This is a genomic window from Mesorhizobium qingshengii, from assembly GCF_027563465.1.
GTDB classification, from domain to species: domain Bacteria; phylum Pseudomonadota; class Alphaproteobacteria; order Rhizobiales; family Rhizobiaceae; genus Mesorhizobium; species Mesorhizobium qingshengii_A.
Genome location: NZ_JAPFQA010000010.1, coordinates 1 through 108,858, shown reverse-complemented (window position 1 = coordinate 108,858; position 108,858 = coordinate 1). Strand labels below are relative to the sequence as shown.

114 protein-coding genes and 2 pseudogenes (1 of these 116 only partly in view) are annotated in these 108,858 nt (G+C 64.5%); 63 read left to right on the top strand and 53 right to left on the bottom strand.

The window, feature by feature from the left end:
- Nucleotides 1-174, bottom strand: the beginning of a protein-coding gene (locus tag OOJ09_RS21195) for a response regulator (RefSeq protein ID WP_269907064.1). It extends 195 nt beyond the left edge of the window; 174 of the gene's 369 nt are visible here — the first part of the coding sequence; the start codon lies at nt 172-174; its stop codon lies beyond the left edge, outside the window.
- A 16-nt stretch (nt 175-190) separates the two neighbouring features.
- On the bottom strand, nt 191-2,455 hold the full coding sequence (locus tag OOJ09_RS21190; RefSeq protein ID WP_269907063.1) for a PAS domain S-box protein: 2,265 nt from the start codon (nt 2,453-2,455) through the stop codon (nt 191-193).
- A gap of 378 nt (nt 2,456-2,833) precedes the next feature.
- On the opposite strand from OOJ09_RS21190, the gene OOJ09_RS21185 reads away from it, so the two are divergent.
- Nucleotides 2,834-2,977 carry a hypothetical protein gene (locus OOJ09_RS21185; protein WP_269907062.1) on the top strand — a complete coding sequence of 48 codons (144 nt, stop codon included), beginning with the start codon at nt 2,834-2,836 and terminating at the stop codon, nt 2,975-2,977.
- Between the two features lie 34 nt (nt 2,978-3,011).
- Here the strand turns inward: OOJ09_RS21185 and OOJ09_RS21180 are convergent, their stop codons facing one another.
- From OOJ09_RS21180 to OOJ09_RS21170, 3 genes are all read right to left on the bottom strand, one after another.
- A complete protein-coding gene (locus OOJ09_RS21180; RefSeq protein ID WP_420107531.1) occupies nt 3,012-5,222 on the bottom strand; it encodes a cation:proton antiporter in 2,211 nt (736 codons plus the stop codon).
- Between the two features lie 203 nt (nt 5,223-5,425).
- The gene (locus tag OOJ09_RS21175) at nt 5,426-6,118 is read right to left on the bottom strand and encodes a DUF2270 domain-containing protein (RefSeq protein ID WP_269907060.1); all 693 of its coding nucleotides are present in this window, start codon (nt 6,116-6,118) and stop codon (nt 5,426-5,428) included.
- Nucleotides 6,119-6,189: 71 nt separating this feature from the next.
- Complete coding sequence (locus tag OOJ09_RS21170; RefSeq protein ID WP_269907059.1) at nt 6,190-7,407, bottom strand: MFS transporter; 1,218 nt, start codon at nt 7,405-7,407, stop codon at nt 6,190-6,192.
- A gap of 98 nt (nt 7,408-7,505) precedes the next feature.
- On the opposite strand from OOJ09_RS21170, the gene OOJ09_RS21165 reads away from it, so the two are divergent.
- Both OOJ09_RS21165 and OOJ09_RS21160 read left to right on the top strand, forming a co-directional pair.
- Nucleotides 7,506-8,414, top strand: coding sequence for a LysR family transcriptional regulator (locus tag OOJ09_RS21165; RefSeq protein ID WP_269907058.1), 909 nt, complete (start codon nt 7,506-7,508; stop codon nt 8,412-8,414).
- Nucleotides 8,415-8,565: 151 nt separating this feature from the next.
- Nucleotides 8,566-9,294 carry a gamma-glutamylcyclotransferase gene (locus tag OOJ09_RS21160; protein WP_269907057.1) on the top strand — a complete coding sequence of 243 codons (729 nt, stop codon included), beginning with the start codon at nt 8,566-8,568 and terminating at the stop codon, nt 9,292-9,294.
- 4 nt (nt 9,295-9,298) lie between these two features.
- Here the strand turns inward: OOJ09_RS21160 and OOJ09_RS21155 are convergent, their stop codons facing one another.
- The 5 genes from OOJ09_RS21155 to OOJ09_RS21135 all read right to left on the bottom strand — a co-directional run bounded on the left by OOJ09_RS21155 (nt 9,299) and on the right by OOJ09_RS21135 (nt 15,676).
- Nucleotides 9,299-11,278: a glycoside hydrolase family 127 protein gene (locus OOJ09_RS21155; RefSeq protein WP_269907056.1), complete on the bottom strand. Its 1,980-nt coding sequence runs from the start codon at nt 11,276-11,278 to the stop codon at nt 9,299-9,301.
- Nucleotides 11,279-11,300: 22 nt separating this feature from the next.
- Nucleotides 11,301-12,158, bottom strand: coding sequence for a carbohydrate ABC transporter permease (locus tag OOJ09_RS21150; RefSeq protein WP_269907055.1), 858 nt, complete (start codon nt 12,156-12,158; stop codon nt 11,301-11,303).
- On the bottom strand, nt 12,158-13,084 hold the full coding sequence (locus OOJ09_RS21145) for a carbohydrate ABC transporter permease (RefSeq protein ID WP_269907054.1): 927 nt from the start codon (nt 13,082-13,084) through the stop codon (nt 12,158-12,160). Before OOJ09_RS21145 ends, OOJ09_RS21150 begins: the two co-directional genes overlap by 1 nt.
- A gap of 237 nt (nt 13,085-13,321) precedes the next feature.
- Nucleotides 13,322-14,569: an ABC transporter substrate-binding protein gene (locus OOJ09_RS21140; protein WP_269907053.1), complete on the bottom strand. Its 1,248-nt coding sequence runs from the start codon at nt 14,567-14,569 to the stop codon at nt 13,322-13,324.
- Nucleotides 14,570-14,632: 63 nt separating this feature from the next.
- Nucleotides 14,633-15,676, bottom strand: a complete 1,044-nt coding sequence (locus OOJ09_RS21135) for a LacI family DNA-binding transcriptional regulator (protein WP_269907052.1) — start codon at nt 15,674-15,676, stop codon at nt 14,633-14,635.
- A 468-nt stretch (nt 15,677-16,144) separates the two neighbouring features.
- Between OOJ09_RS21135 and OOJ09_RS21130 the strand changes: the two genes are divergently transcribed.
- From OOJ09_RS21130 to OOJ09_RS21115, 4 genes are all read left to right on the top strand, one after another.
- On the top strand, nt 16,145-17,212 hold the full coding sequence (locus OOJ09_RS21130; protein WP_269907051.1) for a diguanylate cyclase domain-containing protein: 1,068 nt from the start codon (nt 16,145-16,147) through the stop codon (nt 17,210-17,212).
- A 161-nt stretch (nt 17,213-17,373) separates the two neighbouring features.
- On the top strand, nt 17,374-17,580 hold the full coding sequence (locus OOJ09_RS21125) for a hypothetical protein (RefSeq protein ID WP_269907050.1): 207 nt from the start codon (nt 17,374-17,376) through the stop codon (nt 17,578-17,580).
- Between the two features lie 11 nt (nt 17,581-17,591).
- Nucleotides 17,592-17,783, top strand: a complete 192-nt coding sequence (locus OOJ09_RS21120) for a hypothetical protein (RefSeq protein ID WP_256752256.1) — start codon at nt 17,592-17,594, stop codon at nt 17,781-17,783.
- Between the two features lie 64 nt (nt 17,784-17,847).
- A complete protein-coding gene (locus tag OOJ09_RS21115; protein ID WP_269907049.1) occupies nt 17,848-18,069 on the top strand; it encodes a DUF6500 family protein in 222 nt (73 codons plus the stop codon).
- Nucleotides 18,070-18,136: 67 nt separating this feature from the next.
- Here OOJ09_RS21115 and OOJ09_RS21110 read toward each other — a convergent pair whose 3' ends face one another.
- Nucleotides 18,137-18,403, bottom strand: coding sequence for a DUF1488 domain-containing protein (locus OOJ09_RS21110; RefSeq protein ID WP_172349346.1), 267 nt, complete (start codon nt 18,401-18,403; stop codon nt 18,137-18,139).
- A complete protein-coding gene (locus OOJ09_RS21105; RefSeq protein ID WP_269907048.1) occupies nt 18,400-18,654 on the bottom strand; it encodes a hypothetical protein in 255 nt (84 codons plus the stop codon). Before OOJ09_RS21105 ends, OOJ09_RS21110 begins: the two co-directional genes overlap by 4 nt.
- Nucleotides 18,655-18,901: 247 nt before the next feature.
- On the opposite strand from OOJ09_RS21105, the gene OOJ09_RS21100 reads away from it, so the two are divergent.
- From OOJ09_RS21100 to OOJ09_RS21090, 3 genes are all read left to right on the top strand, one after another.
- A complete protein-coding gene (locus OOJ09_RS21100; RefSeq protein WP_269907047.1) occupies nt 18,902-19,216 on the top strand; it encodes a co-chaperone GroES in 315 nt (104 codons plus the stop codon).
- A gap of 31 nt (nt 19,217-19,247) precedes the next feature.
- Entirely contained in the window at nt 19,248-20,879 is a 1,632-nt protein-coding gene (gene groL / locus OOJ09_RS21095) for a chaperonin GroEL (RefSeq protein WP_269907046.1), read from the top strand.
- Between the two features lie 209 nt (nt 20,880-21,088).
- Nucleotides 21,089-21,247 (top strand): hypothetical protein, encoded by a 159-nt coding sequence (locus OOJ09_RS21090; RefSeq protein ID WP_269907045.1) that lies wholly within the window; start codon nt 21,089-21,091, stop codon nt 21,245-21,247.
- A 21-nt stretch (nt 21,248-21,268) separates the two neighbouring features.
- On the opposite strand, the gene OOJ09_RS21085 is transcribed toward OOJ09_RS21090, so the two are convergent.
- Genes OOJ09_RS21085 through OOJ09_RS21075 form a run of 3 tightly spaced genes read right to left on the bottom strand, consistent with a single transcriptional unit; the run spans nt 21,269 to nt 22,940 of the window.
- Nucleotides 21,269-21,838, bottom strand: coding sequence for a DNA-3-methyladenine glycosylase I (locus tag OOJ09_RS21085; RefSeq protein WP_269907044.1), 570 nt, complete (start codon nt 21,836-21,838; stop codon nt 21,269-21,271).
- 12 nt (nt 21,839-21,850) lie between these two features.
- Nucleotides 21,851-22,150 carry a hypothetical protein gene (locus OOJ09_RS21080; protein WP_269907043.1) on the bottom strand — a complete coding sequence of 100 codons (300 nt, stop codon included), beginning with the start codon at nt 22,148-22,150 and terminating at the stop codon, nt 21,851-21,853.
- A 31-nt stretch (nt 22,151-22,181) separates the two neighbouring features.
- Nucleotides 22,182-22,940, bottom strand: a complete 759-nt coding sequence (locus tag OOJ09_RS21075; RefSeq protein ID WP_269907042.1) for an SDR family oxidoreductase — start codon at nt 22,938-22,940, stop codon at nt 22,182-22,184.
- Nucleotides 22,941-23,132: 192 nt separating this feature from the next.
- Here OOJ09_RS21075 and OOJ09_RS21070 point away from each other — a divergent pair, with 192 nt between their 5' ends.
- Nucleotides 23,133-24,035 (top strand): AraC family transcriptional regulator N-terminal domain-containing protein, encoded by a 903-nt coding sequence (locus OOJ09_RS21070; protein ID WP_420107529.1) that lies wholly within the window; start codon nt 23,133-23,135, stop codon nt 24,033-24,035.
- A 21-nt stretch (nt 24,036-24,056) separates the two neighbouring features.
- Here OOJ09_RS21070 and OOJ09_RS21065 read toward each other — a convergent pair whose 3' ends face one another.
- Complete coding sequence (locus tag OOJ09_RS21065; RefSeq protein ID WP_269907041.1) at nt 24,057-24,485, bottom strand: NUDIX hydrolase; 429 nt, start codon at nt 24,483-24,485, stop codon at nt 24,057-24,059.
- A gap of 90 nt (nt 24,486-24,575) precedes the next feature.
- Here OOJ09_RS21065 and OOJ09_RS21060 point away from each other — a divergent pair, with 90 nt between their 5' ends.
- A complete protein-coding gene (locus OOJ09_RS21060; RefSeq protein ID WP_269907040.1) occupies nt 24,576-25,073 on the top strand; it encodes a GAF domain-containing protein in 498 nt (165 codons plus the stop codon).
- Between the two features lie 27 nt (nt 25,074-25,100).
- On the opposite strand, the gene OOJ09_RS21055 is transcribed toward OOJ09_RS21060, so the two are convergent.
- The 5 genes and pseudogenes from OOJ09_RS21055 to OOJ09_RS21035 all read right to left on the bottom strand — a co-directional run bounded on the left by OOJ09_RS21055 (nt 25,101) and on the right by OOJ09_RS21035 (nt 30,231).
- On the bottom strand, nt 25,101-26,150 hold the full coding sequence (locus OOJ09_RS21055) for an alpha/beta hydrolase family protein (RefSeq protein WP_269907039.1): 1,050 nt from the start codon (nt 26,148-26,150) through the stop codon (nt 25,101-25,103).
- Between the two features lie 203 nt (nt 26,151-26,353).
- Nucleotides 26,354-27,403, bottom strand: coding sequence for a helix-turn-helix domain-containing protein (locus OOJ09_RS21050; RefSeq protein WP_269907038.1), 1,050 nt, complete (start codon nt 27,401-27,403; stop codon nt 26,354-26,356).
- 85 nt (nt 27,404-27,488) lie between these two features.
- Nucleotides 27,489-28,553, bottom strand: coding sequence for a YeiH family protein (locus OOJ09_RS21045; RefSeq protein ID WP_269907135.1), 1,065 nt, complete (start codon nt 28,551-28,553; stop codon nt 27,489-27,491).
- Between the two features lie 332 nt (nt 28,554-28,885).
- Nucleotides 28,886-29,262, bottom strand: a pseudogene (locus OOJ09_RS21040) (ester cyclase).
- Between the two features lie 75 nt (nt 29,263-29,337).
- The gene (locus tag OOJ09_RS21035; RefSeq protein WP_269907037.1) at nt 29,338-30,231 is read right to left on the bottom strand and encodes a LysR family transcriptional regulator; all 894 of its coding nucleotides are present in this window, start codon (nt 30,229-30,231) and stop codon (nt 29,338-29,340) included.
- A 154-nt stretch (nt 30,232-30,385) separates the two neighbouring features.
- Between OOJ09_RS21035 and OOJ09_RS21030 the strand changes: the two genes are divergently transcribed.
- From OOJ09_RS21030 to OOJ09_RS21015, 4 genes are all read left to right on the top strand, one after another.
- Nucleotides 30,386-30,781, top strand: a complete 396-nt coding sequence (locus OOJ09_RS21030) for a cupin domain-containing protein (protein ID WP_269907036.1) — start codon at nt 30,386-30,388, stop codon at nt 30,779-30,781.
- Between the two features lie 16 nt (nt 30,782-30,797).
- Nucleotides 30,798-31,787: an aldo/keto reductase gene (locus OOJ09_RS21025; RefSeq protein WP_269907035.1), complete on the top strand. Its 990-nt coding sequence runs from the start codon at nt 30,798-30,800 to the stop codon at nt 31,785-31,787.
- A gap of 22 nt (nt 31,788-31,809) precedes the next feature.
- Nucleotides 31,810-32,418 (top strand): flavodoxin, encoded by a 609-nt coding sequence (locus OOJ09_RS21020; RefSeq protein ID WP_269907034.1) that lies wholly within the window; start codon nt 31,810-31,812, stop codon nt 32,416-32,418.
- 62 nt (nt 32,419-32,480) lie between these two features.
- A complete protein-coding gene (locus OOJ09_RS21015) occupies nt 32,481-33,221 on the top strand; it encodes an SDR family oxidoreductase (RefSeq protein WP_269907033.1) in 741 nt (246 codons plus the stop codon).
- A gap of 21 nt (nt 33,222-33,242) precedes the next feature.
- Here the strand turns inward: OOJ09_RS21015 and OOJ09_RS21010 are convergent, their stop codons facing one another.
- A complete protein-coding gene (locus OOJ09_RS21010; protein ID WP_269907032.1) occupies nt 33,243-33,833 on the bottom strand; it encodes a cation transporter in 591 nt (196 codons plus the stop codon).
- 322 nt (nt 33,834-34,155) lie between these two features.
- On the opposite strand from OOJ09_RS21010, the gene OOJ09_RS21005 reads away from it, so the two are divergent.
- The 3 genes from OOJ09_RS21005 (at nt 34,156) to OOJ09_RS20995 (ending at nt 36,630) form a co-directional block, all read left to right on the top strand.
- Nucleotides 34,156-34,623, top strand: coding sequence for a GNAT family N-acetyltransferase (locus tag OOJ09_RS21005; RefSeq protein WP_269907031.1), 468 nt, complete (start codon nt 34,156-34,158; stop codon nt 34,621-34,623).
- Nucleotides 34,624-34,651: 28 nt separating this feature from the next.
- Complete coding sequence (locus tag OOJ09_RS21000; protein WP_269907030.1) at nt 34,652-35,035, top strand: ACT domain-containing protein; 384 nt, start codon at nt 34,652-34,654, stop codon at nt 35,033-35,035.
- 161 nt (nt 35,036-35,196) lie between these two features.
- Nucleotides 35,197-36,630 carry an aldehyde dehydrogenase family protein gene (locus tag OOJ09_RS20995; protein ID WP_269907029.1) on the top strand — a complete coding sequence of 478 codons (1,434 nt, stop codon included), beginning with the start codon at nt 35,197-35,199 and terminating at the stop codon, nt 36,628-36,630.
- 78 nt (nt 36,631-36,708) lie between these two features.
- Here OOJ09_RS20995 and OOJ09_RS20990 read toward each other — a convergent pair whose 3' ends face one another.
- Nucleotides 36,709-38,040, bottom strand: coding sequence for a hypothetical protein (locus tag OOJ09_RS20990; RefSeq protein WP_269907028.1), 1,332 nt, complete (start codon nt 38,038-38,040; stop codon nt 36,709-36,711).
- 477 nt (nt 38,041-38,517) lie between these two features.
- Between OOJ09_RS20990 and OOJ09_RS20985 the strand changes: the two genes are divergently transcribed.
- The 13 genes and pseudogenes from OOJ09_RS20985 to OOJ09_RS32065 all read left to right on the top strand — a co-directional run.
- Nucleotides 38,518-38,946 carry an MbcA/ParS/Xre antitoxin family protein gene (locus OOJ09_RS20985; RefSeq protein WP_269907027.1) on the top strand — a complete coding sequence of 143 codons (429 nt, stop codon included), beginning with the start codon at nt 38,518-38,520 and terminating at the stop codon, nt 38,944-38,946.
- The gene (locus tag OOJ09_RS20980; protein WP_269907026.1) at nt 38,940-39,638 is read left to right on the top strand and encodes an RES family NAD+ phosphorylase; all 699 of its coding nucleotides are present in this window, start codon (nt 38,940-38,942) and stop codon (nt 39,636-39,638) included. The genes OOJ09_RS20985 and OOJ09_RS20980 overlap by 7 nt, the downstream gene beginning before the upstream one ends.
- A gap of 101 nt (nt 39,639-39,739) precedes the next feature.
- A complete protein-coding gene (locus tag OOJ09_RS20975) occupies nt 39,740-40,072 on the top strand; it encodes an ArsR/SmtB family transcription factor (RefSeq protein WP_269907025.1) in 333 nt (110 codons plus the stop codon).
- A gap of 22 nt (nt 40,073-40,094) precedes the next feature.
- Nucleotides 40,095-40,604, top strand: coding sequence for an arsenate reductase ArsC (locus OOJ09_RS20970; RefSeq protein WP_269907024.1), 510 nt, complete (start codon nt 40,095-40,097; stop codon nt 40,602-40,604).
- A gap of 16 nt (nt 40,605-40,620) precedes the next feature.
- Nucleotides 40,621-41,730 carry an ACR3 family arsenite efflux transporter gene (arsB, locus tag OOJ09_RS20965; RefSeq protein WP_420107528.1) on the top strand — a complete coding sequence of 370 codons (1,110 nt, stop codon included), beginning with the start codon at nt 40,621-40,623 and terminating at the stop codon, nt 41,728-41,730.
- Nucleotides 41,727-42,143: an arsenate reductase (glutaredoxin) gene (gene arsC / locus OOJ09_RS20960; protein WP_269907023.1), complete on the top strand. Its 417-nt coding sequence runs from the start codon at nt 41,727-41,729 to the stop codon at nt 42,141-42,143. Before arsB ends, arsC begins: the two co-directional genes overlap by 4 nt.
- Before the next feature lie 63 nt (nt 42,144-42,206).
- Entirely contained in the window at nt 42,207-42,527 is a 321-nt protein-coding gene (locus OOJ09_RS20955) for an ArsR/SmtB family transcription factor (protein ID WP_269907022.1), read from the top strand.
- A 44-nt stretch (nt 42,528-42,571) separates the two neighbouring features.
- The gene (locus tag OOJ09_RS20950; RefSeq protein WP_269907021.1) at nt 42,572-43,993 is read left to right on the top strand and encodes an NAD(P)-binding domain-containing protein; all 1,422 of its coding nucleotides are present in this window, start codon (nt 42,572-42,574) and stop codon (nt 43,991-43,993) included.
- Complete coding sequence (gene arsK / locus OOJ09_RS20945; protein WP_269907020.1) at nt 43,986-45,233, top strand: arsenite efflux MFS transporter ArsK; 1,248 nt, start codon at nt 43,986-43,988, stop codon at nt 45,231-45,233. The genes OOJ09_RS20950 and arsK overlap by 8 nt, the downstream gene beginning before the upstream one ends.
- Nucleotides 45,234-45,481: 248 nt before the next feature.
- The gene (locus OOJ09_RS20940; protein WP_056570980.1) at nt 45,482-45,772 is read left to right on the top strand and encodes an ArsR/SmtB family transcription factor; all 291 of its coding nucleotides are present in this window, start codon (nt 45,482-45,484) and stop codon (nt 45,770-45,772) included.
- A 45-nt stretch (nt 45,773-45,817) separates the two neighbouring features.
- Nucleotides 45,818-46,933: an alkene reductase gene (locus OOJ09_RS20935; protein WP_269907019.1), complete on the top strand. Its 1,116-nt coding sequence runs from the start codon at nt 45,818-45,820 to the stop codon at nt 46,931-46,933.
- Between the two features lie 184 nt (nt 46,934-47,117).
- Nucleotides 47,118-47,363, top strand: coding sequence for a type II toxin-antitoxin system ParD family antitoxin (locus OOJ09_RS20930; RefSeq protein WP_269907018.1), 246 nt, complete (start codon nt 47,118-47,120; stop codon nt 47,361-47,363).
- Nucleotides 47,353-47,517 (top strand): annotated as a pseudogene (locus tag OOJ09_RS32065) (type II toxin-antitoxin system RelE/ParE family toxin); the annotation flags it as partial. The gene OOJ09_RS20930 and the pseudogene OOJ09_RS32065, both read left to right, overlap by 11 nt.
- A gap of 176 nt (nt 47,518-47,693) precedes the next feature.
- On the opposite strand, the gene OOJ09_RS20920 reads toward OOJ09_RS32065, so the two are convergent.
- The 6 genes from OOJ09_RS20920 to OOJ09_RS20895 form a co-directional block, all read right to left on the bottom strand.
- A complete protein-coding gene (locus OOJ09_RS20920; RefSeq protein ID WP_269907017.1) occupies nt 47,694-48,437 on the bottom strand; it encodes an amino acid ABC transporter ATP-binding protein in 744 nt (247 codons plus the stop codon).
- 26 nt (nt 48,438-48,463) lie between these two features.
- Nucleotides 48,464-49,138, bottom strand: a complete 675-nt coding sequence (locus OOJ09_RS20915) for an amino acid ABC transporter permease (protein ID WP_019859628.1) — start codon at nt 49,136-49,138, stop codon at nt 48,464-48,466.
- On the bottom strand, nt 49,135-49,806 hold the full coding sequence (locus tag OOJ09_RS20910; protein ID WP_269907016.1) for an amino acid ABC transporter permease: 672 nt from the start codon (nt 49,804-49,806) through the stop codon (nt 49,135-49,137). Before OOJ09_RS20910 ends, OOJ09_RS20915 begins: the two co-directional genes overlap by 4 nt.
- 117 nt (nt 49,807-49,923) lie before the next feature.
- A complete protein-coding gene (locus tag OOJ09_RS20905) occupies nt 49,924-50,712 on the bottom strand; it encodes an ABC transporter substrate-binding protein (RefSeq protein WP_269907015.1) in 789 nt (262 codons plus the stop codon).
- Between the two features lie 102 nt (nt 50,713-50,814).
- A complete protein-coding gene (locus OOJ09_RS20900; RefSeq protein WP_269907014.1) occupies nt 50,815-51,975 on the bottom strand; it encodes a saccharopine dehydrogenase family protein in 1,161 nt (386 codons plus the stop codon).
- Complete coding sequence (locus tag OOJ09_RS20895; protein WP_269907013.1) at nt 51,972-52,472, bottom strand: Lrp/AsnC family transcriptional regulator; 501 nt, start codon at nt 52,470-52,472, stop codon at nt 51,972-51,974. The genes OOJ09_RS20900 and OOJ09_RS20895 overlap by 4 nt, the downstream gene beginning before the upstream one ends.
- Before the next feature lie 358 nt (nt 52,473-52,830).
- Here OOJ09_RS20895 and OOJ09_RS20890 point away from each other — a divergent pair, with 358 nt between their 5' ends.
- From OOJ09_RS20890 to OOJ09_RS20880, 3 genes are all read left to right on the top strand, one after another.
- Entirely contained in the window at nt 52,831-53,412 is a 582-nt protein-coding gene (locus tag OOJ09_RS20890) for a histidine phosphatase family protein (RefSeq protein WP_269907012.1), read from the top strand.
- Between the two features lie 246 nt (nt 53,413-53,658).
- Entirely contained in the window at nt 53,659-53,802 is a 144-nt protein-coding gene (locus OOJ09_RS20885; RefSeq protein ID WP_269907011.1) for a hypothetical protein, read from the top strand.
- Between the two features lie 124 nt (nt 53,803-53,926).
- Nucleotides 53,927-54,157, top strand: a complete 231-nt coding sequence (locus OOJ09_RS20880) for a GDCCVxC domain-containing (seleno)protein (RefSeq protein WP_269907010.1) — start codon at nt 53,927-53,929, stop codon at nt 54,155-54,157.
- Between the two features lie 36 nt (nt 54,158-54,193).
- Here the strand turns inward: OOJ09_RS20880 and OOJ09_RS20875 are convergent, their stop codons facing one another.
- The 3 genes from OOJ09_RS20875 to OOJ09_RS20865 form a co-directional block, all read right to left on the bottom strand.
- Entirely contained in the window at nt 54,194-54,595 is a 402-nt protein-coding gene (locus OOJ09_RS20875; protein ID WP_269907009.1) for a VOC family protein, read from the bottom strand.
- 302 nt (nt 54,596-54,897) lie between these two features.
- On the bottom strand, nt 54,898-55,644 hold the full coding sequence (locus tag OOJ09_RS20870; protein WP_269907008.1) for a pseudouridine synthase: 747 nt from the start codon (nt 55,642-55,644) through the stop codon (nt 54,898-54,900).
- A 150-nt stretch (nt 55,645-55,794) separates the two neighbouring features.
- Complete coding sequence (locus tag OOJ09_RS20865; RefSeq protein ID WP_269907007.1) at nt 55,795-56,661, bottom strand: class I SAM-dependent methyltransferase; 867 nt, start codon at nt 56,659-56,661, stop codon at nt 55,795-55,797.
- A 117-nt stretch (nt 56,662-56,778) separates the two neighbouring features.
- Between OOJ09_RS20865 and OOJ09_RS20860 the strand changes: the two genes are divergently transcribed.
- Together OOJ09_RS20860 and OOJ09_RS20855 are read left to right on the top strand one after the other, a co-directional pair.
- Entirely contained in the window at nt 56,779-57,675 is an 897-nt protein-coding gene (locus tag OOJ09_RS20860) for a LysR family transcriptional regulator (RefSeq protein WP_269907006.1), read from the top strand.
- Nucleotides 57,676-57,979: 304 nt separating this feature from the next.
- Nucleotides 57,980-60,541, top strand: coding sequence for a cation-translocating P-type ATPase (locus OOJ09_RS20855; RefSeq protein WP_269907005.1), 2,562 nt, complete (start codon nt 57,980-57,982; stop codon nt 60,539-60,541).
- Nucleotides 60,542-60,548: 7 nt separating this feature from the next.
- On the opposite strand, the gene OOJ09_RS20850 is transcribed toward OOJ09_RS20855, so the two are convergent.
- The 9 genes from OOJ09_RS20850 to OOJ09_RS20810 form a co-directional block, all read right to left on the bottom strand.
- Nucleotides 60,549-61,244 (bottom strand): VIT1/CCC1 transporter family protein, encoded by a 696-nt coding sequence (locus tag OOJ09_RS20850; protein WP_269907004.1) that lies wholly within the window; start codon nt 61,242-61,244, stop codon nt 60,549-60,551.
- Nucleotides 61,241-61,645 (bottom strand): OsmC family protein, encoded by a 405-nt coding sequence (locus OOJ09_RS20845; RefSeq protein WP_269907003.1) that lies wholly within the window; start codon nt 61,643-61,645, stop codon nt 61,241-61,243. The genes OOJ09_RS20850 and OOJ09_RS20845 overlap by 4 nt, the downstream gene beginning before the upstream one ends.
- 173 nt (nt 61,646-61,818) lie before the next feature.
- A complete protein-coding gene (locus OOJ09_RS20840; RefSeq protein WP_269907002.1) occupies nt 61,819-63,012 on the bottom strand; it encodes an efflux RND transporter periplasmic adaptor subunit in 1,194 nt (397 codons plus the stop codon).
- A gap of 2 nt (nt 63,013-63,014) precedes the next feature.
- Nucleotides 63,015-65,381, bottom strand: a complete 2,367-nt coding sequence (locus OOJ09_RS20835) for an ABC transporter permease (RefSeq protein ID WP_269907001.1) — start codon at nt 65,379-65,381, stop codon at nt 63,015-63,017.
- A complete protein-coding gene (locus OOJ09_RS20830; RefSeq protein ID WP_269907000.1) occupies nt 65,375-66,088 on the bottom strand; it encodes an ABC transporter ATP-binding protein in 714 nt (237 codons plus the stop codon). Before OOJ09_RS20830 ends, OOJ09_RS20835 begins: the two co-directional genes overlap by 7 nt.
- Nucleotides 66,089-66,317: 229 nt before the next feature.
- Nucleotides 66,318-69,515, bottom strand: coding sequence for an efflux RND transporter permease subunit (locus OOJ09_RS20825; protein WP_269906999.1), 3,198 nt, complete (start codon nt 69,513-69,515; stop codon nt 66,318-66,320).
- On the bottom strand, nt 69,512-70,474 hold the full coding sequence (locus tag OOJ09_RS20820; protein WP_269906998.1) for an efflux RND transporter periplasmic adaptor subunit: 963 nt from the start codon (nt 70,472-70,474) through the stop codon (nt 69,512-69,514). Before OOJ09_RS20820 ends, OOJ09_RS20825 begins: the two co-directional genes overlap by 4 nt.
- 11 nt (nt 70,475-70,485) lie before the next feature.
- Entirely contained in the window at nt 70,486-70,686 is a 201-nt protein-coding gene (locus tag OOJ09_RS20815) for a YgaP family membrane protein (protein WP_269906997.1), read from the bottom strand.
- Nucleotides 70,687-70,833: 147 nt separating this feature from the next.
- Nucleotides 70,834-72,141: an NAD(P)/FAD-dependent oxidoreductase gene (locus OOJ09_RS20810; RefSeq protein ID WP_269906996.1), complete on the bottom strand. Its 1,308-nt coding sequence runs from the start codon at nt 72,139-72,141 to the stop codon at nt 70,834-70,836.
- A 223-nt stretch (nt 72,142-72,364) separates the two neighbouring features.
- On the opposite strand from OOJ09_RS20810, the gene OOJ09_RS20805 reads away from it, so the two are divergent.
- The 3 genes from OOJ09_RS20805 (at nt 72,365) to OOJ09_RS20795 (ending at nt 75,217) form a co-directional block, all read left to right on the top strand.
- Nucleotides 72,365-72,700: an ArsR/SmtB family transcription factor gene (locus OOJ09_RS20805; protein WP_269906995.1), complete on the top strand. Its 336-nt coding sequence runs from the start codon at nt 72,365-72,367 to the stop codon at nt 72,698-72,700.
- 191 nt (nt 72,701-72,891) lie between these two features.
- On the top strand, nt 72,892-73,635 hold the full coding sequence (locus OOJ09_RS20800) for a hypothetical protein (protein ID WP_269906994.1): 744 nt from the start codon (nt 72,892-72,894) through the stop codon (nt 73,633-73,635).
- A complete protein-coding gene (locus tag OOJ09_RS20795; RefSeq protein ID WP_269906993.1) occupies nt 73,625-75,217 on the top strand; it encodes a GH3 family domain-containing protein in 1,593 nt (530 codons plus the stop codon). The genes OOJ09_RS20800 and OOJ09_RS20795 overlap by 11 nt, the downstream gene beginning before the upstream one ends.
- An 85-nt stretch (nt 75,218-75,302) precedes the next feature.
- Here the strand turns inward: OOJ09_RS20795 and OOJ09_RS20790 are convergent, their stop codons facing one another.
- Nucleotides 75,303-76,391, bottom strand: a complete 1,089-nt coding sequence (locus OOJ09_RS20790; RefSeq protein ID WP_269906992.1) for a cytochrome P450 — start codon at nt 76,389-76,391, stop codon at nt 75,303-75,305.
- Nucleotides 76,392-76,570: 179 nt separating this feature from the next.
- Between OOJ09_RS20790 and OOJ09_RS20785 the strand changes: the two genes are divergently transcribed.
- Complete coding sequence (locus OOJ09_RS20785) at nt 76,571-77,632, top strand: hypothetical protein (protein WP_269906991.1); 1,062 nt, start codon at nt 76,571-76,573, stop codon at nt 77,630-77,632.
- A 105-nt stretch (nt 77,633-77,737) separates the two neighbouring features.
- Here OOJ09_RS20785 and OOJ09_RS20780 read toward each other — a convergent pair whose 3' ends face one another.
- Nucleotides 77,738-78,187 (bottom strand): universal stress protein, encoded by a 450-nt coding sequence (locus OOJ09_RS20780; protein ID WP_269906990.1) that lies wholly within the window; start codon nt 78,185-78,187, stop codon nt 77,738-77,740.
- Nucleotides 78,188-78,759: 572 nt separating this feature from the next.
- Here OOJ09_RS20780 and OOJ09_RS20775 point away from each other — a divergent pair.
- The 3 genes from OOJ09_RS20775 (at nt 78,760) to OOJ09_RS20765 (ending at nt 82,515) form a co-directional block, all read left to right on the top strand.
- Nucleotides 78,760-79,707: a substrate-binding domain-containing protein gene (locus tag OOJ09_RS20775; RefSeq protein ID WP_091584888.1), complete on the top strand. Its 948-nt coding sequence runs from the start codon at nt 78,760-78,762 to the stop codon at nt 79,705-79,707.
- A gap of 217 nt (nt 79,708-79,924) precedes the next feature.
- Entirely contained in the window at nt 79,925-81,502 is a 1,578-nt protein-coding gene (locus tag OOJ09_RS20770; protein ID WP_269906989.1) for a sugar ABC transporter ATP-binding protein, read from the top strand.
- Entirely contained in the window at nt 81,499-82,515 is a 1,017-nt protein-coding gene (locus OOJ09_RS20765; protein WP_269906988.1) for an ABC transporter permease, read from the top strand. Before OOJ09_RS20770 ends, OOJ09_RS20765 begins: the two co-directional genes overlap by 4 nt.
- 221 nt (nt 82,516-82,736) lie before the next feature.
- Here the strand turns inward: OOJ09_RS20765 and OOJ09_RS20760 are convergent, their stop codons facing one another.
- Nucleotides 82,737-83,105 carry a hypothetical protein gene (locus OOJ09_RS20760; RefSeq protein ID WP_269906987.1) on the bottom strand — a complete coding sequence of 123 codons (369 nt, stop codon included), beginning with the start codon at nt 83,103-83,105 and terminating at the stop codon, nt 82,737-82,739.
- A 186-nt stretch (nt 83,106-83,291) separates the two neighbouring features.
- Between OOJ09_RS20760 and OOJ09_RS20755 the strand changes: the two genes are divergently transcribed.
- Nucleotides 83,292-83,594: a hypothetical protein gene (locus tag OOJ09_RS20755; RefSeq protein WP_091584880.1), complete on the top strand. Its 303-nt coding sequence runs from the start codon at nt 83,292-83,294 to the stop codon at nt 83,592-83,594.
- 60 nt (nt 83,595-83,654) lie between these two features.
- On the opposite strand, the gene OOJ09_RS20750 is transcribed toward OOJ09_RS20755, so the two are convergent.
- A complete protein-coding gene (locus OOJ09_RS20750) occupies nt 83,655-84,350 on the bottom strand; it encodes an XRE family transcriptional regulator (protein ID WP_269906986.1) in 696 nt (231 codons plus the stop codon).
- A 34-nt stretch (nt 84,351-84,384) separates the two neighbouring features.
- On the opposite strand from OOJ09_RS20750, the gene OOJ09_RS20745 reads away from it, so the two are divergent.
- Together OOJ09_RS20745 and OOJ09_RS20740 are read left to right on the top strand one after the other, a co-directional pair.
- Nucleotides 84,385-84,843 (top strand): hypothetical protein, encoded by a 459-nt coding sequence (locus OOJ09_RS20745; protein WP_269906985.1) that lies wholly within the window; start codon nt 84,385-84,387, stop codon nt 84,841-84,843.
- Nucleotides 84,844-84,971: 128 nt separating this feature from the next.
- Complete coding sequence (locus tag OOJ09_RS20740; RefSeq protein WP_269906984.1) at nt 84,972-85,646, top strand: GcrA cell cycle regulator; 675 nt, start codon at nt 84,972-84,974, stop codon at nt 85,644-85,646.
- Between the two features lie 581 nt (nt 85,647-86,227).
- On the opposite strand, the gene OOJ09_RS20735 is transcribed toward OOJ09_RS20740, so the two are convergent.
- Both OOJ09_RS20735 and OOJ09_RS20730 read right to left on the bottom strand, forming a co-directional pair.
- Nucleotides 86,228-86,536 carry a DUF982 domain-containing protein gene (locus tag OOJ09_RS20735; protein WP_269907133.1) on the bottom strand — a complete coding sequence of 103 codons (309 nt, stop codon included), beginning with the start codon at nt 86,534-86,536 and terminating at the stop codon, nt 86,228-86,230.
- A 105-nt stretch (nt 86,537-86,641) separates the two neighbouring features.
- A complete protein-coding gene (locus tag OOJ09_RS20730; RefSeq protein ID WP_269906983.1) occupies nt 86,642-86,923 on the bottom strand; it encodes a DUF982 domain-containing protein in 282 nt (93 codons plus the stop codon).
- Between the two features lie 89 nt (nt 86,924-87,012).
- Here OOJ09_RS20730 and OOJ09_RS20725 point away from each other — a divergent pair, with 89 nt between their 5' ends.
- The 5 genes from OOJ09_RS20725 to OOJ09_RS20705 all read left to right on the top strand — a co-directional run bounded on the left by OOJ09_RS20725 (nt 87,013) and on the right by OOJ09_RS20705 (nt 89,990).
- Nucleotides 87,013-87,693, top strand: a complete 681-nt coding sequence (locus OOJ09_RS20725) for a YdaU family protein (protein WP_269906982.1) — start codon at nt 87,013-87,015, stop codon at nt 87,691-87,693.
- Nucleotides 87,614-88,096, top strand: coding sequence for a hypothetical protein (locus OOJ09_RS20720; RefSeq protein WP_269906981.1), 483 nt, complete (start codon nt 87,614-87,616; stop codon nt 88,094-88,096). The genes OOJ09_RS20725 and OOJ09_RS20720 overlap by 80 nt, the downstream gene beginning before the upstream one ends.
- Entirely contained in the window at nt 88,002-88,595 is a 594-nt protein-coding gene (locus tag OOJ09_RS20715) for a DUF6456 domain-containing protein (RefSeq protein WP_269906980.1), read from the top strand. The genes OOJ09_RS20720 and OOJ09_RS20715 overlap by 95 nt, the downstream gene beginning before the upstream one ends.
- A 96-nt stretch (nt 88,596-88,691) precedes the next feature.
- The gene (locus tag OOJ09_RS20710) at nt 88,692-88,961 is read left to right on the top strand and encodes a hypothetical protein (RefSeq protein WP_269906979.1); all 270 of its coding nucleotides are present in this window, start codon (nt 88,692-88,694) and stop codon (nt 88,959-88,961) included.
- Nucleotides 88,962-88,997: 36 nt separating this feature from the next.
- On the top strand, nt 88,998-89,990 hold the full coding sequence (locus OOJ09_RS20705; RefSeq protein ID WP_269906978.1) for an HNH endonuclease: 993 nt from the start codon (nt 88,998-89,000) through the stop codon (nt 89,988-89,990).
- A 33-nt stretch (nt 89,991-90,023) separates the two neighbouring features.
- Here the strand turns inward: OOJ09_RS20705 and OOJ09_RS20700 are convergent, their stop codons facing one another.
- The gene (locus OOJ09_RS20700; protein ID WP_269906977.1) at nt 90,024-90,173 is read right to left on the bottom strand and encodes a hypothetical protein; all 150 of its coding nucleotides are present in this window, start codon (nt 90,171-90,173) and stop codon (nt 90,024-90,026) included.
- Between the two features lie 636 nt (nt 90,174-90,809).
- Between OOJ09_RS20700 and OOJ09_RS20695 the strand changes: the two genes are divergently transcribed.
- Nucleotides 90,810-90,902: a putative RiPP precursor gene (locus OOJ09_RS20695; RefSeq protein WP_269906976.1), complete on the top strand. Its 93-nt coding sequence runs from the start codon at nt 90,810-90,812 to the stop codon at nt 90,900-90,902.
- Between the two features lie 361 nt (nt 90,903-91,263).
- Here OOJ09_RS20695 and OOJ09_RS20690 read toward each other — a convergent pair whose 3' ends face one another.
- The gene (locus tag OOJ09_RS20690) at nt 91,264-91,569 is read right to left on the bottom strand and encodes a hypothetical protein (RefSeq protein ID WP_269906975.1); all 306 of its coding nucleotides are present in this window, start codon (nt 91,567-91,569) and stop codon (nt 91,264-91,266) included.
- Between the two features lie 305 nt (nt 91,570-91,874).
- On the opposite strand from OOJ09_RS20690, the gene OOJ09_RS20685 reads away from it, so the two are divergent.
- Together OOJ09_RS20685 and map are read left to right on the top strand one after the other, a co-directional pair.
- Complete coding sequence (locus OOJ09_RS20685; RefSeq protein WP_269906974.1) at nt 91,875-92,087, top strand: ParD-like family protein; 213 nt, start codon at nt 91,875-91,877, stop codon at nt 92,085-92,087.
- Nucleotides 92,084-92,884 (top strand): type I methionyl aminopeptidase, encoded by an 801-nt coding sequence (gene map, locus OOJ09_RS20680; protein WP_269906973.1) that lies wholly within the window; start codon nt 92,084-92,086, stop codon nt 92,882-92,884. Before OOJ09_RS20685 ends, map begins: the two co-directional genes overlap by 4 nt.
- On the opposite strand, the gene OOJ09_RS20675 is transcribed toward map, so the two are convergent.
- A complete protein-coding gene (locus OOJ09_RS20675; RefSeq protein ID WP_269906972.1) occupies nt 92,853-95,468 on the bottom strand; it encodes a patatin-like phospholipase family protein in 2,616 nt (871 codons plus the stop codon). The two genes, map and OOJ09_RS20675, sit on opposite strands and share 32 nt — an antisense overlap.
- Before the next feature lie 248 nt (nt 95,469-95,716).
- Between OOJ09_RS20675 and OOJ09_RS20670 the strand changes: the two genes are divergently transcribed.
- Nucleotides 95,717-96,127 (top strand): GFA family protein, encoded by a 411-nt coding sequence (locus OOJ09_RS20670; RefSeq protein WP_269906971.1) that lies wholly within the window; start codon nt 95,717-95,719, stop codon nt 96,125-96,127.
- A gap of 89 nt (nt 96,128-96,216) precedes the next feature.
- On the opposite strand, the gene OOJ09_RS20665 is transcribed toward OOJ09_RS20670, so the two are convergent.
- Nucleotides 96,217-97,248, bottom strand: coding sequence for a hydroxyacid dehydrogenase (locus tag OOJ09_RS20665; protein ID WP_269906970.1), 1,032 nt, complete (start codon nt 97,246-97,248; stop codon nt 96,217-96,219).
- A 146-nt stretch (nt 97,249-97,394) separates the two neighbouring features.
- Between OOJ09_RS20665 and OOJ09_RS20660 the strand changes: the two genes are divergently transcribed.
- Nucleotides 97,395-98,462, top strand: coding sequence for a LacI family DNA-binding transcriptional regulator (locus OOJ09_RS20660; RefSeq protein ID WP_269906969.1), 1,068 nt, complete (start codon nt 97,395-97,397; stop codon nt 98,460-98,462).
- Nucleotides 98,463-98,467: 5 nt separating this feature from the next.
- Nucleotides 98,468-98,713 (top strand): hypothetical protein, encoded by a 246-nt coding sequence (locus OOJ09_RS20655; RefSeq protein WP_269906968.1) that lies wholly within the window; start codon nt 98,468-98,470, stop codon nt 98,711-98,713.
- A 239-nt stretch (nt 98,714-98,952) separates the two neighbouring features.
- Here OOJ09_RS20655 and OOJ09_RS20650 read toward each other — a convergent pair whose 3' ends face one another.
- Nucleotides 98,953-100,167 (bottom strand): FAD-dependent oxidoreductase, encoded by a 1,215-nt coding sequence (locus OOJ09_RS20650; protein ID WP_269906967.1) that lies wholly within the window; start codon nt 100,165-100,167, stop codon nt 98,953-98,955.
- 86 nt (nt 100,168-100,253) lie between these two features.
- A complete protein-coding gene (locus OOJ09_RS20645; protein WP_269906966.1) occupies nt 100,254-101,783 on the bottom strand; it encodes a formyl transferase in 1,530 nt (509 codons plus the stop codon).
- Nucleotides 101,784-102,027: 244 nt separating this feature from the next.
- Between OOJ09_RS20645 and OOJ09_RS20640 the strand changes: the two genes are divergently transcribed.
- The 5 genes from OOJ09_RS20640 (at nt 102,028) to OOJ09_RS20620 (ending at nt 108,829) form a co-directional block, all read left to right on the top strand.
- Nucleotides 102,028-104,136: a GumC family protein gene (locus OOJ09_RS20640; RefSeq protein WP_269906965.1), complete on the top strand. Its 2,109-nt coding sequence runs from the start codon at nt 102,028-102,030 to the stop codon at nt 104,134-104,136.
- 1 nt (nt 104,137) lies between these two features.
- Complete coding sequence (locus tag OOJ09_RS20635) at nt 104,138-105,463, top strand: VpsF family polysaccharide biosynthesis protein (protein WP_269906964.1); 1,326 nt, start codon at nt 104,138-104,140, stop codon at nt 105,461-105,463.
- 213 nt (nt 105,464-105,676) lie between these two features.
- The gene (locus OOJ09_RS20630) at nt 105,677-107,605 is read left to right on the top strand and encodes an ATP-binding protein (RefSeq protein ID WP_269906963.1); all 1,929 of its coding nucleotides are present in this window, start codon (nt 105,677-105,679) and stop codon (nt 107,603-107,605) included.
- A 12-nt stretch (nt 107,606-107,617) separates the two neighbouring features.
- A complete protein-coding gene (locus OOJ09_RS20625; RefSeq protein WP_269906962.1) occupies nt 107,618-108,121 on the top strand; it encodes an ATP-dependent nuclease in 504 nt (167 codons plus the stop codon).
- A gap of 15 nt (nt 108,122-108,136) precedes the next feature.
- On the top strand, nt 108,137-108,829 hold the full coding sequence (locus tag OOJ09_RS20620) for a hypothetical protein (protein WP_269906961.1): 693 nt from the start codon (nt 108,137-108,139) through the stop codon (nt 108,827-108,829).
- Nucleotides 108,830-108,858 lie beyond the last annotated feature (29 nt).

Here is a 108,858-nt window from a genome sequence, read left to right as displayed (position 1 = left end):
GTCGGTGAACAGGATGCCGATGTCCTGCCGGCTCTCCAGGATGCGGATCGCCTGGTCGGCGTTGCTCGCCTCCAGCACGCCGAACCCCGCCTCGCGCAGTTCATCGGCGATGGCGAACAGCAGGAAGGCTTCATCTTCGACGACGAGGACGGTGGCGGGGCTTTGAGTGGTCATGGCATGCCCTATGTAGTCAGTAAGGTGCGGTCGGCAACTGGGGTGCAGGCGCGTCCAGCACGCATTCGACGCCGTCGGGGTGGTAGTCGATCCGGACCGTTCCGCCGAAATCGGTGCCGAAGACGCGCTCGATCAGGAAGCGGCCGAAGCCGCGCCGGCTGGGCGGCGTCACCGGCGGGCCGCCGCTTTCGCGCCAGCGCCAGATCAGCCTAATGTCGCCCGGCCTGTCGTGCGAGGGCCGCAGCGACCAGTCGATCGACACCTTGCCGTCCGGTGTCGACAGCGCGCCGTATTTCAGCGCGTTGGTGGCCAGTTCGTTGACGGCAAGCGCCAGCGTCAGTGCCATCTTCGGGTTGATCGGCAGCGCCGGGCCCGAAATCGAGATCTGTTCGAGCGGGACGCTGGCGATGGTGTTGTCGACCACCTCGCGGATCGAGGCGCTGGTCCAGCGGGTCTTGTTCAGGATGTCATGGGCGTTGGCGAGCGCGCGCAGGCGCTCGTTGAAGGTGGCGCTCGCGGTGGCGATATCGGTGTTGCGCAAGGTTTGCGAGGCGATGGCGGCGACCATCGCCAGGATGTTCTTGATGCGGTGTTCGAGCTCGTGGGTCAGCAGTTCCTGTCGCGCCTGCGCCTCGCGCCGGTCGGTGACATCCTGCAGGACGCCGAACATCTTGACCGGCTTGCCGGTCTCGTCATGGACGAAATCGATATGGCGCGACAGCCAGCGCAACTCGCCGGTGTCGGGCCGCCGGATGCGGTATTCCACAGCCGGCACGGCGGTGCCTTGCTCGCGCGTCTCCCGGTTGGAACGGACGTCCTTGTCCTCCGGAATGACGATGTTTTCCAGCACGGAGATGTCTACGCTATCGCGCGGGGTGAGCCCCCAGAGCCCCCAGAAGCCCTCGGAGCCGACCACGGTTCCGCTGGCGATGTCGAGCTCGAGTGCCGCAATGCCGGCTGCATTTTGCGACAGCTGCAGGCGGCGCTCGCTTTGCAGTAGGGCCTGTGCCACCTGCTTCTGCTCATCGATATCGGTGTTGGTGCCGATCCAGCGCAGGATGGCGCCGTCGGCGTCGCGGATCGGGACGGCGCGCGCAATGAACCAGCGATAGATGCCGTCATGCCGGCGCAGCCGGAACTCGGTCTCGTAGAATGTGCCGGCGGCCAGCACCTGTCGCCACTTTTCCGCGGCCGCGTCGATGTCGTCGGGGTGCACGATATCGGCCCAGTCATGACCGTCGAGTTCGCCCGGCTGCGCACCCGAATAATCGTAGACGCGCGGGTTGAACCAGTCGAGCAGTCCCTCCGGCGTCGCCGTCCAGACGTGGTTCGGCATCGCCTCGGCGAAGGTGCGGAACTGGGCCTCGCTCTGGCGCAGCGCCTGTTCGGCGACCAGCCGGTCGGTGACGTCGACGCCTTGCACGAAGATGCCGAACACCTCGCCAGCGGGGTTGCGCACCGGCTGATAGACGAGGTCGATGAAGCGATCCTCGATCGCGGCACCCGGCGTGCGCTGCAACTCGGCCCTCAGCGCGTAGCCGACGAACGCCTCGCCGGAGGTGAACACCCGGTCGAGCAGCTCGAAGAAGCCCTGGCCCTCTATCTCCGGCATGGCCTGGCGGATCGGCAGGCCGATGAGGTCGCGATGGCCGACGAGCTGCATGTAGGCGGCATTGGTCAGCTCGACGACATGCCGCGGACCGGACAGCATGGCCATGAAGCCCGGCGCCTGTTCGAACATCTGGCGCTGGCGGTCGCGCTCGCCGGCGCGCCAGCGCTCGGCGGCAACCTTGGCGGTCGTCTCGATGACGATGGCGATGACGCCGGCCGGTTCGCCGCTTTCGTCGAGCACCGGTGAATAGTCGAGATCAAGCCACACCTGTTCGGGCTTGCCGGTGCGGTTCAGCGTCAGGACCTGCTCGCGATAGGCAAGCGTGCCGCCGCCGAGGCACACCTTCATGATGTTGTCGTTGAAGTCGGCCACTTCAGGCCAGCCTTCGCGCACCTTGGAGCCGAGCAGTCGCGGATGGCGGCCGCCGGCAAATTCCGAATAGCCGTCATTGTAGATCATGACGCCGTCCTCGCCCCACAGCATGACGATCGGCACCCTGGAGCGCAGGATCAGCGACACCGCCGTCTTCAGGCTCTGCGGCCAGCCCTCGATCGGCCCGATCGAGGTCGAGGCCCAGTCATACACGGCGATCAGGCGACCGACCTCTCCGCCGCCGGTGAGGAAGGCATGACGACGATCTTCTATCGCGGTCTTACTGGTTGGTGGCATGGCGTCTCGCGGATCGGTCGGCGTTTGTTCGAATTTCGATTGGTCGTCGCTCATGTGTCAGGCCGGGCGCCGCTCACCAGTCCACCATCAGCCGTCACAGCCCATGAAGCTTCGCGCCACGATCGCGTGCTGCCGGGCTTTCCCGCATTCGATGAGGTCGTGATCACATGCATGCCCCGAGGGCCAAAACCCCGGGACAGGGCGATCGGTTCCCGAGGCATGGGCATTTTCCTTCGGACGCCAGAGGCCTGGCCACGCAATGGTCCGCTATTCGATCTATTTTCTTTGCCAGCCGTTAATCCGGTTTCTTTGCAAGCCGTTAATCCGGACATGCTGTCATTAAGCAGCTACTAATGAGTCATCATGCGGGGGGTCGCAATGACCAAGAATCTCGGCAATGCACGCTATGTACCGCCAAAGGACACGAGAGGTTCCTTCTTCAGCAAGGCCGCGCCGGCGCTGTTTCCGCTGGTCGTGGTGGCGCTGGGCTACGTGATCGGCCGGCAGTTCTTCGGCCTGTAGCGCGCCGGCGCGGCCGCTCGTTCAAGCCGCACGCCTACGCTTCCGGTCCGCCACCCACCTCCGCCCTGGCTTCCGTGGGGCGGATGCGTTCGCTGGCCAGAAGCACGACGGGGCAGGCGACGGCGGCAAGCACCGCCGTGGCGGTATCGCCGAAGAACAGTTCTTCGCCCGGTCTTTGCGTGACGCCCATCACCACCATCGCGGCCCCCTTGGCGACCTCCCTGGCGATCGCCCTGTCGGGCGTGGCACGGGTGCGCAGCGCGGTGTCGACCTGCACGCCATAGCGAGCGGCCAGATCGGCGATATCCTTCAGCATGGCCTCCTCGCGCCGGTGGGAGACGGAGGTGGCGCCTTGCCGTGCCGCCTGCGACACATAGAGAACCTTGACCCGCGCCCGGTGCGGCCGTGCCAGCGCCAGGGCGAAATCGGCGGCGCGGCGCGAGACTTCCGTGCCGTTGACGGGGACCAGCATGGTGGTGCCGGCTTTCAGAACAGGCATCCTGGCCGCGGACCTGGCGCCGTTCAGCACGAGGCATAGCGGACCGTCGAAGCCGCCGGTGATGGCGTGCAGCGCGCCGGTGAAGGATCCCTTGGCCGTCACCATGGTCTCCAGCCCGACCAGCAACAGGCCGTAGCCCTTGCGGGCTTCCTCGGCGATTGTCTCAGCGGTGGCTTCGGACTCCGTGCGGGTGGTCAGATGCACCTTCTCCACCGATGTGTCCTCGGCCTTGCTGACGGCCCTGGCGCTTCTCGCGGCACCCTTCCTGACCTCGTTGCGCGCCCGCTCCGGGCCGCCCTTGTCGCCGGCCGGGCCGGCGATCCTGCCATCCTTGAGGTGGAGAAGCGTGGTCGGCATGCCGCTGCCGCCGCCGACCAGCCCCGCCAGATAGGCGGTGAACTTGCCGGCCGGGCTGTCGTCGACAAGCAGCAGGAGCCGCTCCAGCTTCGAGACGAAGCCGCGCTCGTCGAGCAGCTCGCGCTCGACGCGCTGCTTCTCCGCGTGTCCGACCGGCAGCCGGCCGAGCGCCCAGCGCAGCATTGGCGGCATGGCGAGCGTGGTGATGACGGCCATGGTGACGATCATGGTGAACAGATTGTGCGAGAGGATGTTCATCGACAGGCCTATGCTGGCGACGATGACCTCGGTCGAGCCGCGCGCGTTCATGGCGCTGCCGACGGCGGTGGCCTCCTTCAGCGACATGCCGGCCAGCTTGCCGCCGATGAAGGCGCCGCCGAACTTGCCGATGCTGGCGATGGCCACCAGCGCCAGCGTCAGCAGCGCCAGCGTCGGATCGGTGAGCACGGTGAGGTCGGCGGAAAGGCCGGCCATGCCGAAGAAGATCGGCATGAACAGAGCGGTGATGACGCCGCGCAGCTGACCCTCGATGTGGTCGGACAGGATCGGCGATTCACCGACCAGGATGCCGGCGACGAAGGCGCCGAGCACGGTGTGGACGCCGATCAGATTGGTGATCAGCGCCATCACGCCCATGATGATGAGGATGACGGTGATGACGGCGTATTCGCTGCGGAAGGAATCATTGCTCCAGCGGATCAGCGTGAACACCAGGCGGCGCCCGAGGGTGAAGGAGAACACCATGAACAGCGCCACCTCGGCCACGGTGGTGATCAGCGGCAGCACCTGCAGGCTGCCATTGGTGGCGATGCCGAAGGTGATGGCGATGATCAGCCAGCCGATCGTGTCCTCGATGATCGCCGAGGAGATGATGACCTGGCCGAGATTGCGGCGCATGAAGTTCATCTCGCGCACGACCATGGCGACGATCTTGACCGAGGAGATCGATAGCGCCGTGCCGAGGAAAAGTCCGGCGACGATACGCTGCGTCGGTGCGGGCAGCAGCGAGGCGGGCAGGAATTGCGCCAGCGCGAAGCCGCAGGCAAAGGGCACGATGATGCCGGCGATCGAGATCGAGAAACAGGCGGCCCCCACCCGGCGCACGAGGCGCAGATCCGTCTCCATGCCGGTCAGCAGCAGGAGCAGCAGAATGCCGAGCTGCGAGACGGCGTCGATCATGCTTTTCTGCGCCGGGTCGGTCGAGAAGATCAGGTGCTGCGCGTCAGGCCACAGCCAGCCGAACAGCGACGGCCCGAGCAGTATGCCGCCGATGAGCTGGCCCATGATCGCGGGCTGGCCATGACGCTGGAAGATCTCGCCAATGCCGCGGCCGACCAGCAGCAGAAGCACGATCTCGGCGACGAACAGTCCCTCCGCCGAGCCGCCCATGCCCGAGGCGTGGCCGGCCGGTTGCGCGGCAAAGACATGGCCTGCCGGCGCCAGGGCGAGAACGGCCAGCAGAACAGCGGCCGCAACAATGCGTGGCGTCGTTGCCGGTCGACGGTTCATGGGTTCCCTCAAACACCGCGGCGGAGTGACCGTCACAACGCGCCGGCCATCGTTTGCGTTGCAACCGTCGTCAGGCGCCGGTCTCAGACATGGACGTCGCCGAAGGACAGCTCGCCGTCATCGCGCGCCGCGAAAAACACGATGGCGAGCAGGCTAGCATAGAATGCCGCCACGATGACAATGATCGCCACACCGGGAATGGGGCCAAGGGCGGCGCTGTCGACGGCCTCGCGAAGCGAGCCGGCGAACCCGGTTCCGACACCGGCGGCTTGAAGGCTGGGTGTCGAAATCTTCAGACCCCAGGCCAGCAGCAGGATCAGGAAGAGGTAGATGTAGTTGCGGCGCAGGCGGCGCGCCAAAGCGGCACGTTGCGACAGCAGAAACTTCGGCGCGCGCAGGCCTTCGCCGACGATGAGCAGCCAGTCCGAGGCGAAGTCGGGCTGCGGGGAGAAGATCTGCGCGAAATAATGACGCTCGAACTGGCGCACGCGGGCCCGGTAGAAGTCGAAGAAGCGATAGCGGCGCGCCTCGATCCACAGCAGCAGCAGGATCAGCAGCATGGCGAACAACAGCACGCCATGATGCGCGCTGGCCGTGGACAGCGACACCGAAAGCATCGCCGCCACCACGGTGATCGCCCAGTTCGTCGTCCTGTCAAGCCGATCGCGCCATCCCGCCATGCGTGCGATCTCGGCGCGGTGAAAATGCGACAGCGTGTTCACGCGCTCCGCCGATGACAGGACGGGGCCCGCGGGCTTTGCCGACGCATCGTTCATGGCATCCTCCGGCAAAGACTAGAACAGTTTGCCGGCAACATAGTTCCCTGGCGCGGGTCGAGACGGCCTGTTCACTCCGGCCCGCCGATCCAGTCGACCACAAGCGCGATGAGGCCAAAGGCGGCACCGATGGCACAGACATCGGGCCAGCCGCCCAAAGTCCATGCGATCCCCGCCAGCATCGAGCCAGTGGCGCCACCGATGAAGAAGATGCCGACGAACAGGCCATTGAGGCGGCCGCGCGCCTTCGGCTGCAGCAGGTTGATGGCGCGGCGGCCGAGCGTCTGGTCGCCGGTGACGCCGATGTCGAGCAGCACGGCGCTGACGCCCATCAGCGCCAGCGGCCACCATCCGGCTGTGGGTTCGGCTGACCCCGCCCAGGCCGCGAGGGCCATCGCGCCGATCAGCATGAGATGGCAGGCGATGGTGGCCGAGCGCGTCCAGCCACGGTCGCCGGCGCGGCCGAACAGCGGCGTCACCACCGCGCCGCCGGCGCCGACCAGCGCGAACAGCGCGATGCCGCGCTGGCCGAGGTCGAAAGGCTGTTGCGCCAGGCGCAGCGCCACCGCCGTCCAGAACAGGCTGAAGGCCGCCATCACCAGCGCCGCCGTCAGCGCGCGGCGCCGCAGCACCGGCTCGTCGCGCAGCAGGTCGAACAGCGAGGCGATGAGCGCGCCATAGGACGATCTCGCCGCCGGGCGCCGTCGCGGCAGGGTGAAGGCGAGCACGCAGGCGAGCAGGATGAGGGCGGCGGCGCTGAGGCCGTAAAAGGCGCGCCATCCCCAGGCATCGGCGATAAGGCTGGCCAGCGGGCGCGCCAGCAGGATGCCGACCATCAGCCCGCTCATCACATCGCCGATGACGCGGCCATCCTGTCCGGGCGGCGCCATCGAGGCGGCGATCGGCACCAGGATCTGGATCGCCGAGCAGGCCGCGCCGAGGATGAACAGGACGATCAGCAGCGCGGCGGCGGTGGGCGCCAGTGCGGCGCTGCCCGCCGCAACGGCCGCCGCGACCAGCATGCGCAGGATCAGGGCGCGGTTCTCGACAAGGTCGGCGAGCGGCACCAGGAAGAACAGGCCTGCGGCATAGCCGAGCAAAGTGGCCATGGCGACGAGGCCGACGCTCGCGGCGTTGGCGCCGAGCGATGGCCCGATCAGCCCGACCAGCGTCTGCGGGGCGAACAGATTGGTGACGATGACGCCGACGGCGGTGGCAAACAGCAGCGTCTGCGAGCCGCTGATGGTCGCGGCCGGCGCGGCCAGTTGGCCGTCATTGGTGTCGAGCATGGAGTCCTCACTGAAATTGCATATCGAGCGAGGACTTTATGCCAAAGCATTATCATGCTACAATTCAATCAATTCGATGATGATTATGCGAGATACGCATGAATATCCATGACCTCGAAGCCTTCATCGCCGTGGTGGAGACCGGCTCGATCGTCGGCGCCTCGGCCAGGCTCAACCTCACCCAGCCGGGCGTGACGCGCCGCATCCAGAACCTCGAGGACGGGCTGGCGACGGCGCTGCTCGACCGCCAGTCGAAGCCGCTGAAGCCGACCGCATCCGGGCGCGAGGCCTATGAGCATGGACGGCGCGTGCTGCGCTCGCTCGAGGATTTGAAGGCCGGCGTGTCGCCGCAAGGCGAGGTCAAGGGCGAGTTCCGGCTTGGCATCATGCCCTATCTCTCGGATGCCGCGCTGGCGCTGCCGCTCGACACTTTGCGCGCCGCGTTTCCGCAACTGACGCTGCGCATCTCTTCCGGCTGGTCGCCAAGGCTGGTGGAGCAGGTGGCGCGCAGCGAGCTTGACGCGGTGGCGGTGTGCCTTGCCGAGGGCGTCACTCCGCCGGACGAACTCGTGCGCGACGATCTCGGCCTGCAGTCGGTGCTGCTGGTCGCGTCCCCCGGCCTTGGCGTGCCCAGGCCCGCCGACCTTGCCTCGCTGTCGCGCTTCCCCTGGGTGATGAACGAAAACGGCTGCGGCTTTCGCGCCTTCATCCGGCAGAGTTTCGAGGCCGCGCGGCTGCCGTTCCAGGTCGGGGTGGAAGCGCTCAGCGTCGATCTCAGAATGTCGCTGGTGGCGCGCGGCCACGGCATCGGCATCGTCACGCCCGGCGCCTTCGCCGACAGCCGCTGGCGCGATGCCGTCGAGGTCATCGACTGCCCGGACTTCAAGCCGCAGGTGCGCGCCTGGCTGCTGCACCGCCCGCCCGCTGGCCGGCTCAGCCGCCCGATCGCGCTGTTCCGCGACGCGCTGTTCGAAGGGCTTCAGGCGCCGATGCCGCTGGTATCTTGAGTGGCGACCAGCCGGCCGTTGCGAGCATTTGTTGAATCCGGCCAAGCTGTTGAGCGTGGCTGCTCAGATTCTGATTCCATGTCTGGACGACCCTGACCCTTGAGATTTGAACTGCTTTCAGCAAGATGACGGCAAGGCTGAGGACGCGAGAATGAACAAAGCCATGTCCGGCAAGCCGGCCCGAAAACCCACCACGCGCAAGGCGCCGATGGCGCTGACCGAGGCGCTGGTCGCGCGCACGTTGCGCGCGGTCGAGGATGCCGGGCCGGTGCCGGGCATGGTCACCATGACCGACGCGGATTATGCGCGTTTCCGCGACGAGGTGCTGGCAACGGCTCCTGCGGGGCCACTGAACCTGTTCGCCTATGGCTCGCTGCTGTGGAAGCCCGCCGGCGAGGTGAGGGGCGGCGCTCGGGCGGTGGCGACCGGCTGGCACCGGTCGTTCTGCTTCACCGTGCAGCGTTTCAGGGGCACGGTCGAGCAGCCCGGCCTGATGATGGCGCTCGACCGTGGCGGCCAGTGCCAGGGCATGGTGTTCGAGATCGCCGAACCGGTGGCGGCCAATCTCGAAGCGCTGCTGCGCCGCGAGATGACCATCCTGCCCGCCGTCAACGTGCCGCGCTGGCTGCAGGTCAAGACGGAAGGCGACGTGTCCCGCGCGCTCGGCTTCGTCGTCGATCCCGGAAATCCACGCTATGCCGGCAAGCTAGACAAGCGGGCGATCGCGGCGACCCTGGCCAGGGCTGCCGGCCATTGGGGTTCGGGCGCGGAATATCTGTTCGAAACCATCCGCCACCTCGACGCCTGCGGCATCCGCGACCGCAATCTGTGGCAATTGCAGGAACTGGTGGCCGAGGAGATCGAACGGGAGCGCCCCTGACGCCTCATCCGTCCCTCAGCCACACCAGCATTTCGCCGGGCTCGCGATTGGCCCAGGCGAAGTAGGGGATGGCGGTCAGGCGCGTCTGCGTGGTGGCCGGCGGTTCCGGCCTGTAGAGCCCACCCTGCCAGCCATCGCCGGCGTCAGCTTGCGCCGTGGCTGAAAGCGTCACCACGCCGCCGAGAAGCTCCGGCCGCTCCCGCGCTTCGACGCTTGCCGTCCTCGGCAGCGTCAGGCGATGCAACTGGCTGTCATTGTCGGTCGCCTCGACGCAGTAGACCAGCGGACCGCGCGACAGCGCGACACGGCCGGCATCCTGGCGCACCCTCGGGTTGGCGTAGAGCCGCTCGATCGGCATTTCGAGATCGAGCCGGACGCGGTCGCCCTTTTTCCACGTGCGCCGGATCGCTGCGTAGCCGTCGCTGGTGACATCCGCCAGCTTGACCGCCTCGCCATTGACCTCGAGCGCGGCGTTGCTGCTCCACGCCGGGATGCGCAGATGCAGCGTGAACTCGACCGGCGCCTGTGGCTCGACGGTGATCTCGACGGCGCCGTCCCAGGGATAGCGGCTTGCCTGCGTCAGGTTCACGGGTACGCCTGAGATATCGAAGCGGGCGGTCGAGTCGCCATAGAGATGAACCGCCAGCGCATCGTCCGCCAGGCTGTAGAAATAGCTGCCGATCGAGGCGACCATGCGCCCGACATTGGGCGGGCAGCAGGGGCAGCGGTGCCATTTCCATCTGTTGTGCCGGCCCCGGCTTTCCAGCGGGTTTTCGTAGAAGAACAGCGAGCCGTCGAGCGACAGGCCCGAGATCGAACCGTTGTAAAGCGCGCGTTCCATCATGTCGGCGTAGCGCGCGTTCGGCCCCATGCCGAGCATGCGGCTGGCCCAGAACACCAACCCGACCGCCGCACAGGTCTCGGCATAGGCGGTTTCGTTGGGCAGGTCGTAGTCGCTGGTGAAGCCCTCATTGTGCGCCGACGGCCCGATCCCGCCGGTGATGTAGAGGTTCTTGGCGGTGAGATCGTCCCACAGCCGGTCGAGCGCCACGCGCAGGCTCTCGTCGCCATATTCGGTGGCGATGTCGGCCATGCCTGAGTAGAGATACATCGCCCCCACCGCGTGGCCGACGACCTTGTCCTGCTCGCGCACCGGGATGTGCGACTGGCTGTATTCATAGGTCTTGAAATGGTAGGCCTTCGGGTCGGCGCCGCGGGCGCGCGCCTCCTCGTCGAAATAATGCGGCTCAAGCCCGCGCTGGTCGATGAAGTATTTCGCCAGCTCCATGTATTTCTTCTCGCCGGTCACCCGCGCCAGCTTGACCAGCGCCAGCTCGATCTCCTCATGGCCGCAATAGCCCTTCTTCTTGCCGGGCTCCGGCCCCAGCACCGAAGCGATGTGGTCGGCATAGCGGCACATGATGTCGAGCAGCTTGCGTTTTCCGGTCGCCTGGTAATAGGCGACCGCGCCCTCGATCAGGTGGCCGGCGCAATAGAGTTCATGGCAGTCGCGCAGATTGGTCCAGCGCTTGCCCGGCTGGATGCGCTGGTACCAGCTCGAGAGATAGCCGTCCTCCTGCTGCAGCCTGCCATACATGTCGATGACGGCGTCGATCTTCTTTTCCAGTTCGGGATTCTTGCGCCGGTAGAGCGAATAGGCCGCAGTCTCGATCGTCTTGCCGAGATCGGAATCCCAGAACATCTGCGTGGTCACCGTCGAGCCGGTGAATTCCGCGCCCTGGCGGTCGGCTTCGTCGGGGGAGGGCGAGTGGAACGGGATGACGATGCCGGGCGAGGGCCGGTCCGGATCGATCTGCTCCAGCATGCGCGCCTCGACGCAGCGGTCGTAGAGGATGTCGGCGGTGCGCGCGGCGACCGCGTCGGCGCGGTCGCCCCAGAAGCCGTGCACGTCGACCTGCGGCACCGGCAGCGGGCGGAAGGCGAGCTTCGGGTTTCCGGTTTTTGCGGATGGCGATGCGGTCATGAACTTACTCCATTCGGTCTGTCTATTTGACGGCGCCGGCCATCAGGCCGCGGATGTAGAAGCGCTGCAAAGCGAGGAACAGGATGAGGCACGGCACCATCATCACGGTGACGCCGGCCTGTACCGCGCCCCAGTCGATGGCGCCGAAGCGGCCCGACTGCAGCGCCGTCATCATCACCGGCAGCGTGAACTTGGACTGGTCGGTCATCAGCACCAGGGCGGCGAGGAACTCGTTCCAGGCGCCGAGAAAGGCAAACAGCGCGATGGTGACGACGCCTGGCCAGACCAGCGGCAGCATCACCTTGAGAAGCATGGTGGCGTTGCTGGCGCCGTCCATGCGGGCGGCCTCCTCGATCTCGCGCGGCACCGCGTCGAAAGCGTTGCGCATCATGAAGATGGAGAACGGCAGTTGCAGCGTCACATAGACGCCGACCAGGCCGGTCAGCGTGTTGTGCAGGCCAAGCTTGGTCAGCACCAGGAAGATCGGCGTCAGGATCGACTGGAACGGGATCATGATGGTCGACAGGATGAGGATGAAGAACAGGTCCTTGAACGGGAAGCGGAAGCGCGAAAAGCCGTAGCCGGCCAGCACGCTGACGACGACCGACAGCACCACGGTCATCACCGAGACGTAGATGCTGTTCTGCGCCGAGACCCAGAGCCCGTCGCCGAAGGTGTCGAGCGTGGCATAATTCTCCAGCGAGAATCCTGACGTTGGCCAGGGCGGCAGCGGTGGCAGGCGCGCTTCGGCTGCCGGCTTGAAGGTCGAGAGCACCGCCCACACGATCGGCGCCGCGAACAGCAGCGAGGCGATGATGCCGGTCGAGTGCTCCGCGATGCGGGCGGCGAGCTTGCGGTTGCGGGAGGCGGCCTGCGCCATCAGTCGAGACCCTCGGGCTTGCGCAGCAGCCACAGCTGGACGAGGCTGAGCGCCACCAGGATGACCAGCAGCACCATCGAAAGTGCTGCGCCATAGCCGAGCTTGAACGACACGAAGGACTGGTTGAAGATCCAGTAGACCGCCGTCAGCGTCTGGTTGCGCGGACCGCCGCGCAGGATGATGTAGAACTGGTCGAAGGCGAGGATCGAGCCGGCGACCGACAGGATCAGCGCCAGTGCCAGCGTGCGGCGCATCAGCGGCAAGGTGATGGCCCTGAACCTGGCGAACGGCCCGGCGCCGTCGATGATGGCCGCTTCCTGCAGATCCTGCGGGATCGACTGCAGGCCGGCCATCAGGATGATCATGGTGAAGCCGGCGACCTTCCACACGACCATGGCGATGATCGACCAGAAGGCCGGCTGGAAGGTGGCCAGCAGGTTGAACTTCCTGTCGATCAGGCCCAGCTCGTAGGCGGCCGGGCTGAACAGTCCGGAATCGACGTTCAGGAGCCATGACCAGAGCAGGCTGGCCGAGGCAAAGCCGACCACCGCCGGCATGAAGAACATGGTCCGGTAGAGATTGGTCAGCGGGCGCGGCCGTTCGACGAACAGCGCCGCCGGAAAGGCGACCGCGAAGATCGCGATGGTGACGATCACGGTGTAGTAAGCGGTGAATTTGAGCGCGTTCCAGAACCTGGTGTCGCGCAGGATCGCGACATAGTTGCCGAGGCCGATATAGGTACGCTCGCCCATCAGCGGCCAATTGTGCAGCGACATCCACGCTGTCATGCCAAGCGGGATGAGGAAGAAGACGACGACCAGCGCGACGGCCGGCGCGACATAGAGCAGGCCGATCCACTGCCGGCGCCCGGCACCGACCAGTTTTCTGGCGCGGGGCGGGGCGGTGGTTGTTGCGATGGTGGTCATGGCTGGCTTGTTCTTCCACTGGATCCAGTTGGCCGTCCTACCTCCCCCTTGTGGGGAGGTCGGACCGCAGGTCCGGGTGGGGGACGGCGCCGACCCCCACCCCGCTGCTTCGCAGCGACCCTCCCCACAAGGGGGAGGGTAAGGCGCGCCGGCCACCCGCCCAGGGAGACAGGCGGGCGACCGGATCGGGACCTTCGACGGCAGGCGCGTTGCGCCACCCTGCCGCCTGTCAGCCCCTTATTTCTGCGGCGCCTGGTCGATGATCGACTGCATGGTCTCCTGTGCGTTCGCTATCGCGCCGTCGACGTCGTCGCCGAAGAAGACCTCGTTGATCATCTGCGTCCACGGGCCGTTGGCGGAGTTGATCAAATCGTTGAACACCACCGAATAGGGCGTGCGGCCCTTGGCCATGGCCTCGGCGGCGATCTGGTAGCGCGGATCGAGATCCTTCAGCGCGTCCTTGGCGATGTCGCCGCGCACCGGCAGGCTGCCATATTTGGCGAGGATGGTCTGGCCCTCGAGCGAATAGGCGAAATCGAGGAACTCCTTCACCACGGGCAGTTTCTTGGTGCCCTTGGTGACGACGAAATTGTCGCCGCCGGCAAAGGACGACCAGTTGCCGTCCTTGCCCGGCAGGAAAGTGACACCGTAGTCGACATTTGGATACTGCGTGTTGAGCGCGCCGATGGCGAAGGCGCCGGACGGCGAGATGCCGATGTTGCCGGCGGCGAAGGCGGCAAAGAAGTTGGCGCCGGTGTCCGTCTGGGCGCCCGCCGGCACCAGGTCCTTCTTGACCATCGAGCGGTAGAGATCGATGGCGCCGCGCAGTTGCGGGCTGTCCAGCGTCGCCTTCGAGCCGTCCTCGGAGAGGATATCGCCGCCCGAGGCCCAGATCAGCGGCGTGAAGGTGAAGATGTTGCAGCCGCCGCAATTGCCGGAGAAGTAGAAGCCCTTGATGTTGCCGCCGAGCGCGTTGACCTTCTCGGCGTCGGCCGCGATCTCGGCCCAGTTGGCCGGGCCTTTTTCGGGGTCGAGGCCGGCCTGCTTGAACAGCTTCTTGTTCCAGATCAGCACCGAGGCGTCGGCGGAGAAGGGCAAGCCGTAGATGTGGTCCTTGTAGGTGCCGGTCTTCACATGCGCCGGCGACGGGCTGGCGAAATAGGGCAGCGACCTGGCCCAGTCGGTGATGTCCTCCAACTGGCCGGCGGCGGCGAAGGACGGCGTGTAGATCAGGTCGAGCGAGAGCGCGTCGGGCGCGGTGCCGCCGGCGGCGGCCGCGCCATATTTCGGGATGATCTCGGCGTTGGGGATGATGTCGAGCTTGATCTGGTTGGTGTGGCCCTTGTTGTAGGCGTCGACGATCCTCGGCATGAAGTTCGAGCCGTCGGCGCGCACCCAGATGTTGGCGGTTTCGGCGGCGGCAGTGCCGAGACCGCTACCCAGAACGGCAGCGGCCAGGGCCAGTTTGGCAATCAGGTTCCTCATGTTCTCCTCCTCCACGGTTGGCCGCTGTCCGCGGCTTGGCGCCGATCACGCGGCGCTTCGTTTTCAGCCATCCGGCGGATGGCCGCAGGACTGACGCACCACCAGCCGGCACGGCAGTTTTCGAATGCCCGGCGCGGCGGGCTGGCCGCCGACCAGCGACAGCAGGGTCAGCCCGGCCTCTCGTCCAAGTGCGACCAGGTTCATGTCGACAGAAGTCAGCGGCGGGCGCGTCGCCTCGGCGACGATCTCCCAATTGTCGAAGCCGATGACGGCGACATCGCCGGGAACGCCGAGGCCGCGCTCGCGCAAGGCATCGATGACGCCGCGCGCGATCTGGTCGTTGCCGCAAAAGACGGCGTCCGGCCTTTCGCGCTTCCCGTCGAACAGGCGAGCCACCGCCTCATGACCCCAGGCTTCCGACCACGAGCCGAGCAGCGGCTCGGTGACCGGCAAGCCGTTTTCGGCGAGCACGTCGCGATAGGCCTGGGCGCGGGCGTGCACCACGGCGAAGCTCGCCGGCCCGGTGACATGGGCGATGCGTTTGCGGCCCAGCCGGCACAGATGCTCGACGGCCAGCCGCGCGCCGCCGGCGTCGTCCGAGACGAAGGCGATGGCGTCGGGATCGGGCTGGGTAAAGGCATAGATCACCGGGACACGCAGATTGCCGAGGTCGACCGGCAGATGGCGGTCGATGCGCTTGCCGGTGGCGATGATGCCGTCGACGCGCTTGTCGAGCATGGCGTCGACATGCAGCTGGCCCAGCCGCGGATCCTCCTCGACATTGCACAGGAACACCGAGACGCCATTGTCGACCAGCGCGTCCGAAATGCCCGACATCAGCGGCAGCGAGAAGCGGCCATAGGTATCGTTGGTGAGCAGGCCGACGGTGAAGCTGCGCCGCCTGAGCAGGCTCTGCGCCAGGCTGTTGGGCCGGAAACCGAGACGCCGGGCCGTCTCGCGGATGCGCTCGCGCGTCTCGGCGGTCATCCGCCCCTGATCGTTGAGCGCCTTCGAGGCGGTGGCGACGCTGACGCCGGCCTGCGCCGCCACGTCACGCAAGGTGACGGGCTTGGAAAAGACCGGAACAGGCTGATCGTCCAATGCCATCGCGCCGAGAATCCTGAGCTGGGAAAAGGTTTTCTCTTACAGTCCTGAATCAAGCCCGGCGCGCGGCCAAGCCCGATCGAAGATGTTTGGAAAAACCTTTTCTCAAATCAGGCTAGGCCAGTTTGGGTGGTCGTTCAAGGGGAAAAGTGGTCTGGATCAGGGATCGTTCGTTCCAGCAACCATTCCGAGCGCTGGTGCTGCCCCTCATCGCCCTGCCAGCCCCTTCTCCACGTATAGTGACGGGGAGAAGGGGCTGGCCGCAACCTCGGCGCTCTCTTTGCAACGTCGGCGATTGGCGAAACCATCAGTGACAGCGCCCCTCTCCCCGTCCCTGTACGGGGAGAGGATGCCGGCAGGCAGGTGAGGGGCAGCGGCGACTTCGACAATCAGTTTCCGGCAAAGCCGGACCGCCATCAGCGAAGTGTTAATCGCTTCGAGCCATGGTGGTCGCCCGTTGGGAGTTCCGCCATGCCCGATACGCCCTACACCCCGAAAGGCCCGGCGCGGGCCACGCAGCCCGGCAAGCGGGCGGGACACGACAGCGTCGACGAGCGGCGCCGCGATGCCGCCACCATCGCGCGGCTCAAGGCGGAACTCGCGGTGCAGGCGGAGTTGATCGCCAGGCAGGATGTTTCGCTGGCCCACAGCCGCAAGATCTTCGACCGCGCCTCGGCGGCCGCGCGCATCGGCGTGTGGGAGTGCAGCCTGCCCGACGTGCAACTGCACTGGACCGAAATGGTCTACGACCTGTTCGACCTGCCGCGCGGCTCCGTGCTCGATCGCGCGGAGATCATCAAGTGCTACCCGGAGGAGTCGCGCAAGGCGCTGGAGACGATGCGCAGCCGGGCGATCGAGGAGCGCAGCGGCTTCACCCTCGACGCCGAGATCACAACTTTCGCCGGGCGCAGCCGCTGGATCCGCATCACCGCGACCGTCGAGTGTGAGGACGGCGTGCCCGTGCGCATCTTCGGCATGAAGCAGGACATCACCGAGGAAAAGAGCCAGTCGGACCGGATGCGCTATCTGGCCGAGTTCGACGCCATGACCGGGCTTGCCAACCGTGGCCGGTTCCAGGCGCGGCTCGCCCATATGGACGAGGGCCGGCCGCTCGGCGCGCTGCTGTTGATCGACCTCGACGGCTTCAAGGCGGTCAACGACACGTTCGGCCATGTCGTCGGCGACGAGTGCCTGAAGACGGCGGCGCAGCGGCTTGCCGATGGCTGCGGCGAGGCGGATCTGGTGGCGCGCGTCGGCGGCGACGAGTTCGCGGTGCTGCTTGGAGCGCATCTCGACCGCGGCGCTGTCTCCGGCCTGGCGCGCAGCATCATCGAGGCGATCAGCAAGCCGGTCGCCGCGGGCGGCCAGTCGCTCAAGCTCGGCGCCTCGGTCGGCATCGCCTTCGCCGCCAAAGGCGCGCCGTGCGACCTGTTCCTGCAGGCAGACACCGCGCTCTATGCCGCCAAGGCGGCGGGCCGCAATACCTTCCGCATTTTCAAGGCCGAAGCCGGCGTGAAAGGCCGCAGCGCCGCGGCTTGAGGCTGGCCGGCGGGCCTTGTCCACCGGGCCGGCGCATCTCTCACCAATGCGGGCCGTGGCGCTTATCTTCATTTGGCATGCGGGGCGTTCGCGAAAGGGTGCTATGGAAGGGGCGCGGACACCCTTGCTCCGGCTTCTTCCCGACATCCGAGGTCATTTTCGTGCGTGAACCGTCGCTGCTGCCCGTCTTTGGAAAACTAGGCGTCAAGGCCCCCGTCGCCTTCGTGGCGGCGCCGGTCCGGCCGGCGGGCGTCGTGCCGCGCCTGCGAACGCTGCTGGCCGCGCATGGCGGCATGGTGTTGAAGCTGTCGGTCATTGCCTGGACGGTGCTAATCCTTGGCGTGGTGTTTTTCATGATGCAGGGCTGAGGTAAGCCAGCATGGCCAACCGCTACACATTGCGCATGGAGCTTCCCCAGAGCTGGACCATTGTCGATGTCTTCACCGGCCAGCCCGCCGTGGTCAGGCAAAAAGTGATGGTCGGCATGAACCCGCGCGAGGCCGAGGATATGGTCGTGCAGATGAATGTCCGCGACGTCAGGCGCCGGGAGAGGGCGGAGCGCAAGGATTGAACGCTCCGGCTGCCGGCTTGCAGCGAGGGCCAAGACCCCGCCGCACCGAAACCAGAGGATTCCCGTGAGAGCGAGCCTGAAGCAAAGGATACTGGAGGTCTGCGACCGCAAGATTTCCGAGAAAGGGCCTGCCGTCGGCGTGTCGTTCTACGCGTTTTTCGCCAACAGGAATGACGACCCCGAACTGCTGATGGAAGCAGCCGAATGGTGGATCAGAACCCACCGCCTCGACCATTTCGAAAAGGCCGCGAAGATACGCACGATGGTCGAGGACATGGACCTTTAATCGTCGCTTCCATGCATGTCGTTGTCTCGAAACCGAGACCACTTTCGAGCGACATGCACCAGGCTGATCAGCCGAAATCGGCGGCCGTCAGCACATACATGCTCTTGCGGGTGCGGTCGTAGGCCTTGGCCGCCACATCGCGGATGGCGCTGCTCTCGGTGTCGAACGTGGCGAGGTAACCGGCCTCGTTGGCCGCGGTCGCCGGCTGCATCCTGGTCATGGCGTCGGCGGCGACGGAAAACGAAATCTGGAACATGCCGTCATGGCCGACGAAACGGATGCGCTTGCCGGCCTCGTCATAGCTGCGGCTGCGGTTGGGGAATGTCAGGCTCATGTCTTGACCTCCGTTGCGGCCACCTTCTTGACCGCGCGCTTCTTCTTCGGCGTCGGGTTCAGGGCTTCCGCGACGCGGTCCGCCTCTTCCTTGGCCAGCCGCAATTCCCTGAGCCTTGCGGTCTTGATCTCCCGGGCCCTGGCTTCGGACATGTATTCAGCGGTTGCCTTGTTGCGCTCCGCCGTTTTCTTCTGCTTGTCGACAAAGCGGGCTTCAGCTTTTTCCATGATCGTCTGATTGCCTTCGGCCATCGAAGAAATCTCCCTTGTGCCTGAAATCGTGAAAATGAACTTGTCCGATAAATAGGTGCTCAATCGGCAAAATTCAATCTTTTGAAATATTTGACCTGGTTCCGATATCACGAAACGGCAGGCCGAAATAATACTTTTGAATATTTAATTCCGCCCGCGATTAATTTTTGGCACTCCTATCTATCGAGTGCCAAAGCGCCTATATGAGAGACGCGGCCGCCTATGCCGGCCCCAGAAAGAAGTTCTCATGAAGTTTCGGCCACTCCACGATCGCGTCGTCATCCGGCGCGCCGAAGGCGATATCAAATCCAAGGGCGGCATCATCATTCCCGACACGGCACAAGAAAAGCCGCAGGAAGGCGAAGTCATCGCTGTTGGGCCTGGCGCACGCGACGAAAATGGCGCGCTTGTGCCGCTCGACGTCAAGGCTGGCGATACCATCCTGTTCGGCAAATGGTCGGGCACCGAGGTCAAGATCGACGGCGAGGACCTTCTGATCATGAAGGAAGCCGACATCATGGGCATTATCGAGAAGACTGTGGCCGCCAAGAAGGCCGCCTGACCTCACTCCCTCTGAACGAACTGGATAAAAAATGTCTGCCAAGGAAATCAAATTCTCCACCGATGCACGCGACCGCATGCTGCGCGGCGTCGAGATCCTCACCAATGCGGTGAAGGTCACGCTCGGCCCCAAGGGCCGCAACGTCATCATCGACAAGGCCTATGGCGCGCCGCGCATCACCAAGGACGGCGTTACCGTCGCCAAGGAAATCGAGCTTGCCGACAAGTTCGAGAACATGGGCGCGCAGATGGTGCGCGAAGTGGCCTCGAAGACCAACGACCTCGCCGGTGACGGCACCACCACCGCCACGGTGCTGGCCGCTTCGATCCTGCGCGAAGGCGCCAAGCTGGTCGCCGCCGGCATGAACCCGATGGACCTCAAGCGCGGCATCGACCAGGCCGTCGCCGCTGTCGTCGGGGAAATCAAGGCCAAGGCCAAGAAGGTCAAGTCGTCGGCCGAGATCGCCCAGGTCGGCACCATCGCCGCCAATGGCGACGCCAGCGTCGGCGAGATGATCGCCAAGGCGATGGACAAGGTCGGCAATGACGGCGTCATCACCGTCGAGGAAGCCAAGACCGCCGAAACCGAACTCGACGTCGTCGAGGGCATGCAGTTCGACCGCGGCTATCTCTCACCCTATTTCGTCACCAATGCCGACAAGATGCGCGCCGAACTGGAAGAGCCCTACATCCTCATCCACGAGAAGAAGCTCGGCAATCTGCAGGCGATGCTGCCGATCCTCGAAGCGGTCGTGCAGAGCGGCAGGCCGCTGCTGATCATCTCCGAGGACGTCGAGGGCGAGGCCTTGGCGACGCTGGTCGTCAACAAGCTGCGCGGCGGCCTCAAGGTCGCGGCGGTCAAGGCGCCGGGCTTCGGCGATCGCCGCAAGGCGATGCTGGAAGACATCGCCGTGCTCACATCAGGCCAGATGATTTCCGAGGATCTCGGCATCAAGCTCGAAAACGTCACCGTCGAGATGCTCGGCCGCGCCAAGCGCGTGCTGATCGAGAAGGACACAACCACGATCATCGACGGCGCCGGCACCAAGGCGACCATCCAGGCGCGCGTCGCGCAGATCAAGGGCCAGATCGAGGAGACCACCTCCGATTACGACAAGGAAAAGCTGCAGGAGCGGCTGGCCAAGCTCTCCGGCGGTGTTGCCGTCATCCGCGTCGGCGGCGTCACCGAGTCGGAAGTCAAGGAAAAGAAGGACCGCATCGACGACGCGCTGAACGCCACGCGCGCGGCGGTTGAAGAAGGCATCGTGCCCGGCGGCGGCGTGGCTCTGCTGCGCGCCCGCTCGGCGCTTGCCGGACTGACCGGTGCCAATGACGATGTCACGGCAGGCATCTCCATCGTGCTGCGCGCGCTCGAAGCGCCGATCCGCCAGATCGCCGAGAATTCCGGCGTCGAAGGCTCGATCGTCGTCGGCAAGCTCACCGACAGCAAGGACCACAATCAGGGCTTCGACGCCCAGAACGAGACCTATGTCGACATGATCAAGGCGGGTATCGTCGATCCGGCGAAAGTGGTGCGCACCGCACTGCAGGACGCCGGCTCGATCGCCGCGCTTCTGATCACCGCCGAAGCGATGATCACCGACATTCCGGCCAAGGACGCAGCGCCTGCGGGCGGTAATGGCGGCGGCATGGGCGGCTACTAAGATTCAGGTGATGCCGGTCTGCAAACGGCGGTTTCCTGCGCTCGGGTGCTCACGTACCCAAAAGTACGCTCCGCTCCGGTTCTCGGAAACCACCGTTTTCGACTCGGCCTGACCTGAATCTGGCCACGTCGGCTCTTCGCCGGAGCCAGGATGATTACCGCCGGGGGGGCTCTCCCGGCGCGCAGGCCTCTAGCCCAGGAGACGGATCCATGATCACGTTCGTGCGGAAGCCAGAAACGGTCGTCACGACCGAAAAAACCGAGGAAAGCCGCTTCGACCGCATCCGCAGGATTGCCGCCGACAAGCATCGGAAATCCGATTCCGACACGGCAGCCCCACCAAAGAGCGAACCGAAGCGTCCGATGTAAGCGCTGACCGCGCGACCGCGATCAGAGCGCGACTTCGGACCGCCGGAAGCAGTGGGCCGCGTGATCGTTGACGATGCCGACCGCCTGCATCCAGGCATAGACGATGGTCGGGCCGACGAATTTGAAGCCGCGTCGCTTCATTTCCTTGGAAATCCGTTCGGACAGGGGCGATGACGAGATCCAGCCATGGCCGTCGCTTGCGACCACCTTGCCATCGGTGAAGGACCAGCAGAAGTCGGCGAAGCTCTCGCCGCGCTGCGCCATCTCGCAGAAGATCCGGGCGCCACGGATCGTCGCTTCGATCTTGGCGCGGGCGCGGATGATGCCGGGATCGGCCATCAGGCGCTCGATGTCGGCCGCGCCGAAGCGCGCGACCTTCTCCGGATCGAAGCCGGCGAAGGCGGCACGAAAGGCGTCGCGCTTTCTGAGCACGATGATCCAGGCGAGACCGGCCTGGAACCCTTCCAGCATCAGCATTTCCCACAGCATGCGGGCATCGCGCTGCGGAACGCCCCATTCCTCGTCGTGATAGGCGCGCATCAGCGGATCGCCCTCGGCCCAGCCACAGCGATGATGTGCATGATTGTCCATCGTGGTTCTCCGTCACACGATACTGTGGCGGACCGGCGCCACGGTCCAGTCCACGGTGCGCTGGTCGATCATGGCATGCACCGGCGAATGCCCCATCTCGGTCATGATGCCGCTCGCCGCGTTGCGGCCGGCCTCGGCCGAGGCCCAGATCAGCAGGTCGACGATGGTGCCGTCATCGCGTTCGGCGATCCGGCGGGACAGGAAGCCCGGCTGACGCCGCAGCCAGGCGTCGATATCGGCATTGGCGGCGATGAATTCCGCGCAGGACCGGCCGTTGAGCCTGAAGGTCGTCACTTCGATTGCCTCTGTCATGTCATCTCTCCATTGCCAGGGTTCATGAGGGTCAGCCTTGCGCCGTCGGGCGCACGATCAGTTCGTTGATGTCGACGCCGTCCGGCTGGCTGATGGCAAAGCCGATCGCCTCGGCAATCGCGCCGGCCGGGATGGAGGCCTGATCGACCATGGCGCGGGCTCCAGCCTTGATCTCGGGATTGGCGATGCCGTCAAACAGCTCGGTGCGGGTGAGGCCAGGGCTGACGACGGTCACGCGCAGATCCCTGCTTTCCTGTCGAAGCCCTTCCGAGAGCGCCCGCACCGCGAATTTGGTGGCGCTGTATACGGCGGCTGTCGGATCGACCCGGTGCCCGGAGACAGATGCGACGTTGATGATGTGGCCGGACTTCTGTTCGGCCATGATCGGCAGCACGGCGGCGATGCCATTGAGAACGCCGCGCAAATTGACATCGATCATCCGGTTCCATTCGTCGATGCGCAATTCGGCCATGAACGACAACGGCATTACGCCGGCATTGTTCACCAGCACGTCGACCCGGCCGTAGCGCTCATCGGCGGCCGCGACGAAAGCCTTGACGCTGTCGAGGTCGGTCACGTCAAGCTGCCGGGAATGCGCCTGGCCGCCGGCCTGCCCGATGTCCCGCGCGATAGCGGCTATCCGGTCGGTCCGCCGGGCGCCAAGCACGATCCTGTGGCCGCTCGTCGCCAGGTGGCGGGCCGTGGCCTCGCCGATGCCGCTGCTGGCGCCGGTGATGAGCACGACCTTGCTGGTTCGGGTCGATGGTTCGGTGATCGGTGAACTCGTCATGAGAGGCTCCGCCTGTGATGATTGGGAGCACGCTCCCGCTGGCGGCGTTATGCGACGAAGCGAATGTGGGGCGTTATCGCGATCCTGCAAGATTCATGCACGATCCTGCAAAGGTTGATTGCCGCGGCTGGCCGGGCTTGCAGGATCGGATATGATCGGCGCCATGACCGTTTCGAAGATACCGGGTGCCCTTTGACGTTCGCGCAAGATCCCTATGGGGAGATGGCGTCGATCATCGCCCGGTTCACGGCGCGGGACGAGGAGCGCGCGACGGCGATCGACAATCTCTTCCTCAGCCGGCGATCGTCGACCGACAAAAGCGTCCACACCGCGCAATGGCCCTGCCTTGCGCTCGTCGTACAGGGCGCCAAGAGCCTCACGCTCGGATCGCATGTTCACCGCTATGGCGTTGGCGACTATCTGGTGGTCTCGCTCGACCTGCCGGTCGTGTCGCGCGTGACCGAGGCGAGCCCCGAGGCCCCGAACCTCGGGCTGGGCATGCGGATCGAGCCGGATCGGCTGAAGGAGCTGTTCGGCCGGATCGGCACGGCGCCGGTCGTCCCTCACGACATGCGGGCGGTGGCGGTCAACAGGGCGCCGCCAGACCTGCTGGATGCGGTCGTGCGGCTGCTGCGCCTGCTTGATCGGCCGGAAGATATTCCCGCGATGGCGCCGCTGATCGAGCAGGAGATCCTCTACCGCGTGGCGACCGGCCCCTTCGGTCCGGCCCTGCTTCAGATCGCCACGATCGAGACGCCGACAAACCGGATTGCCCAGGCAGTCGCCTGGCTGCGGCAGAATTTCACGCGGCCGCTGCGCATCGAGGAGCTGGCGCAGCATGTCGGCATGAGCACGTCCTCGCTGCATCATCACTTCAAGGCGGTCACGGCGATGACGCCAATGCAGTATCAAAAGCAGTTGCGCCTGCACGAAGCGCGGCGCCTGATGCTGACGGAGCGCCTGGATGTCGGCTCGGCCGGCTACAGCGTCGGCTACCAGAGCCCGTCGCAATTCAGCCGCGAATACAGCCGGCTCTACGGCCGGCCGCCATTGCGCTATGTCGGGGGATTTCGGGAGCCGGCGGGCGGGGGCTGAGGGTAAGCTTGCGGCGCCGCGCTACTGTCCGCTCAGCCTCAGCACCACGTCGCGCGTCAGCGGCGCGAGCTCGATGTCGTGGGCCGAGGCGGGGTCCAGCCAGATCATCTCCTCGATCTCGGCCGCCGCTACCGGCTGGCTCTCGATCGGCTGTGCGGCAAAAGTGAGGGCGAACAACTCCGCCTCCACCGTGCTGTCAGGCTCATTGGCCGCCTTGGCCGAAAACAGGCCGAGCCGGGAAGCCATGGCCGGGTCGACCGCCAGCCCGAGCTCCTCGCGCAATTCACGCACCAGGGCATCGACCGGCTCCTCGTCCGGCTCGATCTTGCCGCCGGGCTGCATGAAGGCGCTGGTGCCGCGCTTGCGCACCAGCAGCAATCTGCCCGATGCGTCGGCGATGACGGCGGCGGCAATGCTGATCTTGCGGCTTTCGGAGTGGATGGGATTCACGCTAGTATTGTCCGGTGGTTGTTTGATGCAGGGCTTGCCGCGTTTGACAGCTTGTCGAAGCAACCGCGATTCTGAGTACGGAGACAAGCCATGTTTGCCGCCAAGGCCATCGACACGTCAGACAAGGCCGTGTTCTACCGCGACCTCGCCACGCAGTTGAAGGCGTTGCTGGAGGGCGAGCGCGACTCGATTGCCAACGCCGCCAACACCGCCGCGCTGATCTTCCAGATGGTGCCGGACCTCAACTGGGCCGGCTTCTATTTCCTGGCATCCGACGAGGAACTGGTGCTGGGGCCGTTCCAGGGCAAGCCGGCCTGCGTGCGCATCGCCGTCGGCAAGGGCGTGTGCGGAACGGCGGTCGAGCTCGGCACCTCGATGCTGATCAAGGACGTGCATGATTTTCCCGACCACATCGCCTGCGATGCCGCCTCGCGCTCGGAACTGGTCGTGCTGCTCGAAGACGATGACGGCGTCTTTGGCGTGCTCGACCTCGACAGCCCGCTGCCCGGCCGCTTCGACGAGGCCGACCAGGCCGGCATCGAGACGCTGGCGGCGATCTATGGCGCCGCGAGTTCCTTCGAGGACTGAACGACGCCTGACAGCAGGCGGCAGCGCCTACGGATCGGTCTTCAGCGCGCGATTGAAAGCTGCGGTCGCCATGTCGATCAGCCGCGCGTGAATCTCGCCGCGCGATCGCCCTCCACCATCGTCGCAAACCGGGTCGCCGATCTGTTCGGATGCAATGATGCCGGGAGCGCCGGGCTTGCATTCGGCGAACATGCTGTAATGGCTCGCGTCCTCGATCGTCGCATAGCTGGCATTTGCAATCGCTTTTGCGATCCCGGAGGCATCGGCGGTCACCGGGATCTTTCCCGGTTGGCCAAGATTGACGATAGCGACCGGAATTCTGATGCCGGCAAGGCTTTTGGCCTCAAGGACATCGGTTGGGGCGGGATCGATCGCCATGGCAAAATGAACCCGCTCATCCCTGTTGTCACGACCGGCCAGCCGCAAATCCATGGCGTGAAGATCAACCCCGCTGTGCCGGACCCAGTCGCAAAGCGAAGCATTGAGCAGGTCCGTATCGCAATAGGCCGCGAGGAGTTTTGGATCGACACGCGCCCCGGCTATCGCAAGCGCCGTGTTGCCGCCCATCGAAAGACCGAGAACGCCCACTTTGGCTTGCTCAAGATGATCCCTGAAGAAGGCGTTCTTCTCCGTCGTGTCCAAGGTTGCCGTGAGATCGGCAGGCCGCAGCCAGAGTTTCATCGTCTCGGCGGCGGACCTGTTTGGTCCCGTATTTCCTGGATGCGTGGGGGCGGCGACGATGAATCCCTGCCTGGCCAAAGGCGTTGCAATCCAGCTCAGCGCCTGCGGGGTTCCCGCAAGACCGGCGCCGTGTGAAAGCAGGATGAGCGGAAACTTTCCGCTGCAGATTGGCGCATCGCGCATGGCGGACGTTCCGATGAAAAGCGCGGTGTCGCCGAGCGTGACCGTGTCGCCGCCTGGCTGGGCCGGATACCAGACCGTCACGTCGAGATCGATGCCGCGCTCCCTGGAAGGGGCTGGAAACCGACGAACGCCGACGCTGTCGCTGGCGCCGGCCGAGGATTGCATCAGCATCGCGGAAGCCATGATGGTGCAAAGCGTGATCCAGAATTTCATTGAGATCTCCATTGCCGAGCGCTCGCGCCTTCGGCTGGAGAGCCCAATGGCTTCAGCTTCTGGGTCAGTTGGCGGTTGTGTTCGGTCGCTGTGTTGACGCCGTGATATCAGCGGATCGGAGCGAAGCCCGCGACCTCGATCGCGATCGAGAACGTCCACCATCGCGATTTAGTACCGCTCGACGCGAACGGTGCCGCCGGATTTCATCCCCCCGCAGGGCTCGCAAGCGAGGGCGATTGCGTGTTCCGTTCCCGCCAGGCGAGCGGCGTCATGTCGGTCACGCGGCGAAACTCGCGGTTGAAGTTCGATTTGGTCTGGAATCCGACCGCAAGCATGATTTCGGTTACCGGCTGGCCGGTCTCGCCCAACAGCCGGCAGGCCTCGGCGATGCGGTGTTCGTTGACATATTGCGAGACGTTCCTGGCCTTGATCCGGTTGATCGCCGCCGAAATCTGTCGTGCCGGAATGCCGGCACGACGGGCAAGGCGATTCAGGTTCAGGGTGGCGTCCCGATAGAGCTTCTTCTCCTGCATCAGGTCGTCGACCCTACGAAGAGTGTCGGCGTCTTCACCGGTGTCGACCAGGGAGAAGGTCTCGGCGGGCTCGGCCGCGTTGAGTGGGACATGGCTTTGGCTGGCCGCTGCCGCCGCCGCGCCGACAATGACGAGGATGAAAAGGTTGGCGATGCCGATCACCGTCGCCGCGCGGTCGCCGTGGCCGGATGCCACCTCGAAGGACACCAGCAGGTCGACCATCCCCGACAGGCACAGCGTCACGGCCGCGAAAAGAATGGCGCGGTAGGCCGGGACCGCGCCGTCGAAAGGCGCCAGGCGCAGCCCGTCGGCGCCGGAGCGCAGCAACCAGAGGATGGCGGCGGCATAGATGAAATCGATTGATATCAGTGCCACGTCGACCGCATTGCGCCAGAAAATCACCAGCACGAAGACGATGGCGGCGGGCGTTGCATGGAGTGCCAGCGAGGCCGGCCATAGGCGGTCGCTGGTGCGCACGAGCTTGGAGACGCCGGCATAGAGCAACGATGGCATGATCGCGGCGGATACGGGCGCGATGTAGCCCACGGTGCTGATGCCATAGCCCCAACGCAGTCCAGTGAGCACCGATTGCAGCGCGGCGAGCAGGATCAGGACCAGAAAAGGCAGGTTGGGTGCGCCCTCGTCCTCACGCCTGGCGACCATCCAAAGCAGGATGAACAGCAACAGCGCGACAACGAAGGGCAGGGGAACGAACGGCATGGATCGGTTGGGCTCGCGTGCTGATGCAAGGAGCCTAGCCGATATGGTTTCGATTCCCAATCGCGCCGATCGAAGGGGCCGCTACCTAGGCGAACTTCACCAGCATCAGGCTGAAGCCGCCGATGAACAGGAAGGCCGAGAAGGCGAGCGCCAGCGGGCGCAGGCCGCGCGAGCGCAGCAGCGAAATGTCGGCCTGCAGGCCCATGGCGGCCAGCCCCATGGTCAGCATGATGGTGGTGGCGAGCGCCATCGCCGACTTCACTTCGGCTGGCACCGTGACCAGGCTGTTCAGCGCCACGACGGCGGCGAAGGCGGCGACGAACCACGGCATGGGCGGCCGTGCGGCTGACTGGTCGCCGCTGCTCTTGCGGCGCGCCATCAGGCCGAGCGCGATGACCATCGGCGCCAGCATGGCGACGCGGGTGAGCTTGGCGACGGTGGCGATCTCGCCGGAGCGGGTGCCGTTCTGGAAGCCGGCGCCGATGACTTGCGCCACCTCGTGGATCGAGGCGCCGGCCCACAGGCCGAAGGCGTGCTGGTCAAGCCCCAGCACCGGCGCCAGCAGCGGGAAGCCGAGCATGGCGACGGTGCCGAACAGCGTGATCGAGGCGACGGCGTAGGTGACGTCCTCGTCGCGCGCATCGGTGACGATGTTGGTGGCGACGATGGCCGAGGCGCCGCAGATCGAGGTGCCGGCGGCGATCAGCTGCGCCAGCTTACGGTCGACACCGATCAGCCGGCCGAGCGTGACGGTGAAGAGGAAGGTGGCGCCGAGCGTGGCCGCCACAATGCCGACGCCACCGGCGCCGATGGAGACGACCTGGCCGAGCGTCAGCTGGAAGCCGAGCAGCACGATGGCGAAGCGCAGCAGGCGCTTTTGCGAGAATGCGATGCCGGCCTTGGCATGGGCGGGCGTGCCGAGCACGTTGGAATGGATCATGCCGGCGACGACGGCGAGGATCATCGGGCTGAACAGGGCGAAGCCGGAGACAGTACGTGCCGAGAAGGCGACGCCTGTTATCATCGCCACCAGCACGATGCCGGGGATGATGCCGTTCCAGATCGAATCGAGGCGCCTGCGCCCGGCGGCCAGATCGGCGGAAATCAGACTTTTCGGAATATCGTTCGCGATGTGGGTAAGGGAAGACAATGCAATGCTCCAGGCGAGTACGCCGGAGGAATGCCATTCCTTAACCGATCTTTCCAACGAATTATTCTCGTTAGAATGATCGATTTTTACGAACGGTTGCCACTGTGTGAGTCACTCTCTAAGTCGGCGCTGCCGCTCATCGCCCTGCCGGGCACTTCTCCCCGTATAGCGACGGGGAGAAGGGGCCGGCCGCAACCTTATCGCTCATCCAGCAACGTTGGTGGTTGGCGAAATTGCTGATGAGAGCGCCCCTCTCCCCGTCACTATACGGGGAGAGGATGCCGGCAGGCAGGTGAGGGGCCGCGTAGACGTCGCTTCTGGCTGACATACCGTCAAAGCTGAGCCTCAATGGCCGCCTTGTCGATCACCGACCAGACATTCCTGATCCGGTCGTTCAGAAATTCATAGAAGACGTTCTCGCTGAAGGAGACCTTCCGGCCGTTGATGGGAAGGCCGAAGAACGTTCCCTTGGGCGTGCAGTTGAACTGAAGGCGGCTGGCGATGAAAGCGGCTCGGAGATCAGCAGCTGGACATCGAAATAGAGGTCCGGAATTTCCCGAAAATCCCGCTCCAGCATTTCGCGGTAACCCGATAGCCCGACCCGGTCGCCATTGTAGTGGACGTCGTCATGGACGAAGCGATGGAGCCTTTGCCAATCCTGATTGTTGAGGCAGGCGATGTAGCCTCGATAGAGGTCGGTCTTGGTCACGGCGCTGGCTCCGGGGGTTCGTCGGATCACGTTCCGGCAGAAAGATAGAACGACTGCGGATGCTGTCCAGATGGATCAACCTCTGTAGCGCAAGGCGTCGACCAGCAGCGAGAAGGCCGGCGTCGCCTGGCGGCGGCTGGGGTAATAGAGGTGGTAGCCGGCGAAGGGCGCGCACCAGTCGGCGAGCACCCGCACCAGCCGCCCGTCGGCCAGGCAGGTCGTCACCTGGTCCTCGGGCAGATAGGCGAGACCCAATCCGGCAAGCACGGCATTGATGCGCAGCGCGGCTGTGTTGAACACCAGCTGACCCTCGACGCGCACCTTCAGCTCGCGCCCCACCTTCTCGAATTCCCAGGCATAGAGGCCGCCATAGGTCGGCAGGCGCAGATTGATGCAGTTGTGGCTGGTCAGGTCCTGCGGCGCGCGTGGCTTTGGCCGCCTGGCGAAATAGGCCGGCGATCCAACCACCGCCATGCGCATGTCGGGGCCGATGCGCACCGCGATCATGTCGCGCGCCACCTGTTCGCCGAGCCGCACGCCGGCGTCATAGCGCTCGGCGACGATGTCGGTCAGGCCATAGTCGACGATGATCTCTATCCTGATGTCGGGATAATCCGGCAACAGCCTGGCGATCGCCGGCCACAGGATCGCATCGGCGGCGTGCTCGCCGGCGGTGATGCGGATGGTGCCGGCGGGCTTTTCGCGCAACGCGCTCAAGGCCGTCAGTTCGGTCTCGATCTCGTCGAGCCGGGGCCCCACGGTGCGAGCCAAGCGTTCGCCCGCCTCGGTGGGCGAGACGCTGCGCGTGGTGCGGGTCAGAAGCCGCAGGCCCAGCCGCTCCTCCAGCGCGCGAACCGTGTGGCTGAGCGCGGATTGGGAGACGCCGAGCTTTGCCGCCGCCTTGGTGAAGCTCTCTTCGCGCGCGACGGCGAGGAAGGCGGTCAGCTCGTTCAGATTATCGCGCGGCATTCATGAGCCCTTCTCATAAGTACATGCTGGTTATAGCAGCTAATCGCGACCAATCGCAGGTGCTAAATAGACGCTGTCACAATCGGGCGTCCCAAAGTCGGCGGCCCTGAATGCCGCTGGCCGTGTCTGGCCCGGCGTGAAGAAGGGAAAAATCATGGACATCAAGCGAAGCGGCTCCCAGGCCTCGGGCAAGGGGCCGGGCGACTGGTTCACCGGCACGGTGCGCATCGATCCGCTGTTCGCGGCCATTGCGCCGGCCCGCGCGGCCGGCAACGCCGTCACCTTCGAGCCCGGCACGCGCACGGCATGGCACACCCATCCGCTCGGCCAGTTGCTGATCGTCACCGCCGGCTGCGGCCGCGCGCAGCGCGAGGGCGGCCCGGTCGAGGAAATCCGGCCCGGCGACGTGGTTCGCTTCGAGCCGGGCGAGAAGCACTGGCATGGCGCGGCACCCACCACCGCCATGACCCACATCGCCATCCAGGAGGCGCTCGACGGCAAGGCGGTCGACTGGATGGAGCACGTCAGCGACGCGCAGTACCAGGCCTGAACAAAGGAGCAAGACAATGCAAAAGCGCACACTTGGAACAAGCGGCCTCGAAGTCTCGGCCATCGGGCTCGGCTGCATGGGGATGAGCCAATCCTACGGGGCACCGATGGCGACGCCGGATGCCGTCCGCCTGATCCGTTCCGCGTTCGAGCGCGGCATCACCTTCTTCGACACCGCGGAGGTCTATGGACCTTTCACGAACGAGGAGGTCGTCGGCGAGGCGCTGCAGCCAATCCGCGACCAGGTGGTGATCGCCACCAAATTCGGCATCGACATCGCCGGCACGGCCGGACATGAAGGCATGGACAGCCGGCCGCAGCATATTCGCGACGTCGTCGAGGCCTCGCTCAAGCGGTTGAGGACAGACCGCATCGATCTCCTCTACCAGCACCGCGTCGATCCGGTGGTGCCCATCGAGGAGGTGGCGGGCACGGTGAAGGACTTGATCAGCCAAGGCAAGGTCAAGCATTTCGGCCTCTCCGAGGCGGGCGTGCGCACCATCCGTCGCGCGCATGCGGTGCAGCCGGTCACCGCACTGCAAAGCGAATACTCGCTGTGGTGGCGTGAACCCGAGGAGGCGATCCTGCCGGTCCTCGAGGAACTGGGGATCGGCTTCGTGCCCTTCAGTCCATTGGGCAAGGGATTCCTCACTGGCGCCATCAGCGCCAGCACGACGTTCGACAGCAGCGACTTCCGCAACACCGTGCCGCGTTTTGCGGAGGAGGCCAGGCGAGCTAACCAGGCGCTGGTCGACGCGATCGTCGCGATCGCGGCCAAGAAGAAGGTGACCCCGGCCCAGGTCGCGCTGGCCTGGCTGCTGGCGCGGAAGCCTTGGATCGTTCCGATCCCCGGCACCACGAAGCTCAATCGCCTCGAGGAGAACATCGGATCGGCGGCCGTTGCGCTGACGGCGGACGACCTTCGCAACATCGAGAACGTGGTCTCGGCAATTGCCGTGCAGGGAGAGCGCTACTCCCCGCAACAGGCGGCAAGGATCGATCGCTGAGCCAGGCGCCAAGGAGAGCGGGATGAGCCAGTCGAGCCTGTTTTCAAGACGAGGTGCGCTTATGACCGCGCTTGCATTGCCACTGAGTGCTGGATTGGGTGCCGGATCGAGCCTGCCCGCCATCGCGTCGAACGCGCGCCAAGCGGGCGGCGCCAATGGGCTGGTGGCGTACTACACCCGCACCGGCAACACGCGCGTCATCGCGCGCCAGATCAGCCGGGCTCTCGGAACGGACATTTTCGAGATCCGCACCGTCGATCCCTATCCGGAAGACTATGAGGAGCAGGTCGCGGTGGCGGAAAAGCAGCGGGTGTCCGGTTTCGAACCGCCGCTCGCCGCCACCGTGCCGGACATCAGATCCTACGAGACGGTGTTCCTCGGATTTCCGATCTGGGGCATGACCGCGCCGGCGATGATCCGCTCCTTCCTGTCGCGACACGATCTGTCCGGCAAGACACTGGTGCCGTTCATCACCCATGGCGGCTACGGAATTGGGCAGAGCCTCAAGGTCCTTGCCGACCATGCGCCAGCGGCGCGGCTCATCGAAGGTTTTTCCAAGCAGTGCGACCAGGAGCGCGAGACGCTTGAGGAGGTCACACGCTGGCTCGGCAGGATCGAAATGCCCGGCTGAGCCACCTACTCGAATTCGCGAGCTGCCGTAGGGCAGCGAGCCAAAACCAGAAGGAAATCATCATGACCGAGAACATTAGGGACAAGGTCGTCGTCATCACCGGCGCCAGCAGCGGGCTGGGCGAAGCCACCGCGCGGCTTCTTGCCAAGGAAGGCGCCAGGCTGGTGCTGGGCGCGCGCCGCCTCGACCGGTTGCAAGCGCTGGCCGAGGAGCTTTCGCTTGACAAGGACGCGATCCTGCGGACCGACGTGACCGATGTCGATCAGGTTCGGCGTCTCGTCGACCATGCGGTGAAGACGCATGGCCGCGTCGACGTCATCATCAACAATGCCGGCCTGATGCCGCACTCGCCGCTGGAGCGCGGCAAGGTCGAGGACTGGGACCGGATGATCGACGTCAACATCAAGGGCGTGCTCTACGGCATCGCGGCCGCGCTGCCGCACATGAAGACGCAGAAGAGCGGCCACATCATCAACGTGTCGTCGGTCGCCGGCCACAAGGTCGGGCCGGGCGGCGCCGTCTACGCCGCCACCAAGCACGCCGTGCGCGTCATCTCGGAAGGCCTGCGCCAGGAAGTAAAACCCTACAACATCCGCACCACCATCATCTCGCCGGGCGCGGTGGCGACCGAACTGCCCGGCAGCGTCACCGAGCCCGATGTCGCCGAAGGCGTGCGCGCGCTCTACGACCGCGTGGCCATCCCGGCGGATTCCTTCGCCAGGACGGTGGTGTTCGCCATGAGCCAGCCGGACGAGGTCGACATCAACGAGATCCTGTTCAGGCCGACGGCGCAGGAGTATTGAGGCCGGACGGGCGGCCGTGTCTCAGCTTCGAATTTGGCTTTCCGCGAACTCGCGTCTCGCGGCGGTGAAAACCTCGCGGGCGGCGTCCGCATTCATGACGGCGATTGCAAGGCCAATGACAATATCGGGCCAAGCCGAGTTCCACACAAATGCCGTGACCAGGCCGGCGGCGATGATCGCGACATTCGCCAGGACATCGTTGCGCGCCGACAGGAATGCTGCATGGGTGAGGCTGCCGCTGTGATGGCGGTAGCGAGCGAGCATGAGCGCGCATGACAGGTTGACGAGGATCGCGCCAGCGGCGGTCAGCGTCAGTGGAACGGGTGCTGGCGGAATTGGACTGTTGAACTTCTCCCAGGCCGTCCAAAGGGTTGCCAAAGCCGGGACCAGGAGTACCCCCGCCAGCGCCATTCCGAGCCGCGCTCGATTGCGAATGGTCCAGCCCAGCGCGACCATGATCAGCAGGTTGACGGATGCATCCTCGAGAAAATCGATGCTGTCCGCGAACAGCGATACCGATCCGATCCAGATGGCTACGGCAAACTCGATTCCGAAATAGCCAAGGTTCAGGATGGCGACCATCCGCACCGTCTTGTTCAGCGTCCCAATCATATTTTGTCCATCGGTCAGTTGCCGTCACGGCAAGGCATATATAGCGATTCCATGCCCAGCGGACCTGAAGGCCAGAACTGTGCCGCCGATATGGGACATTGCCGATCGAGCGGCCGCCTTGACAGCGCCGCTCTTCATGCTCCAGCTTGACGCCATGTTTGCCCTTGCGCCCGCCAACATCAAGCGACGCCGTTCCTGCACAGTGCGGAGCGGCAAGCTGATCGCGCGACGACAAAGACCGGCCTGATAGATCCGGTTCGTTCGTTTCCCAGCCCCGCCCGCGACACCCGCCGGCGGGGTTTTCCATGTCTGGAGCATTGTGATGACCATCGATTCTTCCATCCGGCTTCGGCCGGCCGAACCCGCTGATGCCACAGCCATCAGGGACATCGTGCGCGCCGCCTATGCCAAGTGGGTGCCGGTGATCGGCCGCGAGCCGCTGCCGATGCGCGCCGATTACGACAAGGCCGTTGCCGAGCATTCGTTCGATCTCGCCGTCGAGGAGGACCGCATTGTCGGGATGATCGAAACCATGCTGGCCGACGATCATCTCTGGATCGAGAATGTCTGCGTCGCGCCGCTGTCGCAGGGCCGGGGGATCGGCCGGCTGCTGCTGGAACAGGCCGAGCGCAGGGCGGCCGGAGCGGACCGCCCCGAACTTCGCCTGCTGACCAATGGCGCCTTCGAGGCCAATGTGTCGCTGTACAAACGGCACGGCTATGCGATCGACCGCGAAGAGCCGTTCATGAACGGCGTGACGGTCTATATGAGCAAGAAACTGGCGCCATAGCCGGCAATCGGAAGAGCGGAACCCGACAATGACTGCCAGGATCAGATTGAAGCAACTTCGCAGGCTTTACGCGATTTCGCGGCTCGAGCCGGGCGACGCCATTCCCGGTTGGGCGGACGGGCCCGGCTTCGTCAGCATCACCAGGACCGACGACGAACTTTCGATCGTCTGCCCGCAGGATCGCGTGCCGGATGCCGTCAGGCAGGACAGCGACTGGGTCGCCTTCAAATTCGAGGGGCCGTTTGCCTTCGGCGAAACCGGTATCGTGCTGTCGGTCATCAGACCGTTGTCGGAAAACGGGTTGGGCATCTTCGTGGTTTCCACCTTCGATGGCGACCATCTCCTGGTGAAAGCGACGGATCAGGCCGCCGCGAGGCGGCTTCTGGCCGAGGCTGGACATACGTTGCTGTAATCCATCCTCACCAGGCCAGGTGCTGACCCACTGGCTCAACGACTGGCGCGCTGGCTCAATGCGTTCGGGGGTTGCGTTTGACAGCGCCGTTTGTGCATCGTTATTTCTAGCCACATATTACGGCCGGCACGGCCATACGGCGCACCCCCAGGGAGAAAACCATGTCACACAATCTGCAGTTCTATATCGATGGCGCGTGGGTCGATCCTGTCGTGCCCAACACGCTCGATGTCATCGATCCGTCGAACGAGGATGTTTTCGCGCAGATCTCGCTCGGCTCCAAGGCCGATGTCGACAAGGCGGTGGCCGCCGCCAAGCGCGCCTTCAGCACATTCGGCTTCACCTCGGTGGAGGAGCGCCTCGATATCCTGAACCGCGTCATCGAGGTCTACAGGAAGCGCAGCGCCGATCTGGCGCTGGCCGTGTCGCGCGAGATGGGCGCGCCGCGCCAGTTCGCGCTCGACAGCCAAGTTGGCGTTGGGCTGGCGCATCTGCAGAAGATGGCGGAGGTGCTGAAGTCGTTCCAGTTCCGTCAGGTCAAGGGCTCTTCGCTGATCGTCAAGGAACCGATCGGCGTCGTCGGCCTGATCACGCCGTGGAACTGGCCGCTGAACCAGATCACCTGCAAGGTCGGCCCGGCGCTCGCCGCCGGCTGCACCATGGTGCTGAAGCCGTCCGAAATCGCGCCGCTCGACGCCATCATCTTCGCCGAGATCATCGACGAGGCCGGCGTGCCGAAGGGCGTGTTCAGCCTCGTCAACGGTGACGGCCCTGGTGTCGGCCAGGCGCTGTCCAGCCATCCAGACGTCGACATGATGTCGTTCACCGGTTCGACCCGCGCCGGCATCCTGGTGGCCAAGGCCGCCGCCGACACTGTCAAACGCGTGCACCAGGAGCTTGGCGGCAAGTCGGCCAACATTCTGTTCCCGGATGTCGACCTCGCCACCGCCGTCACCAAGGGCGTCGCCGGCTGCTTCGGCAACAGCGGCCAGTCCTGCAACGCGCCGACGCGCATGTTCGTGCCGCGCGACCGCCACGACGAGGCGGCTGGCTATGCCAAGGCGGCGGCGGAAAAGTTCACCGTCGGTCCCGCTGACGCCGCCGGCACCAAGCTTGGCCCTGTGGTCAGCCAGGTCCAGTTCGACAAGATCCAGGATTTGATCCAGAGCGGCATCGACGAAGGCGCCACGCTGGTCGCCGGCGGCCCCGGCCGCCCCGCCGAACTCAACCGCGGCTACTATATCAGGCCGACCGTGTTCGCCGACGTCACCCATGACATGCGCATCGCGCGCGAGGAGATCTTCGGGCCGGTGCTGGCGATCCTGCCCTATGACACCGTCGAACAGGCGGTCGAGCAAGCCAACGACACCGTCTATGGTCTCGCCTCCTACATCCAGGCCAAGGACATCCAGAAGGCGCGCGACGTGGCGGCGCGCATGCGCTCCGGCAATGTCTACATCAACTACCCCACCTGGGACGCCGGCCTGCCTTTCGGCGGCTACAAGCAGTCCGGCAATGGCCGCGAATACGCCGAATACGGGCTCGAGGATTTCCTCGAGATCAAGGGCATCGCGGGCTACGAGGCGGCGGAGTGAAATTGGTCTTGGCTTGCCCTACCCACGTCTTCGCAGGCTAAGGGTGCACATTGCTTGAAAAACCAAGCAATTGGCTTTTCACGCAATGTCGACCAAGGTCATCGCAAACCCGAACAGCAGTCCAAACAGCGCGGCGCAGCTCAGATCTTGCGCCACTCGTTCATTTTTGTCTGCCTCAGTGAACCATTGGATTGCCCTATAAGACAACGCCAATGCAGGCAATAGGCTAAACCTCGTCTCAACTGCCAACAGAGGCAGCGCGGACGCCGATCCAATCATCACGGCATCTATGAAATAGTCCTGCGGATCATATGGACCTCGTGTAACAATGCCGACCGACGTCAAGAAGCCAAGGAACAGCGCCGCGCCGGCGAGAACATTGAAGAACGAGAATTTGACGACGGGCTCGGTGATATACACCTTCAGATGTGAAAAATTGAATGCGCTGAAGATGTGTCCAACCCAAAGTGAGAGACCCTCTATGGGATTGGACAGAATCTTGAAGGTGTACGCTTCGGTATCTTTAATTGGCGGATAGTTGTTGTTTGAAAAATCCCCTTTCCATTTAACGTCCCCTTCCAGATTGAGGTCATAGACAGTTTCATAGTGCCAGCTGGTGTAGCCCCAGCCAAGTTGTTTTTCGAGAAGGGCGTGATCAGGGTAAGGGTAAAGCGAGCCGTACTTTGCCAACGCGATATACGATTGCGGCGCAACAATAGCCAATGCCACGGCTACGCCGATACAGGTTGATATCCATTTTTTCGGCCCGGTGGCCCGCAGGACAAGGTAGATCGCCAACCCAATCACCGGAAGAGCTACAAGTAAGAATGAACCTTTTACCATCCATGCTGCGACTGCAAAGCTCCAAAGCAACACAATTGATTGGTTCCATTTCTCGGCAATCAAGGAGGTCGCGACGATCACAATTGCAGGCCCGAGAAAAAGAACGATCTGGGATTCTTGCAGCGGGTAAAGTAGATATAAAAAAGAGATTGGGTTCAAATAAATCGCGCAAAATATTTCCTTAAAGCCTTTTCTCTTTCCTAGAACGAGCAAAAGAGTCATGGCGGTGACGGCAAAAAGAAGGGTTGCTCCCACAGCATAGGAAACCGTTGCCTTTTGAGGCAGGCCGGCGATCCAGCGGAAAGGTTCGCCGACAAATCGGACCATCTCGGCTATACCGTAGTTCCACACCGATCGGTAACCGCTATAGGGGTTGTCGAACAGCAAACCTTGCTCAAAGAAACGGCGTCCTCCTTGCAGATACAGGGTGGCGTCGCAGCATGACGGATTGTCGAAAGTACCAAACACAAGAATGAAATAAAGCGCGTTCAGGGCAAAGAATGCCGTCGCCAGAAACGGGTAATTGATTGACTCGATCCGGGAGGATCCAGTCTCCGATATCACCATTATTTTATCCGCCCACCCAAAAGGAAAACTTCAACCCCGACGCACTCCCTACATGAATGGTTGCAAAGAAAATAGGTGGGTCGTTGTCGATTGCAGTGAGCAAATGGTGTTTTTCCGCCAGCATTGGATAGCTGTGCGCTCGCCTTTCAGGGCTTGGAGACATCGCGACGGCAGCGTTGGTGAAGCCGATTACAGCGCCATCAGCACCAACTATGCCGCCAGCCGGAGCCGCGCATGGGAAAGTGCGCCTATGGCGTGGCGAGCCGACTGGTCCGCCCAGGCAACGACTTAGCTGGGAGCGATGCCAAATCCTGAGCCACGCCTCTGTCATTCCGAAGCGTGGTTTGCGCGGCCCCCCGCGTTCGCGCGAGCGCTAACCAACAGGCAATTCGAAAGGATGCTTCCGGAAGACAGTTGATCCGTTCCTTGCCATTTGGCAAATACATGCTATATGTCTGCCAATAGCGAGGGAGCAAAATGCAGCTTCAGCCCATAGTCACGACACCGTCCACGGTTGGCAGCGCCATTACCGACGACGAGGCGGGCGCGCTGGCGCGCACCACGGTCAACCTGTTCAAGGCCTGGAATCTCACCGATGGGGAGGCCTGCATCCTGCTTGGCGGCATGTCGGCGCGCACCTGGGCACGTTGGAAGACTGGGGGGCGCTGGAAGGAAGGCGGCATCGGCAGGATCGATCGCGATCTGCGCACCCGCATGGCGCATCTGATGGGCATCCACAAGGGCCTGCGCTATCTGTTCACGGAGCCGGCGCGCGGCTACGCCTGGATCCGCAAGCCCAATGCCACCTTCGGTGGTCAGTCGGCGCTCGACCTGATGCTGCGCGGAGAGATCGCCGATCTCGCCGCGATGCGCGAATGGCTCGATGCGGAGCGTGGTGCATGGTGAGTGGGCTTGCGGTCCGGCGCCGCGTCGACTGGCACCAGACCTTCCGCATCATCCGCTCCATCCATCCCCCGATCGACCTCTTCGAGGACATTGCCGACCCGCGCGACTGGGAGGCGCTGGCCGCCGTCGAGGAGAAGACGAACCCGCGCATCCGGCTCGAACTCGGCGATCTCGGCAAGGTGCCGGCCGCAAGGCGGGTTTCCGGCCCCGGCGCGAGCTTCGTGATGGCGCCCTTCGTGCATTGTTCGACGCTGCGGCCCGGCCGGTTCTCCGATGGCAGCTACGGGATCTATTATGCCGGCGACAGCGAGGAGGTGGCGCTGGCCGAGACCATCCACCACCATCAGAAATTCATGCGCGCCACCAACGAGGATGCGGGCTGGACGGCGGATTTCCGCGTGCTGATCGGCAGCGTCGACCGCGATCTCGACGATGTGAACCCCGTGCCCGGCGTGCTCGACCCCGATGACTACACCGCCTCGCAGGCGGAAGGGCGGGCCTTGCGGGCTGCCGGCAGCGACGGGCTGGTGTGGAGCAGCGTGCGCAGACGGGGCGGGGGCTGCATCGGCATCTTCTGGCCGGACGCGATCACCGTTCCGGTCCAGGGCCGGCACTACAGCTACCACTGGGACGGCAGCCGCGTGGATTTCGTGCGCCAGCACGATACGGGAAATGTGCTGGCGGTCACATGATGGCCGGCGAGGCTCTCTGAGCCTGTTCTCTTCGGACAACCGCTTTACAGATCGCGGCAACGTCGTTATCTAGAAATCCGCAAATCCAAGGATTCGGATATATGGATAAGAAAGGCACGTTGAACGCGCTGGCCGCGCTTGGCCAGGAGACGCGGCTGGATGTCTTCCGGCTACTGGTGCGCGCCGGCCCGGAAGGCATCGCGGCGGGCGAGATCGCCACAAGGCTGGATACGGTCCAGAACACCATGTCGGCGCATCTGAAGGTGCTGGCCCATGCCGGGCTGATCCGCCCCGAACGCGACGGCCGGATCGTGCGCTACGTCGCCGACATGACCGGCTTCCGGGACCTTTTGGCCTATCTGATGGAAGATTGCTGCAACGGTGCGCCGGAGCTCTGCCGTCCCGTCATCAATGCCGTGGCGTGCGGCTGTTAATCTTGTGTGGGAGCAATCGCCGATGAGCAATCCGATATTCAACGTCCTGTTTCTGTGCACGGGCAATTCGGCCCGGTCGATCCTCGCCGAGGCGATCCTGAACCGCCTCGGTGCGGGCAAGTTCAAGTCATTTTCCGCCGGATCGCAGCCGAAAGGCGAGGTTCATCCCTTCGCGCTGCAGCTTCTGAAGACCCTCAACTACGACACGTCCTTCGCCCGCTCCAAGAGCTGGGAGGAATTTGCCGTGCCCGGCGCGCCAGAGATGAATTTCGTCTTCACGGTTTGCGACAACGCCGCCAATGAATCCTGCCCGATCTGGCCCGGCCAGCCGATGACGGCACATTGGGGCGTGCCCGATCCCGCAGCCGTGGAAGGCACCGATGCGGAGAAGCATCTCGCCTTTGCAGACACCTACCGCATGCTCAACAACCGTATTTCAATCTTCGTCAGTCTGCCGATGAACATGGTCGACAAGCTCGCCTTGCAGAAACGGCTGGACGAGATCGGCCGCAACCTGCCGAAGGCCGGCTGAGCCAGGGAATCCCATCATGACCGATCACGTTCTGAACGCTGGCGAAGCGCCGAGGCCCGGCATCGGCTTCGTCGAGAAATACCTGACGGTGTGGGTGGCGCTGTGCATCGTCGCGGGGGTGGCGCTCGGCCATTTGCTGCCGGGCGTGTTCGGCGCCATCGCATCTGCCGAGATCGCCAGGGTCAACATCCCCGTCGCCGTGCTGATCTGGCTGATGATCGTGCCGATGCTGTTGCGGGTCGATTTCGCCTCGCTGGCCAGCGTCGGTACCTATTGGCGCGGCATCGGCGTGACGCTGTTCATCAACTGGGCGGTGAAGCCGTTCTCGATGGCGCTGCTCGGCTGGCTCTTCATCGGCTGGCTGCTGCGGCCGTGGCTTCCCGCCGCGCAGATCGATTCCTACATCGCCGGGCTGATCATCCTGGCCGCGGCCCCGTGCACGGCGATGGTGTTCGTCTGGTCGAACCTGACGCGCGGCGAGCCGAATTTCACGCTGTCCCAAGTGGCGCTCAACGACGCGATCATGATCGTCGCCTTCGCGCCCATCGTCGGGCTGCTGCTCGGCCTGTCGGCGATCACCGTGCCATGGGGCACGCTGGTGCTGTCGGTGGCGCTCTACATCGTCCTGCCGGTGATCGTCGCGCAGCTGGTTCGCGCCCGGCTGCTGGCGGCGAAGGGGCAGGGCGGGCTCGATGCGCTGCTGGCCGCGCTGCAGCCCTTGTCGCTGGTAGCCCTGCTGGCGACGCTGGTGCTGCTGTTCGGCTTCCAGGGCGAGCAGATCATCGCCCAGCCGCTGGTGATCGCGCTGCTGGCGGTGCCGATCCTGATCCAGGTCTATTTCAACTCCGGCGTTGCATATCTGCTCAACCGCATCTCCGGCGAGCGGCACTGCGTGGCCGGGCCATCGGCGCTGATCGGTGCGTCGAACTTCTTCGAACTGGCGGTGGCGGCGGCGATCGCGTTGTTCGGATTGAATTCGGGCGCGGCACTGGCGACCGTCGTCGGCGTCCTCATCGAGGTTCCGGTCATGCTGTCGGTGGTGTGGATCGTCAACCGCAGCAAGGGTTGGTATGAAGAGGGCGCCGCCGTCAGGAACACCATGTTGGCAGAGAGGGCCGCGAAATGACCGTCACCATCTACCACAACCCGGCCTGCGGCACGTCGCGCAACACGCTGGCCATCATCCGGCAGTCCGGCGAGGAGCCGGAGGTGATCGAATATCTGAAGACACCGCCGTCACGGCAAAGACTGGTCGAGCTGATCGCGGCGATGGGCATGACACCGCGCGCGTTGCTGCGCGAGAAGGGCACGCCCTATGCCGAACTCGGCCTTGCCGATCCGAAATGGACTGACGATGAAATTCTGGATTTCATGCTGGCGCATCCGATCCTGATCAACCGGCCGATCGTCGTCAGCCCGCTCGGCGTCGTCCTGGCGCGGCCGTCGGAAAAGGTGCTGGACATCCTGCCCAACCCGGAGATCGGCGCGTTCACCAAGGAGGATGGCGAGGTGGTCATCGCGGGCAAGCGCGCCGGCTGATCATATTTCCATTTTTTTCGAAATATGGTTGACGCTTCGAAAAGCGCCGTGTAGCCTATTTCCATGAAACTCGAAAAAGCAGCCTCCCAGCTCGAAGCGCTCGGCAACCCGACGCGGCTTCAGCTTTACCGCATCCTGGTGCGCGCCGGCGAGGGCGGGCTACCCGTGGGCAGCGTCCAGGGCAAGCTCGACATTCCGTCCTCGACGCTGTCGCACCACCTCAAGCGGCTGGTGGACACCGGCCTGGTGACGCAGGAGCGGCAGGCGACGACGCTGATCTGCCGCGCCAGCTATCCCGGCATGAATGCGCTGATCGGCTATCTCGCCGACGAGTGCTGCGCCGACGCCAGTTGCGCGCCCGCTGTCGGCAAGGCGCTGGCTTGATTTTTTTGGCTCAATAATTCGAAGATACCGGAAGGATCGAACCAATGGACATGATGGCAAGCCTTCCCGTCGCGGTGATTGGCGCTGGCCCGGTCGGCCTCGCCGCCGCCGCGCATCTGGTGCAACGCGGCATCCGCCTGCTCATCCTCGAACGCGGCGAAAGCGTCGGCGCGGCCCTGCTCGAATGGGGCCATGTGCGGGTGTTCTCGCCTTGGGAATACAACATCGACGCGGCGGCGCGGGCGCTGCTCGAGCGCTCCGGCTGGACGGCGCCGGCCCTGCGGGGCCTGCCGACCGGTGGCGAGATCGTGCGCGATTATCTGGCGCCGCTCGCCGCGCTTCCCGCGATCGCCGCCAATTTGAAGCTCGGCGCCGAGGTCACCGCGATCACCCGCCAGGGACATGACAAGGTCGCCAATGACGGCCGCAAGGACGCGCCCTTCGTCATCCGCTATCGCGATGCCGGCGGCGAGCACCGCGTTCTCGCACGCGCCGTCATCGACGCCTCCGGAACATGGTGGCGGCCAAATCCCATCGGCGTCGACGGGTTGCCGGTTCCCGGCGAAGACACGGTCTCGGCGCGCATCGCCCATGGCATTCCCGACGTGGTCGGCAAGGCCAGAAAAGACTATGCCGGCAAGCGCGTCCTCGTCATCGGCGGCGGCCATTCGGCGATCAACGTCGCGCTCGCGCTGATGGAACTGCGGGACGCGGCACCGGGCACCGAGATCTTCTGGGCGCTGCGCCACCGCAGCGTCGAGAGATTGCTTGGCGGCGGGCTGAACGACCAGTTGCCCGAACGCGGCGCGCTTGGGCTGGCCGCCAAGCAGGCGATGGCGGATGGCAGGCTGAACATGCTGGCGCCTTTCGCCGTCAACCGCATCGAGATGCGCGGCGAGGGGCTTGCCGTCGACGCCACCTTGGCCGGCAAGCCGTTCAGCCTTGCCGTTGACCGCATCGTCGTCGCCACCGGCTTCCGGCCCGACCTCTCATTCCTGAGTGAAATCCGCATCGCGCTCGATCCTGTTGTCGAAGCGCCGCCGGCGCTGGCGCCGCTGATCGATCCGAATTTTCACTCGTGCGGTACGGTTCCGGCGCATGGCATCCGCGAGCTTGCCCATCCCGAACCCGGTTTCACCATCGTCGGCTCGAAATCCTACGGCCGCGCTCCGACCTTCCTGATGGCGACCGGCTACGAGCAGGTCCGCTCCGTGGTCGCCGACATTGCCGGAGACCACGTCGCGGCCCGCGAGGTGCATCTGGTGCTGCCGGAGACCGGGGTATGCAGCGCCGATGTCGTGGCTGGACCGGAGGACCGCGCGGGCTGCTGCGGCGGGCCTGCTCCCGCCACTGTCGATGCCTGCTGTGTCAGGGATGCCGACGCCAAGGCAAGGGGCGCGTCGGGCTGCGGCTGCGGAACCAATACCGAGGCGGGAAAAGCCGTGGCGGCCGGCGTCGATGCCTGACCGGTCTGTCCTGCGCAAGGCGATCTGGGGGCTCGGGCTGACCCAGATCATCGGCTACGGCACGCTCTATTACAGCTTCTCGATCCTGGCGCCGGCGATGGCCCTGGAATTCGGCCTCACGCAAGGGTGGGTGTTCGGCGCCCTCTCGGCCTCGCTGTTCGCCGGCAGCCTGTTCGCGCCGACGGCGGGGCGCTGGGCCGACCGCTTCGGCGCCGGGCGCATCATGACCATCGGCTCGGTCGCGGCAGCCCTGGCGCTGGCGCTGTGCGCCGTCTCGCCCGGCCGGGTGACGTTCGTTCTCGCGCTGCTGGCGATGGAGCTGGCTTCCAGTTTCGTCCTCTACAGCGCCGCCTTCGTGGCGATCGTGCAGATCGGAGTCCCCCGGCCGCAGCGCGGCATCACCCACCTGACGCTCATCGCGGGATTCGCCTCGACCCTGTTCTGGCCGCTGACCTCGGCGCTGCATGCCCATCTGACATGGCGCGAGGTCTACCTGCTGTTCGCGGCGCTCAATCTCGGGCTCTGCCTGCCGATCCACGCCTGGCTGATGCGCCTGTCGCGCCGCCACGCGACGGCCACGCTGGCAGGCGAGGGACGAGCCCTGGCGCATGAAGCGGGCGCGCCGCTCGATGCGCGACGCGGACGGGTGGCGTTTCTGCTCATGCTGGCGGGTTTCGCCACCGAGGGTTTCGTGCTGTCGGCGATCCTCATCCACATGGTGCCGCTGACGGCGGCGCTTGGGCTGGGCACCGCCGGCATCTTCGTTTCGACCCTGTTCGGGCCGGCGCAGGTCGCCAGCCGGCTGGTCAACATGCTGTTTGGCGGACGCCTTCAGCAAACGCATCTCGCCGTCATCGCCGCATCGCTGCTCACAGCCGGGCTGTGCGCGCTGCTGTTGACCACGCCATGGCTGCCCGGCGCCTTCCTGTTCGTGTTCCTGTTCGGCCTCGGTTCCGGCCTCACCAGCATCGTCGGCGGCACCTTGCCGCTGGAGCTCTTCGGCCGCGAAGGCTATGGCGCGCGGCTGGGCTGGGCGAGCGCCGCCCGTCAGTTCACATCGTCCTTCGCGCCGTTCGCGCTCGCCTTCATGATGGCGCGGACATCCGTCGCCAATTCGCTGTGGGTGCTGGTGGTCGTCGCCGCGAGCGGCGTGATCGCCTTCCTCGCCATAGCGCTTTTGAGATGGCGCGCCGGCCGGGTCGCGTTTGCGATTGGCGGCAGTCCGGAAGAGGCGACCTGAAGCGCGTCGGGATGCCGTGCTTTCAATGCCTGAGTGTCTTGCTCAGGAAGGCGCGGCTGCGGTCGGTCCTGGGTGCGAGAAGAACTCGTCGGGCATGCCGTTTTCGACGATGGCGCCCGAGGCATTGATTTCGGCACTGTGCCGCAGGGGACAGCGGCTTTCTCCGATCGCCGGCAAGAATGGAATGGATTTCCTCCCATATCGTCTCTAGCCGATCTATATATCGGTTGAGATCGATGCAGGTGAAGATGGAACACGACATCATATTGAAGGCGCTGGCGCATCCAGTTCGACGGGATGTCCTGGCGTGGCTGAAGGAGCCTGAAAAGCACTTCACCGCGCAGGAGCATCCGCTCGAAATGGGCGTCTGCGCCAGCCAGTTCGAACGCTGCGGCCTGGCGCAGTCCACCGTGTCGGCGCATCTGGCGACGCTTGCGTCGGCCGGGCTCGTCACCACGCGGCGGGTCGGCCAATGGGTGTTCTACAAGCGCAACGAAGAAACCATCGCCGCCTTTCAGGCCGCCTTGTCCGATCTCTGACGATCCTCCCCGCTTCCTCCCCCGAATGCATGAAAGGCATTTCTCATGGCTACCCTTTTTGATCCCCTGCGGGTCGGCGACCTGGCGCTGGCGAACCGCATCGTCATGGCGCCGCTGACGCGCAATCGCTCGCCCAATGCGGTGCCCGGCGACCTCTCGGTCACCTATTATGGTCAGCGCGCCACGGCCGGGCTGATCGTGACGGAGGCCACCGCCATCAGCCATCAGGGCCAGGGCTATGCCAACGTGCCAGGTCTCTATGGCGCCGATCAGCTGGCCGGCTGGAAGCGCGTCACCGACGCCGTGCATAAAGCCGGCGGCAAGATCGTGGTCCAGCTCTGGCATGTCGGACGTATCTCGCACACAACTTTGCAGCCTGGCGGCGGCAAGCCGGTGGCGCCGTCGGCGATAAGGGCAAAATCCAAGACTTTCCTGGTCAAGCCGGATGGCAGCGGCGAGTTCGTCGAGACCTCCGAGCCGCGCGCACTCGATGCGGCCGAACTCCCCGGCATCGTCGATGATTTTCGCCGCGCCGCCAGGGCGGCGATCGAGGAGGCGGGTTTCGACGGCGTCGAGATCCATGGCGCCAATGGCTATCTCATCGACCAGTTCCTGCGTTCCGGCACCAACCATCGCAGCGATGATTATGGCGGTTCCATCGAAAACCGGGCGCGGTTTCTGTTCGAGGTGGTCGACGCGGTCACGAGCGCTGTCGGCGCCGGCAAGACCGGGATCAGGCTGTCGCCGGTGACCCCCGCCAACGACGCTTCGGATGCCGATCCGCAGCCGCTTTTCAACCATGTGGTGGAAGGCCTGGGCGCAAGAGGCCTGGCCTATATCCATATCGTCGAAGGGGCGACCGGCGGCGCGCGCGACTTCAGCCAGGGCGACAAGCCGTTCGATTACGAAGAGCTCAAGGCCGGCTATCGCAAGGCCGGCGGACGCGGCGCCTGGCTGGCGAACAATGGCTACGACAAGGAGCTGGCCGAAAAGGCCGTCGCGGACGGCTATGCCGACCTCGTCGCGTTCGGCAAGCTGTTCATCGCCAATCCCGATCTCGTCAGCCGGTTGAAGCGGAATGCCGAACTCAACGCCCCCGACAAGGCGACGTTCTATGGCGGCGACGCCAGGGGCTATACGGACTATCCGACGGCAGCCTGAGCTACCCAACCGGGATAGTCCTTTCGCCTGCACACAAGAGAACGCAGCCGGCTCCCCTTGGGGAGCCGGTCGGTCGCTGCGCCTTGACGATCGGTTCCGCCTTCCGGCCGACGCGTCGTCTGGTTGAGGAGGTGACGTGTACCAATTTTTGGTATACTCATACCGTTGACGAAAGGACGGTACCGTGCCCCGAAATACCTCTGTCTCCCTTGGCGATCATTTCGCCGGTTTCATCGATACGCAGGTCCAGACGGGCCGTTATGGCTCGGCGAGTGATGTTGTACGCGCCGGCCTGCGGTTGCTCGAAGAACACGAAGCCAAAGTCGCCGCCTTGCAGAACGCCCTTATTGCCGGCGAAGAATCCGGCACACCTGCGGCCTTCGACAGCGATGCATTCCTGAGCAGGATGAAGGCCAAGCATGCCAGGTGAGAGCCGCCGATATCGGCTTTCACCCCTGGCGGAAGCTGATCTGGAAGATATCTGGCTCTACACGTTCAAATATTGGTCGGTTGAACAGGCGGATCGGTATCACCATGATTTGGTCGACGCTATCGAAGGCTTGGCCCGAGGCGTCAAAACCGGTCGTCGTACCGATGTGCGCGAGGGCTATTTCAAATACCCGGTTGGCCAGCACTTCGTGTTTTCCGTCAGTCCGAAACGGTCCTGGACGTCATCCGCATCCTGCATCAACGCATGGACGTTGAACGACATCTGTGACGCCCCAAGCGCGCTTCACGACCGGGGTGCCTGCCAGCGCCCTCAATGCCTGAGAATCTTGCTTAGAAATGCCCGGCTGCGGTCGGTCCTGGGGTGCGAGAAGAACTCATCGGGCGTGCCGCTTTCGACGATGGCGCCGGCATCCATGAACACCACGCGCCGGGCGACCTTGCGGGCGAAGCCCATCTCATGCGTCACCACCATCATGGTCATGCCTTCCTCGGCGACGGCGACCATGACGTCGAGCACTTCCGAAATCATCTCGGGATCAAGGGCGGAGGTCGGCTCGTCGAACAGCATGATCTTGGGCCGCATGCCGAGGCAGCGCGCGATCGCCACGCGCTGCTGCTGGCCGCCGGAAAGCTGCGCCGGATAGGCGTTGACCTTGTCGGCGAGACCGACCTTGGCCAGCAATTCGCGCCCGGCATGCTCGGCTTCAGTGCGCGGAATCTTGCGAACATGGATCGGGGCCAGCGTGACGTTTTCGAGCGCGGTCTTGTGCGGATAAAGGTTGAACGACTGGAAGACGAAGCCGATCTCGGTGCGCAGCTGCGTCATGTTGGTGGCGGGGTCGCCGAGGCGCTGGCCGTCGACGATGAGATCGCCGTCTTTGATCGTCTCCAGGCCGTTGATGCAGCGGATCAGCGTGCTCTTGCCCGAGCCGCTCGGGCCGCAGACGACGACCACTTCGCGCGGCTCGACGCTGAGCGTGATGTCCTTCAGCACATTGAGCGCGCCAAACCATTTGTTGACGCCGCGAAAGTCGATCATGCCGGTTTTGGTCATGCTCTCTGGCCTTTTGGGATTCGATGTCACAATTGCACCTCGCCATGCGCCGCGCCCATGCGGCGTTCGAGCCGGCGGGCCAGCATGATCAGGGGATAGCAGACGATGAAATAGCCGACGCCGACGAGGAAGAACACCAGCAGGCCGTTGGGCACACGCTGCACCACCAGCCAGCCGACGCGGGTGAGGTCGGTCAGGCCGATCGCCGAGACGACCGAGGAATCCTTGATCAGCAGCACATATTGCCCGACCAGCGGCGGCAGCACGATGCGCATCGCCTGCGGCAGCACCACCTGGCGCATGCGCTGCCAGCGCGACAGGCCGGACGCCAGCGCTGCCTCGACCTGGCCCGTCGGCACCGAGCGGATGCCGGCGGCGACGATCTCGCAGATGAAGCAGGCGGCCAGATTGGTGAGCGCGATGATGCCGGCGGTGAAGGCGTCGAGTTCGATGCCGAACTCCGGCAGGATGAAGAAGATCAGGAATATCTGCACCAGGAACGGCGTGCCGCGGATCAGGTCGACCCAGGCGCCGATCACGCTGCTGATCAGCCGGTTGCCGCCGGTCCGCAAGATGCCGAGGCCAAAGCCGAGCAGCGTGCCCAGCACCAGGCTGATCAGCGACAGCACCACTGTCATGCCGAGGCCGCGCAAGGCGAGGGGATAGGAGCCGGCGAGGCTGAGGAACTGTTGCCAGATCATGTGCGCGCCCCCGCCGTGCCGAGCCAGCGGCCGGACAGAGCGGCCAGTCCCTTCAGGCAGTAATAGAGCAAGAGGTAGAAGGCGGCGATGGTGAGAAACCCTTCCGCCGGCATGAAGCGGTCGGAGGCGAGCAGTTGCCCGGCACGCGTCAGCTCGGCGACCGAGATCAGCGACAGCAGCGCCGAATCCTTGACCAGCACGATGGCCTGGCCGAGCAGCGGCGGGATCGTCACCTTGAAGGCTTGCGGCAGGATGACCAGGCGCATGCGCTGGACGTAGGTCATGCCCGAGGCGACGCTGGCTTCGACCTGGCCGCGCGGGATCGACAGGATGCCGGCGCGAATGATTTCAGCGACATAGGCGCCGCTGTTCAGCGACAGCGCGAGGATGCCGACGACCAGTTCTGGCAGGACGAAGCCGAGCCGCGGCAGGCCGAAATAGAGGAAATAGAGCTGAGCCAGCAGGGGCGTGGCGCGCACGGCGTCGATATAGGCCTTGGCCGGCGCGCGAAACAGGAAGCCGCGCTGCAGGTTCATGGCGCACAGCACGATGCCGACGGCGAGCGCGCCGACAAAGGACAGCGCCGACAGCCAGACGGTCGTGAACAGGCCCTGCCCGAACAGAGGCAGGTATTCGACGATGGTGCGGAAGCTGAAGTTCTCGAGCATCGCTGGGTGAAGTCCCTGAGGCGCCCAAGGGGCGACGGACGAAGCAAGTGTGAAGCGAATTCCAGGCGGTTTCGCGGCGCCGAAGGCGCGCGCGAAACCGCCTGGATCTATCGCTGCTTAGTGGTCCTTCTTCCAGGCGTCGGAATTGACCCAGTAGTCGAGGTTCTTCTGCAAGCGGCCATCGATGCTCACCTGGTTGAGGAACAGGTTCATCCAGATCAACAGGTCCGGCTCGTCATAGCGGGTGGCGAAGGCAAGCGGCTCCTTCGACAAGAGGTCCGGCATGATGGTGAAGGTGCCGGCCGGATAGGCGGTCGACTGGCCCTTGACCGCCGAGACGTCGTTGACGCCGCAGTCGGCCTGGCCGTTGTTGACGGCGTCGAGCAGCAGCGGACCGCCGCCCTTGTAGCTCTTGATGTCGGCATCGGGGAAGGCCGTCTTGGCTTCCTTCTCGCCGGTGGCGCCGAGCAGCACGGCGATCTTGGTGCCCTTGGCCTTGCAGTCCTCGGTGGTCTTGAACTTGCTGTCGGCCTTGGTGAAGACGGTGCTGCCCGTGTACATGTAAGGCGTGGTAAAGGCGACCTTCATGCCGCGCGCCAGCGTCGGCGTCATGTCGGCGACCAGGAGGTCGGCCTTGCCCGAGAGCAGCGCCGGGATCAGGCCGTCCCAGTCGAAGTCGAGGAAGGTGATCTTGACGCCCATTTCCTTGGCCATCAGTTCGGCGAGTTCAACCGAACTGCCGGTGCGTTCGCCATTGGCGCCGACCAGCGAGAAGGGGGGTCCTTGGGTCTGCACGGCGACGCGCAGTTCGCCGCGCTTGGTGATGTCGTCGAGCGCTCCGGCGCTGGCGGCGGCGGTGAGCCCGGCGAGCGCAAGTCCGGCGATGAAAAGTCTGGCAATCTTCATGTGGCATTCCTCCCTGTTGTTGTTTGCCCGCGGATTCCCTTGGGCTCCTTTTTTGAACGGCAGCCACCATTGCCGGCGGACACCGTTCGAAAATCTGTCTCCTCAGTACCAGGCCACCGTCTCGGCAACCGTGATGCCGCGCCTGGCCAGTTGGTCGAAGAAGGGGCCATCGGGCACATGCAGCAGCGGGTTGAGCAAGCCTGGTGCGGTGATCTCGCGCCGCGCCAGCATCTGCGCCACGATGCTGGCGGGATAGCCGACGCCGAGGCTCATGCCGAACAGGCCCGAAGCCAGGTCGCGCTCGATGATCAGATCCGACGTCACCGTCTTGGCGCGGCCGCCTTCGAGGCCGGAGAAGACATTGCGCATCACGCAAAGGTCCTTTTCGCCGGGGCCATATTGCAGTTGCGGCCCGAGCAGCCGGCCGAGGAATTCGCGCGGGCTGACTGAGGTGCCGGCAACCTTGTCCTCGGACAGGAAGCCGAGCTCCTTCAGCGGCGCCCAGAACGCCGACCATCCGGGCCAGCGCAGCGTGTAGCGGCCCGAGCGGCGCAGCCCTTTTGCCGCGGAAAGCATCTCGACGTAATGCAGCGCATCGCCATTGGGGAAGGCCTCCAGCTTGCCCAGACCGGCGACCTCGATCTCGTGGATGAAATGATTGTCGTGCTGGCGGGCGGCCGGCACGGCGACCCGCTCGCCGTCCTCGATCATCACGCTGTCGCGGTTCTGGCTGACCAGGACCATGTCGAAGTTCCAGCTCACCTTGTAGCACAGCGGCTTGGCCGTCGCCTTCGGCTCGGGGATGCCGCCGCAATAGGAATCGATCGCGGTGATGGAATCGAACTGCTTCGCGGCGCGCGCGTAGAGCACGAGGTCGATGCCGGGGTCGAGCCCGCACTCGGTCATGATCGAGACGCCGGCCTGTTCGGCGGCCGGCGCCAGATCGGCGATGGCCTTGCCGTAATTGGTGGTGACCAGCGGCGTGCGCGTGGCGATCGCGGCCTGGACCGCCTCGCGCATCAGCGGCTGCGGCAACAGGTCGATGACGGCGTCGGCATCCGCCAGCACGCCGGCCACGGCCGGGCCGATCGCGCCCTGCGGCACCACGAAGCGCACGCTGGCAAGGTCGGTCAGGCCGCCAAGCCGGGCCGCACCATCGGGTGCCGTGTCGACGCAAACCACTTCATCGACACCGCTGGCGACGAGATCGGCGATCGCCGCCCGGCCTTGCAGGCCGAGGCCTCCGAGAACCGCGATCTTCATGCCGGCTCCTTGCGATCGTCCGACCAGCAGCCTTCGGGCAGGCTGACCCATTTGTTGCAGGACGCCATGACGACGAAGGTCTCGCTGCGCACGACTTCGCCCGGCTCGCCGGCGCCCGGGATCAACTCGCTGGTGACGCGGTAGAGATCGGCGACGTCACCGGCCACGGTCACGTCGACGATGATGTCGAAGCGCCCGGTGACCACCGAAGCCGAGTTGACGAAGGGCAGTTCGGAAATGCGCTGCGCCAGCTCGCGGGCCCTGCCGCGCCCCTGGGCATTGATGCCGACAATGGCCGAGATCAGCTCGGGGCGCTCGGTCAGGTTCAGCAGCCCGACGATCTTGAGCAGGTTGCGGTCGAGCAAATTGCGCAGCCGCGAGCGCACCGTCGGCACCGAAATCGCCAACATCTCGGCGATGCGGTTGATGCCCGGCTGCGCGTCCTGCGACAGCTGCTTGACCAGCCGCCGGTCAGTCAGATCGAGATGTTCCCGCAAAGGTCAGTCTTTCACAAAGAGAAAAAACATCGGCAATTTCTTTGCCTATATGCAAACAAGCTATGTCACGGATTTTTGAAAAGCAAGGTGTGTTTCCGCGTGGATTGGGGATAGACGCGCGGTTGCGCGCTATCGAGCCAGGGCAATCGCTTCAGACAGGGTATGGCTTCCAACTTGTGTTGAAGGCGATCAATGGTTGATCCCGGCGCCGCCCCTCATTGCCCTGCCGGGCATTTCTCCCCGTGGAACGGGGAGAAAGAGGCTGGCCGTAACGTCGGCATCAAGGGACTTTCACATCAGCCGGATTCCCCTTTGCGGGATCGTCATCTAGAGTGCCGCCGATTTTGAAAGGCATCGCATGAGCAACGCGTTTCCGCAGATCCACCTTGTCCGGCATGGCGAGACGGCGTGGAGCCTTTCGGGGCAGCACACCGGCCGTACCGACATACCGTTGACGCCGGCCGGCGAGGCGGCCGCGCGGGGCATCGCGGATCGCCTGAAAGGCCTGTCGTTCTCCGCCGTGTGGTCGAGCCCGTCGCAGCGCGCCTACAACACCAGCGTGCTCGCCGGCTTCGGCGCTGAAAGCGTCAGGAAGGACGATCTGCAGGAGTGGGACTACGGCGCCTATGAGGGGCTGACGACCAGGCAGATCCTGGCCGAGCGGCCGGGCTGGACCGTGTTCCGCGATGGCTGTCCGCGAGGCGAGACGGCGGCCGATGTCGGCGCCCGGGCGGACAGGATCATCGCCGGATTGCGCAAGGCGAATGCCGACATACTGGTGTTTTCCAGCGCGCATTTCCTGCGCGTGCTGGCGGCGCGCTGGATCGGCCTGGCGCCCGAAGGCGGCGCGCTGTTCGTGCTCGATACGGCTGGCATCAGCGTGCTCGGGTATGAGCACGATCTCACCGAGCCGGTTATTCGCAAGTGGAACCAGAAGTAGGGGCGCAGGCGCCAACTGCCAAGGCGCTGTCCCGAGACGGTTCGACGGGGCTTGGAAAAATGCGTGGCATCGGCTCGCACTTTAATCGACATCAACTCGTTGTCGCATCTCCGATCTCCTATATGCTTGAAGTGCCGCGTTGTCGTTGCCCCCAAAACCGGGGCCACTTTTAAGCGACATGCATTGGTGCACGGCATAGGATCGGCCATGGCCTTCACTGTCATATGGTATGGAAAAGCAGGCATAGTGGCAAAGACGCCATTCGATGCCGAGAAGGCTGCGAGGGATCACGCCATGGCGACTTTTCCCGCTCGAAAGCTGGAGGACGGCATCGTGGCGGTGGAGGTTCGCAAAGATGACGGCACCGTCGTTTTCAGCAAGGCAGGATGACAAATCGCCGCCATTGGACCCAAGGGCCAAAACGCCCCACCGACATGATCGGAAATGCCGCTGAAGCGATCGTGAAGGCCCCAGTTTGAAATTTCGCCCCCGATCGCAATGCTTGGGAGTGGCAATGAAGCTTGAGAGCACCCTTACCTGCCCGGAGTGCGGACATCAGTCCGTGGAAACGATGCCGACCGATGCCTGCGTCCATTTCTACGAATGCAAAAACTGCGGCGTGCTCTTGAAGCCCTTGGCGGGTGATTGCTGCGTTTTCTGCTCGTATGCCGATCTGCCATGCCCGCCGCTTCAGGAAAGAACCGCGCCCGCCGGCCCTGACGGCCAGAAGCCCCAGCCGACGTAATCGGCAATGCCGTGCCTGTGGTGCATAGGCGGCATGCTATTTGTCGAACTTCCTGATCGCCTCGGCGGTGACGGGGGTGAAGAAGTTGACCAGATTGCCGTCCGGGTCGCGGAACAGCAGCGAGCGGTTGCCCCAGGGCATGGTGGTCGGCTTCTGCACGGTTGCGTCCTTGATGGTGTCCGACAGCCTGGCGAATTCCGCGTCGACGTCGCCGACGCGGAATTCGATGATGGCGGTGTGGTTGTCGGCGGGGCGTGCGACGTCGCCACCGAACAGCTGCAAGGTGCGCGTGCTGCCGATCGCCAGCGTGCAGGCCGGCGTCACCAGCTCCGCGAAGTCCTCCGTGTACATCGTCACGGGCATGCCCGTGATCTCCCCGTAGAAGCGCACGAGGCGCCGAACGTCTGACGTGATGATGCGGACGGAGACGAAATTCATCGCGATTGTTCCCTGATTGCCGGAGCCGCTGCCGGGATCCATGAGCGACCTATAGACCAGTCCTCCTGACAGCTTCCCGTCAGGAGGTTTGCCAGACAGGCGGCAGGCCGAAGGTAGGGAACAGGTCGGTGCCAAGTGGGCCGACACCGCTACCGAGGCGAGGGGATCGGCAGATTGGCCGCCGGCTCTCGTCCCGTCGAACATTGGCGAAGGTCGTGAAGCCGGCCAATCTCCGTCCTTGTGGGGAAGATGTCCGGCAGGATGGAAGGGGCGCCACCGAACGCCACTTTAAGTCCGTTCGCTTACCCGCCCAGCAGCGCCAGTTCGTCCGGCGTCAGGTGCCGCGCTGTGCCCTTGGCGAGGTCGCCGAGCCGCAGGAGGCCGATGGCGATGCGGATCAGGCGCAGCACCTCGATGTCGTGGGCGGCGAGCAGGCGCCGGATGTGGCGGTTGCGGCCTTCGTCGAGCACGATCTCCAGCCAGGCGGTGCGGCCGCCGCTGCGCAGGAGCTCGATCGAATTGGTGGTCAAGGTCTCGCCATCGAGCGTCACGCCGGAGCGCAGTGCCGCCAGCATGGCTTCGTCGGGCACCGTGCCGATCTGCACGTGATAGGTCTTGGGCAGGTGCGAGGCCGGGTCCATCAGCCGGTTGGCGAAGCGCGTGTCGTTGGTCATCATCAGCAGGCCTTCGCTCGCCTTGTCGAGGCGGCCGACAGGCGAGACGAACGGCAAATCGAGCCCTTCGAGGCAAGCATAGACGGTGTCGCGCTGCTGTGGGTCGTCGCGGGTGGTGACCAGCCCGCGCGGCTTGTTGAGGATGAGATAGACCTTGCGCTCGGCGACCACCGGCCTGTCGTCGACGACGATGCGGTCGCGGTTGAGGTCGACTCGCTGCGAGGCATTGCGCACCACCTTGCCGCCGACCCTCACGCGGCCTTCCGCGATCAGCACCTCGGCCTGCGTGCGCGAGCACAGGCCAAGCTTCGACAGCGCGCGGTTGAGGCTGACGCCGGCCGACCTGGCGGTGGTTCGTGGCTGCTGTGGGGTCATCGCCTGCTTTGTCGTTCCGGATCACGTCTCCGGTTGGAGGCGTGCCGGCGACACGTCGCCGACACCGTCGTTTGGTGAGCGGGCGCACGTGCCGCCGCACCTTGGCTATCACGCGCATCCAGTCCTGCTCAAGCCCGCGAACATGCACCGTTACCGGGTGGCGGCGGCGACCAGCATTTCGCACGGCCCCTCGAACTGTCCGTCCTGTTCGAACTGGCCAAGCGCGGTCTCGATCTCCGCCCAGGCGTCGTCCTGGTCGCGGGGCGAGAGGCCGGCCAGCATCTGGTGCAGCGCGCCGAAGGATTCCTGCTCGAACTGCAGGCACTCCAGGGCCGATTGCAGCCGCACCGGCGCGTCGACCTTCTCGATGCGCACGTCATGGAAACCCGCATCGGCCAGGCGTTTGGCAAGCACCGCCGGGTCGCCCAGGCTGAACGGCCCGGGCTGGCCGGGCAGGGGTGCGGGCAGGGCGGCACGGCGGCGGATGATACCGACCGGGATCGAGAAGAACGGGTTCCTGTCGGCGGTGGAATAGACGATGGCGCCGACCTTGCCGCCGGGCTTGAGATGATCGCGCATGCCGACGAGCGCCCGGTTCTGGTCGGGAAAATAGATCAGCCCGACGCGCGAGATCACCGCGTCGAACGGTTCGGCCGATATGGCATCCAGCCTTTCGCCATCGGCGACGACGGTGTCGACATTGGCATGGCCGGCCAGCTTGGCGTTGCTGGCGGCAAAGCCGAGAATGCCCGGCGAGATGTCGGTGGCCAGCACATAACCCCTGGGGCCGACGCGCCGCGCGGCGGTCAGTGTCTGTTCTCCGGCACCGGCGGCGACATCGAGGACGCGGCTGCCCTTGCCGACATCGGTCATGTCAAGCATCAGCTCGGTGGCGGGTCCCAGCCAGCGGGTCAGCAGGGGCCCCCAGCGGTTCCAGGCTTCGGCGGCGCTGTCCCATTGCTTGCGGGTGGTTTCCTTGAACTTGACCGGATCGAAAATCGGTTGCTGCGCGGTCATGGCTTCCTCCTGAAAGGCACTATTGCCTTGCCGGAAACCGTACGGATCGCGTAATTCTGGTACCATTCTCGAAATCTCGACGCCCATTTTGCAAAATTGCACGGATCGGGGTCCAGGATGCATTGGGATGATTTGCGGATTTTCCTGGCCGTCGCGCGCGACGGCTCGATCAGCGGCGCCGCAAAACGCATGAACATCCAGCACTCCACCGTGTCGCGCCGCATCCGGCTGTTGGAGACGCAGCTTGGCACGCGGCTGATCGAACGCAAGAAATCCGGATACGAGCTGACGCCCGCCGGCGACGAGTTGAGGATGGCGGCGGGCAAGATGGAGCTGGAAGTGCTCGAGGTCGAGGGCGCGCTCGGCGGCCGGGAGGACCGCGTCGCGGGCGAGCTCAGGGTGTCGGCCATCAACAACATGGCTTCATCCGTGCTGATGCCGATCTTCGCCGGCTTCAGCGAGGCCTATCCGGATATCCAGCTGCATGTGCAGGTCTCCAACAGATATGTCAGCCTGGCCGAACGCCACGCCGACATCGCCATCCGGCTGACCAACACGCCGCTCGACACGCTGGTCGGCATCCGGCTCGCCAATGTGGCGTCGGCCGTCTACGGAGAGCGGCGCTACCTGCACGGTTTGCGCGCCAGCGGCGCCAGGCCGCTCTGGCTCGGCGTGGAATGCTGCGCCTTCCATCAATCCTGGACCCATGCGGCATGCCCGGATCACCACCACAGTTTCTTCGTCGATGACACGCTGCTGACGCTCGCGGCCCTGAAACAGGGGCTCGGCCTCGCCTATCTGCCATGCTTCATGGGCGACAGCGCCGAGGAACTGGAGCGCTTTCGCCAGCCGGACCCGATCCATGATCTCGGGCTCTGGCTGCTCTACCATCCCGACCTTCGGCGAACCAAGCGCGTCAGGGTGTTTCGCGAGCACATGGTGGCGCGCATCCGCGACCAGAGTGCGTTGTTCGAAGGCCGCCTGCCGAGGCCATCTGGCGACATCGGCTCCTGACAAGGCCGTCTCCCCGCTGTCGGCGGTTCGGATCCATCTCCTTGTTCCTCATCAAGGTTTCGGCTTGGCCCCCCGGACTGCCGGCAAGCCGGACCTCCACCGGTGAGGCTCGTCGGGCATCGACCGGAGTGTGAATCCCTAGATCGGCACGTCGATATTGTTTTTCCAGCCGATCTGCGGCTTTCGGCCCTGTTGTCACACCGAGACATACTCGCCACACAGATACCGTGCATTGGTGCCGCGAAGCACGCGGATGCTGAACCGGCCATGACTTCTGTCGAACCGGCCGCCAGGGGAAATTGACATGGCCGAGTTGGCGACGGATCCTTTCCCAGGCCTTTCAGAGGCCGAGGCGCAAGCCAGGCTTGTCGCCGAAGGGTACAACGAACTGCCGCGGTCCAACCGACGCACGCCGTTGCGGATTGCCTTCGAGGTCATTCGCGAGCCGATGCTGGCGCTCCTGCTTGGCGGCGGCGTTGTCTATCTCATTCTCGGCAACCTGGAGGAAGCACTGATCCTGCTGGCCTTTGCCACGATGTCGATCGGCATAACCATCATCCAGGAGACACGCACCGAGCGTGTCCTGGAAGCCTTGCGTGATCTCACCAGCCCGCGCGCCCTGGTCATACGCGGTGGTGAACGCAAGCGCATCGCCGGTCGCGAGGTTGTTCGGGGGGATCTCGTCGTGCTCGGCGAGGGTGACCGGGTGCCGGCCGATGCCAGGCTTCTCCAGAGCCAGGACCTTCAGAGCGACGAATCCCTGCTGACCGGCGAATCCGTGCCGGTCCGAAAGATTGCCGCCGATGGCGCCCCGCCACTGAGCGAACGCCGGCCGGGCGGCGACGACCTGCCTTTCATATTCTCCGGTTCGCTGGTCGTTCGCGGTTCAGGCATCGGCGAAGTCCTGGCGACGGGGCCACGCAGTGAAATCGGCAAGATAGGGCACTCGCTGAGTTCAATGGAGACCGAACCGCCGCGATTGCAGGCGCAGATGCGGCGCGTCGTCCGCATGTTCGCAATGGTCGGCGGTGCGGTCAGCGTCGCCGCGGTCCTGCTTTATGGGCTTTTGCGGGGCGGATGGCTTGACGCCGTGCTTGCGGGCATCGCGCTCGGCATGTCCATGCTGCCGGAAGAGTTTCCCGTCGTGCTGACGATCTTCATGGCCATGGGCGCGTGGCGCATATCACAGGCGCGCGTCCTGACCCGCAGGGCCGCCGCGATCGAAACGCTTGGCTCGGCGACGATCCTTTGCGCCGACAAGACAGGCACGCTCACCGAGAACCGGATGACGATTGCCGAACTTCGGACAGCGGATGGAAAGTCGTTTCGCATGGCGGACAGGCCGGGTGCCGACCTGCCGGCGGCATTCGCCGATCTGGTCGAGACGGGTGTGCTTGCCAGCGCCGAGATTCCCTTCGACCCCATGGAGATCGCATTTCACAAACTCGGCAAGGAACGGCTGTCCAGGCACGAGGTTCTGGACAAACCGGATTGGCAACTGGTCCACGCATATCCGCTTCGACCCGGACTGCTGGCGATGTCGAATGTCTGGCAATCGACACGTGGCGATGGCAATTCGCTGGTTGCGGCAAAAGGTGCGCCAGAGGCGATCGGGGCGCTGTGCCATCTGAACGCAAAGGACTTCAAGGCCCTGAAGGGTTCGGTCGAAGCCATGGCGGCCGAGGGGCTGCGCGTGCTCGGCGTGGCCCGCGTGTCGCATCGCGGCACCGACTTGCCGGAGACGCAACACGACTTCAAATTCGAATTTCTCGGGCTGGTCGGCCTGACGGATCCACTGCGCGCGAGTGTTCCCGAAGCCGTGAGCGACTGCCGTTCCGCAGGCATCAGGGTGATCATGATCACCGGCGACTACCCGGCAACCGCCAGGATGATCGCGCGCCAGGCCGGCCTCGATGCCGAAAGCGTGGTGACCGGAAGCGAGATGCAGGCGCTCGGCGACGACGAGCTGGCCCGGCGTTTGAAAAGTGCGACCGTGTTCGCGCGCATCATGCCCGAACAGAAACTTCGCATCGTCAGCGCGCTGAAGTCGAGTGGTGAAATCGTCGCCATGACTGGCGACGGGGTCAATGACGCGCCGTCGCTCAAGGCAGCCAATATCGGGATTGCCATGGGTGGCCGTGGCACCGACGTCGCGCGCGAAGCGTCGTCGATCGTCCTGCTCGACGACGATTTCGGTTCAATCGTCAAAGCCATCCGGCTTGGCCGCCGCATCTTCGACAATCTGCGCAAGGCCATGGGGTTCATCTTCGCGGTCCACGTGCCGATCGCGGGCCTCTCGCTGCTGCCGTTGCTGTTTGGCCTGCCGATCCTGTTCGGGCCGATACATATCGCCTTTCTGGAGATGGTGATCGATCCCGTGTGCTCGCTGGTCTTCGAGGCTGAAAGCGAGGAAGACGATGTCATGCGCCGTCCGCCCCGCAATCCGGACTCGCCACTGTTCTCCGGGGCGCTGATCGGGTGGGGGCTGATCCAGGGGACGCTCGCCTTCGCGCTTCTCGCGGGCATTTACCTGGTCGCCCTGAGACAAGGCATGCCCGAGAACGAAATCCGGGCGCTGACGTTTTTCTCGCTGGTGCTGACAATCGTGGGGCTGATTTTTGTCAACCGCTCCTTCAGCGCATCGCTTCTGACCGCGCTGATCAGGCCGAACCGGTCGCTCATGATTGTTGTCGTGGTCGTGGCTTCAATGCTGGGCGGGACGCTTCTGTGGCCGTTTGCCACCAGTCTGTTCCGCTTCGGACCGCTGCATCTCGACGATCTGGCAGTGACGCTTGCGGCGGGACTTGCCGTGCTGGCATGCCTGGAGTTGCTGAAGCCACTCTGGCGGGGGCAGCTGAAGGCCTGACAACGGTTCAGACCGCCGTGCCAACCAGCGCGCCGATGCCGGCGGTGAGCGCCATGGCGAAGGCGCCCCAGAAGGTGACGCGCAGCGTTGCCCGAAGAATGTTGGCGCCGCCCGCCTTGGCGCCGATGCCGCCCAGCAGAGCGAGGAACAGCAGGGACGCCACCGAAACCGCCAGCACCAGCATGGAGGCCGGCGACACCAGCACCATGAGCAGCGGCATCGCGGCACCGACGCTGAAGGTCGCCGCCGAGGTCAGCGCCGCCTGGATCGGCCGCGCCGTGGTCATTTCGGAGATGCCGAGTTCGTCATGGGCGTGCGCGGCCAGCGCATCCTTGGCCATGAGCTGATCGGCGACCTGGCGCGCCAAACCCGTCTCCAGCCCGCGCTTGACGTAGATCTGCGCCAGTTCCTCGCGCTCGAATTCTGGCTGGGTCCTGAGTTCCTCGCGTTCGCGGGCGAGGTCGGCATTCTCGGTGTCCGACTGGGAGCTGACCGAGACATACTCGCCGGCCGCCATCGACATGGCGCCCGCCACCAGGCCGGCTATGCCGGCGACCAGTACCTGCGAAGTCGGCGCCGCGGCCGACGCCACGCCGACGATCAGGCTCGCGGTCGAGACGATCCCGTCATTGGCCCCCAGCACGGCGGCGCGCAGCCAGCCGATGCGCGAGACAAGGTGGTTTTCGATATGCAGGCGGCTCATGCTTTTCTCCTGATCGTGCCTTCGAGTTTCGTGGCGGCGGCGACTGTGTTGGAAATCGTGCCGTATTTGCGGACGTTCTTGTGCAGCAGCTCCAGCCGCTGGTCGGTTTCATCGGTATCGACGACAAGCTCGTAGTCGATCGAGGCAATCCCCGGCGGGCTGTCGCGCCGAACCGCGTGCAACGCGACCTTGACGCCGCGCAGCTTGAAACCGAGCATCGGGGTGACGCGCTCGATGCCCTTGATCATGCAGGCGGCGATGGCCGCCAGAAGCAGTTCGGCCAGATTGAAGGCATCGGCCCGGCCCTCGAGACAGGTGTCGAGAACAAGCGCGGCATTCTTGGTCGTGGCCACGCTGCCCCGTGCATCGGTTCGTCTGGCTTCAACGCTGTATTCGAACATGGTGCTGCCTGCCTTGTCTGCCCCCGATCACCTCCGTGAATCGAAGCCTCCAGTTTCTAGCACCGCATCGGCAGTATGATCTTGATCCACGTCAGGTCCAGACTGGATTTCAAGGAGCTGGCGAGGGTCAGCCATGATTCAGCAGGTGGCGATTGGCGTGCGGCTGATTGCCCTTACTGGAGCTGGAGCTTGACCTTGCTCCCCTCGGCAAGGCTGGCGGGTGGATAGGCGACGACGATCTCGCCGGGGCGCACGCCCTGCGCAACGGCGGCAAGGCGAGCCGAAAGGCGTGCAACCTGGATCTCTCGCAGATGAACGCGGCCCGCCTCGACAACGAAGACGCTCCAGGCATCGCCGCGTCGGAACAGGGCTCCGATCGGCACAACGATTGCCTGGTCGTTCTCGTCAACCACGATCTTGACCTCGACGCGATAGCCATCTCCCAGGCTGGTCCACGTCTCTCGTGGCGAGGTTATGTCGACGACGACCCAGACGCGCTGCTCCTCGACGCCGAGCGCGGAGATCTTGGTGAAGCCGGAGGGCTCGACGCGCCGCACGGCCCCAAGCAAATCGGCGGGGCCGCCCCAACGGTCGATGATCACCTTGTCGCCCTCCCTTATCCGGGCGGCATCGGTCGTCAAAACGTCGACGGCGATTTCGAGATCGCCAGGATCACCCAGTTCGAGCAACGGCGCCGCCTGCGCGACAACGGTCTCGCTCTCCTGCATGACCCTGAGAACGCGGCCGTCTATGGGGGAGGATACCGGGAAACTCTCGCTGGTCTCGGAATTGTCGGCGGAGTTCAGTGCCGCGCGCGCCTGTTCCAGAAGATGCGTGGCGGCGTGCCAGCGCCGCTCGGCGGCATCGGTTTGCCGCTGCGTTGAGCGGAACAGGAATTCCTCACGCTCCAGTTGAGCCGCGGCCGCCACGTTGCGCTTGACGAGCTCCCTGGTGCGTTCGAGATCCGCACTGGCTTGAGCCAGCAGCACCTTGGCCTGCTCGTGAAGCGATGCCGTCTCCTCGACCGCCGCCTCGGCGGCACCGACCTGGGCCTCGAGTTCCAGCCGCACGCGGGGGTCGAGAAGCGGCGAAACTGGCGGCGTAATGGTCGCCAGCTTCTCTCCCGTCCGCACGGTATCGCCGGCCTTGAGTGTCAACCTCTGGATACGCCCGGACAGAGGCGCCGACACCAGATAGCGATCCCGCACGCGCGTCCGGCCGTCCTTTTCAACCGTGTCCTGGAAGCGCGAGGTCACCACCTCGGCGGTTTCGACAAGGGTCGGCTGCGGCATCAGGAGCCAGTAGAAGCCCAGTGCCGCAAGCGCCAGCACCAGTGCGCCGGCGATCGAAGTTGTTCGACGCTTCATGTTCAGTCCCTCGTCTTCAGGACAGCCACGAGATCGAGCCTGTCGATCCTGCGGCGGATTGTGATGAAACTGGCAATGGCCGCGCCGATGACCAGGAGCGCGGCGATGGCATAACTGCTGCGATCGATCACGGCGGGGATCTGAAACGACTCGCTCGCGCGCGCCGACGCGATCAACTCGATCAGGTACTGTCCGATCAGGAGCCCGGCGGGGATGGCCACAATCAGCTCCACGGCAAGCTCGCTGACAATGACGGCGGATACCTCGCGCCGCGTCAGTCCGACTATGCGCAGGCTGGCCAATTCCCAGGCGCGCTCCTGCAGGGCGATGCGGGCGCTGTTGTAGACCACGCCTATGGCGATCAGCATTCCAAACCCCAACAGGACCAGCGCGCCGATAACCACCATTCCGCCGATCGTTTCGTTGAACAGCGCAAACCACAGGGCCTTGATCGAGCTTGCCTCGATCTTCGGCATTGACCTTATCCTGGACCAGAGCCGATCAGATTGACCCGGATCGATCCTGAGGGCCGCGACATTCGCAACGGAACCCTCCCGCATCAGGCGATTGAGTGCGGTGCGCTCCATCGTCACGGACGCCCCCAGAATATCGTCCGAAATCCTGCGGACGGTGACTTCCCTGACGGCCCGGCTGCCTTCGAGCACCTCGATCGTGACACTGTCGCCGACGTTGAGGTCGAGCTGCCTCGCGATCGTCCGGCTGAGCATGATGCCATCGGAGGGTACGGCAATCGGCCGTAGCGCGCTGTCTCTCAGCACCTTCAGCTCGGAAGCCGAATCCAGACCGGTCGCCGAGGTGCGATAGGCGCGATGCCCAGCTCGCAATGTGATCGGCACGACTCGCTGGACTTCAGCCTCGAGCACGCCCGGTATCGCCCGCAATTCGTAGAGCGCATCCGCCGAGACCGGTTCCGTGAAGGTAACAAAGGCGTCGCCGCGCTCGATGCGTCCAAAACTCACATCGATCATGTAGTCGATGGCGTCGAACCAGTAGAGCCCGAACAGAATGAGCGGAATGGCCAGCGCGATTCCGACGGTCGTCAACAGCGTCCGCACGGGCCGTCCGAGGATCGTGCGCGCCGCTATCACGTACTGGAGCGGAATTCGCTGGCTTCCAATCGCCTGCAGCCAGCTGAATGTGTGCAACGCGGGCGGCGTCTCGGGGCGCATGGCTTCGGCGGGAGCAAGCACGGCTATCCGGTATACCGCCGATGCCGCGGCAAGGTTCGCCGCGCCGACGCTGACAAGGGTCGCCGCGACGAGCAGCCATGGCTCCAGTTGCGCCTCCAGCGATGGAAACCGGAAGAAAGCGCCATAGCTCCCGACAACCCCAATCGCGAACCAGCGCCCCACGACCAGACCTATCGCCGATCCCAGCAACGCGATGGCGGTGACCAGCTTGAAGTAGTGGAAGGCGATGGTGCGGTTCGCAAACCCCAGCGCCTTCAGCGAAGCGATCTGCCCCCGTTGTGCTTCCACCATCCTGCCGATGACGACGTTGAGCAGGAACGCCGCGATGCCCAAGAAGACTGACGGCATGACGATGCTCAATGTCTCCTGCTCCGCCAGTTCGTCCTTGAGAAAGCGGTGCGACGGCTGATCGCTCCGGCCATAGGCTCCGGTGCCGCCGTATGGCGCCAGCAAACGATCGACCTCTTCCAGGACATGCTGCGGCCCTGCACCCGGCGCCAGGGTCATCAGCGCGTCGTTGAAGGCGCCTTTCATGTCGAAGGCGCTTGCCACCGCATCCTCGCTTGCCCACACCACCACGAAATTCCGATCGTCCGGAAGCGGCACCGCGGCGCGGGTGGCAAAGATGAATTCGGGTGACAGGGCGGTGCCCACGACGCGGAAGCCTTGCAGCCGGCCATTGAGCACCACCTCCATGGTTTCTCCGCTCCGCACGGCGCGCGCCTCGGCATATGCCGCGTTGATGATGACTTCTTCCGGATGCAGCGGATCGGGCCAGCGTCCCTGCACGAGATGCAGGCGGTTGAGCAACGGCTGGCCCGCGGCCGGGAGCGAGATGACGCGCCCCGAGATCGGGAGGTTGGTGTCCTCGCGGATCACGCGCACCGGCTCGGCGACGCGCGGCTCCACAATGCCAATGCCGTCGATTTCGCGCAGCCGATCGACGATCGAGAGCGGCGCGCGCGTCATGCCCACGAAGATGTCGGCGAAACGTTCGTTGCGGTAGTGCGCCTCCATGGCGCCGATCAGCGCCTGGTAGTTCGACACCGACATCACGAAGACGGCCACGCCGGCCGCGACGAGCAGCGCGATGCTGAGGACCTGAAGCCGCATCGACCAGAGGTCGCGCGCCACCTTGATGTCCAGGACGTTCACCATGTCACATCCTCGGCCCGGATGCGCCGCGGATTCGGTTCTTCCTTGACGATGCGCCCGCCGCTCAGCCGCAACACGCGATGAGCCATCCCCGCGATTGCCGAGTTGTGAGTGATCACGGCGGTCGTCGTGTTCAGCTCCGCATTGACCTTGGCGATTGCCGCCAGAACCAGCCTGCCGGTGTCGACGTCGAGCGCGCCGGTCGGCTCGTCGCAGAGCAGGATGTCCGGCCGTTTCACGATTGCGCGCGCCACCGCGACGCGCTGCTGTTCTCCACCGGACAGTTGTGAAGGAAAGTGACCGGCGCGATGCGACAGTCCGACGAGTTCGAGCGCCTCGGCCGGTGTCATCGGATTGCTGGCGATCTGGGCGACCAGCCGCACGTTCTCCTCGACAGTGAGGCTCGGTATCAGGTTGTAGAATTGAAACACGAAGCCGACATGCTCGCGCCTGTAGGTCGTGAGCTGCTCGTCGCTGGCTCCGGTCAGTTCGTGATCCCGCCAGGTCGCCGTGCCTGACGTTGGAGCGTCCAATCCGCCGAGGATGTTGAGCAGGGTCGATTTGCCCGAACCGGAGGGGCCAAGAAGCACGATGAATTCGCCTTGCCGGATATCGAGGTCGACGTCCTTCAGCGCCACGACACGTGAATCGCCCGCGCCATAGACCTTGGTCAATCCCCGGGCCACGAATACCGGGGCCAGAGGTTGCATGGCTGAGCTCTCTACGTCTCGTCCCTGGACTGTCATGCGGACTCCGGTTCCGGCCGACGCCGGAAGGGTCCTACAGCCTGGACGGCCTGATCACCTTGACTCTTGTCAAGTTCGCAACAGTGGCAGGCAAACCGCAGTCAGGCCCGGTATCCCGGTTTTCCGCGTCAACCAGCCTCCGCCCGGGAGCCTGGTGTTGATCCAGGCCAGGATCTGGCCGCTCTGTTCGCGTTCACGTGCGCAGCACCCGGTAGATCGCGGGAATGACCAGCACGGTCAGCAGCGTCGAGGAGGCCAGGCCGAACAGCAGCGAGATCGCCAGGCCCTGGAAGATCGGATCGGTCAGGATCACCGCCGCGCCGATCATGGCGGCAAGTGCGGTGAGCAGGATCGGCTTGAACCTGATCGCGCCGGCCTCGATCAGGACCTCGCTCAACGGCCTGTCGGGCGACGCCGCGTGGCGGATGAAATCGACCAGCAGAATCGAATTGCGCACGATGATGCCGGCCAGCGCGATGAAGCCGATCATCGAGGTGGCGGTGAACGGCGCGCCGAACAGCCAGTGTCCGCCGAGGATGCCGATGAAGGTCAGCGGGATCGGCGTCAGGATCACCAGCGGCACCTTGAACGAGCCGAACTGGGCGACGACCAGGATGTAGATGCCGAGCAGCGCGACGCCGAAGGCAGCCCCCATGTCGCGGAAAGTCACCCAGGTGACCTCCCATTCGCCGTCCCACAGGAGCGTCGGCCGGCTTTCATCCTCCGGCTGGCCATGCAGCGAGATCGCGGGCTTTTGCAGTCCGGTCCAGTCCTGCGCGTCGATGGCCTTGCTGACGGCGAGCATGCCGTAAAGCGGCGCCTCGAAGCTGCCGGCAAGCTCGGCCGTCACCATTTCGGCGGCGCGGCCATTGTGCCTGAACACCGGGAACGAGGCGCGCTCCGGCGTCACCCGCACGACATCGCCGAGTTCGACCACGCCTCGGTCGCCGGGCAGGACATTCGCCGGAATGGGCGTGGTCAGGAAGCGCTCGTCGAGCGTCCTTTCGCCCTTCGGCCGCTCGATGCGGATCGGGATCGGCTGGCGGCCGCCGCCGCGATGCGAATAGCCGACGGTCTTTCCGCCATTGAGGATGGCGAGCGTGTCGAAGACGTCGCTTTCCTCGACATGGAAGAATTCCGCATCGTCGGTGGAAATCGTGGCGCGCAGCCGGCGTGCCGGCTGTCCCCAGGAATTGTCGACGTCGACGATGAAGGGCACGGAGCGGAATGCCGTCTCGATCTTGCCGGCGACCTTGCGGCGCGTCTCGCCGTCGGGTCCGTAGATTTCGGCCAGCAGGGTTGCCATCACCGGCGGGCCGGGCGGCGGCTCGACCACCTTCAGGCTGGTGCCTTCCGGTACGGGGATCGTGGCGATGCGCTGGCGGACGTCGAGCGCGATTTCGTGGCTGGAACGGGTACGGTTCGCTTTCGGCAGCAGGTTGAGCGCAACGTCGCCCTGATGCGGCTCGGTGCGCAGGACGGCATGGCGGACGAGGCCGTTGAAATTGAAGGGCGCCGCCGCAGCAGCGTGTGTCTGGACCGATCGAACCTCCTTCAGTTCGAGAACCTTGGCGGCGACGGCCTGCGCCACCGCATCGGTCGCCTCGACGGAAGACCCTTCCGGCAGGTCGATGGTCACCGACAGTTCGGACTTGTTGTCGAAGGGCAGGAGCTTGACCGTGACATGCTCGGTGTAGAACAGCGCGAGCGAGCCGAGCGTCAGCACGCCGACGGCAAGCAGGAAGGCCCAGCTCGCCTTCTTCGAGGCCAGGATCGGCCGGGCGACGGCGGTATAGGCACGGCCGAGCGGGCCGCCATTGCCGTGATCGCGATGGGCATGCACCGGCGCCCGTCGGGCAAGTTTGAGCATCAGCCACGGCGTCACCGTCACCGCGACGAAGAAGGAGAAGATCATCGCCGCCGAGGCATTGGCCGGGATCGGGCTCATATAGGGGCCCATCATTCCCGAGACGAACAGCATCGGCAGCAGGGCCGCGACCACGGTCAAGGTGGCGACGATGGTCGGGTTGCCGACTTCGGCCACCGCCTCGATGGCCGCCTGCCGGCGATCGCGACCGCCGCCCATGGCCCAGTGGCGCGAGATGTTCTCGATCACCACGATGGCGTCGTCGACGAGGATGCCGATGGAAAAGATCAGCGCGAACAGCGAGACGCGGTTCAGCGTGTAGCCCATGACGCGCGAGGCAAACAGCGTGAGCAGGATGGTGACCGGGATGACGACGGCCACGACCATGGCTTCGCGGCGGCCGATGGCGACCCAGACCAGCAGGATGATCGAGATCGTCGCCAGGCCGAGATGGTAGAGCAGCTCATTGGCCTTGTCGTTGGCGGTCTCGCCGTAGTTGCGCGTCACGTCGATCGAGACATCGCCGGGAATCAATCCGCCCTGGAGCAGGGCGACCCGGTGCAGGATGGCGTCGGCGACGGAGACCGCGTTCGAGCCGGCGCGCTTGGCGATGGCGAGCGTGACCGACGGCACGCGCTCGACGCCAGCGCCGGCCCTGGTGACCGTGGACACCAGCGCATCGCCGGTGTCGGTGGCGAAGGCGACGTCGGCGACGTCGCGGACATAGACGGGGCGGTTGTCGCGCGAGGTCAAGAGCAGGTTGCCGATCTGGTCGGGCGAGGCCAGCGTCTCGCCGGCGACGATATCGATCTGCTCGCCCTGATCGCGGACGCGTCCGGCCGGAAAGGCTTTGTTGGCGCCGGACACCTTGGCCGCGAGCTGCTGCAGGGTGACGCCGTAAAGGGCAAGCTTTTCCGGGTTCGGGTTGACGCGGATGATCTCTCCGGTGTCGCCGACCAGGTAGGTCAGTCCGACATTGTCGATCTTGGCGATTTCGGTGCGCAGTTCGCGCGCGATGCGGGTGAGGTCGTTCGCCATCATGCGCGCGGCGGCCTCCGGCTTCGGCGACAGCGTCAGCGTGACGATGGCGACATCGTCGATGCCGCGGCCGACGATCAGTGGTTCGGGCACGCCGACGGGAATGCGGTCCATGTTGGCGCGCACCTTGTCGTGGACGCGCAGCACGGCGGCGTCGGACGAGGTGCCGACGACGAAGCGGGCGGTGACCATCACCTGGTCGTCGCGCGTCTGCGAATAGACATGCTCGACGCCGTCGATGCCCTTGACGATCGTCTCCAGCGGCTCGGTGATCAGCTTGACGGCGTCGTCGGCCTTCAGCCCGTCGGCGCGCACGAAGATGTCGACCATCGGCACCGAGATCTGCGGCTCCTCCTCGCGCGGCAGCGTGAGCAGCGCCACCAGCCCGAAGGCGAAGGCGGCGACCAGGAACAGCGGCGTCAGCGGCGAGGCGATGAAGGCCCGCGTCAGCGCGCCGGCAATGCCCAGCGAGGAGGGACCTTTCATGGCGTGACCACGACATCGCCGGCCGCGAGGCCGGTCAGGATCTCGACATAGTCCCCGTCGGCGCGCGTGGACCGCTCGCCGGTGACCACCGCGCGCTCGGCCTGCGCGCCGCCGGCGGCGACGCGCACGAAATCGATCCCCGAACGGGTCTGGATCGCCGACGCCGGCACCAGCAACGCGGAGCGCTCGGCGACCGGCAGTTCGACCAGGACACGGGCATCGATGAAATTGGTATCGAGATTGTCGACCTCGACGTCGGCGATGACGCGGCCATTGTCGATCTGCGGATAGATCTTGGCGAGGCGCCCGGCGGACTCCTTGCCGCCGGCATTGATGCGGATGGCGGCTCCCTGCTTCAGGGACGCCGCGTAACGCTCAGGAACGGCCAGCCGCAGGAACACGCCGCCGCCACCGATGGTGGCCACCACTTCACCGGCCATGATGACGGCGCCGCGCGTCACCGGCACGGTCAGCACGCGGCCGTCGCCGGGAGCAAAGACATCGCCTTCGGCGCCCTGCTGCACGACCACCGAACGCTGCGCCTCGGTCGCGGCAAGCTGGTTGCGCGCGACGTCGACCTCGGTGCGCAGCTGATCGAGGCGTTGCGCGGTCATGACGCCTTTGTCGACCAGCGTCTGGCCACGGGTGAGTTCGGACTGCGCCGTCTCCAGCTGTGCCTGCAAGGCGCGCAACTGGGCGTCCAGCGCGGCGACCTGAAAGGCGATCTTGTCGTCCTGGACGGTGGCGATCTTCTGCCCCGCCTTGACCAGTTCGCCCTCGGTGACGGCCAGGTCGACGATGAGGCCGCCGATGCGGGCGCGCGCCGGAACGGTGTCGCGCGCCTCGACACGGCCATAGACCGCTTTCCATTCGGTCACCGTCGTCGGCGCCAGCGTCAGCGTGCCGGCAAGCGCCGGAGAGGCCGCCAGCAACGCGGCGAACAAAAGAGGCATGCGCATCCGCATCTTCCTTAGAAAGCGCATCCCGGCTTGATGCCGAGCTTGCGGAAGACCATCGCCGCCGGGCAGAAGCCGGTGAACGCCGACTGCAGCATATTGAGCCCGACGAAGACCGTCAGCCAGACAAACAGCGGCGAGACAAGGGCGGTGAGCACGACGGACAGCAGCACCATGATGCCGGCGAAAGCGAGAACGGAACGGTCGAGGGACATCGTCATCTCCATTTGTATGTGATCATATCTAAATATATGTATGTTATCGTTGGCCGCAAGGGGCGGCGCCAGATTTGCCGCCGGCGGTGGCGGGCCTTCGCCGTGCCCGCCAACCGCGAAAGGCCCGGCCGCGGCGGCTTGCACCGGTCAGGCTCCCGGGACATCCGAAGGCGCCTCGACCTTGATCTGCTTGAGCTTGTCGATGCCCAATACCTGCAGCGCGAGGCGCTCGTAGAAGGGCTCGGACTTGCCGGTCCTGATCTTGTGCAGGAAATACTTCTCGAAGCCGACCTTGGCGGTGTGCACCCATTTGCCGGAGGACGACCAGTTGACGTTGCGCGGCGGGATCTGCGGCTTCGCCACGAAGGCGACGCCGGAATCGCCGAAATCGGCGAGGCAGACCGCATTCCACGTGCCCTGGGCATCGGGCTCCTCGCCCTTCACCAGGCGGCTGATGTTGCGCGCCGTCGCCGTGACCATGGATTCGATCATGAAGCCGGTCTTGGGCACGCCTACCGGTACCGGCGTCTTGCCGATCGGCGGGATGGCGACGCAGACGCCGACCGCGAATATGTCGGGGAAGGCCGGGTTGCGCTGGTGCTTGTCGACGACGATGAAGCCGCGCGGATTGGTCAGGCCTTCGATGCCGCGCACCGCCGCCACGCCACGGAAGGCGGGCAGCATCATGGCGTAGGCATGCGGCAATTCGTGCGCCTGCCTGACCGACCCGTCATCGGCGATTTCCTGGACGAACATCTTGCCCGGCTCGACCTTGTCGACCCTGGCGTTGCAGATCCACTTGATGTGATGCTGGCGCATCTCGCTCTCGAGCAGGCCCTTGGTGTCGCCGACGCCGTCGAGACCGAGATGGCCGATATAGGGTTCCGAGGTGACGAAGGTCATGGGCACGCGGTCGCGCACCCTGGCGTCGCGCAACGCCTTGTCGAGGATGAAGGTGAATTCGTAGGCCGGTCCGAAGCAGGACGCGCCCTGGACCGCGCCGATGACGACCGGACCCGGTCTGGCGACGAGCGCGTCGAAGGCCGTCCTGGCCTTGAGGGCGTGATCGATGTGGCAGACCGACTGGGTGTTGTGCTCCGGCCCGAGGCCCTCGATCTCGTCGAAAGCGAGTTCAGGGCCGGTGGCGATCACCAGATAATCATAGGCGACGGATGAGCCGTCGTTGAGTTCCACCGTGCGCTCGACCGGGTGGACGCGCCTGGCTCCCTGCGGATGAAAGCCGATGTTGCGCCGTGCCAGCACCGGAGCAAGGTCGATTTCGACCGCTTGCCTGTCGCGCCAGCCAACGGCGACCCAAGGGTTGGACGGCACGAATGAATAGTGGCTGCCATTGTTGACGACGGAAACCTGGTGCTCCCGGGCCAGTTCGTCGCGAAGCTCGTAGGCCATGATGGTGCCTCCCAATCCGGCACCCAGGATGACAATATGCGCCATGCTCTTTCCTCCTTCGCGGCGTCGCTTTTGGCGCAACGCCGACATTGCTCTTCCCACGCAGGAACCGGCACTGGCTGATCGTGCGCCTAACTGGCCGGCCGCGACTTGATGCGGGTCAAACGAACGTGCTGGCGTGAATCCCCCGCGTATCGATCCATCGGCTTGACAGACGCCGGCGCCAGACTAATATTATTTGTAACTCTTAATATGATAATGTGTTCATATGCGCAATATAAAAATCATCGAACTGGACAAGCGGGCGCGTGAAGCGTCCGAACTGCTCGCGGCGATGGCCAGTGAAAAGCGGCTGATGATCCTGTGCCATCTGCTGGACGGCGAGACGAGCGTCAACGAACTGGCCGAACTGGTCGCGATGAACCAGTCGGCGCTGTCGCAGCAGCTTTCGAAATTGCGGGCGCTCAAGCTCGTGGACACGAGGCGCGACGCCCAGCAGGTCTATTATCGGCTGGCCTCTGTGGAGGTCGAGCGCATCCTGCAGACGCTCTATGGCATCTATTGCGACCCGCAGACCAGGATTGCGAAGGCCGACAGCCGGTAGTTTGCCAGCTCTGGCGTCGCGCCGAGTCTTCAAGCGACATTGGCCGGCGTGCTTGACCGCGGCCTGTACTGGAATTCCTGCCGCTATTGTTCGCAGAATGATGAGGATCCATTGGGGGGTGGGGTTGAACATCTGTTCGTCTGTCGCATATTCGGCGCATCGGGATATGATACGGGCGGGCAGGGAACTAAGTGCGAAGTGCTGCGGACGAAGCCGATTCCATAGAGTCGCTGACAATCCCGGTTGCGGACCTGATGCCGGTCGACCGCGACCAGATGTTCGCGCTGTACGAGACTTACTACGAAGCCGTCGACCGCAATGGTTTCGAGCGCGATCTCGCCGAGAAGGACGCCGTCGTGGTCATCCGGCGCCACGGAACGATCATCGGTTTCTCGACATATCTCGTCAGGCAGCAAACCGTTGGCGCGGAGACCGTCAATTATCTCTTCTCCGGCGATACCGTTCTCCATTCGGCGCGCTGGGGCGACCCGGTACTGCTGCGCGGTTTTTTCCGCGCGGCGGGTGCCGCCAAGGCCAGGATCGGCGGCCGGCTTTTCTGGTTCCCCATCATCAAGGGGCACCGCACATTTCGCATCCTGCCCAATTTCTTCCGCGAGTTTTTTCCAGCGATCGATGGCCGGGGCTCGGCCTGCCTTCAGGCCATCCGCGACGCGATAGCGACCGCCCGCTACGGCCGCTACTACGATCCATCGACCGGGCTGATCGACTTCGGTCCGTCGCAGGGCCACCTTCGGGAACATTGGGCCGATGCCGAGGAAATCGCGGCCAGAAACCGCTACGCGGCATTTTTCGTGAGAGCGAACCCGGACCATTTTCGAGGCGTCGAGCTCGCCTGCTTGGCCGAACTCGAGCTTGGCAATTTGAAGCGCTATGGCGCGGCGAGCTTTGCCGAGGGGCTGGCGGATGGTCACTGAAGCCTGGGCAAGGATTGCCGCCGAGACCGCCGCCGCGGAGGCTGGTTTCCGGGCGCGGCTTGGCGATGTCGAGGCCACGCAGCGCGCCGTCTTGCGGCGGCTTGTCGATGCCAATGCAGCGACGGTGTTCGGCAGTGACCACAATTTCGCCAAGGCCAGTTCGGCGGAAGCCTTTCGCGATCTGGTGCCGATCGGCGACTACGAGGCCTTTTCGCCCTATATGGACCGGGTGATCGGCGGGGCCGAAAATGTGCTGACCGTCGAGCCGGTCCGGTTTCTCGAGCAGACCGGCGGCAGTTCCGGCGGGTCGAAATATATCCCCTATACTGACACAGGCCTGCAAGCCTTCACCGATTGCCTCTATCCCTGGCTGGCGGATTTGATCCGACGCCGGCCAGGCGTCACGCAGGGGCACAGTTATTTTTCGCTCAGCCCCATCGGCCGCGACGCTAACGAACGCGTCGGTGCGCACAGGCTGGGCAGCCCTGTGCCTTTCGCCTATTTCGGAGCCTTGCGCGACAGCCTGATCGAATTGTCCGCCGTGCCAATGGAACTGAGGCTGCTCACCGATTTCGCTGCCTGGCAAAGGCAAACCTGCCTCCGCCTCCTGGCGGCTGAGGACCTGGCGCTGATCTGGGTCTGGAGCCCGACTTACTTGACGGAAATCCTGCGTGCGCTTCGACGCGATGCCGGTGGCCTGTTGCGTGAGCTTGCGAGTAGCCTGGGCGCCACGCAGCCGGCGGACGCCGTTCGCCGCCGCATTGCCACGCTCGAGGCCGCGCTTGGAGGGGCGGAGGGAAAGCTCTCGGCGATCTGGCCTCGCCTCGATACGATCAGTTGCTGGACCGACGCCTCGAGCAGCGGTTTTGCCGCCGAGTTGCAGGCGCAATTCCCCGAGGCGTTCATCCAGTCGAAAGGTCTGATGTCTACCGAAGCCGCCGTTTCTTTTCCCCATGGCGACGGCGCCGGCTGCATCCTTGCATCGCAAAGCGGGTTCTTTGAGTTTGTCGACGACAACGCCGGCAGCCTGTTCGCTTGGCAGTTGGAGGCTGGCCGGTCCTACCGGCTGATCGTCACCACCGGCTCGGGCCTTTATCGCTACGATACGCGCGACATGGTCGAGGTCACCGGCTTCACTGGCGACACGCCACGCCTGCGTTTCATCGGTCGCGCCGGCATGGTTTCCGATCTCTGCGGAGAGAAGCTCACTGAAGCCTTTGTTGCGCGCTGCCTCGACGAAGTCGGAGTTGACCGTCGTACGTATGCGTTGCTGGTGGCGGTGGCGACGCCACACCCGCACTACCGGCTTTTCGTCGAAGCCGATGCCTCCGGGCAGGCCGTCGAGTTGACAGGCGAGAGCCTAGACCACGCACTCGGGGCCAATCCGCAGTATGAATATGCCCGGCGCATCGGCCAGTTGGGACCGCTGCGGGCGGCTGGCATCGACGACCTTTATGGCAGGTTAAAGCGCCACCGCCTGAAGTGCGGCACGAGCATTGCCGGCATGAAGCCGCCAATCCTGCTCAGTCAGTCAGACGCGGCGTTTCTCGCGGCACTCGATGACCGTGACCCGGTGCTTTAGGATCATGCTGCATCCCCTTGTCTCGGAATCGAAATCCTTGTGTTGCCATGTTGCCGTGTGGAAATGGGTTACGCGACCGTCCGGTCTAGGCGGTCAGTCTCAAGGTCAACGCGTCGAGACCACGGATGGAGGAATTGTCCATCCATTGCCAGGCAACCGGCTCGATGCTTTTCCAACGGCCCAGCGCCGCTTCCAGAACCGCGACGCCTTCCATCTCCGCCAGCGCCCTGCCAATGCAGACATGCGCACCCCGACCAAAGGCGAGGTTCTGCCTGGCACGGCCGAGGTCGAAACGCGACGCATCGGGAAACTGGGCTGGATCCCGATTGGCCGCGCCAATCAGCAGCACCACCAATTGGTCCTTTGCAATCTCATGGCCAGCAATGGCCGTGGGCTCCAGCGGCCAGCGGCAGATTTTCTGCACCGGGCTTTCCAGCCGCAGCGTTTCGGCAACGGCGTTGGCCGCAAGCCCGCGATCAGCCCTCAGCGCCGACCACTGGGCGGGCTGGTGAGCGAGATGGAACAGCAGGCTGCCGATGAGATGCACGGTTGTCTCGTGACCGGCGAAGGCCAGGAAGGCGATGTTGCGCCCGGCAGCCTTCAGCCCCAGTGCATCGACGAGACCCGGCAGCCCTGTCAGAAGCGGTGGCATCCGGCCGGCGGCAAGCAGATGGCGCAGATGCTCGACAAAGTAGCCCGACATTTCATCGGCAGGGTTTGGGCGATCGCCAAAGGCGTCGTCGAAGCCTGCATCGAGAATGTTACGGATCGGACCCGACCATGCCCGGATCATGGACATGTCCTCGTCTGGCACGCCCAGCAGCCGACAGATGATGCGTTCCGGCACCGCGCGCGTGAAGGCTGTCACAACGTCGACGTCGCCGGACAGTTCGGCATCGCCAAGGAGCTCCTCGACCGCGTCAGCGACCACGGGCCGCAAAACCGCGGCGCCCTTGCCGACAAAGGGTTGCTGCAAGGCCTGGCGGAGGGCCGCATGAGCAGCGCCCTCCTGATACATCAGCCAGTCGCGCATCGCCGAATGCGGCTCCGCCACCTCGCCGACTGGGGGCACGTGCGACAGCGTACGGTTGACAAGGCTGCTGGAGACAAGATCGTATCCCGTGACGTAGACATCACCCCATGGCGCCTGCCAAACGGGGGCTTGCCGGCGCATTTCATCATGGATCGCATAGGTATTCGCGGCGCCCTTGAAAGCCCCCGCGCGAACCCCTTGCCAAGGGTGCTCAACGGCCCCGGACGCAGTGGTAGAGAATGGCTCGCTATGCATCGTCTTTCGAAAAATCCCGTGTCGTCAGGCATGCCCTGCGCGCGCCAGCTTACCGAGTCCCGGCCATGACCGTCGACCAGGGGCCGATCTACTATCTCTGTACGCGCCGACACGCTTACACGATGGGCGTGCTGCTTGGCTATTACGACCATGGGCTTGGTGACCTTGTGCGGATCATACCCTACGAACTGGCCGCCAAGCTTGGGCCAGTCGCTCCGGGCACCTTCATCTTCACGGATTTCGAAAGGCTGTCTCCAGCCGAATTGCAGGCCGCGGCCGCGTTGCATGACCGTATCGCGTCTCTTGATCGCGACCTGGCGTTGCTCAACAACCCCGCGATCGTGCCGCGTCGCTTTGAGTTGCTGAAGCGGCTGAAGGCCGCCGGTCTCAACGACTTCGACGTGCATCGCCTGCACCAGCGTGAGTCACTCCGCCGATTTCCGGTTTTCGTACGCTGGGAAAGTCAGCATGAGCCGCCACTGACCGGGTTGATCGACAGCGCGGATGCGCTGGAGCGCGCGATTGCCGGCATGCCCGTCCATATCCGCCAGGACCCGGATCTGATGATTGTCGAATATGGCGCGGCACCATCGGCCGATGGCCGGTTTCGCAAGTACTCGGCCTACAAGGTGGGGCCGACGATCTATCCGCAGCACTGCTTCATCAACGAGAGCTGGTACATCAAGTTTCCCAGCACCCGCTTCACCGAGGCGGACAGGGCGGAGAGCCGTGCCTACGTGAACGACAATCCGCATGCCGCGCAAATCGAGCGCGTCTTCACGCTGGCCGGCATTGACTATGGTCGCATCGATTATGGCATCGTCGACGGCCGCGTCCAAACCTTCGAGATCAACAACAATCCGACCGTTCTGGCACGACCGCCCGGGTGGGAAGCTGGCGTGGATTACAGCCGCTACGCCGAGATGCATGCGCGGGCGCTACGCGGCATCCTGCGGTCAGCCTCCGGCCCACCCTTGCACCTCGGCAACGGCACCATGAGCCTCGACGCGGCTCATGCGAATGCTATGCGCGCAGTGCGACAGCGCATTGCAAGGTTTTCCCTACGACGTCGCCTGTCGCTGCGGCTGCTCAAGAGGCGGCTGGCGCGCGTTTTCGTCCGTGGGTGAAGGAGGATTGGCGCACCGTCCTCCTCAAGAAACAAATGTCACGCATGTTGTCGCTCGTCTCGGGGGACGTGCGCTTTGGTGTCTCAGTTGGGGATTGGGGATAGCCTACCGAACCACGAGAACCGGAATCTCGGTGAAGGACAGCACCTCGGCGGTCTGGCTTCCCAAGAGCAGCCTTCCCAGCCCACGGCGTCCGTGCGAGGCCATGACGATCAGATCGCAGCCTTGCGCCTGCGACAATTCCAGGATCGCCTCGGCGGGCTTTCTGTTTTCGATATGCAGGACCTTGGCGCGCACGCCAGCCAGGTCCGCCGACGCCTTGCACTTGTCGAGCACTTCCTTGGCATATTGGCGGCCGCCTTCCTGGTAGGCGGCGAATTCATCGCCAGCGGCATAGCCGGCCATGGCACCGCCCCAGGCGAATATCGGGAACGGCTCGGTGATGTTGACGAAGGTGACGGCGGCGCCGAGGCGGCCGGCCAGCGCCACGCCATGGGCAACGCCCTTGTCGGCCAGTTCAGATCCGTCCGTGGCGATCAGCAGATGTGTGTACATGATGGTTTGACCTGTTGTGAAAGGGTCGTGCGACGACACGCCCTTGTGATGGCGGGAGCCTGAAGGAGGCTGACTTCGATATAGGTCCGCCATCGGCTTGATCACAGGGCCAGCTTGACTCGGATCAAGGCCAGGCGAGGCCATTCGGCTTTCCGTCCCGCGCTGGAACTTGCGCGGGCCCTTGGTTCCCGGGCCGTAGGGGCTCGGTTAGATATCGCCGATTGTCATCCGCCCGATCTCTCTGCATCGAGGCTCTGTCCCGCACTGGGGCAGGCCTCGCGGACGCTGAAGGCGGTCTGCGAGCGGCAAGCCGTTGCCTGCAATCCAAAAATCCGACAATTCCGATAATTCGCCCTGGCAGCTCTGTTATATCGATGTTGCACAAATGGTTGACCCTGGGTTAGCATCCCCGCGCAGGCGTCGATCGGAGGCTCTTTTACAGCGGCGGCCAGCTGGAGCGGCATGCGTTGTCTAGCGCAGGGAGGATGCTCCAACACTTTGAACCGACGCATGATCCTTCCTGAAACCGGTCCCGGTTTTCGGGGTCGTGCGTTCTTGTGGAGGAGGATCCCATGAACAGACGTGAATTCCTGCTGTCGTCCGCGGCGTTCGGCGCCATGATGCTTGCCGCGCCCTCGGTGTTCGCCGAGGACAAGCTCACCATTCTGGGCTCGGTGCCCAATCTCGGCTTTCCGTTCTTCGTGCACATGCTGAACGAGATCAAGGCCGAGGCCGCCGCGCAGGGCGTCAACCTGACCGAGAGCGACGGCCAGAACTCGGCCACCAAGCAGACCGCCGACATCGAGGCGGCCCTGGTGCAGAAGGTCAACGCCATCGTCATCTCGCCGCTCGACGTCAACGCGCTGGCGCCGGCCATCGAGGAAGCGGTCAAGGCGGGCGTTCCCGTGGTGACGATCGACCGCCGCGTCGACGGCGTCGAGGGCATCCTGGCCCATGTCGGCGCCGACAACGTCAAGGGCGGCGAGGCGGAGGCCAGCGCCATGGTGGCGGCGTTCCCCAACGGCGCCAAGATCTTCCACCTGCAGGGCCAGCCGGGTGCCGGGCCGGCGATCGACCGCAACAAGGGCGTGCACAACGTGCTCGACCCCCTGAAGGACAAGTACCAGATCATCTTCGAGCAGACCGCCAACTTCGCCCGCGCCGAGGCGCTGTCGGTGACCGAGGCCGGCCTTGCCGCCAACGGCAAGCCGGACGCCATCGTCTGCGCCAATGACGACATGGCGCTCGGCGCCATGGAGGCGTGTGCCGCCCGCAACTTCACCGACGTCAAGATCTACGGCTTCGACGCGCTGCCGGAAGCGCTGGTCGCGGTGCGCGACGGCAAGCTTGCCGGCACCGTCGAGCAGTTCCCGGGCGAGCAGTCGCGCACCGCGGTGCGCATCGCGGTCGCCTACGCCAAGGACAAGACCGAGCCGAAGGAGAAGCTGGTGCTGTTGACGCCGATCGTCATCGGCAAGGACAATCTCGACAAGGCGGAGCGGATTGGCGAGACGAAGTAGGGACTTGTGATCGGCGTTGTCGGGACAGCGTCCCGCGCGCAAGATCGATCGCCGAAGTTTGCGTCGCCCCTCATCCGCCTGCCGGCACCTTCTCCCCGTCAAGTGACGGGGAGAAGGGTAGCGCTCCGACGCTGGCGAGCCCCTGTTCCAGTCTCTATACGGGGAAAGGGTAAGGGTGAGGGGCAGCGCGCACGTCCCATGTCTCGGGGAGCAACCATTGCCCACAGCTGAAGCCGCATCGCCTGAACCCATCCTGCTTGCCGTCGAGGGCGTCACCAAGCATTTTGCCGGCGTCACCGCGCTGAGCGACGTCTCGCTCGACATCCGGCCCGGCGAAATCCTCGGGCTGCTCGGCGAGAACGGCGCCGGCAAGTCGACGCTGCTCAAAATCCTGTCCGGCGTCATGCCGCCGTCCAGTGGCCGCATCATTTTCGACGGCGCCGACTATCAGCCGGCGAGCCCACAGGATGCCAAGCGGCTCGGCATCGTCACCATCTACCAGGAACTCAGCCTGATCCCGACGCTGACGGTGGCGGAGAACATCTTCATCGGCCGCGCGCCGACCGGTCCGCTCGGGCTGGTCAGCTGGCGGCGCATGGAGGAAGACTCCCGCGCGATCATCGCCCGCGTCGGTCTGACGATCGACCCGATGACGCCGGTCTCGGCGCTGTCGGTGGCCGAGCAGCAACTGGTCGAGATCGCGCGCGCGCTGTCGCTGAAAAGCCGGCTGATCATCATGGACGAGCCGACCTCGGCGCTGACCGAGACCGAGGTGCAGCGCCTGCTGTCGATCATGGACCGGCTGCGCAGGGACAAGGTCGCCATCATGTTCGTCACCCACCGGCTGGAGGAGGCCGCCGCCATCTGCGACCGCATGACGGTGCTGCGCGACGGCAGGCTGGCCGGGCATCTCGACCGCGACAACGGACCGATCGAACTGCCTGCCATCATCGAGAAGATGGTCGGCCGCGCCGCGTCCGAACTCTATGCGCGGCCGGCACAGCGCGCCATTGCCGGCGACATCAGGCTGTCGGTGCGCGGCTTGCGCACCGTGCGCGACCCCGAGGCGCCGCATGCCATCGTGCTCGACGGCGTCGACATCGACCTCAAGGCCGGCGAAATCCTCGGCGTCGCCGGCCTTGTCGGCTCAGGCCGCACGGAGCTGGCGCGCGCCATTTTCGGCGCCGACCGCATCGCCGCGGGAACCATCACGCTCGACGGCAGGCAGATCGCTCCGGCATCGCCCGCCGATGCCATCGCGCTCGGCATCGGCCTGGTGCCGGAGGACCGCAAGCACCAGGCGATCTTTGCCGCATTGGGCATCCTGCCGAATTTCTCCGTGGCGTCGCTCGGGCATTTCAGCAACGGCTTCGGCTTCATGGCCGAGCGGCGCGAGCGCGATGCGCTTGCCGGGTTCCGCAAGATGCTGTCGATCCGCATGGCTTCGGCCGAGCAGGCGATCGAGGGCCTGTCGGGCGGCAACCAGCAGAAGGTGATCCTGGCGCGCTGGCTGGCGCGCGATCCCAAGGTGCTGATCGTCGACGAGCCGACGCGCGGCGTCGATGTCGGCGCCAAGACCGAGGTGCACCAGATCCTGGTGCAATTGGCAGCGCGCGGCATCGCGGTGATGATGATCTCGTCCGAACTGCCCGAGGTGCTGGCGGTGTCGGACCGCATCGTCACCATGCGCCGGGGGCGCATCACCGGTCAGATGCAGGGCGTCGAGGCAAACGAGGAAAAACTGATGGAACTGATGGCGCTCGACAGGCAGGACGCGAAGGGGCAGGCACGATGAGCGTGGCGGGCGAACAGAACCAGCGCGGCGGCATCAATGTCGCGCGGCTCTTGATGAGTTTCGGACCGCTTTTGTTCCTGGCCGCGCTGATCGTCGTCTTCACCGTGCTGAAGCCGAGCTTCATGGATCCGATCAACCTGTTCAACATCACGCGGCAGATCTCGATCACCGGGCTGATCGCGCTTGGCATGACCTTCGTCATCCTCACCGCCGGCATCGATCTCTCGGTCGGCTCGCTGCTGGCCTTTTGCGGCATGGTCGCCGCCGTGGTCGCCAAGGGCGGCACCGCCAACACGCTGTCGCTGTCGACGTCAGGCACGCAAGGCTATGGCTGGTTCGCGGCCCTCTTGGCCGCCGTCGTGGTGGGCGCCGCCGCCGGCGGCGTGCAGGGGCTGGCCATCACCCGGCTGAAAGTGCCGCCCTTCGTCGTCACGCTGGGCGGGCTGACGGTGTTTCGCGGGCTGACGCTGACCATCTCCAATGGCGGCCCGATCTCGGGCTTCGACGCCTCGATGCGCTGGTTCGGCACCGGCTTGATCGGTCCGGTGCCGGTGCCGGCGATCATCTTCGCGGTGGCCGCCATCCTGTGCCACATCGTGCTGCGCTACACGCGCTACGGCCGCGCCGTCTATGCCGTCGGCGGCAATGCCGAGGCGGCAAGGCTGTCGGGCCTGCGCGTCGACCGCATCCTGGTCTCGGTCTATGTCATCGTCGGCTTCTTCGCCGGCCTTGCCGCCTTCGTGCTGTCGGCCAGGCTCAACTCGTCGGAAGCGGTGGCCGGTATCGGCTACGAACTGACGGTCATTTCGGCCGTCGTCATCGGCGGCACCTCGCTGTTCGGCGGCATCGGCTCGGTCGGCGGCACGGTGGTGGGGGCGGCGCTGATCGGCGTGCTGCAGAACGGACTGCAGTTCAACAACGTCTCGTCCTACACGCAAAGCATCGTCATCGGCCTGATCCTGATCCTGGCGGTGGCGTTCGACCGCTGGCTGAAGTCACGGGTGAGAAGGTGAGGGGGCGGCGGTGATCCCTTCTCCCCTTGTGGGAGAAGGTGGCCGAGCGAAGCTCGGTCGGATGAGGGGTGTTCCAGCTTGGCAGACGCTTTGACAGAGCAGAATTACCGACCCCTCATTTCTTCCAGCACCCCTCATCCGTCTCGGCGCTAGCGCGCCGATCCACCTTCTCCCACAAGGGGAGAAGGCGATGCCAACGCTGCGCCCCAGACCCGCTGCGCCTACGCCGCCTCCCTTGCCCACAGCCGATGGCCGTACCGACGGAAGAATCGCGCCACGAGGCGTTGCTGCCTGGCCCTGACGAGGTCGGCCTGGCGCCGCTCCTGGCGCCAGCGCGGCATGTTGCGCCAGCAGGCGATGAAGCGGGTGGCGTCCTCGATGGCTTCCTCGGCCGACAGCGCCGGGCCGATCGAGGCCAGGAACAGCGCTTCTGACTGTTTCAGCTCGTCGATGACGGCCTTGCGGCTCGTGTGATCGTGGCGGGCACGCTCGATGCCGTTGCGGCGGATCGCCTCGAAGGCCTCGAGCAGAGCAGGGCTGTCGCCGGTGTAACCGCAGGCGCGGGCGAAATCGGCGGCAAGGGCGTGCATCGTCGCTCCCGGAACTGATGCGGCGGGCGGTTCTCCCTCCGACTCACATTTGTAAGCGTATAAGAGCATAACTCAAATAACTATAGAAGAAAAACTTTTGGGAAAGTTTGAAAGGCGCGACTCGACTCTCGCGCCAAAACGCAGGAATATGTGAACAAATCAGGAACAAATGGCGAGGGAGGGGCGATGGCATTGCCAGGCAAGGAACCGGTGATCGCGCATGTCGCCTCGATATCGGTCGAGTGCGCCGATTGCGGCCGCAACAGGTGGTGGCGGCCCGATCAGCTGAAGCGGTTCGGGGTGACGGGGAACACGCCGCTGGCCGCGTTGTCGGGCCGCATCGTCTGCTCGGCCTGCCGCGCCGACGGACTGCCGGGCGCCGCGGTGTCGATCCAGGCGGCGTTCATCGACGAGCGCCAGCGGGTGCGCAGTGAAGCGCGGATGCTGAACGACCGCGAGGTGCCTCTGGAAGGATCGAAGCGGGCTTGAGAGGGCGGTGGCGCCGGCGCTGGCTCTTCCTTCTCCCACAGGGGAAGAAGGAAGAGCCCCCTAATACCCCAGCAATTCCTTGAGCGGAATCACGCGCCAGACGTGCTTGATGGCGTAGCGGTTGAAGGTCAGCGTCTTGGGCGGATTGTACTGCTCGACCACGAGTTCGGCGGCAGTGCGCTTGACCAGCTTCTTGATGAAGGCCTTGCCGTTGCGCTCGTTCTCTTCGGGAAAGGTCTCGATGACCACATGGTCGCCGGGCACGGCGTCGCGGCCGCCGCAATAGAGCATTTCGCCGGGCTCATAGCGCGGCACCATGGAATCCGAGAGCACGTGCAGCGCAAACACCTTGCGCAGTTGCGCGATGCCGGGCGGGCGCTGGACATAGCCGGCGACCTCGCCGTTGAAGGTGAAGTCGCCGTCGTCGCCGCCGACCGCCGCGCCAAGCAGCTCGATGTCCATCGGCCCGGCGGGCAGGGGGGCGGCATCGGTGACGACCTCTGCGTCGGCCACCGGGCCGGCATCGTCGAGGAAGACGACCTCGCCCTTGCCAAGCGCGACGGGGTCGACGCGCAGGAAGGCGGCGGTCTTCAGCAGGTTCTCGGTCTTGGGCAGGTTGCGGCCGGTTTCCCAGTTGCCGACGGCGGCGACATCGGTGTCGTTGTGCTCGGCGATATGGCGCATGACCAGGCCGCGCTGCTTGCGCGCCTTGCGGATCGCCGCCCCGACCTTGATCGACAGTTCCGTCTTTGCCATGGCGCCATGTGAGCGATGAAAGCGGCTCTCGTCTATGAAAGAATGGCTTGCATCTATTTTTGAGTTATGCTTATATCTGGTCATGCAGAACCTGTCCAGCTTCGATGGCGCCATGGCGCCGGCCTCAACCGAGGCGCATCCGGCGGCGAAGGCCGTCACCCATTCGCTTCCGTCCCGGCTGTCCTCCTCCCCGGCCGGGGCGAAGCCCGAGGCCCAATGCTTGCACGCATCGGCCCCGGGTCCGGTCCGCCCGTCACCGGCGGCCGGAACGGCCGGAGCCGCCGCTCCCCGCGGCTCCGGCCCCCAATTCAGCCGGCATGGCGCCGGGCAGGCTTGCGCCGGTTCATCCGGCCGGCCGTGCATCCGCACGCAGGATGGCACTGTCATGCTGTTCGACCGGACAACGGGCAGGGCGGTTTCCGCACCTGACAGAGAGACGGCCGAGGCGCGGCTTTCGCGCCTCGCCGCCGGGCAATCGATCCGCCCCGGCTGACCCGGCGCCAACCGGAGCTCGAACCAAACACCCCCCGAACGCGGCCCTGACAATCCGGGCCGAGCCCTGACGCTTGCCTGACGGCGCGCTCGCGCGGCCGAAGGCGGAACCCTGGACGGAGCCTGGAGATGGCAAGCTACAGCGACGCGGAATTGCAGGAGATCGCCCGCTGGCTGAAGGAGGGGCTTTCCGCCTCGAAGATCGCGGCGGCGTTCAGCGCACTGCGCGGCGCCCGCGTGTCACGCAACGCCATCATCGGCATCGTGCACCGCAACGCCATGCTTGGCGCGATCGGCTTTGCCAATGGCAGGCCGGGCGGCGCCAGGCGGGGCGCGGGCGATCGATCCGCAAGCAAGCGAGCGCGCGGCGCGCCCGCCAAGGGCAAGGCTGCTGCCGACAAGGGTGCTGACGGGTCCGCCGCCAAGGGCGCCGGTGCCCGCAAGGGCGCCCGGCCGAGGCGCGACCCGCCGCCGGCCTGGCTGCCGCCGCGCCTGTATGCGCGCGAGGTCGGCGTGCTGGTGGCCGATGGCGAGGCCTATCGCCTGGAGGTGCCGGTGCCGCCGCGCACCGCCATCGGCCGCCAGCCGCACGGCGTGGCGATGCGCTTCATCGACTGCCTGTTCGGCCGCTGCCGCGCGCCGCTGGACCTGACGCTGGAAGAAGATCCTGAAAACGATGCGCCGGGCGGCCGGCCAGGCGCCGGCATGCTGTGCTGCGGCATGCGCACGAGGGCGCTGAAAAGCTATTGCGACTTCCACCAGGCGCGCTTCCGCCGCCGCGTTTTCGTAGCGGCGCCGGGGTGAGGAGCTGGGCGTTGCGACATCTGGCCCGCCGCGTACCCCCACCCCGGACCTGCGGTCCTCTGCCGGGGCGAGCCACGGGTCTCGCCCGTCCTTCGGACCCCCACAAGTGCAGGGCGATCGCATATGGATTCTCACGAAGATAGACCCCCACCCTAACCCTCCCCACAAGGGGGAGGGAATGCTGCCGCGCGCTGTTACCCGGCGTCAAAACGTCGGCAATCTGCCGATGTCAGCGCCAACGGAAGTTTCCCTCCCCCTTGTGGGGAGGGGTTAGGGGTGGGGGTAAATCGTAGAGCGAAAGCCCCGCCCGCCTATATGCGATTGCCCTGCCCACAAGGGGGAGGGGGACAAGGTCGCGCAGGCTCGAACTGGATGCCGAAACGTTGGCCGTTTGCCGTCCGCCGGCGGGATTCCCCTCCCCCTTGTGGGCAGGGGGTGGCGGTACTTCGCATGCGTTTGCGCAATCCGGGAGAAGGTGCCGGCAGGCGGATGAGAAACGGCGCTGACATGGCAGGCAAACGCGGACGATCGGTCGCGAGGGATTTCAGATGAAGCAGGATCGGGACGAAAGCCCCACTTCCTTATTTCGGGATATGGCGGCCCTGCCTGGGCATGCGGCTTTGCACGGTCCTTGCCTCGAGCGTCATGGCCGGACCGCTTTCGGCAACCAGGATGCCGCTGACCCGGGCAAAGCCGGTGAACACTTTCATGGCGTCGGATTCGGAGATCTGCGCGGCGATGGCCGCGCTGCAGGCATTGAGCGCGCTGCGGTAGATGTGGCCGCGCCGCTCGATTGGCCAGCGCTGCAGGAAATCGGCGGCGTCGCTGACGCTGTCGATCTCTTCCACCTGACCCTCCATCCGCACCTTGAGCGGCACCCCGGTCTTCATCGTACCCACGGCGTTCACCTCAGCTCTGGCATTGCGCGCGGCATTCAAGCCCGCGCTCATAAACGCGCAAGGCGGGCGGGCGGTTGCATCACATCCGCGCCGGCGTCACGGACCGGCTGCGGCGTCCAGCCAATCATGCGCCCGGCTCCGCGGCTTGGCAACCAGTATGCCCTGCTGCCTGGCCGCCTTGATGAAGGCGTCGAAGGCGATGCGCTGGCTGCAGGTGCCGTCCACGGCCAGGGCAACCAGCCTTGCCGCCTCGATATAGGCAGGCGCGGTCCTGTCGGGCCACTGGTGCCCGAGCGCCGTGGCGGCCTCGGCCACCGAGCCGACCAGCATGGTTTTGTTGTCGCAAAATCGCAGAGTAACCGGCATGAAGGCCGTCATCGGCAAACCTCCCCTTGGCATCGACGCGACAAAACGTCGAACCCCGCCGCTGGTTCCATCAGGCGTGGCTTGAATATGGGCGCGGCGGCATGAGCGAGCGCCCCTTCATGCAGCTCTACGTCTCCGATTTCGTCGGCGACACGCTGCAGCTCTCCACCGAGCAGATCGGCGCCTACATGCTGCTGTTGATGGCGATGTGGAATGCGGGCGGCCGGCTGCCCGACGACGATGCCAAGCTGGCCCGGGTGGCGCGCCTGTCGCTGAAGAAATGGCGCGCGCTCAGCGCCGACCTGTTGACCTTTTTCGAGCGCGAGGGCGGCGAGATCGGCCACGGGCGGCTGACCAAGGAGCTGCACAAGGCCCAGGGCAAAAGCCAGGCGAGGGCCGCCGCCGGGGCACGCGGCGGGGCCGCCACCGCCTTGAAAACAAAGGCGCATGCGGCGGCAAATGCCGGCGCTTTGCCGCGGCATCTTCCAGAGTCCAGAAACCAGAGTGAAAAAGCCACCGCTTTTTCCCGGGAAAGGGCTGGCGCCTTTTCCCCCGAACACGCGCAGGGATTTGCGGGCCGGACGGAAGAGGACGCGCGGCGTTTCTCCCCGCGCACCGCCAGGCCGAAAAGGCCGGCCGGCTGGCATCAGCCGAAAACCCATACCGACGCCGCCAACGCCATCATCGAGGAGATCCGGAACCATGACCGCAGCCGAATTGCAGCAGGCGACGAAGGCGCTTGCCGCGATGTTCTCATGCTTCCCGCAATCCGCGCTGACTGATGTCGACATGCAGATGCGCGGCTATCTCAGCGCCGTGCAGGAGGCCGAGCTGGCCGACCTGCAGTCCGCCATCCAGCGCTTCATGCGCGGCGAGGTGAAGACCGGCAACGCCCAATTCTGCCCCTCCAGCGCACAGCTCTGCATCGAATTGCGCGAACGCCGCGCCATCCGCGAGCTGCTGGCGAGGAGAGGGGCGCTGCAGAACCTGGGCTCCTCGAAGCCGCAGGGCGCAAGGGTGGACCCATCGATTGCGAAGGCAGCGACTTCGAAAAGCCAAGATCTCCCAACCCCAAACCAAGGAGCCACCCATGGCCAGGAAGACCGGACCCGCAAAACCCCAGGCGCCGAAACTGCCCAAGGGCGAGGCCGAGCAGGTGCGCATCCGCCGCGAGATCGGCCATGATTTCGCGCTGAGGGACGACGCCTTCGGCCGCAGGCGGCTCAACGCCGGCACGCAGGAGGCCGCCCGTGTCTACGAGGTGTCGAATGACGGCTTCACCGCCACCGGCGGCATCGTGCGGGTGCGCAATGTCGACCCGCTCATCGGCATCACCTCGCTGTCGCGCCAGCAGCGCGAGGCCGGCCAGCGCTACCGCGAGGATTTCCAGTGCAGCCAGCAGGCGAGCGTGAAACCGATGCGCTGGACCGAGCGCGTCGACGGCGGCCGCCAGGGCGGGGGCGTCGCCGACAATGTGCTCGACGCCGGCCGGGCGCATGCCGCCGCCACCAGGGCGCTATGCCACTGGGAGGTGGCCGCCGTGGTGCGGCAAGTCTGCTGCGCCGGCGGCTCGATCAAGAGCCTGGCGGAGCAGACCGGCGAGGGGCGGGATGTGGTGACGAAGCTCTTGAAGGTCGGGCTGGATCTGCTGGCGGTGCACTATGGGATGATGATGGGGCGGTGAGGGGGGAAACGTGCGCGCCAGTTGAAATCTACTATCCGGTTGTCGATGCACGCGCCGAACGTCTATATGCTTCTTGGAAAGCGTGGGAGGATTTGCGTGGAAATTCGAAAAGATGGCAGCGGTCAAAAATATATAGAATGGGAGCAGGCTAAAGGCCATTTCAAGCGTGCTTGGGTTCAGCGTAAGAGCGATCCCGCTAAAGACTGGGCTGGCGTGTCACGGTATCTCAACGTCGTTCGCTGCAACGAGCCTGGTCACCCTGGCGGGAATCCAACGGACTTTCCGATATTTAATGATTTGTCGGATGAGCAAATCTTGCTAGCATTTGTCCATGGCGCCAATGCAATCACCGGATGCAAGAGTTGACTCCTTTCTGGGGCGGGGTTCAAAGATTTCGTAGCTATGCCGCAGTTTTGGTGGGTCAATCATAATCAAACAGCCCGCCAAGAGATTGATGGGCAGTATCTCTGGTCTCCGAAGACTGAAAGCAACGGCGCGCGCAGCGTGTTCTATAACAACATGCGCCGCGCGGCACCTGGCGATCTAGTCATGTCGTTCTTCGATCAAGCCATACGCTATGTTGGCCGGGTGGCTGAGTTCGCATTTACGGCTCCTAAGCCGGCCGAATTTAAGGAGACTGGATCTTACTGGAACCAGGAGGGTTGGCTTCTCCCAGTATTCTGGACACCGCTTGTGCCGCCTGTGCGCCCGAAGGCGTTGATAGAAGTGTTGGGGCCGCATTTGCCTGCTAAGTACTCGCCAATTAACCCCAGTTCCGGATCAGGCAATCAAAAGGCCTACTTAGCAAGTGTCTCGCCTCGGGTGTTTCAAACGATCGTGGATGGCGCGACCTTTGACGGCGCCGCTCTGGCGCGTGGTGGTGCCAACAGCCTGACCTTTGAAGTAGTGAATGAACTGCTCGAGAACGCAGTCGAGCGCCGGATCAAGGAAGATCTCACCCTTGAGGACACCGTTAAGAAAAGCGTGATTCAAGCGCGTCGCGGCCAGGGAAAGTTTCGTGCGAATGTTGAAACTATCGAGCACTCGTGCCGACTTACTGGCATTACCAATTCCGCGCTCTTGATCGCGAGCCACATCAAACCCTGGCGCCTATGCACGTCGGCGCAGGAGCGCCTTGATGGCATGAATGGTCTGCTTCTCACGCCAGACGCCGATCATTTGTTTGATCGCGGGTTCATCAGTTTTGAAGATGGCGGCGAGGTACTCATCTCTCCGCGCGTCGACAAAGCAGATTTGCGGCGCCTCGGATTCGAGCAATTAGTAATGCAGAGCTTCGGCTTTTCCGAAGCTCCCGTCGTCTGGCGTACTGAGGCCTTCACCCAGCCACAACAAAGTTACCTTGCTCAACATCGCGCAGATGTGTTCGTGGGATAAGGAAGAAACCACCCATCCTAAAACAAGGCCCTTTCAATCGGCCCCTCCAGCGTTCCGCAACGCGATCGCCAGATGGTGCCGGTCGCGGAAGGCGAGTTTGCCGCCGATGACGACGTGGCAGGAATTGGGGCCGCGGAAGCAGTTGGTGAGGTCGACATAGAGCGTGTCGGGCACGCTTGCCACGACGGCGCGCTCGGCGGCGGCTCCTTCGTGCGGCCCGCCCGGCGCGGGTGGCGGTCGGCGGACTGATATTGCAATGCAGCAAGCCTTTCGCATTGCAACATTGCGAAAAAGGGAAGGCGCCGGAAATGGGCCGGCTGGCCGAGCGACGAGCTGGAACTCCAGGCGCTTGCGTGACGTTCCTGAAAACATTCCTGGCCACGACTTGACAAGCGGTCGCTTCTGCTGCGACCTGACTCCAGGCAATCCTGGGCATTGGGGACATCCATGAAGAAGATTTACGAGAAACCGGTTCTGGAAAAGCGCGAACGGCTGTCGAAGGTGGTCGCCGTCGCTATATCGGGCCCGACCTGAGCCTGGTTGCGGCTGGAGGCGCCAGGCGCTGTTGATCCGGGGGAAATCCATGAAGAAGACTTACGAAAAGCCCACGCTCACAAAGCGTGAGAGGCTGTCCAGCGTCGTCTCGTTTGTGGCTTCCGGTCCCTTCTGACCGAGCCTGGCGTTTTTTGACGCCTGCGTGGCGCCGACCGGTGATCACATCCTTCCCGCAGTCGCCGCGATCCATCGCGCAGTTTTCGGCTCCGGGCTTGACAGATTCCGGATCCGCGCCGCATCTGGCGCCAGACCATGGGGACTTCAATGAAGAAGAAGATCTACGAAAAGCCGACACTCGACAAACGCGAAAAGCTGTCCGCCGTGACGGCAGTTCCGCCGAGCTCCCAGCTCCAGTAACAAGCGCCCTTCGCGGTCCTGGCAGGGCCTCCCGAGGCGCGTCGCCTGGTATCGACCCCGGCTTGACAAGATTTTCCTGGGAGTGCCTTCTGGCATGCTTATTGGGCCCATTGGGGGACATCACATGAAAAAGACCTACGAAAAGCCGGTGCTTGAAAAGCGCCAGAAGCTTTCAACCGTCGTGGCCTCTGTACCCTCAAAGAGCGTATAACCCTTGTCGTGGATCTGGGGCTGAACGCCTGAAGGTCCCGCAAGCCGAGACAGCCAACCCCCCGCCGCCCCACTGAGGGCGGCGAGGTCCGTTTCCGCGGCGTCGCACCCTCTGGGGCGAGGTGGACGAACAACCGCCGGGCAGCCGTGCTTACTTGCTGCCGCCGTTTGCCTTCACGCTGCTGCAGAACTCCGGATGGCTGTTGGCGGCATTCGCGTTCTTGGCCTCATCGTCGCAGGCCGCCATGACCATTTTCTGGTCGTCCGGCGACATTGCCTTCCAGGCCTTCACGAAGTCGTCACTGCTGACCATCTTCTTCATGCTGGAGTCCGTGTAGAAGGGCTGCATCTTGGCCGGGTCGTCGAGCGCGGACGTTCCGGTGTTGCCGGCGGCGAAGGCCGAGCCAGCAACCATTGAAAGCGCCATGGCGCCAAAACAGATCATCTTGATATTCATGGCATAATCCTCCTATTGCCTCATGGATCGTCGAAGCAACGATCCTGTGGCAAACGGCAGGTCTGGACGAAAGTTCCGGACTTTCCGCGCGAAAACGGACAATTCCGGCGAAATATATTCGAGAACAGCTTGTGGCTTTTCGGCTTGCGGTAGCGGCGGTCATGATACGCTGTTCGATAGCGTCGCACTTCCTGTGGACCGCTGTCAGCGGTTTTCTCGGATTGAGCCGCTTCCGACACTGCCCCTTGGCTTTCTCATTCGCGACTTGTATACGTTCCATATATGAATCGTATAAGGAGATCCAAATGGGCATCGTGAACATAGATGATGATCTGCACGAGCAGGTGCGCAGAGCGAGCAAAGTGTCGTTTCGTTCGATCAATGCGCAGGCTGCCTATTGGATCAAGCTCGGCATGCTGTGCGAGACCAATCCGACGCTCGGTTTCACCGAGATCATCGAGCGTGAGCTCAGTTCCGCGGGCTTTTCGGCTCAGTCACTGGCGGTGAGCGCAGCATGACGAAGCAGCCCCGGGAATTGACGTTGCTGGCCGAATCCGGCCGGCTGCTGGCGTCCGTGTTCGGGCTGCTGGATCGAACCTCGCTCGCCGGCCTGTCGACACTTCAGGTCAACGAGATGGTCGAGCAATTCATCGTCCATGATCTCCAGGCCCGGCCAGCAAGCAAGGGCCAATATGGCTATGGTTTCGTGTTGAATTCCTCGGTGAACGATGTGGTCTGCCACGGCGTTCCATCGCAATCGAACGTGCTTCGGGACGGCGACATCGTCAATTTCGACATCACGCTCGAGAAGAACGGCTATATCGCGGATTCCAGCAAGACCTATCTCGTTGGCGGGGTAAATCCAGCCGCCAAGAGGCTGGTCCAGACCGCCTACGAAGCCATGTGGATGGGCATCCGGGCGGTTCGCCCGGGCGCGCGGCTCGGAGACATCGGCTGGGCGATCGAACGGCATGCCAAGCGAAATGGCTATTCCGTGGTGCGTGAATATTGCGGTCACGGCATCGGCCGGGAGATGCATGAGGAACCTCAGGTCCTGCACTTCGGCAAGCCGGGAACTGGCCTCGCGCTGCGGGAGGGCATGGTCTTCACGATCGAGCCGATGCTCAATCGAGGCCGGCGGGGTGTGAGAACCGAAGCTGACGGCTGGACCGTGGTGACGAGAGACGGGTCGCTTTCCGCACAGTTCGAGCACACCGTTGCCGTTACAGCCTCCGGCGTGGCGGTGCTGACGTTGCGCCCTGACGAACCAGGCTCGGGACCAATCAATTGGCCTTCGGTGGCGGCGGCTGGTTGATTCGAGGAGGCGCCGCATGAGTGGTCTGGTCTGGTTGGGCCTGGAGATGGGCCACGATCGCCGCCGCCATCGATGCTGGCACATTGAGCAAGGCGAGGGCTTGGGCAACCTGGCTGTCCCAGCCCTCCGGGGCCGCCGCGGGCTTCCCGAAATTGTCGGCGCCGGTCAGAAGTCCGCGTGCCGCATGGAACCCCAGGGCGCGATAGGCCTCGAACTGCTCCTCGGTGAAGAACTGGTCGACGGTCGTTTCGTGGGGAAAGGTCGGATACCGCCTGAAATAGTCGAGGATGTAGTCGTTCTCATCGCCGCTCAATGACGGTTTTATGTAGATCAGGACGCCAGTTTCGTCGTCGTCATACTTTATGATGCCGATGGCGGCATGCGGGCCATGCCGGCCGGGCGGGCCGCCAGGGCCATAGGGCGCGGCTGGCGTGATGCCGAGCGAATTGGCCTGGATCGCTTGCCATCCCAGGTCGATTCTGACGCCGAGATCGATGCGCGCCATGACCTCCAGATTGACCAGCGATGGAAAGGTCAGGGCCGGGTCAGCCTCGGCGTCGACCGCCAGGATGACCTTGCAGCGGCGGCGGAGCAACTCGTAGATGCCGAGGTTCTCGATGTGGCCGCCATCCGTCAGGTACACGTTGAGCCGTTTCTCATTCAGAAGCCCGGCCGTCTCCGCCGCGAAATACCATGTGCCGACATTCGCGATCCATCGGTTCAAGCCTTTCTTGAACGCATTGATCCGGGCGGGATTGGCCAGCCAGTAGCCGAGGCGGATGTTCAGGAGCGAGAGGCTGAACGTCAGGATCTTGATGGTCTGCCGTCCCATGTTGGCGGACGCCGCCGCGCCGGATGTCGCCATTGCCGTGGCGAGGCTGAGGTCGGGCACCACGCGCTCTATATCTTTCGACCTGACATAGCCGGTCGACTGGCTGCCGACATGGAGCGGGCTGAAAATGAAATTGTCGGCGTTGCGCCCACGCTTGTTGAGGTCCTTCGAGCCCTCGAGGTTTATGGCGGCGTTCGACAGAAGATAGGGCGAGAAGGCAGCGCCCTCCTTCCAGCTTCCGGCTCTTTCGTCGAATGGCTTCAACGAGGAGAATTTCCAGGTGTCGACCGCTTCCGACGGCTTCTGGCCTATGGTCTTCCTCTGCATGAGAAAGGCACGGCTGAGGCGGTCGCGATAGAGCCTGTGGAGAGAGTTCGAATTCGGCCCGATCAACAGGCAGACAGCCGAGAGAGCCAAGGCGACGCCCAGATATGTCGCGCCGATCGGACCAAGCCGGGAAAGCGGCCATATCTGCCAATGCGCATACCAATCCATCTCGCAATGCGTGATCGCTTTCAGCCAGCGCGGGGTTTCCACGCCGCACCACTCGTCGCCTTTCCGGATCGCCCAGTAACTCAGGTATATGTATGCGATCCACAGCATGAACGGCACGATCACGGCGGCGAGGTACAATACAAATCGGCTGCTGTTTTTCTTCATCGCCGCGCTCCAGGTCCCGTCGCCAAGCGACGCCTCCGCAAGCTTGGCCAGTTTCTGCGCGACGGAAATGAGAACCGCCACCGTCGGGGCCAGCACCGTGGCGAGCGAGGGCAGAATGCTCGCGAAAGCCGCAAGCAAATCCTGAAAGGGCTGCGCCAGGACGATGACTTCCCTGGCCGAGGTGATCTGCTTGTCATTCGCGTTCGCAAGCATCCCGGAAAGCACGAGGGGCTGGATCTCGATGATGGCCGAGGCGAGCACCAACGCTACCAGCGCGCCCAGGGCACGGCCGAGAATTTCACGGCTCTTCAGCGTGTCCCTGCGAAACGCAAACGACGTGTAGAGCGCGCTGCCGAACATCAGCAATGCCGCCAGCGCGGCAAGAAGCATCGTATGCGCAAAGTGCTTCATGGTTCCGCTGAACATCCATAATTTCGAGGCCGAAAAGCCGAGAATGCCGGGCGTCATCAGGTCGGATACGGTTGGATTGAGCAGGATGGTGAGGGCGGCGAGCAGCAACAAGGCCGGCAGGACGATCAGGGCATTGACCAGCAGGCCGCGCATCACCAGCGCGATGGTCACCAGATGGTCCGGGGCACCGGCCGGCGCCAGGAAATTGGAGAAGTCACGCAGATGCTGCGTTTCAGGCGTCTCCGCTTCATCGAGCCGGCTTTCGAACGGGAATGAGCGATTGTCTTGCATCATCCCGGCCACCACCGACGTGCCGATATAGCCGCCGCCCGACACGGTGGAGAGATAGTCGACGGCATCAAGCGGGCGCGGAGTGCCCGCTGGTGACAGGGACGCCAGCGCCTGCAAGACGCCGAGGCCGTACGAGGCGGAGCGCATACCCCCGCCCGACAGGGCTATCCCGGTAAGATTGCTGGTTTTTTCCGTCCGGACCGTGTCGCGCTTCGGATCGGACCTTGTGTCGTCGAGTGCCGCGTCGCCGCGATCGACGACAAAATGGCGAGCGGCCTTGCTTGCGGCCTGCGACCTGCGTTCGGCCACCATGCCGTTGCGTATGGCGTCGCGACGGAAATTGATGACGCTCAGTTCGCGACGAAAGACATCAACGAAATTCAGGAGCACGCTCGATCTCCGTTACCTGGGAACCGCACGCTGTCTGTATTGTAGGGAAGATATCCTTGCGTCACTAAAGCGCGTACCGCCGGCCATGTCCATGGGCGCGGGCGGCGAGGCAACGCCTCGCGCACGCGAACACAACCGCTTGCGTCGAATGTCGGAATTGGGCGCCAGCTCAGCGCATTTCACGGCGACCCCCTGGTTACGACCAGTATAAATTATCGGTCAGGTCAGTTGGCTCAAGGAGAATTTGCATGCGTGGTCATTGCTTATGTGGCGCTATTGCTTTTGAAGTCGCTGGCTCGGCACAGGCCTGCGTGAACTGCCATTGTGAAAGTTGTCGGCGGCAATGTTCTGCGCCGATGACCACCTACATTGGCGTCTTGGACAGCCAATGGAGATGGCTGGGCAAACCACCGAAGGTATTCAACTCTTCTCCCGGTGTGGAAAGAACATTTTGCGATAAATGTGGCTCGCCGCTGTCCTTCCGCTCAAAGAACATGTCCGGTGTCATGCATTTCTTTGCCGCAGCGATGGAGGAGCCGGAAAAACTTGCACCAACGCTGCATGTCGCTTTTGAGGAGAAGCTCCCTTGGTTGAAACTCGCCGACGGCCTGCCGACACGTTTTGGGCCTGACTATACGAAAGACCGGGCTTCGCGCTGATAAAACGCAGCCAGAATCGCACGGCAGCGAGTTTTGCGAAGCTGAAGCGTGGCGGTCGTAGCGGGTTGCGATGTGGCGGAACTGAACACCTAGTTCTTGTCGACCGGCCTGGAGCGCATGCGCGACACCGTCTCGCGTTCGGCGCGCTTGGAGCGCAGCGGCGGCAGGCCGCGGTCGATCAGGTCCATGTCCTCCAGCACCATGTCGCCCATGCGCTTGAAGGCGATGTCGAGGGCGCCGGCGCGGTGGGCCGAGCGCAGGAAGCCGGGCAGGGCACGCACCGGGTGGTCCCGCGCCAGCGGCTCTTCCGGGAAGACATCGCTGGCGGCGACGATGTGGCCGCTCTTCACCGCCGCCATCAGGGCCGGGAAGTCGACGACGCCGGCGCGGCTGAGCAGGATGAAGGCGGCGCCCTTGCGCATGCTGGCGAAGGCATCGGCGCCGAGAAAGCCCTGGTTCTCAGAGGTCACCGAGGCGACGACGAAAACGAAGTCGCTTGATGTCAGCACCTCGTCGAGCGAGGCCGGCTCGACGCCATTGTCGATGAGGATCGACGGCGGCAGCCAGGGATCGAAGACCTTTGTGCGGGTGCGGAAGCCCGCCAGCAGCCGGTTCAGCGCGCGGCCGAGATCGCCGAAGCCGATGATGCCGACATCGGCGCCGGACAGGAGCCGCGCCGTCTGGTTGCCGTCGCCGCCCCACAGCTCCTTGCCCTGGCGAAAGGCAAGGTCGGCGTCGACGATGCCACGGGCGAGGTTGAGCGCCATGGCAAGGCCAAGCTCGGCCACCGGTTCGGCGAACACCAGCCCGGTGGTGACGACATGGATGCCGCGCGAAAACAGCGTCTCGTAGGGCATGTTGTTGAGCAAATTGCTCTCGACGTTGAAGACGCAGCGCAGCGCCTTCATGCTCGCCAGCGTCTCGGGCGTGATCGGCGGCTGGCCGACGATGTAGCGGGCCTCGGCCAGCACGTCGGCCGGCAGCTTGGCCACGCCATCGGGCGTCGTCTCGACGATGCGGTATTTCGCCTTGAAGCGCGCCAGCTGATCCGGCGTGAAGATGAGGTCGAGCGTGCGTGGTTCCGGCGCGCTGATGACCAGCGGCAAGGCGCTGTCTGACATGATGGTTCCTCCCGGGCGCGATCCGATCGCGCTTTCTCGGTCAACAAAATACCTCTGATTAAACGATTTACAACCGCGAAAAATCGATTTACTCGTTTTGGCGGCGGACGAAGAATGCTGATGTCCGCGCCTCGGGAGAAGGAGCAATGGCGCATCGGCAAGCCCAGCAGCGGCGTCCGTCGATCCACGACGTGGCCAGCCGCGCCGGCGTGTCCGCCGCCACCGTCTCCAAGGTCATGGCGGGTGTCGCCACGGTGAAGCCGGAAAACGCGCAGCGCGTCCTCGATGCCGTCGAGCATCTCGGCTATCGCGTCGATCCGCTGGCCTCCGACATGCGGCGGGCCAAGCGCCGCATCATCGGCGCCATCATGCCCGAGTTCGAAAGCGAGTTCTTCGGCCAGATGGTCAGCCAGCTCGAAAGCCTGGCCGAGCAGCGCGGCTACACGCTGGTGGCCGCATCCAGCCGCGAATCCGAAGCGCGCGAAAAGGAGATCCTCGCCCGCATGCATGACTGGCGGGTGGCCGGCGTGGTGCTGGCGCCGGTGCGCAACGAGCATGGTCCGGCGGCCGCATTCATGAAGGCCAATGGCATGACCGGCGTGCTGATCGACCGCGTGCTGTCGGACGACGCCTTCGACACGGTATCGGCCGACAGTGCTTCCGCCAGCGCCGAGGTGGCGCGCGAGCTGATCGGCAAGCGCCACCGCCACATCCTGGTCATCGGCCTCGGCGAGCAGGCGGCCACGGTGCGCGCGCGCCTCGACGGGTTCCGCGCCACCGCGCTCAAGCTGGCGCCGGACGTCCGCATCGATGTCGTGCTTGCCGAAACCGATGTCGAACCGCTCAGGGCGCAATTGCGCGACTACTTCGACAGAGGTGAGGGTGGGGGCGAACGCCCGACGGCGGTCTATTCGCTGTTCCTCAAGGGCACGCTGGTGGCGCTGTCCGAATTCCGCCGGCGCGGCTGGCACTGCCCCAACGATATTTCGCTGGTCGGCTTCGACGATGCCGAATGGATGCAGGTGACATGGCCGGCGATCGCCGCCGTGGTGCAGCCGGTGCGCCAGATCGCCGGCCACGCGATGGAGGCGCTGTTCGCCAGGATTGAAGGCGAGGAGGGGCCGCCGACGGCGCGGCTCGAACCTTGCAAGGTCTTGATGCGGGAATCCGTTGGCTCGCCAGGCAATGTCCCGCATTCCGGAGACCGACAATAGGTCCATTGCCGAAGGCGGAAGGCAAACGCCGCACCTGGCCTCGGCTCCGCATCGTCGCGATCGCCGGCATCGGCTACGGCGGCGCGATCACGCTCGAAAGCATGAACCATGTCGATGTCGACATCGCCGGCGGGCTCGCCGTATGGCGGCCGGTGGCCGACAATCCCGACGACGTCATCGGCGTCGGCCTGCCGCTCCTGCGGGCGCAAGCGTGGAAGGCCGGGCTGACGCCGGGGCGAGAGGCTTCTTAAGCTGTGACAGCCGGACGTGGCGCAATTGACACCTGGCACCAAATTGGCTCTTTTGGCTCGGTATCCAACGCGGAGGGCATGTCCATTGAAGAAATATGAGAAGCCAACGTTGCAGAAGCGTGAAAGGCTTTCGGTCGTCACGGCCCAGGTTGGTCCGTCAACGCCGGCGTGAGCGGTTGACGTCTGACGCGTTCGCCCGGTGAGGCGAAGGCACCAAGGCGCGGTCGGTCGATCGCGCCTTATTGCATTTTGGCCACGGCGGCTGGCCGCTGGCCGAAATGCCGTATCTTGCGGCCGATGATCATCAGCTGGCGCGCGGTGTTGTTGCGCAGGCGGCGCATGCGCCATTCGAGCCCGGTGCCGGTGGTGATCGACCTGGCATAGTAGCTCACGCGCATACCGTCCTCATCGGTGGCCACCTTGACCGGGTCGTCATAGAAGGCGCAGATCTTGTCAGCCGCCATGCCCGGTGTTTCGAGCCAGCGCGGAATGTGAACCGAGTAGAGCTGATCGACATCGGCCATCACCCGAGTGATGCCGACGCCCGGCGTTGGACATGTCGTGCAGAAGGCGTCGCCGATGAAGACAACCCCGTCACGGCGATGCCCTTCCGTCCGCGTCAGATCGATCGGCCTGATCTCGACTGGCCCGCTGACCTTGAAGTTCCCGCACTGCGCCGCGATCTCCGGCATCATTTCGCAGAGCATTTTCTGCGGATCCTTGCGGAACGCCTTGGTCCAGGGCTCGTTCGCCTGCCGATAGCCGAACATGTTCGCACGCATGACACCGCCGATGGGAAACACGCTGATATAGGCCATCCGGTCTTCGGGCCGGCTGGAGAAACAGGTGACGGCCTGAAAGCCGCATTCGCTTGGCGGGATCGCAAGATCGAATCCGATCGAAAGCGAATGGCCCTTGGAGTCCTCGATGCGGCGCACGCCGATGGCGCGCCGCACCGCCTCGCTGTGGCCGGTGGCCACCACCAGCAGCCGCGCCTCGATGATGGCGCCGGTGTTCAGGACAAGCCTCTGCTTGTCGGGCCCGGTGGTGATCTCGGCGACCTTGGCCACGGTGACCGGCACCTGGGGCGGCAAGGCGGCGCGCAGGCCGTTGATCAGCGCGCCGTAGGAAAATCCGTATTCCACGCGCCGTTCGCGGGCGAACAACTGGCCAAGGCGAAAGACATGGATGTCGTCCATCGGCGTCATCAGAGGCAGGACGATCGAATCCAGGCCCAGCTTCTCGAACAGACGCCCCTGGCCGGTGCCAAGCTTCTCGGCCCTGAACTCGTCGGGATGGGTCTGGTGCGGATCGATCAACGCGACCTTGCGTCCGTCTCTGCCCAGCAGCGTGGCCAAGGTCGTGCCGGCCAGTCCGGCGCCGACGATCGCTACGTCGACCGTCGTCGGCTCGGCGTTTTTGGCGGGTGTTCCAGGGTCTTTCTGGCTTCTCATCATGCTTCTCCGGGCCTTGTCCCGAGTATGTCTCTGCCTCAATCAACCTCAAGCAACCTTTGCGTGAAGCTGGTAGTAACCAGTGTTTAGGTTAATCCGCTGCGACGCTTCCAGCGCGGCGCGATCGCCGAGCCGTCGATGAACTCGAAGCCTCCCGCCTCGTTGAGTGTGTGCAGCTTGCGCCCGCTCCATAGCTCACCGGGGTGTAGGATCGTCTCAACGACCTGCTCCATGCCGGTCGGATCGAGGCGTGCAACGCGGGCAATGCCGAGGGCGGCGCCATAGCTCCGGCGGCAGTCCTGCACGGGGCGGATGAGGTCGTTGCCGCGTTTCACCATGCGGCCGGCCGGCCTTGCCGAGGCGATATCGATCAGCACGGGATTGTTCGCATGCGGCGTCCAGGGCCCGCGAAAATCAGGCGCCGACCACAGATGCAGCGCGTCGGAAAAGGCACCGCCACCATCCCGGATGGTGCCTCCACCATCCCTGACGGTGGCGAACATCCACCAGCGCCCGCCATGCTCGACCAGCGTGGCGTCACTGGCAACGACGCCGGACAGAAGCGTTGATTCCTTCACCCAGCCGCCGGGAAAGGCGGTCGCCCGGTAGAGGTCGACCGTGCCGGCGGCGCAGCTTTCCGGGATCATCCAGACCTCGCCGTCGCGCTCGAAGACGAAGGGGTAGGAGAGGTGGTAGGGCAGTTCCAGCACCGGCTCCGGGCTTCCCAGCGGCCCCGCCGGACCGAACGGCACGGCGGAGATGATGGCCTTGCCGAGCCGGTGGATATAGTCCTCGACGAACAGAGTGAGCTGGCCCTGATGCAGGATCGGGAACGGATCGGCGTAGAAGCGGCTGCCGTCGTCCGGCAGCACCTGCCAGCCCGATGCCGGGTGCGCGCGCAGGTCGAACAGATCCCTGCCTCTGGTCTCACGCCAGCCGACCTTCCAGTGCGGCGCGTTGTAGCAAAGATGGTAGATCTTCTGGACGATCCGCCGCGCCAGCGCCTTGGCCGCCCTGGCGCCAAGCTTGCCGGCCGAGGGCATCGGCGGCGGGGCGCCAGCCTGCGCCGCCTCGGGCAGCGCCGGCAGGGCGGTGGCCTTCGCCGCGCCCGTCATTGCCGCGACGATCAGGCTTGCCGTGCGCGCCAGCATGTCCTGGAAGGAGGCGAGCGCGATGCCGCCATATTCGGTTCCCAGGCGCCCGGCGGCAACCGCAACGCCGTTTTCCTCGACCCGGGCAAGCGGCGTCCGGCCGTCGAGGATCAAGGCCAGCAAGGCCTCTTCTCCGCTGGCGCCATCGTAGGTGACGCGCCAGACGCGGGTTGCTTCCGGATCGACGTCACCGCAGAGGTCGAGCACCAGGTTGGGGGAAGCGGGTTGCTCCGTGCGGTAGCGAGCGAGGTCCAAAAGTGGCACGGGTTTCGCCAGCCCGTCGCGGGACAGGCCATGTATCGCCGTTTCAAGTTGGAACAAGGCCTCCGCGCCGCGCGGGATGCCGCCGCCGGCCGGCCGGGCGTCGACAGACACCGTCACGTCCGGAAGCGCAGCCAGGCGTTGGAGGAGCATGAGGTGAAAAGCACGGACGCATTGGCTGTCCAGGCGAAGGCTTACCCGCATATCGGGCGCTCGATGGTCCGGCGCATGTCATTGCCGACGCAGCCGGCCCGGTTCAAAAATTGCCCCATCTATGTTCGTCTCCTGCCGCGCGATCTCAACACTCCGGTTTCCTTCCAAGCAAACCCCGTGCCAAAATTCCAAGGAGCTGCGAACATAATTAATAATGTTTTAACAATTGGAGGAATAGCTAGGCTCACGCCGCAATTTGGTCTTGCAGGCAAATGGAGTATTGTAGGAGGCAGCTATGCTATCATCTCTGCCCAGCGTTCCTCAGCAATACTTTCCGGAAGCGGGACCGGTGGAATCGACGGCATCATACGCACCTTCGACAGTCGAGCTTGGCGACCTGAAGCGCATATTGGTGCGCCGTCGCCTCTGGATCGTCGGCACCGCCGTGCTGCTCACGCTCGCGACCCTGCTCTACGGCCTGCTCACGCCCGCGCTCTACAGCTCGGTGGCGGAAATCATCGTCGATCCGCAGGACCTGCAGGTGGTCACCAACAACATCAATCCGAGCGGGCTGGCACCCGACGGCGGCATCACGCAGGTTGAAAGCCAGGTCAGCGTCGTCCAGTCGACGGGCGTGCTGCTGCGCGCGATCAAGGCAACGAACCTGACGGAGGATCCGGAATTCAACGGGCAGGGCCTGCTGTCGCGCTGGCTCGGCTCGGGTCCGGACCAGAAGGACAGGACGCTTTCGACCCTCGATGCGCTGCGCAGCCGTCTCGCGGTGAAGCGGGCGGACAAGGTGCTGGTCATCGACGTGATCGTCACGGCCAGGAGCGCCGACAAGGCCGCGCTCCTGGCCAACGCCATCGCGCAGGCCTATCTGGCCGACCAGGCGAGCGCGCGCGCGCAAGCCGCCACGGATGCGTCGAAGTCGATCACGGCGCGGCTGGACGAACAGCGAAAGCGCGTCCAGCAGGCAGAAAACGCCGTCGAGGCCTACAAGGCGGCCAACAATATGGTGATGGCGGCGGGCACGCTGGTCAGCGACCAGGAACTCACCGATCTCAACACCCAGCTTTCGGCGGCGCAAAGCCGCACCGCGACGCTGAAGGCGCAGGTCGACCAGCTCCGCAAGCAGAACGGCGCGGCCGATGCGACCTCGGAAGCGATGCGCTCTTCGGTGATTTCGAGCCTGCGCACACAGGAGGCGACGCTTGTCGACCAGGTGTCGCAGCTTGGCACGGAGCTCGGGCCGCGCCATCCGTCGATGATCGCCGCGCAGCAGCAGCTGCGCGACACGCGTCAGCTGATCGCGCGCGAGCTCGGCCGCATCCAGACGGCCGCCGAGACCGACTACGAGCGGGCGCTCGCCAACCAGCAGGCACTGGAGGCGAAAGTCGCGGGCATGAAGAGCAAGTCGCTCGACACAGACCAGGCATCGGTGCGGCTGCGCGAACTGCAGCGCGATCTCGAGGCGGTGCGTTCCGTCTACGCGACCTACCTCCAGCGGGCCCAGGAAACGCGCGAGCAGATCAACGTCGACAGCACCAACGCGCGCGTCATCTCGGATGCCATGCCGGCCCAGAAAAAGAGCTGGCCGCCGCTGGGGCTGCTCCTGTTTGGCGCCGTGTTTGGCGGATTGGGACTGGGCACCGGCCTGGCGCTGATCGCGGAATATTCCTCGCCGACCGTGCTTTCCAGCAACCAGATGCAGTCCGCGATCGATGCTCCCGTGCTTGGCATCCTGCCGGCCGGAGCCAGGGCTGGGCGGCGCTGGTGGCCGTTCGGCGCGAGCCCGGCCGTCGCGGCCAGCCAGAAGACGGACGCCGTCGTCGGCCTGGCGTTGCGGCGCATGTTCACCTCCGGCAGACGCCCGCCCGATTGGCCGCTGGTGCCAAGCATCCTGGTGACGTCGCCACCCGAGGATGGCGCACAACGCAACAGGATCGCGCGGCTGCTCGCCAATGCCGCGGCTGCCAGGGGCAGCCGCGTCCTGTTCGTCGACACCAATGCCGGCAACGGCCAGAAGGACCCGCAGCCCGGCATACTCGATGTGCTGCGCGGCGAATATGCGTTTGAAGCCATCAGCCGCTATGCCCCGGGCAGCAACGTTGCCCTTCTGGGCAGGGGCCGGCCGAAGGCGGCCTTCCAGGAAGCCCACGGCGTCTACTTCGCGCAGCACATGCTGACCCAGGCGAGCCGCAGTTTCGAACTCGTCGTCGTCGATGGCGGCGCGCTCGCCGAGAACCTGAATGCCTCGCCGCTTGTCGCCATGGTGGACGAGATCGTGCTTGTCGCCAGGCTGAACGCCACGCCGATGCGTGACGTAACGGCGACCGTGCAGGCGATTTCCGTCATGGGGCGGGTGCCGACAGGCGCGCTGCTGGTCGACGAGGTGGCCTGACATGGCCTCCGGCTGGAGCGGAACCGCCTCGAATTTTGGCGTCGCCGCGCCCCGCGCCGGCACCTCCGTCGACGCGGTGACGCAGTTTGGACTGATTGCCGCCGTGGTGGTGCTGTTCAGCGTCTCGGGCGGCATGCTCTGGCTGCTGGGCTACAATTACGACGGCCTGTCGGGCAGCGCGGCGACCAAGATCCATCCCTCCACCTATCTCATCATCCTGCTGTTTGCCTGGCGTTCGTGCACGTTCGGCAATCCGGTCGGCTATTGCGTCCATGTCGCCGACCGGCGGCCGGCCACCGCGCTGATGGTCGTCATCGCCATCGTGCTCCTGGCCGTCGTCATCGTCAGGCAACGGCCCGGCATGGCCGGCATGATCGACACGTTCGTGGCTTCCGGGCTCCTGGTGCTCCTGCTCGGCGAGGACGACGAATGGACATTCGCCCGGCTGCCCACCGTCATTCACGCGGTCATGACGGCCAATGCGCTGCTGGCGCTGGTCGAGTTCGCCACCAAGACGCTGCTCTTCCCCTATCGCTTCGATGGCGAGGTGTTCGCCACGGACCTGCGTTCGAGCGCGCTGCAGGGGCATCCGCTGGTCAATGCCACGCTGACGTCGATCTATGTGCTGGCGCTGCTCAGCGGCGCAAGATCGCTGCCGGCGCCGCTGCGGCTGGCGATGGTCGGCCTGCAATGCGCGGCGCTCGTTGCGTTCGGCGGCCGGTCGGCGATGGTGGTGACCGTCCTCCTTGGCGGCAGCTATGTGCTTTTCCACGGCTTCCGCAAATTGCGCACCGGACGCGTCAACCTGCTCGGCGCCGCGTTGGCGAGCATGCTGGCCGCGCTGCTGCCGGTTGCCATCGCCGTCCTGGCCTCGCAGGGCTTTTTCGATGCGCTGCTTGGCCGCTTCGTCTCGGACGGCGGCAGCGCCAATGCCCGCGTCGAGATGTTCGAGATCTTCAAATATCTGGAGCTGCGCGATGTGATCGTCGGGCCGAGCGTCGATCTCGTCGAGAGCCTGCGCCGGATCAACGGCCTCGAATGGGGTATCGAGAACCCGTTCATCCGCATGACGGTCTACCTGGGTGCCTTCTTCACCTTGTTGATGATGTCCGGCTTCGGGCTGTTCATGCATGAGGTGGCGCGCCGCTGCCATCCCGGCGTCTGGCTGCCGGTGGTGGGCTGGCTCATTCTCCTCAACACCTCGGAAAGCATCTCCTCCAAGACCACGCTGCTCACCAAGATCGCTGTGCTGTGCCTTGCGCTCTACCGGCCCGCACGCGCGGCGATGAGGCCGGTCAAAGCAGTTCCTCGTTTCATGGAAACGTAGAACCGCTCCACATCTTTTTGAAGCAATTGCCGTTTCACAAAGCTCAATCAACTGGCTGCCGCCAATGGCCGAGATGGGCCGGGAGCGGTCAGGCCGCTTTTGGATGACGATCCAGCAAAGCAGACTTGCTGAATAGGTCCTGCTGTCTCGCTAGCTGCTTATTTAAGTGGGCTGATGCCGATCCCTCTGCTAAGCAGGTGAAGGGGGTGGGCGATGGCATCTGAACAGCAATTGTTGGCATTCGATCAGCGGTTCTTGGACCGTCATGCCGGCCCAATCATTTCGGATCTTTCGGTTGCCTTGGTCGAACTAGTCGCCAATGCTTGGGATGCCTACGCGACACAGGTGGACATAACCTGGCCGACAAACGACGGCGCCCGGAAATTCTCGATCAAAGATAATGGCCGTGGCATGACAGCCGCGCAGTTCGAGCAGCGCTGGGGCGTCTTCGATTACAATCGGGTGATAGCTGAGGGCGAGTATGTTTCCCCACCCGCAGAGCTTATGGAATTGGCTCCACGCCGAGTGTATGGACACAACGGTCGGGGTAGACACGGCGGCTTTGCCTTTTCCAATCCCTACGAGATCGTCATCGAGGCAGCCGACGAGAAAGTCACCTATCGGGTTTCGAGGGGCGGGAAGCGCCCCTTCGATTGGGAAGTTATCAAGCGTGAGCAAGGCGCCGGGCACGGCGTAGAAATCCGGGCCGTGGAACCGACGCGGCTTCGACTTACCGCGGCCGATGTTCGAGAGGTGCTTGGAACGCGCTTTCTGACAGACCCGAACTTCAAGGTGTCGTTGGACGGCCGGCCCGTCACCTTCGACGACATTCCGCATGATTTCCTGCGGAAGAGCTTCGTCGATATCCTCGATATCGGCCGCGCCACAATTCTCATGATTGATTCTCAGCGCGCCGATCGAACGACGCGGCAGCACGGCATCGCCTGGCACGTCAACAATCGGCTGGTAGGCGATTGCGGCTGGCGCGGGACCGACTACGAACGCGTACTTGATGGGCGGACGAGCGAAGCCAAGCGTTTCACGTTTATCGTCTTTGCCGATTTCCTGGCTGACACCGATGCTATCCTACCGGACTGGTCGGGTTTCCAGCCTACTAATGATATCTGGAAGAAGACCCAGATGGCCGTGCAGGATAAGATTCGCCAGGAAATTGCCGCGTTCAATTCCGAGCGGCGTTTGGAGACCAAGGAGGCGGTTCGCGAACGCTATGCCTCCACCGTCGTTAGGATCGCGCCGAGCGCGCGCGAACGGTGGAACAACTTTGTCGATCAAGTTGTCGATACCTGCCCTGGCATATCCTCCGAGCAAATCGATCAGGTCGCTGGCATTCTCGCCAATCTGGAAGCGTCTTCGTCACAATACAGCTTACTCGCACGGCTGCATGGTCTTCATCCGGGGGAGATTGACCAACTGGATGGCATTCTAGCGGATTGGAGTGTCGCAACCGCAAAGCTGGCGCTTGACGAGATTCAAAGTCGGTTAAAGCTGATCAGCGAACTACACGATAAGCTTCGCGATGAGTGCGCCGATGAGGTGCGCGAGCTGCAGCCTCTTATCGAGAGGAGCCTGTGGGTGTTCGGCCCCGAGTTCGAAAGTATCGAGTTCACGTCCAATCGCGGCATGTCGGAGGTCATCAGACGGTTGCTCGGCGGGACGGGACAGGGAAGCCTCAATCGGCCAGACTTCGTCATTCTTCCTGATGGCAGCGTGGGTCTATTTGCTCGCCCCGCCTTTGACGATCAGCACGAGGTGATCGGCGTTGAGCATCTGGTCGTCGTCGAGCTGAAAAGGCCGGGCGTTGCGATCGGAATGGATCAGAAGAACCAGGCGTGGAAATATGTTGTCGAACTGCAGACTCAAGGCCTGATCGACGATGCGACGCGTGTCACCTGCTTCGTCTTGGGGTCGAGGTTGACGCCGCGCGAAGGAGTGCGCGAGGAAGGACGCACGAAGATCATCCCGATGGCCTATGAGACATTCATCCGGCGTGCCGAGACTCGGATGCTCAATCTATATGCCCGGCTTTCAGAGGCACCATTCCTGCGCCAAGCCGGCTTGGACGCTGACACATTTGTGGCGGAGCCGATCGCGCGCCAAGGCGGTTTGGGCCTTTCGGTCTGAGAGCGAGGGCTAATGACGCTGATACGAGCGATCGACATTTCGAACTTCAGGTCGATCAAGAAACTGACGTGGCTGCCGTCTTCCGGGATCAACTGCCTGATAGGGCCGGGCGACAGCGGCAAGTCGAGCATCCTCGATGCGATCGACTTATGCCTTGGGGCCCGTCGTTCGGCGACGTTCACCGACAGTGACTTTCACGGCCTTGACGTTACCCAGCCGATCCAGATAGCGGTCACCCTCGGCGAACTAGACGAGCCGCTCAAAAGCATCGACAACTACGGCGACTTCCTAGTCGGCTTCGACGCCCCTACCTGTACGGTCGAATCCGAGCCGGGAACGGGGCTCGAACCCGCGCTCACCGTGCAATTGACCGTTCAAGCAGACCTCGAGCCGGAGTGGACCCTCGTCTCCCCACGCGCGCAAGCGATGGGGCGATTCCGGAATCTGGCCTGGGCCGACAGGGTGCGGATCGCGCCTGCGCGTTTGGGTGCGACCGGGGACAGTCATCTCAGCTAGCGGCGCGGTTCCGTCGTGAGCAAGCTCACGGATGGAACGGCTAACGCCCAGGCGGAGCTGATGCGCGCCGCGCGGGAACTGCGTCAGAGTTTCGACACGACAAAGCTCAAGGAGCTTGAACCGCCGCTGAAGCTTATTATGGATGAGGCCACTGCTCTGGGTCTGCCAGTGGGCAAAGTCATACGGGCCTTGCTTGACTCGGGCTCAGTCACCTTCAACGCGGGCACCATCTCGCTACACGATGAGATCGGTGTCCCACTGCGATCCCTAGGCGTGGGGTCGTCGCGGCTCTTGATCGCAGCCCTTCAGCGCAGGGTTTCCACCTCGACGATGACCTTCCTCATCGACGAGTTGGAGTACGGCCTCGAACCGCATCGGATCATCCGGCCGCTGCCAACCTCTCCACGGTCGCTAGCCCTCGCTCTCGGCGAAGAAAACTTTCATTCCGGCGCTACTCAAAATGAACGCCGCACCGAGGCCCTCCGACCCGGACGGCATTCAAAACGGCCTCACCGGCTCAACGCGATATTTCTTTTCGAACTCACGCAGCACCATTTCGAGCGTTGCCTCAAAAGTACTCTGATCAAACATCATCGATTTTTTTGCTTCGTGAAGGTAACGCCAGTCGGTGAGGGCATCTTGGTGCTGATACAGTATGTGACGAATGCTGTAGTCGATGTAGAAATTGGGATAGTACGGGACCACTGACCTTTTGAATTCCGCGTCGAGTTTCTCTT

Excerpts from the sequence above, each read along its gene's own strand:
- OOJ09_RS21190 (WP_269907063.1), bottom strand. The coding sequence starts at position 2,455 with ATGCCACCAACCAGTAAGACCGCGATAGAAGATCGTCGTCATGCCTTC.
- OOJ09_RS21185 (WP_269907062.1), top strand. The coding sequence starts at position 2,834 with ATGACCAAGAATCTCGGCAATGCACGCTATGTACCGCCAAAGGACACG.
- OOJ09_RS21180 (WP_420107531.1), bottom strand. The coding sequence starts at position 5,222 with ATGGGCGGCTCGGCGGAGGGACTGTTCGTCGCCGAGATCGTGCTTCTG.
- OOJ09_RS21175 (WP_269907060.1), bottom strand. The coding sequence starts at position 6,118 with ATGAACGATGCGTCGGCAAAGCCCGCGGGCCCCGTCCTGTCATCGGCG.
- OOJ09_RS21170 (WP_269907059.1), bottom strand. The coding sequence starts at position 7,407 with ATGCTCGACACCAATGACGGCCAACTGGCCGCGCCGGCCGCGACCATC.
- OOJ09_RS21165 (WP_269907058.1), top strand. The coding sequence starts at position 7,506 with ATGAATATCCATGACCTCGAAGCCTTCATCGCCGTGGTGGAGACCGGC.
- OOJ09_RS21160 (WP_269907057.1), top strand. The coding sequence starts at position 8,566 with ATGAACAAAGCCATGTCCGGCAAGCCGGCCCGAAAACCCACCACGCGC.
- OOJ09_RS21155 (WP_269907056.1), bottom strand. The coding sequence starts at position 11,278 with ATGACCGCATCGCCATCCGCAAAAACCGGAAACCCGAAGCTCGCCTTC.
- OOJ09_RS21150 (WP_269907055.1), bottom strand. The coding sequence starts at position 12,158 with ATGGCGCAGGCCGCCTCCCGCAACCGCAAGCTCGCCGCCCGCATCGCG.
- OOJ09_RS21145 (WP_269907054.1), bottom strand. The coding sequence starts at position 13,084 with ATGACCACCATCGCAACAACCACCGCCCCGCCCCGCGCCAGAAAACTG.
- OOJ09_RS21140 (WP_269907053.1), bottom strand. The coding sequence starts at position 14,569 with ATGAGGAACCTGATTGCCAAACTGGCCCTGGCCGCTGCCGTTCTGGGT.
- OOJ09_RS21135 (WP_269907052.1), bottom strand. The coding sequence starts at position 15,676 with ATGGCATTGGACGATCAGCCTGTTCCGGTCTTTTCCAAGCCCGTCACC.
- OOJ09_RS21130 (WP_269907051.1), top strand. The coding sequence starts at position 16,145 with ATGCCCGATACGCCCTACACCCCGAAAGGCCCGGCGCGGGCCACGCAG.
- OOJ09_RS21120 (WP_256752256.1), top strand. The coding sequence starts at position 17,592 with ATGGCCAACCGCTACACATTGCGCATGGAGCTTCCCCAGAGCTGGACC.
- OOJ09_RS21110 (WP_172349346.1), bottom strand. The coding sequence starts at position 18,403 with ATGAGCCTGACATTCCCCAACCGCAGCCGCAGCTATGACGAGGCCGGC.
- OOJ09_RS21105 (WP_269907048.1), bottom strand. The coding sequence starts at position 18,654 with ATGGCCGAAGGCAATCAGACGATCATGGAAAAAGCTGAAGCCCGCTTT.
- OOJ09_RS21100 (WP_269907047.1), top strand. The coding sequence starts at position 18,902 with ATGAAGTTTCGGCCACTCCACGATCGCGTCGTCATCCGGCGCGCCGAA.
- groL (WP_269907046.1), top strand. The coding sequence starts at position 19,248 with ATGTCTGCCAAGGAAATCAAATTCTCCACCGATGCACGCGACCGCATG.
- OOJ09_RS21090 (WP_269907045.1), top strand. The coding sequence starts at position 21,089 with ATGATCACGTTCGTGCGGAAGCCAGAAACGGTCGTCACGACCGAAAAA.
- OOJ09_RS21085 (WP_269907044.1), bottom strand. The coding sequence starts at position 21,838 with ATGGACAATCATGCACATCATCGCTGTGGCTGGGCCGAGGGCGATCCG.
- OOJ09_RS21080 (WP_269907043.1), bottom strand. The coding sequence starts at position 22,150 with ATGACAGAGGCAATCGAAGTGACGACCTTCAGGCTCAACGGCCGGTCC.
- OOJ09_RS21075 (WP_269907042.1), bottom strand. The coding sequence starts at position 22,940 with ATGACGAGTTCACCGATCACCGAACCATCGACCCGAACCAGCAAGGTC.
- OOJ09_RS21060 (WP_269907040.1), top strand. The coding sequence starts at position 24,576 with ATGTTTGCCGCCAAGGCCATCGACACGTCAGACAAGGCCGTGTTCTAC.
- OOJ09_RS21055 (WP_269907039.1), bottom strand. The coding sequence starts at position 26,150 with ATGAAATTCTGGATCACGCTTTGCACCATCATGGCTTCCGCGATGCTG.
- OOJ09_RS21050 (WP_269907038.1), bottom strand. The coding sequence starts at position 27,403 with ATGCCGTTCGTTCCCCTGCCCTTCGTTGTCGCGCTGTTGCTGTTCATC.
- OOJ09_RS21035 (WP_269907037.1), bottom strand. The coding sequence starts at position 30,231 with ATGCCGCGCGATAATCTGAACGAGCTGACCGCCTTCCTCGCCGTCGCG.
- OOJ09_RS21030 (WP_269907036.1), top strand. The coding sequence starts at position 30,386 with ATGGACATCAAGCGAAGCGGCTCCCAGGCCTCGGGCAAGGGGCCGGGC.
- OOJ09_RS21025 (WP_269907035.1), top strand. The coding sequence starts at position 30,798 with ATGCAAAAGCGCACACTTGGAACAAGCGGCCTCGAAGTCTCGGCCATC.
- OOJ09_RS21020 (WP_269907034.1), top strand. The coding sequence starts at position 31,810 with ATGAGCCAGTCGAGCCTGTTTTCAAGACGAGGTGCGCTTATGACCGCG.
- OOJ09_RS21015 (WP_269907033.1), top strand. The coding sequence starts at position 32,481 with ATGACCGAGAACATTAGGGACAAGGTCGTCGTCATCACCGGCGCCAGC.
- OOJ09_RS21010 (WP_269907032.1), bottom strand. The coding sequence starts at position 33,833 with ATGATTGGGACGCTGAACAAGACGGTGCGGATGGTCGCCATCCTGAAC.
- OOJ09_RS21005 (WP_269907031.1), top strand. The coding sequence starts at position 34,156 with ATGACCATCGATTCTTCCATCCGGCTTCGGCCGGCCGAACCCGCTGAT.
- OOJ09_RS21000 (WP_269907030.1), top strand. The coding sequence starts at position 34,652 with ATGACTGCCAGGATCAGATTGAAGCAACTTCGCAGGCTTTACGCGATT.
- OOJ09_RS20995 (WP_269907029.1), top strand. The coding sequence starts at position 35,197 with ATGTCACACAATCTGCAGTTCTATATCGATGGCGCGTGGGTCGATCCT.
- OOJ09_RS20990 (WP_269907028.1), bottom strand. The coding sequence starts at position 38,040 with ATGGTGATATCGGAGACTGGATCCTCCCGGATCGAGTCAATCAATTAC.
- OOJ09_RS20985 (WP_269907027.1), top strand. The coding sequence starts at position 38,518 with ATGCAGCTTCAGCCCATAGTCACGACACCGTCCACGGTTGGCAGCGCC.
- OOJ09_RS20980 (WP_269907026.1), top strand. The coding sequence starts at position 38,940 with ATGGTGAGTGGGCTTGCGGTCCGGCGCCGCGTCGACTGGCACCAGACC.
- OOJ09_RS20975 (WP_269907025.1), top strand. The coding sequence starts at position 39,740 with ATGGATAAGAAAGGCACGTTGAACGCGCTGGCCGCGCTTGGCCAGGAG.
- OOJ09_RS20970 (WP_269907024.1), top strand. The coding sequence starts at position 40,095 with ATGAGCAATCCGATATTCAACGTCCTGTTTCTGTGCACGGGCAATTCG.
- arsB (WP_420107528.1), top strand. The coding sequence starts at position 40,621 with ATGACCGATCACGTTCTGAACGCTGGCGAAGCGCCGAGGCCCGGCATC.
- arsC (WP_269907023.1), top strand. The coding sequence starts at position 41,727 with ATGACCGTCACCATCTACCACAACCCGGCCTGCGGCACGTCGCGCAAC.
- OOJ09_RS20955 (WP_269907022.1), top strand. The coding sequence starts at position 42,207 with ATGAAACTCGAAAAAGCAGCCTCCCAGCTCGAAGCGCTCGGCAACCCG.
- OOJ09_RS20950 (WP_269907021.1), top strand. The coding sequence starts at position 42,572 with ATGGACATGATGGCAAGCCTTCCCGTCGCGGTGATTGGCGCTGGCCCG.
- arsK (WP_269907020.1), top strand. The coding sequence starts at position 43,986 with ATGCCTGACCGGTCTGTCCTGCGCAAGGCGATCTGGGGGCTCGGGCTG.
- OOJ09_RS20940 (WP_056570980.1), top strand. The coding sequence starts at position 45,482 with ATGGAACACGACATCATATTGAAGGCGCTGGCGCATCCAGTTCGACGG.
- OOJ09_RS20935 (WP_269907019.1), top strand. The coding sequence starts at position 45,818 with ATGGCTACCCTTTTTGATCCCCTGCGGGTCGGCGACCTGGCGCTGGCG.
- OOJ09_RS20920 (WP_269907017.1), bottom strand. The coding sequence starts at position 48,437 with ATGACCAAAACCGGCATGATCGACTTTCGCGGCGTCAACAAATGGTTT.
- OOJ09_RS20915 (WP_019859628.1), bottom strand. The coding sequence starts at position 49,138 with ATGATCTGGCAACAGTTCCTCAGCCTCGCCGGCTCCTATCCCCTCGCC.
- OOJ09_RS20910 (WP_269907016.1), bottom strand. The coding sequence starts at position 49,806 with ATGCTCGAGAACTTCAGCTTCCGCACCATCGTCGAATACCTGCCTCTG.
- OOJ09_RS20905 (WP_269907015.1), bottom strand. The coding sequence starts at position 50,712 with ATGAAGATTGCCAGACTTTTCATCGCCGGACTTGCGCTCGCCGGGCTC.
- OOJ09_RS20900 (WP_269907014.1), bottom strand. The coding sequence starts at position 51,975 with ATGAAGATCGCGGTTCTCGGAGGCCTCGGCCTGCAAGGCCGGGCGGCG.
- OOJ09_RS20890 (WP_269907012.1), top strand. The coding sequence starts at position 52,831 with ATGAGCAACGCGTTTCCGCAGATCCACCTTGTCCGGCATGGCGAGACG.
- OOJ09_RS20880 (WP_269907010.1), top strand. The coding sequence starts at position 53,927 with ATGAAGCTTGAGAGCACCCTTACCTGCCCGGAGTGCGGACATCAGTCC.
- OOJ09_RS20875 (WP_269907009.1), bottom strand. The coding sequence starts at position 54,595 with ATGAATTTCGTCTCCGTCCGCATCATCACGTCAGACGTTCGGCGCCTC.
- OOJ09_RS20870 (WP_269907008.1), bottom strand. The coding sequence starts at position 55,644 with ATGACCCCACAGCAGCCACGAACCACCGCCAGGTCGGCCGGCGTCAGC.
- OOJ09_RS20865 (WP_269907007.1), bottom strand. The coding sequence starts at position 56,661 with ATGACCGCGCAGCAACCGATTTTCGATCCGGTCAAGTTCAAGGAAACC.
- OOJ09_RS20860 (WP_269907006.1), top strand. The coding sequence starts at position 56,779 with ATGCATTGGGATGATTTGCGGATTTTCCTGGCCGTCGCGCGCGACGGC.
- OOJ09_RS20855 (WP_269907005.1), top strand. The coding sequence starts at position 57,980 with ATGGCCGAGTTGGCGACGGATCCTTTCCCAGGCCTTTCAGAGGCCGAG.
- OOJ09_RS20850 (WP_269907004.1), bottom strand. The coding sequence starts at position 61,244 with ATGAGCCGCCTGCATATCGAAAACCACCTTGTCTCGCGCATCGGCTGG.
- OOJ09_RS20845 (WP_269907003.1), bottom strand. The coding sequence starts at position 61,645 with ATGTTCGAATACAGCGTTGAAGCCAGACGAACCGATGCACGGGGCAGC.
- OOJ09_RS20840 (WP_269907002.1), bottom strand. The coding sequence starts at position 63,012 with ATGAAGCGTCGAACAACTTCGATCGCCGGCGCACTGGTGCTGGCGCTT.
- OOJ09_RS20835 (WP_269907001.1), bottom strand. The coding sequence starts at position 65,381 with ATGGTGAACGTCCTGGACATCAAGGTGGCGCGCGACCTCTGGTCGATG.
- OOJ09_RS20830 (WP_269907000.1), bottom strand. The coding sequence starts at position 66,088 with ATGCAACCTCTGGCCCCGGTATTCGTGGCCCGGGGATTGACCAAGGTC.
- OOJ09_RS20825 (WP_269906999.1), bottom strand. The coding sequence starts at position 69,515 with ATGAAAGGTCCCTCCTCGCTGGGCATTGCCGGCGCGCTGACGCGGGCC.
- OOJ09_RS20820 (WP_269906998.1), bottom strand. The coding sequence starts at position 70,474 with ATGCGCATGCCTCTTTTGTTCGCCGCGTTGCTGGCGGCCTCTCCGGCG.
- OOJ09_RS20815 (WP_269906997.1), bottom strand. The coding sequence starts at position 70,686 with ATGTCCCTCGACCGTTCCGTTCTCGCTTTCGCCGGCATCATGGTGCTG.
- OOJ09_RS20810 (WP_269906996.1), bottom strand. The coding sequence starts at position 72,141 with ATGGCGCATATTGTCATCCTGGGTGCCGGATTGGGAGGCACCATCATG.
- OOJ09_RS20805 (WP_269906995.1), top strand. The coding sequence starts at position 72,365 with ATGCGCAATATAAAAATCATCGAACTGGACAAGCGGGCGCGTGAAGCG.
- OOJ09_RS20795 (WP_269906993.1), top strand. The coding sequence starts at position 73,625 with ATGGTCACTGAAGCCTGGGCAAGGATTGCCGCCGAGACCGCCGCCGCG.
- OOJ09_RS20790 (WP_269906992.1), bottom strand. The coding sequence starts at position 76,391 with ATGCGCCGGCAAGCCCCCGTTTGGCAGGCGCCATGGGGTGATGTCTAC.
- OOJ09_RS20785 (WP_269906991.1), top strand. The coding sequence starts at position 76,571 with ATGACCGTCGACCAGGGGCCGATCTACTATCTCTGTACGCGCCGACAC.
- OOJ09_RS20780 (WP_269906990.1), bottom strand. The coding sequence starts at position 78,187 with ATGTACACACATCTGCTGATCGCCACGGACGGATCTGAACTGGCCGAC.
- OOJ09_RS20775 (WP_091584888.1), top strand. The coding sequence starts at position 78,760 with ATGAACAGACGTGAATTCCTGCTGTCGTCCGCGGCGTTCGGCGCCATG.
- OOJ09_RS20765 (WP_269906988.1), top strand. The coding sequence starts at position 81,499 with ATGAGCGTGGCGGGCGAACAGAACCAGCGCGGCGGCATCAATGTCGCG.
- OOJ09_RS20760 (WP_269906987.1), bottom strand. The coding sequence starts at position 83,105 with ATGCACGCCCTTGCCGCCGATTTCGCCCGCGCCTGCGGTTACACCGGC.
- OOJ09_RS20755 (WP_091584880.1), top strand. The coding sequence starts at position 83,292 with ATGGCATTGCCAGGCAAGGAACCGGTGATCGCGCATGTCGCCTCGATA.
- OOJ09_RS20750 (WP_269906986.1), bottom strand. The coding sequence starts at position 84,350 with ATGGCAAAGACGGAACTGTCGATCAAGGTCGGGGCGGCGATCCGCAAG.
- OOJ09_RS20745 (WP_269906985.1), top strand. The coding sequence starts at position 84,385 with ATGAAAGAATGGCTTGCATCTATTTTTGAGTTATGCTTATATCTGGTC.
- OOJ09_RS20740 (WP_269906984.1), top strand. The coding sequence starts at position 84,972 with ATGGCAAGCTACAGCGACGCGGAATTGCAGGAGATCGCCCGCTGGCTG.
- OOJ09_RS20735 (WP_269907133.1), bottom strand. The coding sequence starts at position 86,536 with ATGAAGACCGGGGTGCCGCTCAAGGTGCGGATGGAGGGTCAGGTGGAA.
- OOJ09_RS20730 (WP_269906983.1), bottom strand. The coding sequence starts at position 86,923 with ATGACGGCCTTCATGCCGGTTACTCTGCGATTTTGCGACAACAAAACC.
- OOJ09_RS20725 (WP_269906982.1), top strand. The coding sequence starts at position 87,013 with ATGAGCGAGCGCCCCTTCATGCAGCTCTACGTCTCCGATTTCGTCGGC.
- OOJ09_RS20720 (WP_269906981.1), top strand. The coding sequence starts at position 87,614 with ATGACCGCAGCCGAATTGCAGCAGGCGACGAAGGCGCTTGCCGCGATG.
- OOJ09_RS20715 (WP_269906980.1), top strand. The coding sequence starts at position 88,002 with ATGGCCAGGAAGACCGGACCCGCAAAACCCCAGGCGCCGAAACTGCCC.
- OOJ09_RS20705 (WP_269906978.1), top strand. The coding sequence starts at position 88,998 with ATGCCGCAGTTTTGGTGGGTCAATCATAATCAAACAGCCCGCCAAGAG.
- OOJ09_RS20695 (WP_269906976.1), top strand. The coding sequence starts at position 90,810 with ATGAAGAAGAAGATCTACGAAAAGCCGACACTCGACAAACGCGAAAAG.
- OOJ09_RS20690 (WP_269906975.1), bottom strand. The coding sequence starts at position 91,569 with ATGAATATCAAGATGATCTGTTTTGGCGCCATGGCGCTTTCAATGGTT.
- OOJ09_RS20685 (WP_269906974.1), top strand. The coding sequence starts at position 91,875 with ATGGGCATCGTGAACATAGATGATGATCTGCACGAGCAGGTGCGCAGA.
- map (WP_269906973.1), top strand. The coding sequence starts at position 92,084 with ATGACGAAGCAGCCCCGGGAATTGACGTTGCTGGCCGAATCCGGCCGG.
- OOJ09_RS20670 (WP_269906971.1), top strand. The coding sequence starts at position 95,717 with ATGCGTGGTCATTGCTTATGTGGCGCTATTGCTTTTGAAGTCGCTGGC.
- OOJ09_RS20665 (WP_269906970.1), bottom strand. The coding sequence starts at position 97,248 with ATGTCAGACAGCGCCTTGCCGCTGGTCATCAGCGCGCCGGAACCACGC.
- OOJ09_RS20660 (WP_269906969.1), top strand. The coding sequence starts at position 97,395 with ATGGCGCATCGGCAAGCCCAGCAGCGGCGTCCGTCGATCCACGACGTG.
- OOJ09_RS20650 (WP_269906967.1), bottom strand. The coding sequence starts at position 100,167 with ATGAGAAGCCAGAAAGACCCTGGAACACCCGCCAAAAACGCCGAGCCG.
- OOJ09_RS20645 (WP_269906966.1), bottom strand. The coding sequence starts at position 101,783 with ATGCGGGTAAGCCTTCGCCTGGACAGCCAATGCGTCCGTGCTTTTCAC.
- OOJ09_RS20640 (WP_269906965.1), top strand. The coding sequence starts at position 102,028 with ATGCTATCATCTCTGCCCAGCGTTCCTCAGCAATACTTTCCGGAAGCG.
- OOJ09_RS20635 (WP_269906964.1), top strand. The coding sequence starts at position 104,138 with ATGGCCTCCGGCTGGAGCGGAACCGCCTCGAATTTTGGCGTCGCCGCG.
- OOJ09_RS20630 (WP_269906963.1), top strand. The coding sequence starts at position 105,677 with ATGGCATCTGAACAGCAATTGTTGGCATTCGATCAGCGGTTCTTGGAC.
- OOJ09_RS20625 (WP_269906962.1), top strand. The coding sequence starts at position 107,618 with ATGACGCTGATACGAGCGATCGACATTTCGAACTTCAGGTCGATCAAG.